Source organism: Methylovirgula sp., from assembly GCF_037200945.1.
Taxonomy (GTDB): Bacteria; Pseudomonadota; Alphaproteobacteria; order Rhizobiales; family Beijerinckiaceae; genus Methylovirgula.
The window spans coordinates 513151-628493 of sequence record NZ_JBBCGP010000001.1 but is presented as its reverse complement, the minus strand read 5'-3'; the positions used below and the strand labels follow the sequence as shown (position 1 = coordinate 628493).

The following is a 115343-nucleotide window of genomic DNA, read 5'->3' as shown; positions in this document are numbered from 1 at the left end:
CCGGTTGGTGCAGCATTGCTCTGGACGCTTCAGCAGGGTCTGCCGGCAACCCGTTCGCGCTCATTGAACAGTTGTTGTTGATTGAAGGGCGCCTGCGCATCGGCGAAGTTCTCGACGCCGCTAAAGAAATCTCGTCATCCTCGATGAGCTGGGATACTTGCCGTTCAGCACCTCCGGCGGCGCCTTGCTCTTCCATGTGCTGAGCAAGCTCTATGAGCGCACCGGTGTCGTCATCCACCACGAACCCGAGCTTCAGCGAATGGACCGGCGTCTTCGGCGACGCCAAGATGATTATGCCCGCGCTGACCGCGCTCCAAAATAGGATTTCGAGTGGACTCTCGCTCCCAGATTCAAAAATTAGTCAATGGACTCGATCTGGGACAAGCATTTTTCAAGATTGGCTTTTGCAGAGGTGAAGTGTCGTTTTACGGAGGAAAGCCAATCGGCGTCCGGTTTCGCTCTTGAGGAGCAAATTGCATTCAATTGACTGCAGACGGTCGTTAAATCGTTCGTCATGTCTTCTAAGACAAACGCGAGATTATCGAGCGTCACTAACTGGTAGAAGATTGGACTCGCGGTTGTACCATCTTCCGCCAGCGGTCCTTCGAACCTCACGTCGACCAGCGGCACAAGTAGGTCTGGCCCACCCCGCGCTCTCTTCCCCATACTCATGAGAAGCGTGGTGTAGGAAGACGAAATATACGAGACCCGTTCGGCCAAGGACTGGCCGTACAAGATAAGGGTGTCATCTGTGCCGGTTTCGCCGGTGCTGTGCTCGAGTTGCTCCTCGTCAGGCATGGTTATCCTCCGTAGAGGCGTCTTGTATGAACGATGACTTATGCTGGGCCGGCGGTAACACCATCCAGCCTCGATAGTGACGTTTATCGTTTCGCACCATCACCTGTGTGCCAGTCGAAACAAGCCGGCGAGCATGGCCCTCAGATGACTTATCGGCTTCTCTCTCCGTCGACGCAGCCGTTCTACGAACGGGCGACTCCGAAATCTGCTCCACAAACGCTCTGATCAGATTTTCCACATTCTTGGGGGGCAGAGTGGGTGGATCAGGACGCGGCGGACTAACGACCTCGTGCTTTGCGAGTGCGGCAGCCCCCTCCCGAGTAATTGCAAAAAACGCTTTCTTACCGTAGGTCGTCCTCTCCAACAGACGGGCGTTGCTCATCATGTGCAGCACACGACTCATATTCTCGGGACCCAGCCCAAGCGTTTGCGCAATTATGGTCTTTTCCACGGGGCGTGATCCGGCACGCCGAAGAATTTGCAGTACTTGGACAACATGCTGCCGGCTTAGCACCCTGGTCGGGTCTGCCACCATGGAAGTTGCAATCGACATTTCGAGCAGGTCGTAGAATGCCCGGAAGCGTTCGGAATACGCCGAGTGATTTTCTGTGATCGATGCGCTCGACCTTCGAAATATGTCGAACCACTCACGCAGTTCTTCGTCGCGGCGACGGCCGTCCAACGCTTTCCAGAGCCATGCTCCAAGTGCATCGTATAGCCGACTAACGCTTGCCTCCGATCCGTCTCGAAGAAGTTTGGAGACTACTGCCCTTGCTTCAGCCGCAGTGGCATTCCCCATCTCAATTTGTTCGAGTTTCGCTTCCATAGCATCCGTCATAACTTCACAACCATTAAGAATGCTTTACAACGCTTTACTCTGATTTGGATAGCACAATCTAGGCATTCTTTGGCCACCCGTAAGCTTTCCATATGGCATTTTGACCCAAGTCCTTAGTTGAGGCGTTGCCGGGCCTCTTTGGCATAGGAATTACAACACCCAAACGGCCATCCTCGAAATCCGTGCTGAGGTTGTGTTGCACCACAAAAGTCCGGGTTCCAAACCTGACCTCGACAGCGGCCGCCGTATTCCGGTGACCTTCAATGGTCCTGTCGTTGCCCATGGAGGGCACCAGGATCAGATCAATATCCAACTCGGTAAAGGGATTGGAGTTCACATCGCAAAAATCCAGGCAAATCGCGAACCCGATCAGTGCCGCTTCGGTAGCCAGAACGCAGACGCGAGTCCCTGGGACGATGTCTTCCCGCCCCCAATCGCCGTCGGCATAAGGTTCGATCTTGTCATATGCGAAACGCTCGACACCATAGCCGTCGAAAATCCTAGAGCGATTTACCGTGCGGCCATCGATATTTTCGTGCCAGCTGCCTGCGACCACCACCTCGGGCGGAGAGCGCGCGTCCTCAACATCGCGATCCGAAAGTAAAGTTCGGAGACGTTTTAGGAGCGCCGGAGGGACCGTCAATTCGGGCCATACCAAAGCAACGCATTGCTCATTTAGTGCGTTTTCGATTTGTGTGTTCACAACGCTGGCGGCGGTAGCGCACTGCGCATCGAGGATGACGAATCTCTTTTCTCCGCGCGCTTCGAATATGTCGGGCCTTAGCTCGATAGCTCCAAATAAGCAGGCTCCCACTCGCCAACTCTCAGCTTCGTGTTTTGACATATGCCGTGACCGGCTGCTGAAGATCTCGACCGAGTATCCGTTGATCTTTTTGGGGATCATTCGGTGGAACAACATCCCCCTTTTCTCATATGGTTGTCCCTGCGCCGCAGCCCGCGACCGACTCGGGCCGTCGCGCGGTATCACGTACCAGCCTAGGTCATCCACCAACCAACGCGTCGAATCGCTGGGCCAGTGTGATCGATACTGTCCCAGGGTCGCGTCGATTGCGCGAATTAGACCACCAAGAAGTGCCGCGATGTCCTCAGGTTCTTCCCCTGGCAGCGACCATAAAACATGGCCTTCCGAGATAGCTTTCTCGCAAACCTTTTCTTGGATTACGATGCGCTTGTCGGCCATGGCGCGGTAGGCCTTTTTCACGCTACCAGGGGAGCTCAGAAAGAGCTTGTGCAGCTCGACGAGCGTCCTGCGAAGCGTTTCACGATCAGTGAAGTTGATCGAGCTGTGCGTTTTCGCAAGGGCTCGCGCATCTTTCACCCAAAGGCCAAAATCGGCGTCTATTCCGCTTCGCGACACTTACAAAAGCCGCCTCTATCACGACGATAAGTATCGACTGATAGTGGGTTCGCGGACCCTACGCAACAGACAACCATCTGTCCGACCTCGGGATTTGTAGAAGAACAGCGCCGCCGCCGTGGCGCGCCGCCGGTTGACCCGATCGCGACCTGCCCATGTGCAAAGGAGCGCCCCCAGCGAAGCCACCGCGGGAATTATATTGAACTGCGTCCGCTGGTCCTCCGGGTTCTAAGCCATTCAGGCATGTGACGACAGCCATGGCTGAATCCGCAATGCCCAGGCAGGCAATATTCTGCTCTTCTGGGGGCGAGAGCGATAGCGATCTCTGGATGGCCTTTTTGATGATGGTTTTGTCGCTCGCTTCGGACCTATAAGTCTTTGGCTCTTTCCCGCCAGTATTCCATCGAGGGCACGAATGCTTCCAGCGGCTTCAGTTCGCTTTCCCAGCGCTGCCATGACATTTGGCTCAAGCGCTCGGCCTCAGCCTTGGAAACGCGAATGCCTCTAAGCCCCATTTCCTTCAGGTTCCACCACGCCTCTGTGAGAACCCCTGATAGCAGGGCTTGGCAAAGATAACGGGCCGCGACCCGGTTATCGCCTCCACTGCAAATGGATACGGCTCTCCACGGAGCCGGCTCCTTTCGACACCGCTTCTCCAGATCGCATTTAAGCTTCTCTATATCCTGCTTGAGAAAGCGAAATGTTTTCTGCGCGGGTTTAGGACCAGCCATAAAGGGCTGCAGATGTCCCGCCCGGCACAAGAGGTCGAGCAAGCGAGGCGCAGTTCCTGTCGAAACTCCAAGCATCACGCCGGCGTCAGTCTTGGTGATGAGGTGCGGCCGGATTTTCCCCAAGACCTCCATGTCGGCTCTGGAAAGGAATGGGGTGCCGGTGTGATTGACCTTTTGAAGCAATCCGAACGAACCAAGTAAACTACGGAAACCTTGAGTGCTTCTAACGCCGCAGATCTGCATCGCCTCTTTGATCGTGCAGAAGGTCCGTTCCTGCTCCATCAATAAAGAGCGGGTCTCGCGTGACGCATTTAATTTCTTCACTTGGGATGTGACGACGAACTTCCCTGCGGCATGTCTGATAATCTGGTCCGCCAGGTAGGGTGAGAACTTCTGGCCGCCCTTGAATGTGTACCAATGGTAAAACCACCCGTAGGCGTTCGTCAGCTTCGGCCGATCCGGCGGATTGGTCTCGAGGAATTGTTGATAAGTTTTTTCGAGAACAGCCTGCAGGCGATCGTCGATGAGAACCCGGTACTCGTATCGCTCGGATCTACGATCGTAGCTTTATCTTTCTTTTGAAACCTGACTGCCTCCGCTATTGGCTTGGATCGATAGCTCTGCGCGACGCTGATGACGTTCTTGCTGATCTTCGCGCGCAAGGTTTCTAAGCGTGCTCGCCGATCAGCAGGAATGGAAAATCCAATCCGGGCAGTTGAATCGGGAAATCCGTCTTTCCCAGTCATGGATTCCGGCCCTCTTGGATTTTATCGCCCGCGAGCTTCCTAAATGGCGGGACGATCCAGAGCGCGGAAACGATACTGCCGAGACGACACTTAATTCGAGATTCTGCGCATACATGAACAGCGCGACGCGAACAAATGAGGGATGGGACTTTCTGCAATTTCGTGTTGAAGAGCCCGACGAAAGCGTACGTGGAAGGAGGTTTGATCTTGCTCCGGCGCCATCGGCAGCGACGATCTGGATCGAGGGTCGGCGCTACACACAATATGAGGCATTGTTTCCGATCGAGTGTAAGCGTCTTCCTACGCCGGCGGGAGTTGATCGAGATAAACGCGAATATCTCTACAGTGAACATACATCGACTGGCGGAGTGCACCGGTTTAAAACGGGCAAACACGGCGCGGCGCATACAATCGGGGCGATGATAGGTTACATACAAGAGGGCGATATCCCCGCTTGGGATCGCCAATTAAAGGATTGGCCTAAGGATCTCGTGGCGAAGGGGATAGACGGGTGGAGCCCGGGTGACGAGGTGCATATGAGAAGCCACGATTCGGCAGCGCGATTAGCGCTGTTGGAGTCCGATCATGTGCGGGAAGGCGAGTTGCAGCCGATTCACATTCATCACCTTTGGGTAGATATGAACTGAGCCGTTTTGGGGCGTCCGCGGGCCGCCTGCTTCGCCCTTCGGGCGGCAGCCCATCTTGACCAGAAGACGGGCTCAGTCTCCGCATTCCGCCTGACGAGCGTGCCGAGCCTTCATACGAAACTCAAATATATCTTTGTCTTTTCGGCAGAGGAACGAATTCTCCTACCCGAGGGGGGCGAGAGGTTTATGTTTTCGATGCCGGCGCGCAATATTTCGAATATATAAATTGCCATCCTAAGACTGGCGTATTTCGGGCGATCTGAAGCAAATACGGCGGATGTCGGTGGTGGAAGAGCCGGCGCCTTGTGCGGCGCCGGCGCAAATTTAGCAACTGCCCCGTTTCGGTGGATGAAAAAGGTATTCATGACGCAGGACATCACGCCACAAGAGGCGATGAAACGCCTTGAGCAACACTTCGGGTCTCGCGAGGCGATGCTTACCCATACACTTACGATGTTGTCGACGTCAGGGCAGCCGGCAGACGTGACGTTCTATCTACACAAGCCTCTATTAGACGTCCGTGTGGGCACGAAACTTGGCGCGGCTCGACTTTATGGACTTGAAAGCCACGTTCCCCGCTTGCTGAGGCGTATCGAATTTTCAAATGGCGCAGTGGCGAGCTCTGCTGAGATTTGGACCGTAAACCCCATGCCGATGGGTGGCTTCTCACCAGAAGAGTTGGCAGCTGTTGACCTCTCAGAAGGAGATAAGCCAACCGGGCCCCAGGGAGAAACGCTTCGGCAGATGATCCGCGAGACCTACCATTGCACGAGCCGAGAAGAGACCGACTATTTCCTGCGACGCTGGATCGCGTCTTAATAGCAACCCGCCGGGCTATTTCTTGGGTGTTGGCCCACTCACTTTCTCGGGAGCCTGCCACTGCGGTGGTGGAGGATTGTGCCTTATATATTTGATGAACTCGCGTTGATTGTTCAGCTCCCACTGGCCTTTCGCATCGAGTCCGCTTTCATATGGCATCAGGCGCGCCATTTCAGCGTCTGCTTCGTCGAGAGCACCGCAATAGGCTAGGACGACTGCATATTGGCTGCGGACTGGGATAATGCGGCCCGCAAGCTTCAAACCCACAATCGTTGGCATCAAATTGCGCTCGATGACGTCACGCGCACCGATGTAATCGCTTCGTGAGATAAAGTCGTCGACGAGATCCTGTCCGACTCTCACAAAAGAATCCAAAGAGTGAGCCATCGAGTAGAATTTCATCGCGTGTATGGGCGCCAATCCTGGATGATTTCCGGTTATCCTGATCGCTCTTGATTGCAGGTTAAGGCAATCAGCCAGGTGCTTCAGGTCGTCAGTCGTGTCGTCCCCACGCTTTAAAAGTGGGAATATCTTGTCGGGGTTCTTCCCCATCACGTCGCCAAGCGTAAGGCCGAGCAGGTCATAATATTCGGCAATCAGATCGAGTGTCGAAGTGACGCATTCGTCCATCATGTCAATCGGCGTTGAACTTTGACCCCCGATCGGCGCGCAAAAGTCACCCCGTTCATTTGCGCGTTGTGACGGAATGAGGGCGTAGCCCGACTGGAGTTACAACGCGCTTGGCTACCTGATCAGGCGCGGTTCTTGAAGCGCCAGCTTTCGTTGCCGGTCTCGACGATGTCGCAGTGATGGGTGAGACGATCGAGCAGCGCGGTGGTCATCTTCGGATCGCCGAAGACACTCGGCCATTCGCCGAAGGCGAGATTGGTCGTCACCAGGATCGAGGTACGCTCATAGAGCCTGCTGATCAGATGGAAGAGAAGCTGGCCGCCGGCCTGGGCGAAGGGCAGATAGCCAAGTTCATCGAGGATAATGAAGTCGAGGCGCGTCAGATAATCGGCAAGGCGCCCCTGGCGGCCGGCGCGTCCCTCGGCCTCGAGGCGGTTGACGAGATCGACGACGTTGAAGAACCGGCCGCGTGACCCGCCGCGGATGCAGGCGCGTGCAATGGCAATGGCGAGATGTGTCTTACCGGTTCCGGTACCGCCGACGAGAACGACGTTACGCTGTTCGACGATGAAGTTACCGCCGGCGAGATCGCGCACCAGGCTCTCGTTGATGGGTGTGTCGGCGAACAGGAAGTCATCGATATCCTTGGCGAGCGGCAGCTTGGCGACCGTCAGCTGGTATTTGATGGATCGGGCGTGCTTCTCGTTGATCTCGGCCTTGAGAAGATCGCCGACGAAGTGCTGCGGCTCATGCTGACGTTTGACAGCTGTTGCAAGGGTCTCGTCGTAGGCATTCCTCATGCCAAAGAGCTTGAGGTTGCTCATCATGTCGAGAACTTCGGTACGTTCCATGATCATGTGATCCTGAGCTGATCGTATCTGGCACAATCGGCGGCAGGCGCATGCCGCAACCTAAGCGCCTCCGGGGTAAGGATGATGGGCGAGGGACCGGGATCGCGGCGCCGCGCGAGGATATTGAGGATGACGTCAGCGCTATAAACACCCTCGGCCAGGGCCTCCGCGCAGGCGGCTTCGACCGCCGGCAAGCCGTCTGTCAGCACAGCCGCGAGAACTTTGACCATCTGCCGATCGCCATCATTGGACCCGGTGAGCTTGCGCCGGACACGCTCCAGGGCAGCTGGCAGCACCCAGTCCTTGAACGGGGCGCCATTGCGCAAGGCGCCGGGCTTGCGGGCGAGGATCGGGACATAATGCCAGGGATCGTAGATCGTCTCGCCGCGCCCATAGCAGCGCGCGTGTTCTGCAACGACGCGGCCCTCCTGACGGATCACGACCCGGTCGGCGTAGGCGAAGATCTCGACGGGCCGCCCGATGGCCGCGGCATTGACCGAGTATTTATTGTTGTCGAAGCGGACCAGGCAGGTCTTCGACACCGACGCCGGGAGCGCGTGGAATCCGTCGAACCGGCCGCGATAAGCAACAAGCTGCGGCCGCTCCTCTTCGAACATCTCCCAGATCGTACGCTCGGGACGTTCCGGGTGCGGATGCATCTTGGCATAGGCAATGATCTTGTCGGTCAGCCAAGCGTTCAACTCGTCATAGGTCTTGAACTTCAGCCGTGGCGTGAAGAAGCGCTCACGCACGAGACCAACCTGGTTCTCGACCTGACCCTTCTCCCAGCCGGACGCCGGCGTGCAAGCAACGGGCTCGACCAGATGATGTGCACACATCTGCAGGAAGCGGCGATTATATTGGCGGTCCTTGCCGAGGAAGATTGTCTCTACCGCCGTCTTCATATTGTCGTAGATGCCACGCGTGCAGGCACCCTTGAAGAAGGCAAAGGCCCGCTCATGCGCGTCGAACACCATCTCCTGCGTCTCACGCGGATAGGCTCGGACGAACATCATGCGGCTATGGCAGAGACGGACGTGCGCGACCTTCACGGTCGTCGTCACGCCATTGATCACCACGACATCGTGGCTCCAGTCGAACTGGTAGGCCTCGCCCGGCGCAAATGACAAAGGCACATAGGCCTCAGCCGTGACGCTTATTTGCTCCCGGCTCCAACTGCGGGCATAGCGCCTGACGGCATCATAGCCACCATCATAGCCTTTGGCTTGCAGCTCTTCGAAAAGCCGGATCAACGTCAACCGCTCGCGGGCCGGTTTGCCGACATTCCCCGTAAGCATCAAATCGAGCGCGGCTTTCCAGCGCCCCAGCTTCGGACGCGGCTGAACCTCCCGCTCATAAGAAAACGATGTCTCTTCCGACCGCAGCACCTTGCGGACGGTGTTGCGAGAGATCTTCAACTCGCGCGCGATCTCCTTGATCGACTTACCCTTGACTAGATGCTCCCGCCGTATCCGGCCAATCGTCTCCACAACCAGCATCCCCCACCGCCCGCTCAATCCAAAGCGGGCACACTGCAAACACTTCTCAGGGGGTCAATATTCCACGCCGATCCCCCTATCTACGGGGGTCAATATTCCACGCCGGATCACACTACGGCGACGAACCAGCGCTTCATTGCGTCGCGTGAAGAGGTCTCCGTTGCCTCAAGTTCAAACTGAGAGGGAACCAAGACCCGTCGAAGGCGGGTGCGCAACGAAAGGCGCGGCTTATGGAACGTTGCAGGAAGATGAAGAGCTAATGAAAATGTTAGGACAACAAACAAGCTGCCTATGACAAGAATGGCGAAGTCTCGTCTCTCGTCTCCTATTATACCACGAGCGTCAGGTGCAGCCTGATAAAGGCTTGTTATCAAAGCCGTAACCAGAGCCGAGACGATCACTCGGTTAAGAAACGAATTAAGCAAGATACAGACGAGAGCTACGAGCCAAAATGTGTAAATAAGAAAGTACACTCCAACAAAGTCGGTTTGCGTCATCATCGTTGCGATGCTCCGCATCTAATACTCGACGGTATTATAAGAGAAAAGGCTATACAATCGTCGAATTTACAACAAGCGTTTAAAAAGCTGCCCCGGCTTTGACCGGCGCGCTGCAGGTCGCGCGAGCGACGTCCCGAATTGCGCTGAGAAACACATCGGAGTTGACGATTGGCTGTTTACGGCTCTCGAATTACGGGTGCCATTTCAAACGAAGTCCGCTTCGCTAGCCCGCGGGGATTCTCAAAGGTGCATTGGGCGCCCCTTATTGTCGGCTCGTGGGCAAGTGGCCCGATAGCAAGGTCTATGTTATTTTACGTCTGAGTTGGTCCCGTTGTTGCCGCAGCATAGGAGCTGACATCCATGTATGCCGATCCGCAGCCCTTTCTGGACGCAATAGCGAAGGAACAGCGACCTCCAGCGACTGGGTTAAGAGTCACCGGGATTTCGGTTCCTCACCACTTGCTCGCCATCGATCTAATTGCCCGCGGATTCCAGGCTGCCGCCGATAATCTGTATGACCGCGTCATTGTCATGTCTCCAGATCACTTCAATCGCAGCCGACGGCCTATGGCGACGACGCAACGCGACTTTGATAACGTGTTTGGACAGGTGCAAAACGATCACGTCGCGACCGGCACCCTGGTAAAGTCGAAGGACTTATTCGACAACCTGCCTTCATTTGATGATGAACACGGAATACAGGCACTAATACCATTCATCAGTTATTTTTTTCCGGCCGCAAAGGTGGTGCCTATTGCTATCTCTTACAGTGCTACAGTCGAGGAGTGCGATTGCGCGTTGTCGCTCATAGAGGCGCTGGCCGGCCCCAGCACGCTTATTATCCAATCCACTGATTACTCGCATTACCTGCCGCCAGACGTCGCGTTGCAGCGAGATCAGGAGACTTTAAATGTCATTGCCGCAAACGACGTAGGCACTTTGCTACGGCTGCTACAGCCGGCACATATGGATTCCAAAGCATCGCAGTATCTGCAGATGCAGCTGCAGAGCCGCGTCTACAAAAGCTCTGGGACCGTCATAGCCAATCGCAACTCGGCTGAATATAGCGCGATCGGCAGAAAGACAACGAGTTACATCGTGACGGCCTATACCCAGCGGCCGCTGGCGGGAGTGGAGTTAAGGTATTCGGACCAGCAAGTGTTTTATTTTGGCGGTGACACTTTTATCGGGCGCTGGCTGACGGCGCCGCTCGTAGATAAGAACGTGGCAGCCCTGGTAATTGATAGTGTCATGGCAATAACGGGTGGCGCACCACTAATAGTTAATCTTGAGGGCGTGGTTCTGGACGAGCCCCCGGAGGGGGCTCGCAATGATCTGCACATAATGCATGCCAGTCTGGCGATACCGATCTTGAAGGCGATGAATGTCCGCGTCGTGGGCCTTGCATCCAACCACAGCTATGATCTCGGTTTGTCGGGTTTCGAGGAGAGCCGATCAACGCTCAAGCAGGCTGGAATCGTGCCGCTCGCCCACAAGCAGATAGTTGACGTCGGTCCATTCCGTCTTCTCGGACTTAACTTCATAGGAAAGTGCGATTTCCACAACTATCCGGTCATGAGAGACAATGACCTTGAAGAGCTATGCCACATGCAGGCGAAGCCCCCGTTACTCGCGTTCGTGCACTGGGGGCGTGAGTATACTAATGCTGCGCAGGCCGGCGAGTATGCGGCGGCGCGAGCTATTTGGGCCGGCGGGGTGAGCGCGATTATCGGAGCCCATTCACATCAGGCAACGGATCACATCGAGGCGATGCAAGGTGGAGAATACGCGATGACGTTTTCGCTCGGCAACCTGCTTTTCGATCAAACATCATCTCGCGGCTCAGGTGCGCTGCTCGAAGTGCGCGTGTTCGAGCAAGGCACCTACGCAATGCGCTTAATCCCCATTCCTAACCTTTTCGAAGTCTGTACTGGGCAACTGCAGGTGGAGCAGGGCTCGGTTAAGTCGCCGGAAACCAGCTCGGCATGTAGTACAGTAAGTTGATTGGCCGGGATGGAATTTCGCGGCCATCAGCGAGTTGCAAAACGACAGTGAAATGATGCTCGGAAGACTTGGTGGCGTGGACCGTCACAGTAAACCTGCTTGTGGAGCTAGGTGGGATATTCCGTTCAAAAGAGACTGGCAGACGATAGTCGGACTGATCGAGCCTGAGTCTTAGAGCTTTCGCAGCGACTATGTTGCGCTCTCCGCCCTCGCCACACTCAGCCTCGATGGTGATATGGCCGAGCGGCAAAAGAATCTTATAAGGCGAAGATCTCGAGTGCCAATCACCCTTACTGCTCTGCCAAGTGTAATCAAGGGTGCCGGTCACCCCGACGAATATGGATGTATCAGCAATTTCGATCTGTGGTGAGATTGACCCGAAGAAGCCGCTTGTTCTGAGCTCTCGAAGACAGGTGGAGGAAGAAGTTGCTCTACAGGCAAATCCCGATGCCGATTTCGCGGCCAGGGCGTGAGTATCGACCCCGACTTCCCTGAGCTCTGGCTCAAGGCTTATATTTGACGTGTGGACGATATTTCCCACGCTCTTCACAATGTGCGCCGGTCTTTCTCGAGAATTGGCGTGTGGATTCGTAAAGGCAAAGCGCATCACCGCGTTTTGGGCGGCGCCCCAACCAAAATTCTGGGCCATGAAGTTAGGCTTGAATGGGTTACCCTCGCACACGGCGAGAGCACGGTTAAACTGGATAGCAGGCTGCAAATCGCTTACGCTAGAGTGGACAGAGAGGTAGGCACCAACGACAGAAATCGAATCGGCTGATCGATTCTGGGCTTCGAAGATCAGCGTGAGCGGAAGCAACTGCCCTCTGGTCAATGAACAGACGCCATCCCCTTCATCTCCTTCTTCGAGTTCCGTCAGTTGGATCTCCCCGTTACCTTTCCACATTGACATCAACCGCTCGTCGGCCGGTTGAATCATTAGCCGACGTCCATTGCTGGAGGTGGCGTATGTGAAGTCACCCTCGCGGGCCTTTAATTTGTCGATGGTGATCCCGATCCTTATGTCGTCAGCGTCTTCAAAAGTTGACTGTCCGGTCAATTGCGCCAGACGGTGGGAGTCCTCAATCTCCTTTCCAAATATCCACTTCGACTGATACGTATTACCGTTTGGAAGCGTCGTTGTTCCGGCTCCATCGCGATGGCCATCACGAAACTCTCCATCGAAAAGTTCGCCAGTGGAATCGATGAACCGGCCGGCTCCATTTGGCTCTCCCGCACGCATCTGCCCTACATACTCATCTCCGCTCGCCATCTTCAGGCTGCCGAAGCCGTCCATGAAACCCTTCTTCCACTCGCCCTTGTAAGAAACGCCTGTGGCATCGAAGTAGCTGCCCTTTCCATCGGCGCGGCCGTCTTTCATCATGCCGTGATATTCTGAGAAGACCGAGGAGCGATCGTAGGAGGGCTTCCCATTGAAGCGCCAGATAAGGCGTCCTGCACCACTGGGTTTTCCTTCGAGGTCGTTCTCGAGCGAATCTGGAATCCAATTGAAATTCAGATCGCGAGACGGCGCCGCATCCCAGACAGTATATGTTCTGCGAAGCAGCGTCCGGTTGGCCGAATCGAAAACCGATTGTGCTTTCGTGCGCCAGACGCCGATCTCGGTGGCCGGTGGCTGCGCGATCGAGGGCTCGAGGGAAGGATCGTCGGGGGTGGCGGCGAAACCCGCAGCCGACGGCCAAGCGGCCAACATGGACCTCGGAATCGCGAGACTGGCGAATTTGATGATAGAGCGTCTCGAAAGCATCTTATTCTCCCTAACCAGATCGATCAGCGAAGGAGTGCGCCACTTTATTGCTATTCACGGAACGAGTACAAGACCGTTAATCCGCTTGAGCCATCTAACTGGATCGGTGTTGATGACACTGACTGCGGCGATATCGCCGGCGATAGCGACGTTGTCGTTGGAAATCCAATCGAACCAGCTCACGTTCTCCCTTCGATCTCCGGTACGTCCGACCCCGGTCCGGCGTGGGATGAGACCAATAGCGAGATAAGGCTCAGGGCCGTCGACCTCTAGGGTCCAAACGTAGAGGCGATTGTCGGAGCCTAGGGCAGCTAACTTTTTCCCATCAGGACTGAATGCTACCGTGGAGATTGTTGGAGAATCGCTTTCTAGGACGCGCCAAGTCGTTTGGCTGGCGATGTTATAGATTGGGACGAAGCCATCTCCGCTCGATGTCGCGAGTAAGCGCTTGTCGGGACTTAAGAAGAGGCTGCCAACGCCGATTTTGTCGTGTTTTTCTGTCCGAACATCGCGCATGGAGCCTATGGGTCGTTTTGTTCCTAGATCCCATATCTTGATCTCGCCGCCGACGTAGCTGACCAGCAGGGAGTGCTTTGTTGGCCCAGCGGCTATACCCCATGCCTCGTCGTTCGGTCCGTTGGCACTGAGCAGGACAGGCGCTTTGCCAGGTGACTGAGGATCAATTTCCCAAACGCCACCCTGACTTAACGGCACCGCTATCATGCGATCTTCGTCCGCCCACGTAAGATGATAGCCGACGCTAGTCTTCAGTGGAATATCGATCGGTGTCTCGCGGTAGCCGACTGAAACGATATGAACCGTGTCGTCGTCCTCAAGGACGGCGAGGTTGTTCTTATGGCTCCACGCGAGGTCGCGGATCTCAGCGTCGCTAGTCGATACCACGAACTGGTCCGAAGTTCCCGATGTTGGATTCCAGACTTCGATTGTTCCATCGGCGCCGCCGGCCGCCACCCACTGGTGGTCGGGTGACGTCGAGATCGTCCTTATCTCCTTCGTGCCTTCCGCATAGAGCGCAAAGGTTGCATCGGTATTCTGAGCCAAGCTCCAGGCTCGGGCGGTTCCATCCGCCGCTGCGGATGCCAAATAATCGCCGTCTGGAGCAAAGCTTAACCGCGTGATCGCATTGCGATGCCCCTCGAAATGCATCGCAGGCTTGAAGGGTTTGGCGCCGTTGGCGGGCTGCCATACGCACACTGTTGTGCTGTCGCACACAAAAGCCAGGGTGGGCTCCTTCGGACTCCACGCCAGCGTTGTTACCGGGCTATTGTCGAAGATTTGTCGCGCGACGACGGACGGTGTATTGGCGCGGACATCAAAAACCGCAACCTCGCCTTTGGTGGATCCCCCTGCCAACCAACCGCGCTGTTGCGCCCAACCAAGCGCGTTGACGGGGCCGTTCAGTTTGGGCGCATTACCTAAGACATTTCCAAGAAGGTTGTAGATGAAAATCTTGCCTGTATTGTCGCCCACCGCAACGAGCTTGTCGTCTGGACTTATAGCCACGGCGCGCCCGTGCGCATTGCCGAGAAACGATGTCCTGCAAGCAGGCGCCGACTGGGTCTTTGCGTTCCAATCACAGCGATAGAGCATAACGGTCTCGTCACTCGTCGCCACCACGATCAACTTGCCGTCTCGGGCAATCGCTGCTGCGTGTGCGGTCGGATAGACCGAGATATCCGGTCGAGGCGCTTCGAGTCGAATGATGTCGCCTGTGCTGCTAAAAACGCCGACCGATCCCTGGTCGAATATGGCGATGATCCGACCACGATCTAGTTGCAACAGAGCGCGAACTATCGAGGCGTTGCCGTCTTGAGAACGCTTGATCGCGGGCAGAGCCCAGCTGTTGAGAGCAGCAGCATTGGGCTTGCTCGCGTCGAATGTCCGCAGTCTGCCCGATCCAGTCGAAATTCTTAGTACACTGTCATCGGCCCAGGCCAACGCCGTTCCAGTATCGCCCCCGAGCTGGATCTCTGCCATGGCATTCGGCGAAATTTCCATCACGGCCTGTAGCAACGCCGATCTACTGGCGGTTGATGGAATAGATTCGAACGCGCGCCTCGCGCGTCCAATCGCAGCGCCTACATCGCCATTACGGAGATCAAGTTCCGATTGCGCGATTAAGAGCGATGCCTCGGTTTCACGCTGCATTCGTAGAGTATGCTGCCATTGGTCGAACAGAATCAGGCAGAATACCGCACACACCGCCGCGAATGACCAGGCGACAATCTGCGCAACCCGGTGTTCGCGGGTCTCACGCGCACGGCACGCTGCTAAATAGTCGAGACCGTCCTTCCCAAGACGTCGACGGAAATCCTCGGACTTTGCGATCCGCTCGGCTGCGCTCAGTCGATCAGCGCGGTGATCAAGCCACGCGGGAAGACGGTTGTTGCGAACCCATTCGCCGGCCGCGCGTTCTACCGCCTCGACGGTTCTCAGGTCATCGCCAGCAGCTTGCAGCCATGCCGCCAGCGGCGGCCACTGGCGGAGCAGGCTTTCGTGCGCGACCTCGACGACATCGGTGTCAGAGCGTCGGTCAATGACGAGGAGCCGCTTTTCTACGAGGCGCTCCACCATGGCGCGCGAGACGCCAACAAAGTCGCCGAGGGCGGCGACTCGGCGCATGACCTGCCCAGTCTGAGAGTCGATGCGTGCAAGTAATGGGATAAACGTCGCACGCAGGCAAGCGAGTTGCTCCTCTTGGGCGGCCGGGATAGCTGGCGCATCACTAGGCCGAGCCAGCGCGTCCTTGATCGCTTCTTTGATTGAGCCCGCGACACCGCCAATCGCTTCGTATTGAACCAGCGTAAGGCTGCCGCCAGGAGCAAACCCTTTATAGAGCTGAAAGAGAACGAAGGCGAGCAGCGGCAGCGCGTCGGCTCCGGTCGCGTCGTCGACCAACCGCTTAACGAGCGCTGGTTCAATGGATATCCTTTGACCACGCCGCATCACGACATCGAGCGGCTTTACGACTACGTCGCGATAGGACGTTTGCGGCAGCGGTAGCAAAAGCAGCGTCTTGGGCGGATCCAGATGAAGCGCCGTCACGGCTTGAAAAAGTCGCGTCAAGCTATCCGAACGCGCCGCTAGTAGACCAAATAGTTGGACGCCTTGTGGCGGATCGCGGAGGAAATATGCGAGCAGCCGGAGGAAACGTCGACTCTCGGCTTCGTTTTCCGGCAAAAACAATTCTTCGGCCTGATCGATCGCAAAAACGAGCGCCGGCATCGCCGCGTCCGGCTTACTAATTCGTCGTTCCTCGTACGCCTGCGCGGCGGCATCTGCCATCATTCGACTAAATTTGGTGGCAGCTTGGGCCTCATTTTCTGCCATCAGTGATGTATAGACATCGCCAGGATTGATCGGGCTACCCGGACGGGACAACCTGACGGCGAGCTTGAGGCCAAGGCCCTCCGGGCCGGTTAAAATCCCTTGCGCTGGTCGCAAAATCGCGAGCGGCGCGATGTTGGGATCGCGGCAGAGCCGCGGCCAGAGGCCAGCCCGTAAGAACGATGATTTGCCAGCGCCCGACGAAGCCTGAATGGCCAGCAAGTTGGGGCTGCCGTTGCGGCACAGCAAACGAACCTCGTCTAAGCCACCCAAGATATCAGCGTCGCGGCCAAAGAAGATGGCGGCGTCGTACTCCGTAAATGCATTTAATCCGGGAAACGGCGGAGCGTCCGGCCTATCCTCGGGCGGCCATGGAAAGCTCTCTGGGGTGATGCCACGTCGGACCAAATAATCTTTGATTTTGGCCAAAGCTTCGGCGTTGAAGGTGACCTCTTGATCCTTGCCGCGGAACGCGACCTTCTCCTGGTAGGCTTGAGGCGGCGCTGAAAGATCGACGATCTGCCGCTCCTTAAAGGAATCTAGACGCCGATCGTCGAGCCTCAGATCGTGCAGCAGCACGACGATGATCTCCTTGCCAAAATCTTCGGCCTTGCGGACCTCGGTCAGGCATTCTGGCGATTCTAGTGCGGCCGGGGATGCAAGCAAGATGACGGCTTCGCACCGCGAATGCGCTTTGCGCAGCGCATCCTTCCACCGTTCGCCACCCCCAATGTCTTTGACGTCGAGGAAAACATCTTCGTCATCCCAACCGTTCACTCCCAACCATTGCTTGAACGCGATGGCTGCGACGGTGTCCTTGCTTGAATGGCTGATGAAGAGCCGCGCCACGGCCGGTTTCCATTAAACGGTTGGGAACTTCGCAGCGGGTTTAGATTGAAGACCTTGAACATATCAACATTGGGCTGTGAAGCGCAAGGTATTCAGCCTACGGGTCAGGCCTGCACCAGCGCGAATTTTGCGGTCATTGTCTTGCTCGAGTGAACTAAGACAAAAACTTGGTGACTCTGCGTGAACGACTCCGCGATGCATTCGTGTCTCGCGCCATTCATGTCGACGAGAGCGATATTGCGTTTCCTGAAGAACGTCGTTTTGCTTGAGGGATCAAGCGGCCAATTTCGGAAGGAGGGGACCTGAACTCAGCGCCTCAGGTTTGCTCGGAAACCGTCTCCCTTGACCAGTCCCGGCATGCCCGCTTCGTCGAAGTCCTGGATCGATTTCGAGCTACTACTATCTAATCCTAAAGGCCCGGGCTTGCGGTGCGGCGCTTCTGCCAAGGATATGAAATCCATGGGAGATTATCAGAAAGAGATCTTCGTACCTGCTGTAGAGAGGTGAGGGCGCTCCGCAACGGACACCAAATTGAGTATCATCTAGCTGCACGAACGTTTGAACGTACGTGAACCGTTCACCGTTTTCCTGCATTTGATAGACTATGCGATACCCCCTGATCTGTTCGCGTGACTCGAGTGGTTTACGGCGACTGCCGTGCCCCCAGTCGACTACGTGTCGCCCGGACACGACTTTGCTCAGCAAACGAAAGCTCTCCTCCTTTTCAAGGTTTTGGATGCTCCAGGCGATCCATGCTTCTAGGTCGCGAGTTACGACGGCATAGCTACCCCACGCCCGAACTTCGATGCGAGGGTCTGTCGGGTGGCGAAACGAGTTGCCATCGCAGTTTACCGGATCATCACGGTCCCAAACGGAGGGATATGCGAAGGAAAAGCCGAACCGCGCATTTTGTTGCCTATTTAGCCTGCCATGCACGGAGTTCAGGAGTGGATTTTCGCAAAACCGCGAACTTGGGACGCCGAGCTGTTCTTTGGCTTGAGATTCTGCCTCAGACTTCCATTCGCGAAGCAAGAATGTGTCGAATCTGTTTTGATCGCTATCGACGAGCTTTGCACAAATCTGACAAAGCCAGATGCCATTATCGATTGAGCGCCTGGCTCCAATTTGGAGGCAGGAATCAAAACGAGGGCCACCTTCTGATGCCGCTGTAATATGTGCCGCGACGCCTACGTTGGTCGACTTTTCGGAGTCGATTCTGGGCCCACTAGTTTGAGCCCGGCATTGAGGATTTGAGCAGAGATAATTGACTCGCAATGCGAGACGGGTTTTCACACCTTGAGGGAACTCGTCTCTCGGCACTTTTCGATCCAGTTCGGCTCTGTCCCTGATGCATTTCTAGCGCGTAAATGCCGAAGAAGCCAATCTCCGCGGCTCGCACCATAGTTTAGCCAACCAACAGTCCCACGAGGCAAACTGTTAGAAACGCAGGATTCTCTTCGCAACTGGGTTGTCACAACTATTGGGAGAAATAATGGGTCATCGGCCCGATTAGAGGCCGTCTGTTGATTTCCACTCCATCAGCTCTCAATGGAAATCAACATACTGACGATCATGATAGCGTGGATAGACCCGCGTCATCGAGCCGAGCGCGCAGTCGGGCGGTTTCCGCATTCTTTTGGCTTGACCGCCAAGCGTTCATTAAATCCTCACCAGCGCAAACTTCGCCAAGCCTACTTCGAATGTCGTACCGCAGCTCCAAGAACTCGCTGCGGAAATGATCGGCCTTCAGGCGATCCAGTGCTTTATTGATCCATATCAAAGCGTCGGGCGCGTCGCCCTGCGCGAACCGTGCCCGCGCCATGAGCCGTTGGAGCCACTCGTTAGTTTCGAGATCGTCGCGCTCACGCAAGAGCAACTCGCCGTCGCCCGGTCGCCCCATTTCGATCAGCAGTTCGGCGCGTCGCTGAAGATGGAAGCGCTGCGGTCGTACCTCTGCTTCATGGAGCGCCAGCGCTTCGGCCTGGAGCCGTGGGGCGTCATCGCCCTGGAGGCGGGACGCTTCGAAAAAGATTTCAGCCCATGAAAATCGGTCGCTGTCGGTCTGTAGGCTGTCAGCAGTTGGTTCTGGCAAGCGCTGGAGGATGCGCTGGAATAAGGCGGGCTCCTCCGTAGACAGATATCGGCCTAAGGCAGCGAATGCACGAAACGCCTGCAGAACGCCGACATTTGCCGCCTCCACAATTGTGCGCTCGATTGCCTCCGAATGGCGCTGAATTAGGCCGGCCCGCCAGCTGCCGGAGCCCCACGGCAGGCGCTCGATGAGGCCAAGGAGCACGGAGTAGGTCACGCCCTCTTGCCCCGCTCTGTGGCCGAGAATGTCGTCCACCAGCTGAATGGCCCGATCGACTTTGGCAGGACTTACTCTGTAAATATCTATCAACTGCAGACGGGTTTCGTGGAGCGGTGACGGGCCGCTTAACACCCGCTCGAAAAGTTCGGCCGCGGCGTCGGGTCCGCCAAGTCGCTTCAGCGCCTTGCCCTTATGGTGCTGTACCTCCGCGGTCTGTCTATCGGTTAGGCCGGGTAGTTCGGCAAGAATGTCAAAAGCGGCTAAACGTTCTCGCAACCCCTTCTTAGCGATCCCGTCATCTTTCAGCTTGTCGTAGAAGAACAGTTGCTCAATTGCCTCGATGACTGCGATTACCTCTAGAGGAGCCGGCGAACGTCCGATGAGGGCCTCCGCAATTACCAGCGGGTCACCGACTAGTTCCGGTTGCAGCTCTCCAGGATCCCATACCGAAAGCAGGGCATATCGGAAGGCGGCCGATGGGGATTTCTCTGCAACGAGTTTCTCAATCTTCGGGCGGAGAATACGTGCGATTGTCCAAAATCGTAGGCCTGTTTCATCTGCGCTGGAGAGCAAGTAAGTTTCCAATGCAGAATCAAGTTCCGAGCGCCGCGGACGCGAACACCACTCGTCGTTCAAAGCTGCGAACACGACGTCGTGTAGTCGGATAACTCCGCTTCGGTCTGCGGTGGTAAGCCCATAACTCCTAAGTTTGCGGATGCCTAGCGGGCGGATGACGTGCTCTAAGAACTCCTGCCCACAATTCGGCTGCCCGGCCCACGCGAAAACCGAGAGTTCGCGCCCCAGCGTAGTGCGGAGACGATCCAAGAGCCGGTCAGCAAGCCTCTGGCCGTCATGTTCCAATTCCCCGACGGCTTCGCAGTCGAGAATGATTTCCGCCCATTTGGCACCCCCTCGCACAGCCGCGCCGATCAAGCTGAGGCTGAGAGGGTGGCCGCCGACCTTAGACCAGATAATATCAAAAGTGGCGGGCGGGCAGGCCGTGCCTTCATGATCGAAAAGACTCTGCGCTTCAGTACGGGTAAGCATAGGCAGTTCATATGAGCCTGGCGACGCGGTCCGCTGTGTCAAGATTATCCGCGAACGTGGGCCACAAAGTTCGGCGAGGCGCGGTTCCGAAAGGGCAAGCCTGACGTCGTCGATTACCAAAAGACATGCCCGGGTACGCAGCAAGGCGGTGATGTTGCGTGCCTCGCCTCCCCTCACTAAGGCAAGCGACTGGAGATCCTCCGGCCGATGAACCTCACCAGCCTCGAGCCAGATTATCAGGTCATAATCATCTTCATGATCTGCAGCGTAGGCCGCCGCCGCGGCCGATTTGCCAAGGCCGCCGATGCCGCTGATTGTCGTTACGGGATTCGCTGAGATGCGCCGTGAAAGTTCGGCTTCCACGCCAAGTCGAGGAATGCGGTGCCGCTCAGGCGCAGGAGCCAATCGGCTCACCGCCTCTTCGTCCCGGATCCGCTGCAGCTCCGGAATGAAAGGGGCGAGGCGACGGACTGTGGTATCGCTGAAGATCAGTTTTTCAATCAGCTCCGTCGCGATCTCTTCGGCGCCCCACAAATGCAGAGTTCTGCCCTGCATTTCCGGCCACGTTCGAACAATGGCTTCGAATTCCTGCGCGATCTGTGGCCGTTTTCGCCGACCCGACAGCAAAAAGATATCGTGCGCGGATGGTTTTCGGCCAAGCGCCTTCCTAAGATCGCCCTCCGCTTTGCTCATCGGACGTTCGAAGTAGTCGCTGGCGTCAGAGTACTCGGCAACAATCCGTCCGTCGTCGCTGACGGTATCGACCACTCCACCCACGGGATAGCCGACAAGATTGGTCCCCTGATGGTTCATCGGCACTTCAAGTAGCGCGTCCAGGAAAAGGCCGCCAAACCGCTCGAAGTCCGTGGCAACGTAGCCGATAGCTTCGGCCAGGCTATCAATCTGCGCTGTCTTGCGCTTCGGATTCATCCAGATACTCTCAGCTGAAACACAACTTCGGCGCACAGGGGATCGCGACCGCGCTGACCAGGATCGTAGCGGTTGTTTCGGCTTCGGTCACGCTCAGCGACAGCCGCCCGCCCGATAAAGACGATACGGCGCTCGCGCCGTTTTCTTCGAAGCCGGCGGCCACGGTCGGGCGCCTCTTGCCCAAGCCTTCGTCTTTGATGTGCTGTACTATCCAGATGATGCCGCCTTCGCTCAGCCGCACAATCGGCTCTGGAGTTGGGGCGGCGTGCCGCTCGTCTATCGAACCGCCCCGGGAACGATCCAGCTGTTCCGCTGCGCCCACGAGCCAGACTTTGTCCGGCCCGACGACGTCCCCGGATGCAACTCTATACGGATTGCCCCAAATCGCTTCTCTCGAAAACCCGCATCAGATCTCGATCCAAACATGGTTCAAGGCTAACTTACACGCAATATACAGGCTTAAACAAATTCAGGGGCGAGGAATGTCGCAGTGGCAGGAGATCGTTGCCCAGAAGGAAATTATTATCAATGCAATCGATCTGGTGAGCTTTCTGCTTGTGACTCCGGAGGTGGTGCGATTGACCGCGCCGTTCTTGAGCCAAGCGGTTCTCATATTTCTCGTCGTCTTCATTGTCCTGCCAGTAGCAGGGGTGATTGGCCAATTCTTCTTCTTTGAAGTTTTGTCTTCCCTTGATCTTGCGTTCGCCGTTGGGCTGTATTTAGGTTATCTCATTATCATCATTATATTTTTCTTCCGAAATCGTAGGCCTCTTTACGACTGGCTATCGAAGCACGCGCTCCTCGTGGGCGTCTTGCTCTTTGGGACGAATCGCATGTTCGCCCTGGTGATCGCTATCCAAGAATGGTTCAAACATCAGCATTGAAGAGTCCCCACGCTGGCAGCCTACTTTTTAGGTTCGCGCCGCTCGGTGGAAATATCCCTCTGCGCTGGGTCAGCTCTCAGTGGAAATCAACAGCGACCGCATATCGCGGATCTCATCATGGCCAGCGGTCAAGTGTCCGCATTGAAAGGCCGGACATATGACTGCACCGCCGCGGACTGGATCAGATCTCCAAAATCACCTTGCCAGTCGGGCCGTTCCACATATGAGTCAGAGCCAAAGTTCAACGCCGATGGGGTGGACGCCCCTCCGACGGCATCTTGTGCCAAGGTCGCGGTTGTCGAAGGACCGCGAGGAGAGGAGAGGCGTCCATGAAAGAAGTTAGCATCATCGGGCTTGATCTGGCGAAGAATGTATTCCAGCTCCATGGAGCGGGATCGGACGGCTCGGTTGCGTTCCGCCGGACGCTCTCACGAGCGAAACTTCTCCCGTTCTTCGCCGCCATGCCGAGATGTCTTGTTGCCATGGAGGCTTGCGCTAGCGCGCACCATTGGGCCCGGCAAATCAGCGCGCTCGGACACGACGTGCGATTGATTGCGCCGATCTACGTGAAGCCTTTCGTGAAGCGAAACAAGAATGACGCCGCTGATGCGGAAGCGATCGCTGAAGCCGCATCCCGACCCACTATGCGTTTCGTGGCGGTGAAATCCGTCGAGAAGCAGGCGGCCGGGGTTGCGTTCAAGACCCGTGATCTTCTCGTCCGTCAACGCACGCAAGCCATCAATGCTGTTCGCGGACACATGGCCGAGTACGGCGTAGTTGCTCCCAATGGACCGGCACATGTCGAGCGGCTTGCGGCAGCGACTCAGGATCCGGAAAGCAGCGGCCTACCGGCTTGCATCCTTGGGGTCTGCCGACTGCTTCTTGACCACATAACGAAGCTTTCCGAACAGATCGCATTGCTCGAAAAAGAATTGCGCGAGCGGGCGCGGGCTGACGAGACTGCAAGACGCTTGATGACCATCCCGGGAATTGGGGTGATCTGCGCGACCGCAATGGAAGCCCTGGCACCTCCGCCCGAAAGCTTCGGCAAGGGGCGGGATTTTGCTGCCTGGTTGGGCTTGACGCCTAAGCAGAACTCATCTGGAGGCAAGACTAAGTTAGGCGGAACATCCAAGATGGGCCAGCGGGATTTGCGTCGGCTGCTCGTTAGCGGCGCGATAACGCAGGTGCGATGGGCTGCACGAAAAGGCGCGCCAGAGGGATCGTGGCTGGCACGAATGATGGCGAGAAAGCCGCGGCTGGTCGTCGCGGTGGCTCTTGCAAATCGCACCGCGCGGATTGCGTGGGCATTAATGACTAAGGGTGGAATTTATCAAGCTTCGCGGCTGGCCGGCGCCTGAGCGTCGACCGCAGCTGAAGACGTCGGAGATGTGAGCAGGTCGATCAACGGGTAAGGGCAAACGGTCAATGAGACGGAGCCGAGAAAACCAGCGTCAATCGGAGCGCTTCGAGCGCGCAACGCCGATTTGGACTCGGCTCGCGGACTTCCCATACGGGCCCGCGGCGTGTGAAAAGCCGCATCATGAGGCCGGACACACGAAAGCGCCTGACCACACCCTTACCCATAGAAAAACCCTTGCATCCAACGGGGCGTCCACACACGATTGACAATCTTCAGCGCCATACGCTCAGAAAGAGGCTCCTCTGCACCGAGCACGCGGCGAGCAAGGCGAATATTGGTTACCCCAGACTGTCCCGGGCCATATCGAGATGGCCTGCGCGATCTTCGATAAAGAATTCGAGAAATTGGGCGAAGGCAGTTTCCAAGCCGGGAAGGCTTCGCCAGTTCTCATTCACTGCTTTGAGAACGGCGGGCTCACATACAGCATATCGGGCGGTTGTTGCGGCGAGCACTTGCGCAGCCCACGCGAGTTGACAGCTCGAGTACCGGCTTATCATTACATTTGCGGTGGCCGTCATCGCGTCATTCAGCTCGCCGGTCGATATCGAGATCGCTGCCAAGTCTCTGCGTGCTTGAAACCCGAGCTCGGATGTAGCTGGATTCCCGTGTTTTAACGCGGAACGGCACCGAAATGTAAGCGGCAAGGTGATCCCATCTGGCATGGGATTTTGGGAGCAGTTATTGATGCTGGATCACAAGCATTGATGTGAGCTTCTATGTCTGCGCCTAGTTCTAGTGATAGAAGCTTCCATATGATCGAGGCGGTTGCGGAACGTCTTGAGGGCGCTCCGGTTCGTCTGCGCCGGCGATGGTCAGATGAGCTCAAAGATCAAGCGATAGCCGACTCTCTGGTGCCTGGCGCGAACGTGTCGGAGATCGCGCGTCGCATCGGTATTGGCCCTTCGCAGCTCTTCGATTGGCGTCGGAAGGCGCTGCGTAAGGGATCGGTCAGCCTGACGGCGCCGCAGCTGGATGCCTCGCCTGAACCCGCGACGTCCGCGTCGGCATTTATCGAAATCGTTGTCGGCGATATTGTCATCCGTGCGGACGCCATGGCTGATGAGGCACATTTGCGGCGCGTGGTGCGCGCGGTTCGCTCGGCATGATCCCGTCCGGCGTCAAAGTTTTTCTGGCCAGTCATCCGATCGATTTTCGAAAAGGCATGGACGGGTTATTGTCGCTGGTGCGGGACGCCGGCAGTGATCCGTTCGACGGCGCTCTTTATGTTTTTCGTGCCAAGCGGGCCGACAGAATCAAGATCGTCTTTTGGGACGGGTCCGGGGTTGTTCTTTATGCGAAGCGCCTGGAGACAGCGCAGTTCTGCTGGCCGAAGATCGGGCATCATCGGGTTCAACTCAATCAGGCGCAGCTGATGGCGCTTGTCGACGGCATGGATTGGAAGCGGGTTCATGCGGTGACAGTGAAGCCGCCTGAGTTTGTTGGGTAAATCGCTGCGGCAGAGTGAATCACGCGGCCGAAAATGCGCGCCACCGGGGTGAAAATATGCTCTGATCTGCGTCATGCCGGCGCCGGTTTTCGATCTCCCCGACAATGTTGATGCGCTCAAAGCCATGGTGCTGGCCATGGCTGAGAAAACGGATGCTCTCAAGGGTGAAGTTGCCGAACTTCAAGCCCTGAATGCGAGCGCCGAAGAACGGATCGCGCGCCTGACCTCGATCCTCAAGACGCTGGAGCGGGCAAGGTTCGGGCGCCGCTCCGAAAAACTCGGCTCCAATGCGCTTGACGATGAACAGAGTGCCTTCGTCTTCGACGAGGTTCAAACCGGGCTCGGGGCCATCCAGGCCGAGCTCGATAAACGGCAGGACCCTGACAAGGCCAAACGAGCCGCACGGCCTCGCAAGGGTTTTGCGCCGCATCTCGAGCGGGTCGAGATCGTTATCGAACCGGCTGAGCTTCCGGAGCACGCCGGCAAGCAGAAGATCCTGATCGGCGAGGATGTCTCGGAGCGGCTCGATGTGGTCGCGGCGAAGTTCCGTGTCATCGTCACGCGCCGGCCGAAATACGCCTTCAGGAACGAAGATGGCGTCGTTCAGGCCCCGGCACCAGCCCATATCATCGAGGGCGGCATCCCGACCGAAGCGCTTCTGGCGCAGATCGCGGTCTCAAAATATGCCGACGGCCTGCCGCTCTACCGCCAGGAAGCGATTTACGCCCGCGACAAGGTGGATCTCGACCGAGCCCTGATGGCGCAATGGATGGGCCGGCTCGGATTTGAACTCGAGATCCTCTCCGACCACGTCCTCACGCTGATCAAGAAGGCCGAGAGGATCTTCGCCGACGAAACCACGCTGCCAACCTTGGAACCAGGCTCCGGCAGCACCAAGACAGCCTATCTCTGGGCTTACGTGCGAGATGACCGGACCTTCGGCGGCAGCGGTCCGCCGATGGTTGCCTACCGCTTCGAGGATAGCCGGTCGGGCGAATGTGTCGCCCGCCATCTCGACAATTATCGGGGCATCCTGCAGGTGGATGGGTATACGGCCTATAATCGTCTTGCGCGGCCCGACCGCGGCAATGATGCCATCACGCTCGCGGGATGTTGGTCCCACGTTCGAAGAAAATTTTACGAACTGCACATCGCCGGCAGTTCCAAACTCGCGACCACGACAATCGAACGCATGACCCAGCTGTGGGAGATCGAGGAGAAGGTGCGCGGCAAAGATCCAAATGCACGCGTCGCAGCCCGCCAGGAAACCTCGGTCGCGATCGTCGCCGATCTGTTCAAGCTTTGGCAAGACGCGCTTCCACGTATCTCCGGCAAGTCCAAATTGGCGGAGGCAATCCGCTACGCCATCTCACGGCGGGCGACGCTCGAACGCTTCCTCACCGATGGCCGCGTCGAGATTGACTCCAACATTGTGGAACGTGCCATCCGGCCGCAAACAATCACGCGAAAGAACTCGCTCTTTGCCGGCAGCGACGGCGGCGGACGAACCTGGGCAACCATAGCGACATTGTTGCAGACGGCAAAAATGAACGATGTCGATCCGCTCGCCTGGCTCGCGCAGACGCTCGAGCGTCTCGCCAACAGCTGGCCCAACGCCGAGATCGATGCTCTCATGCCCTGGCGCTATACAGCCTGAACGGCCGCGGCTAACCGCTTACACCGAAATATGGAGTTCTGAGTCTTGAGCTCAGTAGCGTGTCGGCATATCTGCCGCATTGTCCGGACCTCTCGAAGTTCGGCTTTTCGGTTGGCGCGGATTTAGAGCCTGGCGGCCGCGGCCGCCGGAGGGCGGAAGATAGGTCGACGATTCCAATTGGCGCGCGAACATTACTCGCCATCGTATCGCACAATCTTGACGGCCAGACGTGAGTGGATAAATTCTCTTCGCGCCGTACTACGGATAAATCGCGTTAATACCAATCACCTTAACGTTGCTGTACAAGAGCTCCGCCCGCGCTTGAAACCGCAGCGTGCAAGATCCAGCGTCGAGCTGTCGGATCCGCATCAAGTCCTCTGTAGAACGCCGCTTCCCAGCTGTTAAGCCCATGCGACGTCTCTGAATACCCTGACAGATACGCGATTTCCCTCGTGACAACCGCTTCGTTCAACGATAACGCGTCGCCCGAACGGTGCAGAATATGAATGGGAAGTCGAGACCATCTGGTCCTCATCGCCATTTGAAATTGTCCGCCTAAGACGTGCTTCAAGTGAAATAAGACTCTCGTCCGAGCGTCTCCATTAAGCCAATCCTCAACCTCGATTTCAAAATTCACCGCTGGCAAAGGAGCAATGAAACGCACACGCCAAAGCGCGCGATCGGCAAGAGTATCGAAATACGGATGTATGAAACGCTCCGGCGCAGTTCCTTTAAACGTCGTCGCTTTGCCTGAGGAATTACAGTGCTGGCACGCTGGCACAAGATTAGCAGTGAAGATTGAAAATTCCGGATAGGCGCCCCGAGGCAGGTAGTGATCCAAATGACCCGTGGACCCAGATCCACACATCGGACAACAGGGCAACCCAGCTGTATCGCGGAGCCGCCGAAGCGGGCCACGGGACTTTCGGCTATCATAGAGATCTCGTTGTGCGACGGAGACGTCCGGAACAAACACCGCCGGAGAGATGACGTGTGGATCACCCCCGCAGGCTAGGTACGCCGCGTACGCCGCCTGCCATCTAATTATGTGAGTAGCCCACTCCGCCCTTTTACCAAGAGTTTTCAGGGCCGCGGCGTCATAGGCACCGCTGGGACAATTAACCGGCAGCACTCAAATACGCCCTGTCCCGCGCGCCAGACTCGCGAGATACGATAGCGATTCCGGATTCATGCCCTCACCAGCGCTTTCGACAATTTCGTCAACTCCCTCGGGAGACTGCGAGGCAAACCATGCGCGTAAAGTGGACATATAGAGATGATCAGTCGTCGAATCGAAAAAGACCGAGTCTGATATCGCGTCAATGCTCGCGCCAAACGTTTGCATTCTGGGATATAAAATCTGGATTTGTCGTTCGGCGTCAAAGCTCAACACTCTTACCCTGCGGGATGGCACCTCCCGAACCAGATAGGCGGAATGAGTCGCAATAATCGCGATAGATCCCGTTGACTGGAGGAGGATATGCAGGAGCTTCGCGAAATAGGAAATGAACTGTGGATGGAGATGCGTCTCGGGTTCGTCGAATAAAAATAACGAGCCTTTTTCAACTGAAGCGACCGCCTGTGCGCAAAAACGCATGAGGACCGTCTCGCCACTACTAAGCCGACGTGGCCCGATTGCGTCATTGAACACGACTGGCGCAAAAGTCGTATCGATAAAATGAATTAGCCTCAGTTGCCGCTCTTCATTTAACGCTCGATACGAATCGATTGAAAAATAAAATCTACCATCAGACGAAACAAGTGACGGAAAATCTTGATCGGCACCGGCCCTAAGAGGCAAGTAGAGTCTTGACCAGACATTGAGCGGACCAAGCATCGTTCTCAATAGGTCCTGGCGGCTCGCTCCCGGGAAAATCATTTGGTTGTTGGGGTCACCGGCTTGAGTTCTGAACAAGCCGCGACGATCATCGCGAAGACAATCCACAAACGACTGCGTAAGCACATCGGAAGCAGAACTCCGAGGTTCTATCGTCGAATAAAACGCATAATCGATATTCTGCCACGGCGGGAGGGATTGATGGTAAATGTCTGATAACGTTGATGAAAATACGACAACACGCGCGAGCGCCGGAGGTCCAAAACGAAATCCGCCTGAAGCAGCATGAACGAAACGCGCAGCAGGAGTCGCTTCGGACTCAGGTCGAGGATGCCTCAGCCCATTGATAATGGAGAGAAGTATCTGTGTTTTCCCGGTGCCATTGCTGCCGATCAGAACTGCCAGCCGGTCACGGCCGAAGGGATCGGCTTCGAAGTCGAAAACGACGCTATAAGCATTCAGCGCACATGGTAGCGATGCGCTTAAAGCGAAGGATCTAGCCGCATCGGAGACGTCCGGCAAAGGCTCAGGGCGCAAATAACGAGCGCCGCGCCTAAACGCTGTATACGCCTCGTTGCGCCTCAACATGGCAACGTGAAATGGAACACTGTCTATAAGAGCCAGCCGTTCTGCGTCCGTGCCCTCTTCCCGAGCGAGAGCGGCATCTCCGGCGGCTCTGAGAACGGAAACAGCAAGTTCGAACCCCAACTCTGTTACAAGACCGGCATATTCCTCGACCGTCGGCATCAAAGAACAGAAAGGAAGTGGAAGGTCCGAAGCATTGATCATCCCTGATGAAGAGCTCGCCAGCGCGCTGGTCAAACGCTGAGAGGTATCGCCGCCGCCCTCGAACATTATTTTGAGATTTAAATGGACCAGGCGTCCGTTCGATCTTCTCAATAACGTGGTCACATCAAAGTTATGACCAAAATCGTTCCAGGTGGCAGGACTCGTCGGCGAGATCATCAATACGGGAGAGGAAATGTTAACGGCGTTCCCGACTTGACTATTCGAGGCGAAAATCACAAAGACCGGCAAATTTGCTGGCGCGCTAGTCATGAGCGTTCACCGGTATCTGCCGCCACACTGTGCTCCCCTTGAATTTTCGTAGCAAGGTACTTCGAGAAGTCCTTACGGGTCATTATAGCGTGGTCATAGCAGGCCCTGTCCATCGTCAGTTTATCACTGCTTCCCCACGTTTCTTCGACCCTATCGCCAGTCGCCAATGCGCCGGCCGACATCAATGCATTGAACGGCTGGATTCTTGGCTGCATCTCGTATTTGAAGCAGGAGGTCGGCAGATGCCAAGTTGTACCTGTCTAGATTGGCGCGTGTAAGGCAGGATAAGCGCCGTCAATTCAAATCAGGCGGATCAATCTCGTCAGTGAGAACGACGCCGGACGTCGACCGCCCGTCGGGAGTTGGATCGACCTCGGCGCACCATTTGACATAGTGCTCTTTGGTTTGTGGATAAAAGATATCCTGATACACGATTTTTCCGGCAATGAACACCGCGATAGGCTTGCCTATACTAGGCGTAGCACCGCCCACAAAATGCGGCGTTGCACTCTGATCTGTCTTGTATTCCCGGTTGCCCCGAACGATTTCCTTGCCAAACGCAATAGGAGAAGCAAGTGCAGGGCAATAAATAGAAGGGTCCGAAAGGGAAAGAGGAGGTCGGGGCCGTACCTCGACCGAGCCGGATGCTTTAACAATGATTGCCGAGGTCTGACCCTCATTTGAATAATCCGTTGAAATCATCAAGCTGCTCAGTTCGAGGGCCTTGGAGGCGGCAATCGTTATAGGTCCGGTCGTATCTACAGAGAGAATGTCGAGATTCGCGCGCTGCACTTGAATGTTTTCCAGCCATTGAAGGTGCAGTTCTTTCCATTGATCGTGGGCGTCACCGGATGCTCTCCATATTGCGATCGCACCAACGATTGCTGCCGCCCAGAGCCCGAAAACTTCCATGGGCCGATAAATCCACTCAAGCGAATTCGGGTCTGCCCTCTTGAGTTGCCAGAGTCGCGAGAAGCTTTTTCGCTTTACCGTTTTCATACGGCAACTCGTTCCTGAAATAAGCGCCAAACCTCGCGCAGACATTTGGCCTTTGTCCATCCCTGGGGACCGCGCGTCACTTAGGATCCACCTTGCTAATCACAACATTTATGTGCGATCTATCTGATAATATTCCGCAATGTTTGTTAAAGCCCCGAGAACGGGGAATAACGGAGCCATTGTGTGCTCATTAGCCGGTGCCAACCAAGCAAACCGATATTCGTTTTGATGCAGATATCGAATATTTTTGCTGAATATAGGGACCAGCTGCTCGCGTTGCACCGTAAGAGGATCGTAATACGTCAGCGGTCCTTGCCTCATATTCCATTCCGGCAACAATTCTTGCATCGCTGCGGTTAGTCGCCGATTGAACTCTTTCATATCGCGGATCACGAGGACGGCGTCGGCTTGAAACTCGTAAAACAGTCGTGCGTCATAGCCAAGTCCGCAGCACCAGACGTAAAAATCTGCGACGTTCAGCCCGCGAAAAAAATCTCCAGCTTCTACGGGAACTTCTATTCTATTGCCGTCAGGACCTGTGCGGTAAAATTTCGCCATGAGGCGCCGATGTGGTGCTCGAGCCCAATGCAGCAGCTCGTCGTCCCTCTGGGCGGCATTGAGCGAGGGATCGTTGAACAGACTTGCGGGCGCGACTCGTAGCACGCCTTCGCGAAACGCTCTCTCGATGTGTTCCTTTCTGCCGAATTTAGCGAAGCAGACCGGCGATCCGACGAACAATGGGTTGAGGGTTGGCGGCTCGTACTCAGCTGCCGCCGTCCGCTGGATTTCGGCAGCATCGAAGTAAATTGCCTGTTCACCACCCCTAAAAGCCCGTTCGGCGAACACATGCGCGATAAGACGGAGGAGATCTCGATGAAAATCTACATTGCGAGGTGGTATCACTTCGCCCGCAGCGTCCGTACTCCAAAGATTTCCCCCAAGCATGTCGTAACGCTGCCGGAGTGCTTGATCTGACAGGTGTCGCATGTATCGCATGGCCGCATATTCACGCGCCCAAGTTCCAAGCGCCATTGCCTTTACCCAAAGCTGAGTTTTGCGATCGCGTGACTATATTTCAAGAAATCATCGCGCGGGTGATAGAGCCTTTCGAGCCGCGGAGATTGCCTGGTTTATAATATCGATTTGATTTTCAAGATTCATTCGTTGGGTTCCAGGGGCGATCTCGTCAACGATCTTCAGAATCTGACTGGCGGCTGCCTCTCGAAATGCCGAATCTGGATCGCGTCCTTCTCCCAAAGGGATCGATTGGTTAAGCTCGGTCATGACCAGAAAATCGTAGTCTCGAACGTGCGCCCCGGCGATAGCTTGCAAGATTTCCAGCCGTTTGCGATCGAGTTTTCGACCAGAAATCTGAAGAGCTGCCAGCAAATATCCAAAGGCATCGGGCACGGCACGGTCGACGATGATCACGTCCGAGGAAAGTGCGAGCTCGGCCTCTTGCCTCATGCATTCCGCCATGATCCACAGTGTGCTCTCGAATGTGTGGTCTCTCAGGATAGGGAAGCCGAGGTCGCTGGCCCGTGTCGCCAGATCGTCAACGCGACCTACGTCAAATCCGTCGTTCTTTAGTGCCTTTTCGATGCCGTTGACGAACGTCGATTTTCCGGTCGAATGAGTGCCGGTTATGCCGATCTTGAAAGAGCGTCGGGTCAAAGGAGGGTTCCTTGCCGATTATCGAGGAGATTGGCGGCCATCAGCGTCGCGTGGCGACGATCCTCGGGCAGGCTGGAGATTAGATCGATATAAATGAGAGACGTGAGGGTCGCGTCATAGATCGCGGAATGATGCTTCCGCTCACTAAGCCGAGCTGCCTCCTCGGTATACCCCAAGGCGGCGCCCAGTTTTTCAAGACTGTAGGATTCCAGGCCGGGCTTGAGCGTTCTTGCAAGTTTGAGAGTATCGATCGCGGCCGCAGGCTTCCAGTCCGGGACCTGGCGGCCGATGACATCCAACTCCACCCGAACGTTGTGACCGACGATCGCCGCTCCGTCGGTCCAGGTTACGATCTCCTCGGATATGTCATCAATGCCCGGTGCATCCGCAACTTGCTTATTTGTGATCCCGTGAATTCGGGTGGCTGCCGGTAGAATGGGTGTTTGCGGGCGAATCAGCCAGTGGCGTTGGCGGTTCGTCAGCCTGAGGTCGTTCACTTCAATCATTGCCATCTCGACTATGTCAGGCGGCGTGGCGCCGTTTCCTTCAACGTCGATAACCCAGACTTTCTGGAACACTACGTCCATCCGATCTCTGCTCTTCCGTGCCGGCCATATACGTGGGGGTGATTTTCGTCGTGAACCTGAAACTTGAGCGAATGCTGCATAAAGTAACGCTGTTGCTCGGTGCTGCCCATCACTTTGACCCGTCGTTCATCGATTGAAATCGGGCAAGGGCTCAATCCAGCCTCGATCGCGAGCGCTTGGGCTTGGCGCATTGTTGGTTGGCGATGCTCGGACGCGCATAGATCGATCTGCGACGCGGGGCAGATCTCACAGATTTCTCTGATGCCGTAATGCCCATTGTAGTCCGCGGTTTTGTGAGCATAGGCGACACCGCAGGACGTCTTGCGAAAGATGGCACGGCCACGGAGAGCCTCGAGAACCCGCTTCTCCGTCTCGGCGGGCAATATCTTCCGACGCGCAACCTCTGGATACATTTCCGGCACGCCCAGATTGTCAAAATGGGCTCGGACCTGCTCTCGATAAAATAATCCCGTGAAGACGGTCGCGTCTGCCAGGCCTGATAATTCCCGTGCTTTCCCGAGGTGGTCATCCGCGTCGTTGAGGCCGGCAATGAGTGGTCGCCAATAGAGCACTGATTTCGTCCTGCGGGCATGTCCGTTGAGCACTCGAAGCGAATCTTCAGCAATTCGACTATCGATGGGCTCGATGCGCGCATCTTCAATTCCAGACCAAGTGACGAGGATTGTAACCTTGAGATTTCTCAGTCGCTCCAATTTCTCGACGTCTGCCGCCTCAATGATCCAGCGGGTTATGATCAACAAGTGGTTCTTGAGTCCCCGGTCGTCCAAATCCTCCAGGCATTTCATGAGATGGTCCTTCACCCCTGGCAGGAAAGGATCGGTCGCCCGGTTGAAGATCTGCAGCGGCGTCTGACTTGGCCTGAAGGCCCAATGGTTGACCAGCGTGTTAATTGCCGCTTCGTCGCTCATAACGAGGTGCGGTCTTTTCATTTCATAGTTCCCGAAGAGATGGCGAACGCAATATCCGCAGTCGAGGGGGCAGCCGACAACATGGTTGAGGCTTAATCCCGATTTTCGATAGTCAACGATTTGTTTCAGCGACTCAGGCAGGTCGGAGGGCGCTTCGCGCAGCCTTATCATTAATCTCTCTTGGGTGATCGGGTGAGCTGACTATCGAATCTCTTCGGGGTGTGCGTTGTTAAACGGAGCGCTAATAGACCGGCTTGCGGGGCCCATCGAAGCCGGGAAATCGCCATCCAAGGTGAGTAACACTTGTAATGACATCGCAGGAGAGTTCGGCGGTTCCTCGCTGCGTTTGCGTCAGGTAGGCGGTGTCGATGACGGTGTCGAACACCATCATTCGGTTGTTGACAAATATAGGGAGGGATCGTCCGTCGCTGCCGGGGGCGTTCCAACAAGCGTGGCAGAGAACGTTGCGCAGTGTGGATGCCTCTCGAAGCTGCAGGAGGAGTTCGTCGAAATTGGGAGGCGTAGTCGACGGGTGGTCACGAACAGCCTTGGCGTATGAGTCGATGAGATTTCCGAGAGGGTCTCTTAAGGCTCTCTCGAGCGTTGGCAGCCACTTGTCAAAGGCTGCCTGAATTTCAACTTCTGGGTAGCGCCTGGTCGCTGTGAAAGCGAAAATTGCTCTGGTCAGCACGTACTCCAGGTACCAAAAGGTCGCCACGGCTCGGCCGAGATGTTCCCAAAACATTGGCTCGTGGCGTTGCGTCGGAAATAGCGCTGGCGGTTCTCGATATCGACGATGAACCTATTTTCTTCGGCTAACTTGCTCATCTCCGAAAGACACCTCTATGCCTGAAGATTCGATACACACCGGCAGCACCTAAGAATCAGGCGCTAGGGAATAACGCTGGCCCAGGCGTCGAGTTGGTAATCGTCGTCTTCATCGATCGGCGCGCCGGTGCGCACTTTTGCCGTCACTTCATCCAGCCACCTACATTGCCTGGGGCACCTTACTGGCTGCTACATCTGAAGCGCGCTATCGGTCGCTTGCTGGTCTGCCTTCGCGAATTTCGATTTTTTCGTCGAGCGGGCCAGCCCAAAGATGTACGGTCGCCTATCCGATAGCTCGAAACATATCGCGGAGATCTCGCAGCTTCCTAACCTAGTATCTAACGCGCAGCGTTGTCCGTTTTGTCTTCTTCACGCGATATTTCTTCTCGTCTGGATAGCTCATCGAAAGGCCTGTGTCGTGACGAGCCTCGATCCTGAAAGGTTTCACCGCGTTGGGGGGAATTCTGCCCGGGCAACCAGGGCAAATGTCATTGTCAGCGGCGTCGCAGGAGCAGGCGAGCGCATGGTCGCAAACTATCATAAACGTGCACGCGACGAGAATTGCTACTGAAAGTTTAGATGACGACCTGATCCGCATGGTCATTTCTCGCAAAGTAACGGCGCCGCGTTCTCCATTCATTACTATCGTTGGCATATTGCAAAGCTCGTGACAATCTGATTCCGTGTCCATACCTCGCGTTGATTCTCTTCTGTCGATCACGCGCGTCTTTTGCGTCTTCCGTCATTGCGTTGGTCTTCTCAGTCCATCCGCACGGAGGCGTTTATGGCATCTCACAAATTACGTAGGGTCATTGTTTTAGTGAGCACGAGCCTATTAACCGCGTGCTCGACGGTAGACCAATTCGGATCTCGCATTTACGATGGTAATCTGAATTCACAGAATGCATTAAATCAGGAGATGGTTCTAAATATAGTTCGCGCCAGCAACCTCCAATCTCTAAATTTCGTTGCACTTACTCAGGTTAACGGGGGTCAAACGGAAACTGTTACGACGGGGCTGCCGACGATCACCATTGGACCAAATCTTCCCGCTACTGCCAAAATTGTTCAGGTTACCAACGCCGTGAGCAGTGGAGTGACAGGCGGATACCAGGCGAATCCCTTGATTTCCACGCAATTTGAAAATGGGATGTTGGCTCCGATCACGCCGAGAACGCTCTCGTTATTGATGTCGGCTCACCCGAGAGAAGCAGTATTGTTCGCCGCAATACAGCGGCTGGACGTCGAAGTAATTACACCCGCCAAAGGGACTCACATTCGTCCGCATGCCATTGCAAGATATGAGAACGATCCCGCACAGGATTTCAAGTCACTCGAACAAGATTACTCGAGCTCAAATGAGTTGAAATGTGAGGGAGTATCCGAGGCGGGCATCGGTCCTGAAGATCGCAAAATATTACCTAGGCTCGAATCCGAGGATTTTACGCAGGGAACGACCTGCGAGTTCAGCAAATTTTCACAACTTCTACACGATTTAATTTCGTACGGCTTCACCACGGAGCTAATTCCCCAAAGCTCGAAGCCACCCGGGGGAGGCGCCGCTTCCGGCAATCCAAACTCTGGTTCGGGGGGCACTTCTTCAAACAGCGGATCTCCACAGGAAGCTGTAGGCCAGTTCTGCTTCAATCGAGCTATTGGAGTTCCTCTTGCAAAGGCGCTTAATCCGGTTTGCGGAGCGTCCAGCAATCAGCAAGCTATACGCGTGCCAGCTAGGACGCTGCCCGCCGGCAGAGCACCGCGCGGCGGCGGGACCTCGGCGCCCGGCGTTCTCACAAATACAGTGATCACGACGAAGAAAGTGCAGAATCGAGAAGCAGAAGTCTATACGACGCAGACGTATTCGAACGCAAAAACGACAACTAAAGGCAAAGACATTATCTATAAGTATGATGGGATAGGCGAAATCAAGATCTCGGTCACACTTCGATCGCCGGTTGGCGTGTTCAATTACCTCGGCGAATGGTTATATCATCAGCGCGAATATGCGTTTCCGGCTTATGTATCTCAGATTGATGATTATCTAAGACAAGATCCCTATTACGTGGACATCGTACCGGGTGGAAGCTCAGGACCGTGCTACGTGTTTGTGGCATACCAAGGTGACACGTATTGCGTTCCAGAGAGATCTCGACACACGGCCATGCTGTTATCGATTTTGCAAGATCTTAGAAATTTGAATATCAGTGCGAGCGATTTGAACTCTGCATTTACCGTAAGACTTTCGAACTAAGATTGCGAAGAGCGCGCCATTTGATCTCAAGCAGCCAAAATCAAGTTCTGAAGCGTGATCGTGCCGTATTAGCGACCCTCCAGCTCAGACGATAGCCGCAAGCCTCGCTCTACCGCCAACCCCGCTGCAAACGCCGCGAGGATAATCAGAACGATAGCGATCAACCGCTAGTCGTATCGCTCGCGCCAAGGCAGCTTGCGTCACGCTTCGCGCCCGGCTTCGTCCAAATTATTTTGCGTGTGATAGCCCATCGCTAGATAGCGTAGGCTGTGTCGTAATACACTGTCAACGCCGCAAGAGCGTGATGGGGAATGTTATGAGGGTTATACAAGCCGCACTTATTGTTACCTGCCTCTTGTCGCCATCAATCGCGTCAGCCACCACATGCCACAATCATGGCGGCGTTGCGGACTGGGAATAGCCGCCGGGATTTAATGGACGATCTATTACAGTCGCCAAGCGTCACGCTGAATAAGCTATAGAAGTAAGACATCAGCAAGCTACTGCCTGCGCCGGCACCGTCAGTTGATGCGCTCGCATTCTCCAATGATCGAAAGGCGCAACCACGGTTACTCCAGAAGAGTTTGTTTCTTCCCGGGCGGGTGTTTTTCTTAGCCGAACCAGTTCACTTCTACGTATGCTGATAGACCGGATGCCGGTCTGTCCGCGATCGATCCAGGCATCAACGATGTCTCCGGACAGTATTGCCTGTAACAGGTGAGGGCCGGTTGGGCCAAAATGCCTGTCGAAGATCAGGACCGTATCCTCTTGGCGTCCCTGCTGCTGCTCGCAACGCCGCCGCGCCCTGACACAAAACGCCTCGATGTCGTCTCGAAGAAATCGATGGGTTTTCCCCATGCCGGGCGGACCCGCGATGAACGGCATCAGGAGTCCCAACCTAACGAATAGCTTGAAGTGCCCGTGCAAAGAGCCCCGCGCAAGTCCGAGAATGTCCCCCGCCGCTTCTCGATCGATCAATCGAGCCCATATCGCTGCTACAACTGAAACATCGGCTTTCGAAATAGATCGAGGCCGGGCGCGTCCCGCTTCCATGAGCCCAAGAGCGCGCGCTAACTTGGGAAACGTTGAGTGGTTTAACCCGGTGATGCGGGAGGCCTCGCTTAGGCTTAGGGAATTTTCGTGGTTTTCGAGCAGTTCCGCTAGCGTATCGGCCGAAATGGTATCGGAGTTAAATTCCGCTACTTCCCGCCCCACATAGAAATTGCGGCTCGCATGGCGAACAATTTGCTCGGCAAGGTAGGGAGAAAAGTTCTTTCCGCCTTGATAGTTATACCAGTGGTAAAACCATCCGTAGCCGGCGCTAAGGTTCCCGGATCTATTGGGATTGGCGCGCCGGAAACCGGCGTGAGCCTTGTCTAAGACCTCCTGAAAACGATCCTCAGTGATGATTCTATAAGCTCGCGCACGGGTGGCTGATTGTGTGAGGTTGACCTTTTTTGCGAGTCGCCAATTTTTGGCATAACCGCCAGCGTCGAGGGCGCCAACGCGCTCAAGCAGATCAATTGCGTCGACGAGATCGAGTTCATCCAGGGCAGCGACCCGGATCCGGGGGCAAATCCCGAGCCTGCCCGCAAGATATGCCTCCATCGCTGCAACGTCGGGTTGAGCGGTGTCGCCGTGAATCGTTCGAAGGTCTCCGGTCCGACAGCAATTTCCGCGGTGGAGTCGCCCGTCACGCCATGTCAACGGCTGAGCAAGCTCGCACGTGCAGTGATCAATCAACTTGATTTTGTGCCTGGGGCAGTGGGTGAAGAAGCTGAGATCCCAGAAAAAGCGATGGTGGAGGGATTCCCGCAGGCACGATGGGCAAACACGCCGAACGTTGTAATCCCGGTCGCGCATCTTACCGATCTTTTCTCCTCGAATTACGACGACATCATCTAGTTTCCTAAAGCTGTCGCGCGCGATATTTGAGACATCAGATCGAGTTAATCTCGCAAGATCTTCAAATTGCCACCCGTGACGAAGGGCATAGATCGAAAGGCCGGTCTCGCGCATCGAATATTGAACGCTCGGATAGCAGTTGATTTGAGTGAGCCGCAGAAGGAGGCCGTGAGCAGGCTCCTCCGGCGACGGCGCGGCCCATAGGGGTAATCCCAACGGCTCGAAGGTTGGATCCTTTTTAAATGTCATGTTTCTTATCGGTTAGCGCTTGGAGAAATCGGGCTTGGTCTTTTTTGGCTTGGTCGAAGTCTTGTCATCGCGAATAGTTTCGTCGCCGACCTTGCGCCGATCGCCCCAGCGCTTCCGAATCCTTGCGACTGCCGCGTCGTCGACGATGTCCAGGGCAAGAGGATTCTCGGATGCCGGCACGCCCGAAATTCGTCCATAAACCTCTGCCAAGAGGGTCTTAGGGATTCCCTCAAAATCGCGTTCGATGGCAATTTCGCTGGCTGCGTGCAGAAGATTGGTGATGTGCCCGATGAACCCGCCGGTCGCCATGTGGATACGCAGCGCGGTATCTGCATCCGTTATGTTCGGCGCAATGTCGAAGGGCAATTCCCATGCGAGAGTTTTGAGAAAACGCATGTAGTCGGCTCTCGCACCGAACTCAGCTGGGAACGGCGCCATCTTGATGCGGCCGCGGCAATGGCGAGGCAGTTCCGGATTTCTGTCGACGATCGTCTCAGCGACAGGCAGGCCTACGCAAACGATCTGGACGCGCGCCTGGAGCAGCAGCATTTTGATGACCTCGACTGCCTCATAGGCGGTTGTCGGGCCGTGTCCTTCGACAACATGGTGGACTTCGTCCAGGACGAGAAGCCGCACCTGCTGCCCGACGACGTGAACTTGGAGCCGCTCCATCAATTCGCCGAACGTGTCATGTGTGCCGCTGCGGACACCAAGCGCCTTAAGCGTGTCGCGGAGAAAACCTCTTGCGCGCGCTTTCGGCTCGACCAGGACTTTGAGAACCGGCCGCACCAAGCCAGACGGCCCTTCCTTCGTGACGCCGACGGTCGGTGGCAATGGACCCTGGGGCTCAGTAATCACGTTGACCCCGTCCGTGACTATGCCTTTCCACTCGGCCTCGAGGTCTTGAATGATATCGTCTATGACCCTCGTTTTACCCACGCCCGAGTCACCTCCCAGGACGAGGAGATGGCCGTCGGGCATGGTTTGCCAGCCGCGATAGAGGCGCATGACCGACGCCTTAGCGTCGAGAAACTGCGCGGTGTCGGCCTGAAAGCCTCCGAGATGGGCCAGGCGCTCTTGGTTGGTCATCTCGGAGAAAGTGAGACGGACATTTTTCTTGGAGGTATGCATATTCATCAGTCGCGTCTCCTCACGGTTAAGGGTTCGATGTCGCCTTCGTCGAGCGGTTCGATCGGCGGTGGAGGTGGTTTGGGCGGATCGATGGGATGTTGTCCCAGGGGCGACGCGCTTTTGAGGGGATCGACGATGGTTGGGGCGATGTGTTCAGCCGGCTTGCGGCCGTCGGCGTAAAAGCGCGCAAACCGCTTGCCGGCCTTCGATTTCTTGTTTCCTTTGACGATGTCCTCGACAAAGTCGAAAATCTCGCGCCGGGCACGAGAGAGCGATTCAAGGCGATCTTCATCGGGCTCGCGCAATTCGCGCGCGCGCTTCCGAATCACCTCATATTGGTGCAGCGTGAGGCCGGCTTCGACGCAGCTCGTAACGAGATCGCCTTCAATCCAGCCGCGTTTTTCCGAATCCTGCACATGCGCGTGCTGGAGATCCAAAGGATCGATGCGGGCAAGAACGTTGGCATCTGTCCCGATGCGTGTGCGCAGGAGCGAGAACGCATTTGAGTTCCACACGAGCCCTTTGAATTTGATCCCTTCGCGGGATAAAGTTGCAGGAATCACCATGCCCGTCAGTGGGACCAGCAAGCCTTTCGGGGGCGGCAATTTTTCGCCGCAAGCCAAAATGCCACGCTTCCAGCGATCGGCAGGAGCTTCTCCTGTTTTAGAGTGCTGCTTCTGATGATAGACGTCGACGATCCACTTTGCGGTAATCCAGCGCGCTTGCACCAAAGTCATGACTGCGGCTTCTTCGGAGTCGTAATCACCACGGGCCACGACGTTCGAAAAGGTAGTTCCCGGGATCGTGTGAAAAATGCGCTCTTCTAGCGAACGAAACCACCGCTCGATTTTGCCCTTCAAGGCGCCTTTCTTTCTCGGCAAATAGAGGATGCGCATATTGAGAGCGGCCTCGGTTTCCTCCATGCTTGTCGAATGAAAGTCACGCCCGTTGTCACAGACGAGTGTGTCTGGTGCGCCATGGCACGGCCAATCTGATGTGATGCCGCCGAGTTCAGTCAGGAAATCCGATTTCGTGCTGACGGCATGACGCAACGCTTCCATCACGGATACCCACGACGGCGGGTTAAAGGAAATGGAAAAGCCGATGATGCAACGCGAATAGCGGTCGATGAGGGCCGTCAACCACGGGCGGCCGAGCAACGTACGATTTTTCTCGTCGACGACCATGATGTCGAGTGGCGTATGATCGACTTCCACCGCCTCAAGTGGGTACGTTCCCTGCGGCCCTTCGACGACGGCTTCGAACTGACGGTCAGCCTCGACGCGGCCTTCGCGGGCGACGAGAATCTCGTATTGATCACGACCCGCCAGAACCTTAGAGATCACGTTGATGCCGAGAACGTCGATTTGGCCTTTGGCGCGCGCCGGCAGATTGCGGCCCTCGCCTTTGGCGCGCGCTCTGATCAAGTCGACGGCGCGCTCGCGCGTCAGCGCGAGAGTTCCCGGCGGCTGCGTCGCGTAGACTTGGTCAATCGCCTTGTTGATTTCCTCGCGAATCCAATCGGGCAATTGAGATCCGCGTCCGCGACGGAAAGCGAGGCTTGTGAGCGAGCGGATATCTTTGCCGGCGGCGAGGTAAGTTTTGGTCCAACGCCGTACGGACCTCACGGTCGGTTTGTATCCCTGGCTCGGATCTTCCGGCCATTCTTCGTCGATGGCGGTCTGGATGTGGCTTTTTCGATTCCGTTTGTTTGCCGGAAGCTCAGCCACGCGACGAACAAAACGATAGCGAAACTTCGCGGCTTCTCTATCGCCGGGCAGCATCGCGTCCCAATCAGTTTCGACTGCTTCCCGGACGGCGGGGGTGAGAGCCCGCCACATGGCCTCGCTCGAAATCCGCCCCTCGTACGCCATGCGGATTTGGGCCGGATTGGATAGGACGATCTGGTTACCGGTCGCTTTCTCGGTGAAGGTGCGGCCATTCTCCCCGACGGGACCGGCGATGAAGGGGCGTCCGTCGATTCGAACCGGGTCGTTGGCCTTCAGACGCAAAGTATGTTCGGTCATGAATTAGCCCTCGAAGCAAAAGTGGGATCAAGGAGCCGGTGCCCAACACGGACAAACCGACTGCCCCGCGAGAAAGGCCGGGTCGGATCGAACTCGAGTTCGCCGAGCCATGCGAGATGAAGTGCGAGGGGAAATGCATCAATGTTTGGCGACAGGTACGCTTGCAGGCCGTCGACGTTAAAGACGGCCTGCGTGGCCAATGCGACCCTCGCCTGCATCAGCCAAGACGACGGAAAGCGTTGGCCCGCGTAGCGCAGGATAAGCATGGCATTGCTCAGCCGTGGCTCTATCCGGATCTCGTCCTCCGTAAGGAGACGGAACCGATAGCCCAGTTCACTTGCCGCCCGGCCCATCGCCGCAAAGCGCGCTGCCGCTTCGCGCATCCGGTGGGCTAGTTCATCCGGGGGGCCGCGCTGGATTCTCGCGCGCTCGGGATGAACGTCTTCGACGGGCTTAACCTCGACGATCTCCCGACTGCCGGACGCCCTCATAATGCGATAATCGGGCGTCCAGAGCGTTTCGCCGTCATCGGTAGACAGATGAATGCGAAACGGCTCGGAATCGATCCCCGTGACGTCGGGTTCAAACGCTGCGGTCTGGACCAGAAAGTCGCCCGAAAGCAGAGATTCGTATGCGCACGTCGTGAGCAAACGCGCGAAGGGAACGCGGCCCGTGTAGCCATCGCTGCGCCCGGTAACGACGTTGCGGATGGAGCCTTGCTTGGGGAGACGGCGGGTCACGCAGCGCCTCCCAAGTCCAGATCGAGATGTACCGGCGCGCCGGTGTAGGGACGCGGGAACACCTGGTCCTGGAGGGCGACGATGATCGCTTCGGGGGACGACAAAGTGAGACCAATGGTGTACGCGATGAATACGCCCGATGCAGCATCGCAGATGGTCGTTAGAATGGGCTGCCCGGTGTGAGCCGAGTGGTCGTCTATTGCCATGACGTCGAGTTCGACAAAGCTAATATCCACGCCTGCGGAACCCGGCAGCTTGACTCCAAATTCTCCTTTGTGTTCGTCGGCCCCCTGCGCAATCACCTTCTTGGTCAGGTTACCAACGATGCTAAGCCCGAATGGACGCGACAGCGGAAGACGCGCGAGCACGTCGAGTACCTTTTCAGCGATGCGGCGAGGACGAAATGACGTACGAGATATGCCGTAGGGTTTGAGATCGTCGGTGATCAGTTCATTGTATTTGGGGTAATGTCTGACATGCTCGTTCATGGCGTATTCCTTTGCGGCTACTGTTCATGAATCGTCTGCCGGACGGAAAAGCGGACATGGCTCCGCAAATTGTTTTCCGCGTCGACGAGCGAGAGGGCTCGTTTGCCTTCTTGAGCAGAAGGCTTTCGATCCCTCGCACCCATTGAATCGTTTGAGGCGCGGAAAAGCGGACATGTACTCGGAGAGATTTTTGAAATTGCCCGTGATGCACGGGGGCCTGAAGGGTAGCCAGAGTACAGGCTACGGCTATCTGCCGCCTTCCGGCGGATACGGCCGCCATGCCCTGACGCCTCGCCGACCAAAAAGTCGGACGAGCGCCCGCGCCTGTCGTCTGCCGCATCGTCTGCAACGCATGAGCGGAACGATCTCACGCAGCGTTGCTTCAGGCCCGAACCTTTCGATCAGGAGCTCGGCGTAGAGTTGGGAAATTTTCCAGCAGTGCCGGCATTCGAAATGCAGCGTGGCGCAGCGCGACACCTCGTAGAGCGTCCAATCGTAAACTTCTTTAGTGCGCGGCGCATGGACCATCGGTCATTGAAGCTTGCCGCGGGCATAGCCGAAGGATGTGAGTTCGATGGCCCGATTGCGCGCCATTTCCAGATAGGAAATCTGCGCCAACAGCGCGCGAATAGCTTTTCGTGCGTCGCCGCCATGCTCGACAAGAATTTCCTCTACGCCTTCGTTGAACAAATCTTCTTCGTTCGCCCTGGCGTCTTTTGCCGGTCGTGCTTGCATTTTCGCGCTCGCGTGTTCATGATGTGTTCTTGAGGAAAATGTCACGGCTTTTGTGGAGAGTCGAGTCCTTTTCAGCGGTCCGTCGCGCAAGGTTCAAGTATGGCTCGTAGCCAATAGGCGCTGAGTTTTTACGAAAGGCGTTTCTCAATGACCGATGGCAATCTGCAATCTTTCAGTCCTAGCGCCGCGATGGAATACGGCCTGCTCATCAACGCAGCGTATTCAATGGCCGGCGACCCGAACAACCTCACACCGCCCTGCGCCCAGTTGCCTCCTGGCTTCAAGTTCATTGCCTGGGTGCAGATGCAGGATTTCATACTCAATAGCAGCACCTGGCGTTTTTACGGTCTGATAGTGCAGCGCACGAATGACCCTACGAGATTCGTTCTAGCCATTCGCGGCACGGAGCCGACGAGCCTTGAGGAATGGATTGACGACATCACTTCGGTGGCAAGCACGCCTTTGCCCGGCTTCGGCAACGTCGGCTACGGCTTTAATCGCATCTTTGAGACCATGCGTGTGATCGAAGAAGGAGAATCCACACCAACGGACTTGTTTGCGGCTGCCGCGAAAGCGATGAAGCCCTTCACCCAACAAGTTGCCGAGACTGTGCAGAAACATGCCATCGCGGCTGCGCCTAAAGCCGAAGATCATGCTGAAGCGGTTGCCCCAACTGTGACCTCAGTGGAAGTTACCGGACATAGCCTGGGGTCGGCACTGGCAACGCTATATGTGGCTAAGAACGCCAACACGGCCGACGTTCATGTGCCAAGGATTTATACGTTCGCGTCTCCTCTGGTGGGCGACAGCACCTTTGTCGCCGCATTCGACAAGCTCGGGGCGGATTCCTGGCGCATAGCGATCGCTCGGGATATAGTCACGCACCTTCCCACTATAGGCTTCGCGCACGTGGACAAAGTCGAGGAACTCTATTCAGGTAAGTGGGTGAACAAGTCGGTTACGTGCCTCCATTCTATGATGACGTATCTCCACCTAATCCACCCTGCATTTCCGCTCGACAAGGGATGCGCGTGGGACGCTAATGCTGATGTGGGTCCCAACATCGGTGGCCACGCCTCAGCTTAGAGATGTGCAATCTTTACAGTGAACTTAAGGGTCAAGCCGCGATCCGCGCCGCGGCGCGTGCGATGCACGACCGCACCGGCAACCTTCCGCCCATGCCCGCGATCTTTCCAGATATGATGGCGCCGGTCGTGCGCAAAGCGGAGGATGGCGAACGCGAACTCGTCATGTTGCGCTGGGGTTTGCCCACGCCGCGTTCTGTCCTGAAAGGCATTGATCGCGGCGTGACGAATGTCCGCAACGTTGGCTCTCCGCATTGGCGGCCATGGACCGGGTGGACCAATCGATGTGTCGTGCCCGCGACGAGCTTTTGCGAGCCGTCAACGCATGCCGATCCCGTGACGGGCAAAAAGACGTGGCATTGGTTTGCGTTCAGCGAGGAGAGGCCATTGTTTTTCTTCGCAGGCTTGTGGTGCAAATGGCGCGGCGTCCGCGGGACTCAGAAAAATCCGGTGGAAGGCGAGCATGAATTATTTGGCTTTCTCACGACCGAAGCGAATGCAGATGTTTTCGCCGTTCATGAGAAGGCCATGCCGGCTATCCTCACGACGCCCGAGGAAATCGATTTATGGATGGCTGCGCCGATCAATGAAGCGCTTTCGCTGCAGCGGCCTTTGCCGGACGGAGCGTTACGGATCGTGAGGAGTGGGGTGCAGGAGGATCAGCCGTGATTTTACGTGCGCATGCACTGTCGTGGCGGCGCTCCATGCCTCAAGTGCTGGCGCTGACCCTTAATCGGCGGGTCCAAGATTCGAATCCTTGTGCGTCCTCCCCCCCCCGCAAAATCAAAAAGTTAGCTCGCATCAAGATAAGCTCCGGCATGTGAGAACCCATTTGGGAGTTTTATTGCCAGAATGTTCCATGGTAACGTCGCAGTGGTATAGATCGGCGGCGGATAAACATGATGACCAAGACTTCTCCTGAGGACTCGCGCGAAGAGATGCGCGACGTGGCACGTGGCGGTCGGTCAGCATCTCAACTTCCAGTGCCTAGCGGCGTGCGTTCGCCACCCGACGAGCCAGATTTCCAGCCGCAAATGACGGCCGGCCGAAAGGTCGCGCGCAAACATCGCAATGCCCTGCGCGAGCTTGCGAAGTAAGAGCCATGAAGGCGGACCATCCTGAAGTCAGGCTCGAAAATTGGCGCCTCGTGACCTTGCCCAACGATCCGAACGCCGTGCTGGTCGGGACGGTGACCGGTCACCCGCGAATCCAGGATGGCCGCCGGACGCTGACGACGCAGATCGTGGAGATGGCACCGGATAAAAGCTGGGCGCGCACACTCAACACGCATTACGTGCTGGGCGAGCCAATGCCAGAGGAGGAGGAGTTTGACGATCGGATCAAGGCCGGCATCGAACGCCGCATTTGGGCATGGCCACACCCCTCTATCGCGAATGATCTTTAGAAATTGTCCCAGAATCACAGGCATGTGAACGACGCAAAACGCATCTATTTCAGGTTGTGCTTGGCCACCTTTAATTTTTTCAGCGCCTCGCCTGCGGCGCGCATGTCCCCGCCAATCAGGACGCCGTCACCTTCCCCGTCTGGATAATACCCAGGCAGATCAACCGTGGTAGACTGGCCGCCATAGGAAACGATGAACGGTCGCACATCGCGACGCAAGATGCTGCCGGTTCCGGGGTCTGCCATCGTATCTGGAAGGTTGCGATCGTCGCTCATTCGGTCAAATTAAAATGCGCAACGCTCAGGTGCAAGCCGACCGGTTGATTCACGGAGCGCGGTCAGCTCCTTTATGATCCACATCACCGAGGCTTCGAGATCGTTCAGCGCCACGGCCTTGTAGCGGCTATCTGGCAGGTTCTCATAAAGCACCTCGAGCTCGGCCGCCTTTTCCTTGATGGCGTCGTACAGCGCCTTCTTCTCCGGCGTCAGCGACTGATCGCGCGGATCTGACACTAGCGCGTCAATTTCTTTCGCCTTTTTGAGTTTGATATATCTCGCTTTGCTTTTTCTGTGATTGTAGCGGGAGTAGATCGCCAGGCCAGTGCCCATAGCGACTAAAGTAGCCAAGTAAAGATACTGACCGTCCATGACTCACCTGGTGATTTGCTTCGCTTCGTCCTTAGGCTTCGATCATCGGCTCAGCAGTTTATCCCACGTGGCTTCTGCAGCGTAATAACCCCATCGCGTGCGTACACGACGCACGATTTCGAACAGGTCCCACATGCTACCATGTTCCATGGTCCACCGGATCATCAGATCGGTTGGGATTGGCACGGGTATCTTCTCGAGCGGAATGGCTCGGTAGCCCTCGAGAAAATCCTCTGGCGGAGAAAGATCATCCATGGGCGTCGACCAAATCGTCAAGCGATAAGGTTTGACCGAAAGTATGGAGAACAATAGCGTCCGTAAATTCTCCGGTCTGCGGATCGCCGCTGCGGGAAAAGGCGATTGCACCCACACCACTCGACGCAAGTCGCCTTGCGGCATGAATGGCATTCAAGGGCGATGAACATTCATGCGGGATCCCGGCGACCATGTCTCCGTCTTCGCTGCGCGTAAACGGCAGTGCTACATAATAGGTAATGGCACTCATCACTTACCTCGGATGTACGCATACTCTACGCAGTCAATCACATGCCGCCTTGTCGAATACACCGACAAGCCGGCGGCCATTAAATCTCCTCGGCACGTGATTGACTGCGGCCCGCATCCGCCTTAGAACATAACAGGAACATGTGCGGCGGTCAAGTTTACGGAGAGAGATATGCGCGACATCGCCTCGTCGAGATCAGCAAATGCGCAAGATAGTGCCGGAACAAAAGGCTCAGCTGGTCACGATCACATGCGATCGCTGTCAGGCGACATATCATCCTAAAGAAAAATTCGCCGACGAGATGGAGGCGCTGGAGTTCTTATCCTGCGAGGCCATAGGCGGTTACGGGAGCCAGTTTATCGGCGATGGGGTTCGCTGGTCTTTCGATCTTTGTCAAAAATGTACACACGATTTACTGGCCAATACATTCGCAAAATCGACTAGCCCTATGTTGATTTGCACTGAAAGCTGACCCGGCGAAGAGGGATATTTCCATCGAGAATTGACCCATGTTCGAACCACCCCTGCTTGATTTTGGCGGGGGCAATGGAGTGATCGACATGGCGTTATTGAGCGTGATTAGACGCTGGCATTTTCGAGAGCATCTATCGATCCGGGAGATCTCGCGCAGGACTGGCTTGTCGCGGAATACGGTCCGCAAATATCTGCGGTCCGGCGATGTGGAGCCGAAGTTTAAGGTTCCGGAGCGGCCAAGCAAGCTTGACGCCTTCGCCGACCGATTGTCGGCGTGGCTAAAAACGGAGGCGAACAAGCCGCGCAAGCAGAAGCGCACACTGGGGCAGTTGCATGCCGACCTGATCGGCCTCGGTTATAACGGCTCGTACAGTCGGGTTGCGGCCTTCGCCCGGGATTGGCGAGAGGCTCGGCAAAGGGAGTTGCAAACGTCGGGGCGTGGGATTTTTGTGCCGCTGGCGTTTGAACCCGGCGAAGCCTTCCAGTTCGACTGGTCCGAGGACTGGGCGATCATCGGCAATGAACGCACCAAGCTGCAGGTAGCCCATACGAAGCTGAGCTACAGCCGGGCCTTCGTCGTGCGGGCCTATCTTCTGCAGACACACGAGATGCTGTTCGACGCCCACAACCACGCCTTCCAGGTCTTCGGCGGCGTGCCCCGACGCGGCATCTATGACAACATGAAGACTGCCATCGACAAGGTCGGGCGTGGAAAGGCGCGCGATATCAATGCGCGCTTCCTGGCGATGGCTAGTCACTATCTCTTCGAACCGGAGTTCTGCAACCCGGCGTCGGGTTGGGAGAAGGGACAGGTCGAAAAGAACGTCCAGGATGCCCGTCATCGGCTCTGGCAGCCTATCCCGCGCTTTGCCTCCCTGGATACGCTGAACGAATGGCTGGAGGCGCGCTGCAAGGAGCTTTGGGGACAGACATCGCACGGGAGAATGCATGGAACGATCGCCGATATCTGGGCCGAGGAAGCCTCGGCTCTCATGCCGGCCTCACGCCCGTTCGACGGCTTTGTGGAATATACCAAACGGGTCTCCCCGACCTGCCTCGTCCATCTGGAGCGCAACCGCTACAGCGTTCCCGCCTCCTTCGCCAACCGCCCCGTGAGCGTGCGGGTTTACCCGGAGAAGATTGTCGTCGCCGCCGAAGGTCAACTGATCTGCGAGCATCGCCGCATCATCGACCGTTCTCACGATGGGCCAGGCCAGACGGTCTACGACTGGCGCCATTATCTGGCTGTCCTTCAGCGCAAACCCGGCGCGCTTCGCAACGGCGCTCCCTTCGTCGAACTCCCGGATGCCTTCAGGACATTGCAACAGCAGCTTCTCAGGAAGCCAGGCGGTGATCGTGAGATGGTCGACATCCTGGCGCTTGTCCTCCAGCACGACGAACAGGCTGTGCTCTCGGCCGTCGAGCTGGCATTGGAAGCAGGTGTTCCGACGAAGACGCATGTGCTGAATCTGCTTCACAGGCTGATCGACGGCAAACCTGTCGTTCCCCCGAGCGTCGATGCGCCTCAGGCTTTGAGGCTTACCAATGAGCCGAGGGCCGATGTCGAACGCTACGACGCCTTGCGGGAAACAGCGGAGGCGCGCCATGCCTCATAATCCTGCCAGTGGCGCCATCATCATCATGCTCCGGAGCCTCAAGATGCACGGCATGGCCCACGCCGTCGGCGAGCTGACCGAACAGGGATCGCCGGCTTTTGAGGCCGCCATCCCGATCTTGTCTCAGCTCGTGAAGGCCGAAACAGCTGAACGGGAGGTGAGATCGGTGGCCTATCAGCTCAAGGCGGCGCGGTTCCCAGCTTACCGCGACCTGAATGGCTTCGACTTCTCAAGCAGCGAGATCAACGAGGCGCTGGTGCGCCAGCTTCATCGCTGCGAGTTCATTGATGAAGCCAACAACGTCGTTCTGGTCGGCGGCCCTGGTACAGGGAAAACCCATCTCGCAACCGCCATCGGTGTGCAAGCCATCGAGCACCACCGCAAACGTGTTCGGTTCTTCTCGACCGTTGAACTGGTCAATGCGCTCGATCAGGAAAAGGCACAGGGCAGATCCGGACAGATCGCAAATCGTCTCATCCACTCCGACCTCGTCATCCTGGACGAGTTGGGCTACCTGCCGTTCAGTGCATCCGGCGGCGCGCTGCTCTTCCATCTCTTGAGCAAGCTCCACGAGCGCACCAGCGTTATCATCACCACCAATCTCAGCTTCAGTGAATGGGCGAGCGTGTTCGGCGACCCCAAGATGACGACCGCATTACTCGATCGCCTGACCCACCATTGTCACATCCTTGAAACCGGAAACGACAGCTTCCGGTTCAAAAACAGCTCGGCACATGCGGCCAAAACAAAGAAGGAGAAAAATAGAAACTTGACCATCGCACCTGATCCGAAAAATACATAACAGGCGGGTCAGTTCTCAGTGGAAACGCCGGGTCAACTCTCAGTGCAAATCAACAGACTATTGTTTGTCGGATGCCAACAAGCTCAGAGGACCGGTCGCCAACGAGTTCCCCGAGCAGTGATGATGTGTATCTGCGATCATGGCTCGGCGGTCACAATTGTCAACGACGACGCCATCGATGATCCGCGTCGGACGGGCTGGAGCCATAGGAGGGGATCTGAGCCTCACAGAAGAATTTTGAGTCGATCCCCCTCCAGGGGTTAAACAGACTCCGACTATCTCCAGGTCGAAGTAACGCTGCGCCGTGAAAAGCGGGACGCGAAGCTAGCTTTTTTTCAGGGCCTTTTTCTCGATCCCAGCGGCGAAATACGGAGTTTCTTCCGCGTTGTGAGCCTCGATTGCCAGTTGGAATCGGTGCCTTGCTTCTTCGTAGGGAATCCTGAGCGCCTCAAGATACTGATCGTATTTCTCGGTCGTATGAACCCAGACGTTATTGGTAAACTCGTGGTGAGTACCACTCTTGGGGGTTGCGATCAGTTCCCAAGTGACACGCGCCGTGGTGTAAATGCGGCCGATGAGAAGCGTGGAGACGGATTCGACGCGGCAATGAAGCTTTTCCGAAATCACCGGGTTGTAATGCTCGACAATGAGCGCCCCGCCGATGTCCTCGACGTTGATCGACATCGGCTTGCCATCGGGGCTGGTGGTGAAACCAGCAGATACATGTGCTTTGGAGATCGGCGTGCAGGCGGCGTATTCGGACTCGGGGACATTGTATAGCCAGTCGGTGATGTCAATGGCCGCGGTGGGTGCGTTGATGTGGAACTTGGCTGTGCTTTCGGCAAGAAGGCGAGGTTGAAACTCAGACTGGTTCGGTTCGGTGCTCACTACTGTATCTCCATCTCTGGAAGCGTCTTCATTGCGAGAGGGACATCCGATCGACGAGATTGTTCCATCTGTTCAGACGTGCGCCGACCTATACCCCGTGGGTCTTCGGCGGCTTCCAAAAACGGTTATCCGCTTGCGTATCGCACGCAAATCATTTTCGGCGAGGATGGTCGCATACCACATGCCATCGTGCGATCGAACAATTCTGCGACCGAATTTGGAAGCGATATGACGTCTTCGTTCGCTACAATTGCACGGAGGGTGTGTCTTGGAATCGGTGGCCCTGCCAGAATCAGACTGACGACTACTTGCCCTTCGTCATGAATGTGCGGGCACCCCACGGCCCTGATAGCGACGGGCTTTGGAATATGACATCTTCGGTTTGCCGAGAGCCGACGTGCGCTCCGCCTTCACTCCTCTTCACAGCACTTGATGTAATCGGAGAAACATATGCCTTTCGTCAAAACCAAAGACGGAACCGAGATTTTCTATAAGGACTGGGGCTCAGGCCAGCCGGTCGTCTTTCATCACGGCTGGCCTTTAAGCGCGGACGATTGGGACGCCCAGATGCTGTTCTTCTTGCAGCACGGCTACCGGGTCATCGCCCATGACCGTCGCGGCCATGGGCGCTCCGCTCAGACCGCGGCTGGCCACGACATGGACACGTATGCCGCGGATGCCGCGGCGGTCGTCGATGCTTTGGATCTCACGAATGCGATCCACATCGGTCATTCCACCGGCGGCGGCGAGGTCGCCCGTTATGTCGCGCGTTACGGCAAGGGCCGCGTCGCCAAAGCGATCCTCGTCAGCTCAGTGCCGCCATTGATGCTCAAGACGGATAAGAATCCGGACGGGACCCCTGTTTCAGTATTCGATGGACTGCGCGCGCAGCTTGCTGCTAACCGGTCACAATTCTATCGCGAACTTCCAATCCCGTTCTACGGTTTCAACCGAACCGGCGCGAAGGTCATCGAAGGCGTCGTCGATAATTGGTGGCGCCAGGGGATGATGGGTGCTGCCAATGCCCATTATGAAGGGATCAAGGCCTTCTCGGAGACAGATCAGACGGAGGATCTGAAGGCGATCGAGGTTCCGACCCTCGTGACCCAGGGTGATGACGACCAGATCGTGCCCTACATGGATGCCGTCCTGCTCCAGGCAAAGCTGGTGAAGAACTCAACTCTAAAGGTCTATCCCGGATATCCGCACGGCATGCTCACGGTTCATGCCGACGTGATCAACCCGGACCTGTTGGCCTTCATCAAGGACTGAGGGCACCCGGCCGGCGCGAACACTCCTGTCACGCCGGCCGATTCGAGCTGAAAGACATCTTGATGCTTAGAAAAGACTCGGCCCTCCTGCTTGCGTCACGAAGGGACTTTGTGATTGGCGCTGGGGGCGTAGCCGCCGCCGGCGCACTGGTTGGCCTACAGCTTAATCCGGCACTTGCCGCAATTCCGGAAGCGGGAAAGCTATTCAAGACCAAGGACGGAACGGAGATCTTCTACAAGGATTGGGGTCGCGGCCGGCCTGTCGTGTTTCACCATGGCTGGCCGGTCAGCGCGGACGACTGGGACGCGCAAATGCTGCTCTTCCTGCGGCACGGCTACCGCGTGATTGCCCATGATCGCAGGGGGCATGGCCGGTCCAGCCAGACCTCGGGCGGCCACGATATGGACACATATGTTTCGGACGTCGCGGAACTCACTGCTGCACTGGGGCTAAGGGATGCCATCCATATCGGTCACTCCACAGGTGGTGGCGAGGTAGCTCGTTACGTCGCGCGTCACGGCAGGGGGCGCGTCGCCAAAGCGGTACTTCTCAGCGCTGTTACGCCGATTATGGTGAAGAGCGGCGGGAATCCTGGCGGTACGCCCATCGCAGTCTTCGATGACTTGCGAAAGCAGCTTGCTGCAAACCGCGCCCAGTTCTATCGCGATCTTCCGATGCCGGTCTACGGCTTCAACCGCCCGAACGCCAAAACCTTGGACGGTGTCGTCGACAACTTTTGGCGCCAGGGCATGATGGGTGCGGCTAATGCCCAGTATGAATGTATCAAGGCTTTCTCCGAGACAGACTTCACCGCGGACCTCAAAGCCATCGATGTTCCAACACTTGTGATGCACGGCGACGACGACCAAATAGCGCCGATCGGCGATTCAGGCGTGCTATCGGCTAAACTCGTCAGAGGGGCGAAACTCAAGGTCTATAAGGGGTATTCCCACGGAATGTTCACCGTCCATGGCGATGTCATTAACCCCGATCTCCTGGCTTTCGTCCAAAACTGAAGGCGCAAAATCTGAAGGAAAATTCCATGCCTCGCGCTGTGAGATTCGATAAATACGGTGGTGTCGACGTCCTGCATGTTGTGGAGGTCGACCGCCCGGCGCCCGGGCCTGATCAGGTCCTCGTCCGAGTCAAGGCTGCCGGTATCAATCCGGGCGAGGCCTCCATTCGCGAAGGCGCTTTTGCCGAACGATGGCCCGCGACGTTTCCGTCGGGCCAGGGCAGCGACCTTGCCGGTGTCGTCGAGGAAGTCGGCAGCGCCGTCAAGAATGTCGCAGTCGGCGACGAGATTATCGGGTTCACCAATAATCGTGCTAGCCAAGCCGAACTGGTCGTCGTGGACGCCGACCATATCGTCCCTCGCCCGGCGCATGTCTCATGGGAGCAGGCGGGTGCTTTGTTTGTCGCTGGGACGACCGCTTATGCCGCCGTGCGCGCGGTTTCTCTGAAGACAGGCGACACCGTGGTGGTCTCCGGCGCCGCAGGCGGTGTGGGGTCGATTGCTGTTCAATTGGCCAGGATTGCAGGCGCCAAGGTTCTGGGTCTTGCGGGCACCGAGAACCATGCCTGGCTTAGAGATCACGGCGTGATTCCTGTCGCCTACGGAGATGGCGTCGCGGAACGGATTCGCGCTGCGGCCGGCAAAAAGGTGGATGCCTTCATTGACACCTTTGGCGGCGGCTATGTCGAGCTGGCGCTCCAACTCGGCGTCGCGCCCGATCGAATCGACACGATTATCGATTTTGCGGCCGCCGCGAAGTACGGCGTCAAGACCGATGCCAACAGCGCGGCGGCGCACGCCCAAGTGCTCGCGGAACTAGCCGGCCTGATAGACGCTGGGCGGCTAGAGATTCCGATCGCCAAGGCCTATCCCCTGGACGAAGTGCGCGAGGCCTATCGCGATCTCGCACGGCGTCACACGCGCGGCAAGATTGTGCTCGTGCCTTGATGATTTATTGTAAAGGTTTTCTCTGAGAGCAGCTTGAACTCGCAATATCAATCGCGCTGGTACCATGTGACGGCGGTGTGGTAGCGCGGTCGATGATCGAGCGTCGGCACAAGAGTCATTGGGGGACGTTCTAGGTTCCTCGAATTGAGAATAGACTCAGGGCATGCGCCCGATCAACATCCTATCCACCGTCTGAGCGAGGTTTGGAACGCGCCTTAATTCGTGCTTAGGAGATCCATAACCACGATGGCCAAGGAAACCTCTCCAAACGCTTCCGCCTTTCAAGCCAAAGGCTTCGTACAGGTGCGCGGTGCCCGCGAGCACAATCTCAAGAATATTTCCCTGGACATTCCAAGGGATGCCCTCGTGGTTTTCACGGGAGTGTCGGGATCCGGTAAGTCCTCGCTGGCGTTCGGGACTCTCTACGCGGAGGCGCAAAGGCGATATCTCGAGTCGGTGTCACCTTATGCGCGGCGACTCTTCCATCAGATGGCAATTCCGGAGGTGGATCAAATCGACGGGTTGCCGCCGGCGGTGGCGCTGCAGCAGCAGGGGGGCGCACCGACTGCACGATCGTCCGTCGGCAGTGTCACGACGCTCTCCAATCTCCTGCGGATGCTTTATTCGCGTGCGGGCGACTACCCACGGGGCCAAAAACTGCTTTACGCGGAATCATTTTCTGCGAACACTGCTGAGGGCGCGTGTCCCGAGTGCCATGGCCTCGGAAGCATATATCAGGTGACCGAGAAATCCATGGTTCCCGACGATTCGCTGACGATCCGTGAGCGAGCGGTCGCGGCGTGGCCGAGCGCATGGCAAGGCCAAAACCTGCGCGATATCCTAGTGACGCTCGGCTACGATATTGATCGTCCATGGCGCGATCTGCCGAAAAAGGACCGCGACTGGATTCTGTTTACCGATGAGCAGCCCACGGTACCGGTCTATGCCGGCTATAACGCCACGGAAGTTCAGCGGGCATTGAAACGAAAGGAGGAGCCGAGTTACCAGGGTACTTTTACGAGCGCTCAACGTTACGTAATGCAGACCTTTGCGAATTCACAAAGCGCTATGATGAAAAAGCGTGTCGCCCGGTACATGCTAGTCGGCGAGTGTCCTCTTTGTCACGGCAAGCGCCTTCGTCGTGAATCCTTGTCCGTGAAATTTGCCGAAATGGACATTGCCGAGATTTCGCGAGTGCCGCTCAAGCGATTAGCAAATCTCTTTCGTCCCTATGCAATCGGTCGGGGCTCATCCCGAAAGGATGAGGCACTGCATCCCGAGAAGGCGATCGTCGTTCGGCGAATTGCCCAGGATTTCACGGCGCGTCTTGATGTGCTCTTGGATCTCGGCCTCGGCTATCTCACGCTCGAGCGCAGTACGCCAACGCTTTCACCCGGCGAGCTTCAGCGGCTGCGCCTCGCGACGCAAGTCCACTCCAATCTGTTTGGCGTCGTTTATGTGCTTGATGAGCCGTCCGCCGGTCTTCATCCTGCCGACACCGAGGCCCTCTTAAGGGCTCTCGACAGGTTGAAAGCCTCAGGTAACTCACTCTTCGTCGTCGAGCACGAACTCGATGTGATCCGCCACGCGGACTGGATCGTCGATATCGGCCCGGATGCCGGAGAGCAGGGCGGGTTTGTTCTTTATAACGGTCCGCCGAACGGGTTGCGGCATGTGGAGCGTTCGCAAACGCGGCGCTACCTCTTCGAGAAGAACGGTCCAGCGGCCAGGACACCCCGCACGCCAAAGGGATGGCTGCGCCTGCGCGATGTCACGCGCAACAATCTAAATGGCTTGGATGTTGATGTGCCGCTCGGCGTATTCATAAGCGTGACGGGTGTTTCTGGATCGGGCAAATCAAGTTTGGTGAGCCAATTTCTCGTGGAAACGGTCGCGGAAAAACTCGGTCATTCCGTCGAGCCCTCGATCGACGGCGCCGAAGAGCCTGAGCACTCGGCAATTGAGACCTCTCGCGGCGAGATTGTAGAGGGCATGGACAAAGTGCGACGCCTTGTCATAGTCGATCAGAAACCGATCGGACGGACACCTCGTTCCAATCTCGCCACCTACACCGGCTTGTTCGATCAAGTTCGCAAACTGTTTGCAGCGACCAAAGGTGCGCGTGCCCGTCGCTATGATGCGGGTCGATTTTCGTTTAATGTAGCCAAAGGACGCTGTCCGACTTGCCAAGGAGAAGGCTACGTCTGCGTCGAACTGCTTTTTCTTCCGAGTGTCTACGCGCCGTGTCCGACCTGTCATGGTGCGCGCTATAACGATAAAACACTTGAGATCAAACTTCGAGACAAGTCGATCGCTGACGTGCTCGCAATGACGGTCGATGATGCTTACGAGTTTTTCGCAGACGACATCGCGTTGTGTCGTTCATTGGGCGTCGTTAGGGAGGTTGGTTTGGGCTATGTCCGTCTCGGTCAGCCTGCCACCGAACTCTCCGGCGGTGAGGCTCAGAGGATCAAGCTCGCGACGGAACTGCAGCGAATGCAACGCGGAGATACGTTGTATATCCTTGATGAGCCAACGACTGGATTGCATCCTTCGGACGTCGAGAAGCTAATGAAGCAACTGGACGGCCTCGTGCAATCCGGAAACACCGTGATCGTTGTCGAGCATGACATGCATGTCGTGGCCGCGTCTGACTGGGTGATCGATATGGGACCCGGCGCGGGCGACGAAGGAGGGAAACTGGTGGCGGTGGGGCCACCTGTCGAAGTTGCGACAAGCTCCCATAGTCAAACCGCCCCTTATCTTGCTCGCTTAAGTTCGAAGGTCCAGAATTGAAATTTGCAGTCTGTAAACGGCGAAGACCGCGATTAAGCTAATCGACGAAGCGCTGAAGTTTTTCATTTTCCCCGCCGTTGACCTCTTGAAGCGATCTTCTTTGTAGGATGAGACAGCCAGCTAGCTAAATCCCAGGCATTATTTATCGCAATAAGCAGGAGGCCGATCGTCGCCAACGCGAAGAGATAAGGCGCTACATCCATCGGAACAGCGACTAACGCGGCTACTATTTCAAATCCCAGGTACATTGTTATCGGCAGCACCCCATAAAGCCACAGATCGGCTGCCACGAAGCCGGGCGGTGGGTCTTCGCTTATAAACTGCCGAGTGACCCAGCCGGAGTATATCAGTCCGATTATTCCGCAGCCCGCGGCGATGATCGCGACTATGAGCCGGGGCAAGTGCGGAGCCACCGCCATCGCGCTGATTATTAAAACGACAGCCAAATGAAATACTGTCGGAGTCGCATAGACAGAATAACCGCGTAAAGGATTCTCAATATCCTTATCGGCGCTCAGTGTCGCCACGATGAACAGCAAGCCGATAAGTGCAGCCGCTGCGCCGCCAATCATTACATAAAAATCTGACCACCCTTCAAACATATTCCCTCACCTGTTCGCTGTGTCAGCATCATATAATTTAGTCCACGTGCAGTGAGCCGTCCGTCCAAAAAGCTGCTGCCGAGGAGGCGCCCAACTACCGAATTGACTTAAGTGGCTCGGGAGGCCGTGCGTTTGGATAATGGGATGTTTTTTCTTGAAAGACCCCTGCGCGTGTCTTTCTTAGCCTACATGCCGGTCTATGACACTTCAGCTCGTCTTCCCAAGCAATCCGCTCTGCCGTGATCTAAAGGATATACTTACTCTGTTTCAGGATGCCGATGCTTTGCCATTTTCTTATCTTCGCGAGCTTAACTGCAACGTTCGGTTTGCGGTTGGAGAAAGTTCGATGCTGCTTGAGTGAAAGCGTCCCGTGCCGTCGAGAGAGCGGTTCACTCATTCTCGATGCAGCCGCATAGTACAACCACCGCATCAAAACCACCCCCCACTTTTCGTAAGCCTTGGATCCATGGCAGCACCCCCACTATCTAATGTAGCCGCTTGGCGAGACATAATCACACGTCGAGCAATCCATGAATTTAGGCCGGAAGAATTTGTCGCGGTCTATGATACACGGTCACCATCGTCCGATCCCAAGGTGGTTCGGGAGATCGAAAAATACATCCTTCTACTAATTGAGCGATTGCTCGAGGAGAATTTGGGTTATGGAGATCTCCGCAACAGCGTCGCCGAGAGTAAACACCTGGCGCGAAATAGCATCCATGATGCGTTGCTGGATCCGGAGAGCGAAGACGGACAGTCGCTTAGGACGTATTTTCGAAGAACGATTCAGAACAGGTGCGTGGACGCTTTTCGAAAGCAGCTCCAGTACGACCGGCGGTACACAGCACTAAAGGATTTAGGAGAGAATTTTGAAGTCGATTTAGATGGCAGTCCTAAAGGTCACCACAGGGGATCCCCAGATCGAAACGAGGACCGCCTAATTTGGATTATCGATCTAGAAAACATGACGGAGGCGGAGGCGCACGCGGGGCGCCGGCTGACTCTCGAGATGACGATCAGGGGCTATGCGCAAGATGAGATCGCGTTAGCGACAGGGGCGAGCGTTCGCCAAGTTAGAAGGTGGCAAAAGTCCTTCGTAACTTAAACCTCTTCAAAATTCGATATGGATCAGGTCGTATGACAGATACCTTAATTTCGAGCGACAAAGACTCCGTATTGTCCGCTTTCCTTGAAGCCTGCCCCGTTCCCCTTCCCAGTGAAATCGCAAAGTGGCGGGTGCGCTACCCGGAGTTTGCTACTGAAATAATGGAATTAGCAGCCGATATGATCTTCTTGCAGAATGAGCGGGAGATCGTTCCGCTGTCCGAGCAAAAGCAGAAGTCTGAGGAAGAGGCGTACTCTATAGCCATCAAGTCGCTGCGCGCAGCCGAGCAGAGATTATCCCAAAAACAACGTGGCTCTGGCGACCGCGGGGAAGGCGTCCTCGTTGATTTGATTTCTCGAAGCGCATCCGAAAGCGGTCCAATTGAGCGTGATTGGCAAAATACGTTTGGTGCCCGGCTAAGAGCTGCCAGAGAGAGCCAGGGCCTTAGCGAGAGTGCGGTGCTCACCGCGCTTGCTCTGGAACGAAGCCCAGAATTCATACGAGAGCTCGAAGACGACGTCGTCGATCCTGACAATCAGATGACCGCGGCGTTGTCGAGAGTGCTCACCGTTTCTCAGGGCTATCTCTTCAACAGGCGCGACTTATATCTAATCGATGTCAGTCCACGCAACGGGCATCTATTGACGTCTCAGCAGCTCCGCTGGATTGAGATCCAAGCAATTGATTACGCTCAGGAATGTCTGCAGCTCGAAGAGAAACTCGGCGGGGTTATAGCACCCCTAGGGACTATATCGATGGGAACCGTGGAGGAGGCCGAGAAGGCTGCCACGGATGTTCGGTCGATGTGGGGGCTGGGCGATGCGCCAATTAGAAGCCTTACGTTGGAGCTTGAAAATCGGGGAACAAAAGTCTTGCTTCTCGATATGGGCAATGGCGATGGCTTCGCCATGCGGATCAATGAGGGCGATCGGCCGAAGACGCAGGTTATCGTGGTAGGTCGGCGGTGGCCAATCGAGCGCCGCCGATTCACTCTCGCCCATGAACTCGCGCACCTTTTGGCTCCGGACATTTCGGAAACGAGCGCGGATCACTTCGCGGGCGCGTTCCTAATTCCTACTGATATTGTTCGGAGGCGCTTTCGAAATGCAGCCGATATCACGATCCAAGCCCTCATCCCTTTGAAGGAAGAGTATGGTGTCAGCCTGCAGGCGATTGCTAATCGATGCAGGATCGCCGGGCTTATTGATGACAAGCGGCTCGCAGAACTTTTCAGGTCTTTCCACAATTCCGACCCGGCCTACGGCAAAGCGAGCCTCGAGGGTTTCATGGAGATGCCGTCCAGATACAAAGAATTACGGCAAAAGGCGCGTGCCCTCGGACTAGCCGAATAGTTTAAGAGAGGGCAATCGACCAATGTGGACAGAGGCGCTTATGGAGCCTAGGGATCAGCCTCCGTGACGCCCGTCGCCTCTTACGCGTCGCCGCTTTTATAGCGTCCGAGCGCAGGGTTGTTCAGGCACTCCTCGATGCGTCGCCGCTTTTTCTGAAAGGACTCCAGAGCCGCCTCGTCGTCGCGGCGTGCGCTTTCCACCGTCCGGTCTATCGGCTGGTTCTCGCGGGCGTTTGCGAGAGCGTAGAGGTCCGCCGCAAGATTCATAATGTCTGCGGCGAACTGAGGGTGACGCTGTCGCCACTCCGCGATCTGCGCCGGGGAGGGCTCCGGGCATTCGTCCAAAAATGCCGCGAGAATCGCGTCACGGTCTTCGTTGTTCTCTTTATTGGGGGTCATTAGGCTTCTCCTTTCAGAGGACTACGGCCTAAATGTTCCGTTAATGCTCTTAGCGCCACTCTCCCATTTAGTTCAGATACTTAGCGCGTCAAGTCTGAATGCGGTGACTTTATTTCAGGCGTTGGACTCGGAATTCCGTGACAATTTTTTGGGGTGGGCGTGACAATGAGAATGCGGTTTTGACAATGAATTGGGGTGAACCACAACCACACAAAGCCACGCGCCAATCAGGGCTCGAGTTCCGAGTCCCAATAGAGATAATCCATCCAGCTTTCGTGCAGATAGTTAGGCGGGAATGCGCGGCCGTTCTGGTGCAGATCGGCGACCGTCGGCTGGTAGGGATTGTGGACCGGCCACATATGCGCTTCGTTCGTCAGCCGGTCGCCTTTTCTGAGATTGCAGACCGAACACGCGGCGACGACATTCTCCCACGTCGTCATGCCGCCTTTCGAGCGCGGGACGACATGGTCGAAGGTGAGTTCTTCGCGCGTCCCGCAATATTGGCAAGAGAACCGGTCGCGCAGGAATACGTTGAACCGGGTGAAAGCCGGATGACGTGATGGCTTGATATAGGTTTTGAGCGAGACGACGGAGGGCAGCCGCATTTCGAAGCTGGGGCTGCGGACGGTCCGATCGTAATGGGAGACGATATTGACGCGGTCGAGGAACACAGCCTTGATGGCGTCCTGCCACGACCAGAGGGACAGAGGATAATAGCTCAGCGGCCGGAAATCGGCGTTGAGCACGAGAGCCGGACAACCTTCCGGCGAAACCGTGGGTTGGCAGTGGATCGTCAAACTGGCACCTCATCCGCCAGCGGCAAAACTCTGACTTTCGACGCTTACCTAGCTAATACCCCGACTTTGTAATCCCTCTCAGCGGCGCTGCGCCATTTCACGCAAACTGCCGAAACTCCTCTAAATCACCTCACGCATTAACGCAAATCAGCCCGCAACTGTGTGTCACGATCGCATGACGGGTCTGTGAAGGGAACAGCCAAGCCGCCGATGCCGGCTTAGCGCGTCGGCACCGGCGTGCCGCTGCGATAGTCGTAAAAGCCACGCTGTGTTTTGCGGCCGAGCCAACCGGCTTCCACATATTTCACCAGCAGCGGACAGGGGCGATATTTCGAATCGGCCAGTCCTTCGTGCAAAATCTGCATGATCGAGAGGACGGTGTCGAGGCCGATGAAATCGGCGAGTTGCAGCGGCCCCATCGGATGGTTGGCGCCAAGCCGCAGGGCGGTATCGATGGCTTCGACCGAGCCGACCCCTTCGTAGAGAGTGTAGATCGCCTCGTTGATCATCGGCAAAAGAATCCTGTTGACGATGAAGGCGGGGAAGTCTTCCGAGACGATGGCCGTTTTGCCGAGCCGTGCGATGAGCTGTTTGGCGGCGGTGAAGGTCGTTTCATCCGTGGCGATGCCGCGAATCAATTCGACGAGTTGCATCCGCGGCACCGGATTCATGAAATGAATGCCGATGAATTGTTCCGGCCGCCCGGTTGAGGCCGCCAGACGCGTGACCGAGATCGATGATGTGTTGGTCGCCAGCATCGCGCCGGGCCGCAGCACCGCCGACGCCTTTTTAAAAATGGTTTGCTTGACCGACTCGTTTTCAGTGGCGGCTTCGATGACCAGATCGCAATCTGCGAATTCTTCATATGCCGTCGCGCGTCCGACGTGGCTCATCGCGGTCTGCACGGCCGCCTCATCGATCTGCTTGCGCTCGACAAGTCGGGCAAGGTTGCCGCTGATCGTCGCGAGGCCGTGGTCGATCCGCTCTTCGGTGACATCGTTCAGGACGACATCGAGGCCAGCGACCGCGCAAACTTGTGCGATCCCTGCGCCCATCTGACCCGCCCCGATGACTCCGATTTTGGTGATTTCAGTCATGAGGTCCCATCCAAGGAGAAGCCGGCGACAAAGCCTTCGTGTCGGGTCGATCCTTGCAAGCAGCAAGCCGCGATCCTCACGGGGACTTAAGCTCGTTTAACGTGTCGCGTCAAAGTTCAGATGACAGTGTTTGCTCAGCGGCCGACGCTGAAACGAAGCGGTACGGTAAACGATCCGCCTGGTACCCCGGCCGGGGCTGGAGGCACCGGGTTCGCGCGCCGCACGGTTTCAACCGCGGCCCGGTCGAGGATCGAAGACCCGGAGCTGCGCACCAATCGTACACTCCGAATGCCGCCGCTGGCACCGACCGAGAACGCAACGACAGCCGTGCCGTTGGTCCCCTGCGCGCGCGCCTCTTCGGGGTATTCCTTTTCGCTCATGATCCGCATGACGATCTCGCTTTTCCAGTCAGCGACGGCGGCGCCGCTCAGGCCGGCCATGGGCGCGGCCTGCGACTGGGCATGGCGGAGATCCGAGCGTGTCGATTTAATCCGCCGCTGCGGTTTTGGCATGTGGTGCGTCGGCTTGGGCGGCTTCTCTGTTTTTTCGACGACCGGCTTCGGCGGGGGTGGAGGCGGCGGTGCGGACATCACGACTTCCGCCTGCGGTGCCTCCTGCACGTCAGGTTCAACCGGCGCATTCGTGTCATTTGTCGGCGGCGGCGGCTGATCCGGCGGTGGCGGAATCACCGGGCTCGGTGGTGGCGGCGTATCGGGCTGCACCTGATCGGGCTGCGGCGGTGTATCGACCTCATCCTGCGGTGGCGGCGCGACGGCGATCGGCGCGAGATCAATCATCACCGCATCCGGCGGCGCACCCGGCGGCTTTTGCTCGGGCCGCGTCACAAGATAGATGGCGACAATCGCCACATGAATGGCGATCACGATGAGCGCCGCAATGCCCCAGCGATGCCAGCCGGAATGTTCTTTCGGCGGCAGGATGGTATGGGCGAAACTCATGGCGTCGAGGCCGGCGCGGTCCCGTTTTCGTCAGGCGCCTGCAAGGCGTCGAGACCGACCAGCGCGATCTTCAGATAGCCGGCCTTGCGCAGCACATTCATCATGTCGACGATATTGCCGTAGGCGATGGTCTTGTCGCCGCGCAGAAAAATCCGCTGCTGCGTATCGTTGCCGGTCGCCGCCCTGACAGCCGCCGCCAATCCGTCGCGGCTGACCTGCGCATCCCCGACAGCGACCGTAAGGTCGGGCTTGATGGTGACGAAGACCGGCTTGTCCGGGCGCTGCGCCGGCTGCGCGGTCGAAGCCGGAAGATCGACATTGATATCGACGGTCGACAGCGGCGCTGCGACCATGAAGATAATGAGGAGGACGAGCATCACGTCGATGAAAGGCGTGACGTTGATGTCGTGATTTTCCTCGAGCGTGTCGTCGCTCGTCGAGAGTTTGACGGCCATCGGATCACTCCGCCGGGCGGCGCATGCCGACGACGTGCCAATTCTCCGTTGGGGCGGAGGCGCCGCGGTCGAGATCACGCGAGACGTGACGCAGAATTTCCGCCGCCGCATCGCCGAGGATGGCGCGATAGCCTGAAATGCTGCGGGCAAAAACGTTGTAGATGATGACCGCGGGAATGGCGGCGACGAGACCGAAGGCTGTGGCGAGCAGAGCCTCGGCGATGCCCGGCGCGACGACGGCAAGATTGGTCGTGTGCGTCTTCGAGATGCCGATGAAGCTGTTCATGATGCCCCACACAGTGCCGAAGAGGCCGATGAAAGGTGCGGTCGAACCGATCGTGCCAAGGATGCCAGTGCCGTGGTTGACGAGCCGGCCGGCGCGCGCCTCGATGCGTTCGATCAGCGCCGCGGCGCGCTCCTTGATGCCATCAGGATTGAGATCCGCTGAGCGATCGACCTCCGCCGCGGCTGCATCGACCATGCGCACCACAGGGCCTTTACCCTTGCCGAGATCGGTCCGCGCGGCGTCGAGCGTCGCTGCATGCGCGAGGATGCCGAGCTGACGTGACGCGTTGCGCTTCGCATTGGCAAGTTCGAGGCTCTTGACGAGCCATACGGTCCAGGTCGCGAGCGAGGCGAGCGCCAGCCCGACCATTACGATCTTCACGATGATATCGGCGTTCAGGAACATGCCCCAGGCCGATAGATTTTGCGGCAGCAGTTGCGAGGCGATTGAGACCGGCGCATTCGAGACAGGCGCGGCAGGTGCCGGACTTGCAGCCGCCGGCTGGGTCGCGACGGGTTGCGCCGGTGTGCCGAGTACAGCGGGCTTTGCCGGTGTTGTGGTCGCCGCAGCCGTCGGGGCAGGCGCCGTTGGCTTCGGAGCTGCGATGGCCGGGGACGGCGGCGCGGCGACGCTGGGGGCGGCCTCCGGGGCGGGCGCCTGCGCGAAACTGAGTGTCGGCAACGCCATCAATATGGCGACGGTGAGAGGCACTCGGCCAAAGGCCTTTACGCGACGCGCATCAAACATGAATTCCGTCCTTGTTCTCAGCCTTCCGCCCGTGTCCGTGCCAACTTGCGTGGCAAGGCGCCAAGGGTCAATCTGCGCGGGGAAATATTCGCGCGATCGATGATTTCTTCTATCTCTCTTCCAGGCGCGCAGCCCTTCTACAGCGGGGGCTTTGGCAAGTCTTCTTGGTTTATCCGAGAAAGTTTGGAAGCAAACTCGGGAATAATTCCCGAGCGCTGCCAATCACGTCTCAAACAGCTTGTCGCCAATGAATCCGCCCCTGCCAATGCCCGGCGGGCACGCGAACAGACCGCTGCCGACATGCGTGACGAATTGGTTCATCGCGTCGAGCTTCGAGAGCTTGTCGAAGATTTTGACAAAGGCCGTGCGCGGATCGCGCTGATAGCAGACGAAGAACGTACCGGCATCATATTCGATGCCCTGGCGCCAGGGCGGCCAACGTTCGGCGATGAAGGTCGCGCCATTGTTATAGGAATAGCCACGCCGCAGAAGCTGTGCGCCGTCATTCATCGCCGCCGAGGCGATGCGTGCGTGCGCGGTCGGCGGGATGAGCGGATTGCCGTCTTTATCAACGGCCTTGAGGTCGAGTGGATCGGTTTCCTTGCGTCCGCCGAGGGGCGCGCCGGAGAATTTCTCCCGCCCGATTGTCTGCTGCTGATAGTCGAGATCCATGCGGTCCCAATGTTCGATCGCGATGCGGACGAGCCGCGCGACGACGTAGCTGCCACCGTGCATCCATGCCGGACCCTCGTCACCAACCCAGACGAAGCGGTCGTAATCGAGATTGGTCTGCGGATTGATCGTACCGTCCTTGAATCCCATCACGTTGCGGGGGGCCTTATCGCCATATTGGGCGGAAAAACCGCTCTGCGCCCAGCGGATCGAGGCGATGCCGTGCGCCTCACGTGCCAATTGGCGGATGGCGTGAAACGCGACTTGCGGATTGTTGGCGCAGGCCTGGATGGAAAGATCGCCGCCCGTCTGCTCTTCGACCAATTGATCGCCGTTGAAATAGGGCAGATCGATCAGCGCCTCGGGCTTCCTGGCTTTGAGGCCGTAGCGATCCTTGCCGGCCTTCTCGAAAAGCGTAGCCCCGAAGCCGAAAGTCAACGTCAGCCGGTTTGGATTGAGTCCCAAAGCCTCGCCGCTGTCGGTCTTCAAAACGTCAGGCGAGGTTGCGCGATTGGAGGCACCGGTCGAAAGCCGTGCGGCAAGATCGGTCCAGCGCCGCAACAGCGCCTTGACGTCATCGGCCTTGTCGGTCTGCAAATCGAAAACGGCGAAATAGGTCTGCGTTTGCGATGGCGTGGCAATGCCGCCCTGATGCAAACCGAAGAAGGGCTCGACACCTGTCTCAGGCGCCAAGGCTGCCGTTTCCGGTTCAGCCACCGCCGGTTGACGCGCAGCAATGCCGCTCGCCGCCAAGACGCCGCCAGCACCGACCAGAAAATTTCGCCGCGAACTCTTCATCGCTGATGCCGGACCTGTTCTGCTTGGGACCTCTGCAGGCGCTCTGCTACGAGGCGGCTGGGTCACGATCGGAGGCCGGCTGCCTCGATCTCAGATGGGTTGGCGGTAGACGATTTTCATCGCCACCGCCACCAGATTCTACTTTAAAACCAGCAGATTAGAATAGTTCGAATTTAACGCGCGATGGCCAAGGTGTTGACGTCGTCGTTGACGAAATAAAAGCCCTTGCCGTCGAGCGTCAAAGCGACGCCGAACAAATTGCCGCTGCCGGGCGGCGTCTGCGCTTTGTTGGTATTGATCCAATGCGCGGCAACCTGCTTTTTCGTCACCGGGTCGATCTCGATGATTTCGCCGTCGAGCCCGTTGATGGCGATCAGATTGCCGTTCGGCGCCTTGTCCAGCGCCAGTGGCCGCTTCAATAGGCCATCCTTGGTGATTGGCGTGCCAGTGCCGGCGCTATCCTTACGAGTCAGCGCATTTGGAATCGCGTCGATCGAATTGGCGATCGCGTCGGAGACATAGAGCGTGCCGTCCTTGAGCGCCAAGCCGGTCGGACCGATCACGAAGACGTCCTTGTCGGCGCGTTCGTCGTAGCCATCGCCAATCACCGTCTCCTTGGTAATTGCCGGGCCGTCCTTGCCGATCGCGAGATCGAGACGCAAAACCGAGGCGAGCTTGCCCGCCTGCGTTGCCGAAGGCACCTTGCCGGCGCCGATCTGCGAAATGAACAGCGTTGCGGTTTTCCCATGATCGACGAGCGCGGCATTGCCCCACGGGCCGTCGATGTGACCGCCGGCGAACGTCTTGATGAATTTGCCGTTGGCATCGAAGACGATCAGGCAACCCGGCCCGGCGGTCTTGAACGTGCCGTCGGTGGACGGCAGGCTGCCGACGATCACATAGCCGGATTTGAGCATAGCCATCGCGGTCGTAAGCCCGACGCCGCCTGGGCATGATGACAGCGTCTTGGGCACCGAGGCGAACAAGGTCGTTGTCTTCGTTGCCGGGCTGTAGTCGACGATCGTGGTTCCGACACCCTGCAGATTGTGCTTGTCGTTGAAATTGTCGACGAGCACGTCGCCTTGCTTGATCTTGCCGATGGAGACGGGCGCGACAAGCAGCGCATAGGGATTGACGTCGCCGTTATCGGGAACGGTCGAGCCGAGCGTCGTGGTCTTTTTGAGCGTGTCGAGAAAGTTGGTTTTCGCCACCGCTGGCGCAGCGGCGACGGCGGGGGCCAGGGCCGCGACGAAGGCGAGAGAAAGCCTGCGGCTTGATTTACTCATCATACATGTCCTCACTCATATCGATTGCATAGAGCTTAGGTGCGGCCGCCGAAGGCTCGCGCGGCTGGAAGCCGAATTGCCTAGAAGGCAATGGTCGTGCGGACGCCGAACACGGCTTCGTCATGCACGAGCTGGTTCGGGATCGTCGGGTTTACGAGACCGCCGCCGGGATTGAAGACGTATTGGAAGTCCGGCGTGATCTGCCACCAGGCTGCGAGATTGATCGTGTAGAAAGTTTCGAGGAACGCCTCTGAGCTGCGGACCGGCGACAATGTTCCAGACGCCGCAAAGGCGGCGGTGTCGGCATCGAAGCCGCGCGTATTGCCCGAGATCAGGCCGTAGCCGAAACCGAGGCCGACGATATCGCCATCACGTCCCTGAAACGGTGCCTTGAGTGCGAAGCCGCCATTGGCGCTGAAAGTGATCAGATTGCGATCTGACTGCGGGGAGCCCATCACACGAATGAAGGCGCTCAGCGCGCGGGGCGCAGAAATATCCGGCTGCCAGATGACCTGATCGGCGATACCGTAGAAGCTGTAATTGCCCTGATGCATGGCAGCGACGCCGTTGCTCGCCGGGTTCGCCAGCGACAGACCATCGGTGCCGTATCTTTGATCCGGGAACGAGCCCGTATCATACCAGAAGCCGAGCTTGTAGGTGCCCGGCAGGCCGGTCGCCTTGACTTTCGGGTCGGTCGGCGCCGGGTTCAAGGCGTACTGCAGTTCGCCGATGATGAGCGCACCGGTGTTGAGATTGAAGCGCACGCCATTCGCTTCCGGTCCGCGCAATTGCGAATCGTCGTTGAACGGACCACCTGGCGGGTTGTCATCAAAGACGCCGATGAGCGCCGTCACATTCGGCACGACCTGACCATGCGCGCGTATGCCAGGCGATGAGAGCGGATAGGCCGGACCGCCAGCATACATGTTCTCAGACGGAACCAGCGGCCAGCCCATCGATGTATTGAGGAACAAGAGCGACGTGGCGCTGGTGATGAATTCCTGATCGAGGCTCTGCTGACCGATTTTGATATCCCAGCCGGTCTTGCCGATCGTCTGCTGATACCAAAGTTCCCAAAGGCGTGTGGAATCTTCCGCCTCCAGGCCGCTCACCAATTGCAGCACGCCGAGATTCTTGGCGCTGAGATTGGAGCCATGAATCTGGAAGCCGCTGACTTCGAATGTACCGCCTTCCCACCCAAATGCCTTGCTCGTGTCGAGCATGACCGTCGGTGTTGTGACGCCGTCATAATCCGCGCCGCGCTTAAAGCCGCCGGTGACATTGCCGAAGACTTCGCTTTCCTCAAAGAGCGTGAACGTGATGCCGTATTTCGCGAGGGCAGGACGAATCCCGCCTGCGTCGCCTAAGAGAGTCGTGCGCGACGGGGCAAAAAGGTCGGCGAAGCTGAATGTAGGCGGCGGTGCCGGCAAAGACGAATCCGCCCATGCACTCGTGCCAAGCAGCAGCAATGTGCCGAGCGCGGCGCCAGTTTCGTGAACAGCGCGCTTGCAGCGCGCACCGCATCTACGATTGCCGCTTGCCAACAGGCGTTTTTCTGCAAAAAGCATCTCGCCCCCGCGCAAATAATGAGCCCGTAACAGATCGTTAAAGCTGCGATTTTTCACAGTCAACGATTCGCCTCAAGAAGAGAAAACTTCTAAGGCGATACAAGAACTCTTCTAAATATGACCAGGGAAGCCTGTTGGCACAGCGCGAAGGCGGGCGATCAACTCGACGGCAACCCCGGAATACGCGCGCCGCAAGTTTGCAACAGCAGGACAATATTTAAGCCGAGGATGATGATCGCACCGGCAATGGCCGCGAAATCGGTCAAATGGCTATTGGCAAAAGTCCCCATGATGTCGGCGCGACGCGTGAACCAGACCAGCGCAATCATCGGAACCGGCAACGCGATCGACAACACGACCTGACTGAGCACCAGCGATTGTGTCGCATTCACGCCGAGCGCCACGACGACGAAGGCGGGAATCATCGTCAGCAGACGGCGTAGCCAGACCGGAATGCGGAAACCGACGAAGCCTTGCATGATCATCTGCCCGGCCATCGTGCCGACGGCAGAGCTCGAAATACCGGAGGCGAGCAGCGAGACGAGAAAGATCCCGGCGGCTGCGGGACCGAGCAAAGGCGACAGCGTGTGATACGCGGTCTCGATTTCGGCGACGTCGCTGTGGCCGGCATGGAAGGCGGCTGCCGCCATCATCACCATCGCCATATTGACGAGGCCAGCGGCCGCAAGCGCGACCACGACTTCAATGTTGGAAAAACGCACGAGACGGCGCCGCGCATCGTCGTTTTTTGCCGGCGCACGATTTTGGGTCAGGCCGGAGTGCAGATAGATCGCATGCGGCATCACCGTCGCGCCGATAATCCCGACGGCAATTGTGAGCGCAGCCGCGCCAGGCAAGCTCGGGACAACAGAATGAAAAGCCGCCGCACCCCAAGCGACATGGGCGATAAACATTTCCGCGACATAACAAAGCGCGATAGTCGCAACGAGCGTACCGATGATGAGTTCCATCGGCCGGAAGCCATTCTTCTCGACCATCAAAATCGCATAGGTCACGATTGCGGTGATGCCCATGCCGACGATGAGCGGCAGATGCAGCAGAAGCGACAGGCCGATCGCGCCACCGAGAAATTCGGCAAGATCCGTCGCCATGGCCGCGATCTCGCTCACGATCCACATGGCGATGACAATTGGCTTTGGAAAATGGGCGCGGCACAATTCGGCGAGGTTACGGCCGGTGACGATGCCGAGCTTGGCCGACAGCGCCTGGAACAGCATGGCGATGAGGTTCGCCAACACCACAACCCAGAGCAACGCATAACCGTAGCGCGCGCCGGCCTGAATATTGGTCGCGAAATTGCCGGGGTCCATATAGGCGATCGAGGCGATGACCGCCGGTCCCACGAAGAGGAGGGCGTCGGCGAAGCCTCGCCGCCGGCCCGCCAGGACATCGCCCATGGCCGCCGCGGTGCGTTCCGACAATGTCAGACGCGCGAGAGCTTGGTCAGTCATGTTTGAGCCAGAATGTCACCCATGCACCTTTATGTAGCCTCGGCTACATCGAGGTCAAGGGGTGCGTTTCATCTGCGATCTTCAGCAATCAATTTTCCTGCCTGCCCCGGGCGCAGAAGAATCACGTTTCCGGGAGGTTCAAATCTAGCTGCGGCGTCAGAGACCGGAGTTGATAAACGTCCCGGGTATTTTCCAATTTTCGATGCCGGAAAGAAAAGATGCACATAGACCTGTGGCGCTGGAGCGCCGTCGACCTCGCCGCCGGAATTCGTACACGACGCATTTCGAGCCGGGAGGCGGTGACGAGTTGCCTGTTGCGGCTGGACGAGGTCAATCCGGCGATCAACGCGGTGGTTGATGTCATGGCTGAGGAGGCGCTGGCCGCTGCGGACCGCGCCGATGCCGCGGTCTCGGCCGGCGAGCCTCTCGGCGGCCTTCACGGCGTCCCGGTGACGCTCAAAATCAACGTCGATTACGAAGGACGCCCCACCACGAACGGCGTCGTGGCGTTTGCCGACCGTGTCGCCAAGGAAGATGCGCCGCCGGTCGCCAACTGGCGTAAGGCGGGGGCCATCATCATCGGCCGCACCAACGTTCCGGCGTTCTGCGCGCGTTTCTTCACCGATAATGCGCTGCACGGGCGCACGCTTAACCCGTGGGCGCCCGGCCGCACACCCGGCGGATCGAGCGGCGGCGCGGCGGCAGCATTGGCCTGCGGCATCGGCCCGTTGGCGCATGGTAACGACCGGGCCGGCTCGATTCGGCAGCCGGCCTATGCCTGCGGGGTCACCGGCATCCGTCCCTCGCTCGGACGCGTGCCGGGCCTGCAACAGAGCGAACGCGAGCCAACGCTTATCAGCCAACTCTGCAACATGCAGGGTCCGCTCGCCCGCAACATCGCCGATTTGCGCCTCGGTCTGGAGGCTATGGCACGGGTGGACCCCCGCGACCCGTGGTGGTGCCCCGTCCCGTTCGATCTCGGCGAATGCGGACCTACGCGCGTTGCGCTGTTTGATGATCTGCCCGGCGTCGAAATCGACCCGGCAGTCCGAGAAGCCCTGCGCAAAGCCGCATCCTGTCTGGAGGGCTGCGGTTATCACGTCGAGGAGGCTGTACCGCCGCGATTTACCGAAGCGGCGCGTTTGTTCTTCACGCTGGTGAAGACGGAAGAACGGAGCGGCTCATCGCGGCTGATCGACGAGTTCGGCGATGACGCGCTGCGGCGCGCCCGTGCTTCCACGATGGCGACAGCGGAGAGCTTGTCGTTCGAGGATTACATTGCCGCTTTGGCGCGCCGCACCACGATCTTGCGCGAATGGCAGCTCTTCATGGAGCGCTATCCGCTGATCCTGATGCCGGTCTCCTGGAAGCTGCCTGCCCCGGTCGACCTCGACCAGACAGGCGACGCGGCGGTCGCCGAAATGATTGCATCGCTCCATCCGCTGCTCGCCATATCCGTTCTTGGCCTGCCGGGCCTGGCTGTGCCGACGGGCTTCGCCGATGGCGTGCCGGTCGGCGTACAACTCGTCGCTAGCCGCTTTCGGGAAGATGTCTGTTTCGCTGCCGGCGAAATCATTGAGGCGCAATGTGGCCCGGCGCCGATCTGGCCCGGGTAACAGCGACATTGGCGGCGGACGCGAACCTGTAAAGACGGGGTGTTCGAGCCTTAGGCCATCGGCGTCGCGGTTGCCGGCTGCTTTTTGGCCGAACCCCGCTCCCGGATCGTCTGTATGACGACATAGAAGGCCGGCACGAACAGGACGGCAAGGCAGGTCGAGGCCAGCATCCCGGTGAAGACCGTGATGCCGATCGATCTGCGGGCATTGGCGCCAGCGCCTTCGGCAAAGACAAGCGGCGCGACACCGAGGATGAAGGCGAAGGACGTCATCAGGATGGGGCGGAACCGCGCCCTCGCGGCTTCGCGCCCCGCCTCGATAATGTCTTTGCCCTCATTGTGGAGGTCACGGGCGAATTCGACGATCAGGATGGCGTTCTTGGCAGACAGAGCGATCAGCAGCACAAGGCCGATCTGCACATAAAGGTTGTTGTCGATCCGCAACGCGCTGAAGACGATGACAGGCCCGACGAGCGAGAGCGGCACGGCGAGGATGACGGCGAGCGGCAAGAGCCAGCTTTCGTACTGGCCGGCAAGCACGAGATAGACGAGCAGCAGCGCCAGCCCGAAAGCCAGATACATTTGTCCGCCGACGATCTTCTCCTGATAGGACATCGCCGTCCAATCATAGCCGGTGCCGCGTGGCAGTTCGCGGTCAGCGACCTGCTCCATCAGGTCCATCGACTGGCCGGAACTGTAGCCTGCGGCCGGCATGCCGATGATCGTCGAGGATGGATAGAGATTGTAGAGACTGATGAGTGAGGGGCCGACGTCCGTTTCCAGATGCACGACGGTCCCGAGCGGAATCATCTTACCGTCCTGATTGCGCAGCGGCAGATTTTCGACATCCGCCGGCCGCACACGGAAGCGCGAATCGGCCTGCGTATAGACCTGGAAGGTGCGGCCGAATTTGTTGAACTGGTTGATATAGGTCGAGCCGAGATAAGACGTCAGCGTATCGAAAACCTGCTGCACGGACACATGCAATGTCTCGGCTTCGATACGGTTCACGTCAACAGCGAGTTGCGGCACCGTCGCACGGTACGGCGACGAGACGCGCTGCAGAGCGCTTTGGCCGTTTGCAGCCGCGACGACATTGTCGGTGATGCTCTGCAATTTTGCGAGATCGAAACTGCCGTCCTTCAATTCAAGCTGGAAGCTGAAGCCGCCAGCATTGCCGACACCCTGGATCGGCGGCGGTGGCACGACGATGATGCGCGCCTCCTGAAGCTTCGACAGCGCGGCATTGAGATTCTTGTACATCGGCAGCAGGCCGAGCGCCGCGCCGCGCAGGTTCCACGGTTTCAGAATGACATAGGCGACGCCCGCATTGGCGAGGCTGGCGCTGTTGTCGAGCACCGAAATACCCGACACGGTGACGACGTGTTCGACGCCATCGACCTTGCCGAGTGTGTCGCTCACATCCTTCATCGCCGCTTCGGTGCGCTCGAGCGAGGCACCGTCCGGCAATTGCACCGCGGCGATGAAATAACCCTGATCTTCGAGAGGCAGAAAGCCCGTCGGGATGCGCGCGATGCCATAAACCGCCGCGACAATGATCAACAGCCCGATGATGACCGTCACGCGGCCGTGTGAGGTCAGATGCCGGATGATCCACATATAGCCGGCTTCGGCACGCGCGTAGACCTTGTTGAACCCGCGGTAGAAGAAATTACGCTGCTCGGGCGGTTTCGCCGGACGCAGCCAGAGGGCGGCCTGTGTCGGCTTCAAGGTCAGCGCATTGATGGCGGAGATGAGCGCCGTCGCGGCAATCACCAGCGCGAATTGCGCATACATCTTCCCCGTCAGGCCGGGCAGAAACGCTGTCGGCAGGAACACAGACATCAGGACGAGCGTAATGCCGATGACCGGGCCGGTCAGTTGCTGCATCGCCTTGATCGCGGCATCATGTGGCGACAGACCCGCCTCGATATGATGCGCCGCGCCTTCGACGATGACGATTGCGTCGTCCACGACAATGCCGATCGCCAGAATGATCGCAAAAAGGGTCGAGAGATTGATGCTGAAGCCGAGGGCGGCCATGGCCGCGAACGCGCCGATGATCGTCACTGGCACGGTCGTCGCGGGCACCAGCATCGCCCGCCAGTCCTGCAGGAACACAAGGATCACGATGAGGACGAGAATTCCGGCTTCGATGAGTGTCTTGTAGACTTCTTCGACCGAGGCCTGGACGAAAGTCGTCGTGTCGAAGGGAACGGTGTAGGCAAGCCCGTCAGGAAATTCCTTCGCCAATTGCTTCATCTTGGCGTCGACGGCCTGTTCGACATTCAGCGCGTTGGCGCCCGGCAATTGATAGACCGCGATGCCCGCCGCTGGCTGTTTGTCGAGCGAAAACGCCTGGCTGTAAGTCTGCGCGCCGAGTTCGACATGGCCGAGGTCGCGGATGCGCGTGACGGCACCGTTCGCGCCGGTCTTGACGATGATATTCTCGAATTGATGCGGATCGTCGAGGCGACCGGCGACGTTGAGCGTATATTGGAATGCTTGGCCAGCATTGACCGGCGGCATACCAAGCTGACCGGCTGTCACCTGCTCGTTTTGCTGCTGCACGGCGTTGATGACGTCCTGCGTCGTCAGCGCGCGGGCATAGAGCTTGTTGGGGTCGAGCCAGATACGCATCGCATATTGGCCGGCGCCGAAGATATTGACGTTGCCCACGCCCGGCACGCGCGAGAGTTCATCCTTGAGATGGATCGTCGCATAATTGGCGAGATAGAGCGAATTGTAGCGCGAGTCGGGCGAATAGAGCGTCACGAAGAGCAGGACGGCGGTCGACTTCTTCTGGACGACAACGCCCTGCGCCTGCACCGACGCCGGCAGAGAGGCGAGGGCGCTCGCGACGCGATTCTGCACCAGGATTTGCGCGAAATTGATGTCGGTGCCGATATTGAAGGTCACCGTGAGCGTATAGCTGCCGTCGGACGCGCTCGTCGATTGCATGTAGATCATGCCCTCGACGCCGTTGACCTGTTCCTCGATCGGCTGCGCCACGGTCTCGACCAGCGTCTTGGCGCTGGCGCCGGGATAGGTCGTCGTCACCTGGATCGTCGGCGGCGTGATGTCTGGATATTCCGCGATGGGCAGCGTGAACAGCGCGACGCCGCCGATCACCAGCGTCAGGATCGCGATGACATTGGCGAGGACCGGACGCTCGATGAAAAATTTCGAGATCATCGCGGGCCTATTTGGCGTCGTCGGCGGAAAGCGTCTGCAATTGCGGCTCGACCTTCTCTCCCGGGGCGGCTTGCAGCAGCCCGACGACGATAACTTTATCTTTCGTGGTCAGCCCCGACTGGATGCGGCGCAGACTGCCGAACGTCTCGCCGATCGTGACTTTTCGCTGCTGAACGATATTGTTCGCGTCCACGACGAGGACATAGCGGCCGCTTTGGTCGGCGCCGATTGCTTCCTCGGGCACCAGCACGGCGTCGATCTTGCCAAGTGGCAGATGCACCCGGACGAAATAGCCAGGCAGAAGCCGGAAAGTCTTGTTCTCGAGAACGCCGCGCACATTCAGCGTGCCGGTCGATGGGTCGACGTTCGGCGCGATATAGTCGATCACGCCTTTATACGGAAAATCGCGATCGGTCTGTAATGCGACCTCGACGGGCACCTTGCCGATGACATCGGCGGTGGTGATGCCGTGCTTCGCCATCGAGGCGCGGATTGTCTGCACGTCGCGCTCGCTGATGGTGAAATTCACCCAGATCGGGTCGAGCTGGTAGATCGTTGCGAGCTGGGTCGGCGAATTGGTGCCAACGAGTTCGCCGACGGAGACGAGACGTTGCGTCACCGTGCCGTCGAACGGCGCCGAAACCTGCGTATAACCGGAATTGATCTGCGCCTGCTGAAGATTGGCTTGGTCCTGCTCGACCGTTGCCTGATTGACGTCGCGGTTTGCACGCGCTTGGTCGAAATTTGCCTGCGTCGAGATCTGCCGCGAGACAAGCGCCTGCTGACGATCGAACTCTATCGAGGATTGCAGAAGCTGCGCTTTGGCGCCGTCGAGTGCGGCCTGCGCCTGATCCACCTTCAGCTTGTAGGGCACTGGTTCGATCACGAAGAGCGGCGTGCCTTTTTTGACCGTCGCGCCGTCTTTGTATTCGATGCCTTGCACGAAGCCCTGAACGCGCGCGACGAGATTTACGGTGTTGATCGCCGTCATATTTCCCGTGGCTTCCAGATAGGGCTCAACGGATTGCTGCAGCGGATAGGCGACACCGACCTTGGGTGGTGGCGGCGGCACGAAGGTATTTTCCTTCGCGCACGCCACCAGCAGCGTCATAAGCGCAAGGCCTGCGCCGCGCCGCCCAATCTTGGAAATCGCCAGCATTCGTTCCCCTCGAACCGCGCCGACCCAATGTGTTTTTAAACCTAGCCCTGAACCAGCGCCCGAGGCAATCGCAGGGCGCGCGTTAATGCGCCATGAAGATTGGCATATTGGCCTCGGCGAGAATCTGACTTGTGGCGCGGCCGAAGATGAATTGCCGCAGACGGCTCTGCGTATAGCCGCCTTTGATGAGGAGATCGGCGCCGGCAGCGCGGGCCGTGACAAGAACTGCGAGCCCCGGCGTCTTCGCCGTCTCGTGCACATCAATGGCACGCGCCGGAATACCGTGGCGTTGCAGGCTTTCTGTCAATTGCACATGATCGGGCCCGCTGAGGCTGTAGCCTGGGATGGTGAAGACCGGGACATCCTTGGCCTGTTTCAGCAAGGGCAGGGCGAAGGCAACAGTGCGTGCCGTTTCCGGGCTGCGGTTCCAGGCGATGGCGATGGTTTCGCCGAGACGGCTCGGCGCGCGCGGCGGGGCGATCAGGAGCGGACGGCCGCTCTCGATCAGCGCCGATTCGAGCGTCGATTTGCGCGGCTGTTGCGCGCCCGGACCGGGCCGTCCGACCGCGATAATGTCAAAGACGCGGCCGTATTCGCCGACGCCATTGTCGGAGACGAGGCCGTTGCGGGCCCAGCCATAGGACGGCGCCGGTGCGTTCTCGCCGCCAGGCGCACCATGCAAAGGGATGCCCGATTCGCGCATGAAGGTTTCAAACATCGCCTGCGCTTCATTGAAAATGTCGCGCCGGACCGTATCGTCGAAGACGATGCCGTCGACCGAGAAATCCGCCGCGACGATTTGCGTCAAATCCGGGCCAAGCGCGACGCCTTCGAGATAGCTGTCGAATTTGCGGGCGAGCAGCCGTGCCGTTTCGAGCACGGCAGACATGCCGGCATGGGCCTCGACCGGGATCAGGATGGATTTCATGGGTTCGTCCACATTACGTGCTCATGATGCCCGAATTCGGACGCAGGACAAGGCGGATAGATCACGATGATTTTGGATCAACCCAACTCTGGCTTGCCAGAGTTGGGGCGTTCAGGTGTTCAAGTCGGGCAGGCCCGACTTGAATTGATCCAAAATCATGAACGGGATCGGTTCTGATAATTTAGAGCGGGATTGCGCAGATAAGTTTACGCAATCTGCGTAAACTTGATTGCGTTGAAAAACCGGTGTCCGCTTTTTCGTATCCCCCTTAGTCTTACTGCGTCATAAATTTCGTAGCCTGACTTTCTTGATCGGTCGTGCACAGCAGGGACATCGCGCGAGTTGTCTGGCGAGCGCGACCGTTAATCGTCGTCGCATGGTCGCGATGGAGTTTGGGATGTGACGTTCTGTGCGCAGCGGCAGAGCCGCGGGGTCGCTGATTGGCGGAAAGACAAGGCGTTTGGAAGACCCCGCCGGGACGCATGCCCGAGGGGGGAATCGTCTGCCTTTCGCAGATCAGGAATCCATAGGAGGCAATGCACAGCGTCGCGTGATGATGGAAGCCGCGCCAGCCGCGGCCTTCGAAGTGCCCCAGGCCGATCTCCTGCTTGAGATCCTGATAATCGCGCTCGATGCGCCAACGCAGCTTTGTAAGGTCAACCAGACGCGTGAATGCGATTTTCTCCGGCAGCGTCGAGAACCAGTATTTTATCGGTTCAGCTTCGCCCTTGGGCCACTCGATTAATAGCCATTCTTCAAGCCGCGCCTCGGACAGATTGTAATCGCGATGGGCGGCAGGAACGCGCAGGCGTGCGAAACGCGAGGTGAGCGGCTCGGCGGTTCCTTCGCGCCATGTGACCGTGCGCCAGGCTTTGGCCGGCAGGCTCTGCGCCAGCGCCTTCACCGAGATCGGTTGGTGGTGGCTGTCGCGGCGCATCAGGCTGGGTGGGCGGCCGCGGCCTGACCACGCCTTGGGACGAGCCGGTGCGGTGCCCGGCGCCCCCACTGTGGTGTTGGGCAGAATGCCGGCGACATAGGTCAAGCCCAAGGCGGCAATGGCCCGGCGCAGCTCCGTGTTGGCGCCATAGCCAGCGTCCATCAGGACGACGCCGCGAGGCAGTCCCGCGTCATAGGCCGCGCGGATTTGCGCGAGCGCGATCTCGGGCTTGGTCTTGAAGCCGATCTCCTGAGGCACATGGGCTTTGCACCGCCGCAGTTCGTCGTCGGCCCAGTCGTGCGGAAGATAGAGCTGATAAGCTACCGGCAGGCTGGCGTGCCTGTTGGCCAGCGACAGCGAGACGGCGACCTGACAATTATCCTGCTTGCCCAGCTGGCCGCAATATTGCCGCGCCACGCCGACCGAATGCCGGCCTTTCTTGGGGAACCCTGTGTCATCGATGATCCACGCCTGGATTGGTCCATGGTCCTCGATCTTCGGCAGGACCATCTCCTGCACCTTGGCCAAAACCGCCTCATCGGACCAGCGTCCCTCACCCACGAAGTGCAACAGGGATTGGTGCTGTGCCGCCGTCCGTTCCGGCGCTGTCACCGCCGCCATCGGCTCAACGCTCTTGCGTTCGACCGGCATCAGAAGCCCGGTGCAATAATCGCGTAGCGGACGAGCTCGGTCCACATGACCGAGCACGCTCACCAGCCCTGCAACGTAACCCAAAACCGTTCCGCACAGCCATCCGTTCGAAGATCCATCATGGCCTCCGTGCCGAAATGAATCTCCCAAGCCTACGTGAGTCGCCTCCGCAAACCGCCGCGGCTTTCTGACTCAGTAAGACTAGAGAACGACGGTTAAAGTCTCCGCCGCACGCGTGACAGCCGTATAAAGCCAGCGGGCGCGATGATCGCGGAAGGCGCCGCTTTCGTCGAAGAGCACGACATTGTCCCATTGCGAGCCTTGTGCCTTGTGCACGGTCAGGGCGTAGCCGTAATCGAACTCGTCGGAATCGCGGCGCAGCGCGTAGGGGATTTCCTCGTCGCTCGTAAAGAATTCCGGCAGAACGCCAATGCGCAGCGGCTTATGTGCATTGTCTTCTTCCGGCACGACGGTCATCCGTATCTTTTTGCGCCGAACGGTGCCTGCTGTCTGCACATTCCAGAGCGAGCCGTTGAGCAGGCCTTTCTTGCGGTCGTTTTTCAGGCACACGAGTTTGTCGCCCGGTTCGGGCATCGTGCCTGCGCGCTCAAGCAATTCTCGTATCCGGCGGTTATAGGCGCGCCGCGTCCGGTTCAATCCGACAAGCACCTGGTCGGCGGCTTTGACTTGTTCGGCGTCGATCAGGTCGCGGGAAATGATGCGGCTCTCGCCATAGCGGCCGGGGGTCAGCCGGCCGCCATCGCGGATCAGCATCGAAAGCCGGATAATCGGATTGTCGGCGGCCTGGCGATGCACATCGGTCAGCATCGCATCCGGCTCGGCCTCGGTGAAGAAACCGCCGCCCTTAATCGGCGGCAATTGCGCCGGGTCGCCGAGAACGAGCACGGGTTTGCCGAAAGACAGAAGATCGCGACCAAGCTCTTCGTCGACCATCGAACATTCATCGACGATGATCAATTCGGCTTTACTCGCCGGTCCGTCCTCGTTCAGCACGAAGGAGGGTTCCTCCACGTCCGTTTCCCGCGTGCGATAGATCATGCTGTGAATGGTGCGCGCGTCGCGGCAGCCCTTCGAGCGCATGACGAGTGCCGCCTTGCCAGTGAAGGCGCCAAAGAGAACGTCGCCGTCAAGCTCGTCGGCGATGGCACGCGCGAGCGTCGTCTTGCCGCTGCCGGCATAGCCGAACAAGCGGAAGACTTGCGGCTTGCCACGCTTCAGCCAGAAGCTGACAGCCTTCAACGCGGCATCCTGTTGCGGCGACCATTCCATATTGTGGGATCAGCTCATCTTGGATCGAATCACGCCGTAATCCGGCTGTTTTCAAAGACGCTTCTAAACAACGCTTTAGAACATTTCCATTCTCCTGGGCGTGTCTTGCTTTTGCCGCTAACTTCACGCTCTAGATGCTTTCGTCTTCCGGCGAAATATGGATTGAAGAAAATGAAGATGGGTCATTGCACGGCGCTTGCGTTCGCCATTTCGTTTGCCGTGGCTATTCCGGCGTATGCGGCCGCTGTCGCGCCAAGCATCGAGTTTCACGATGGCAAGGTCACCCCGCTGCAGATTGAGGTTCCCGCCAACACGCGGTTCAAAATCATCGTGCACAATACAGGCAGGACCGCTTCAGAATTCGAGAGCCATCGCCTGCATAAGGAAAAAGTCGTCGCGGCAGGGCATACGATCAGCGTCGAAGTGCATCCGCTGGCGCCCGGAAAATACGATTTCTTCGACGATTTTCATGAGAATGCACCGCGTGGCGTCGTCATCGCGAAATAGCTGAGACGAGAGCTTCGGCTTATCCCGCGAAATGGCCGAAGAGTTTCACGACGTCCTCATAGACATGGCGTTTGAAGGGCACGATGAGTTCGGGTAGCCGTTCCATCCGCTCCCAACGCCAGGCGTCGAATTCGGGATGCACGTCGCCGCCGGGCACTTCGATGTCGATCTCGGTCTCGTCGCCCTCAAAACGTAGGGCGAACCATTTCTGCCGCTGACCGCGATAGCGGCCTTTCCACGAGGCTTTCGCGGCGTCGCGCGGCAAATCGTAGGAATACCAGTCGGGCGCTTCGGCGAGCAGCCGCGCTGACGATACATTGGTCTCCTCGAAAAGCTCACGCCGCGCCGCGTCGTAGGCGTTTTCGCCGGGATCGATGCCGCCCTGCGGCATCTGCCAATCGTATTCGTAATGCTCCTGACGCTTGTGCCGCCGCCGCCCGATGAAGACGAGCCCCTGGCGGTTGAGAAGCATGATTCCCACGCAGGGACGGTAGCCTTGTGACTCGTTCATAGGACCTTACTGGCCGCGATCGACCATGCTGGGCGTCGTCTTGCCGACGGCCGCGCTCAACGGGACGAGGGCGAGGCCATCGGCCTGGGTCGAGCGCGCGAAGCGCCCGATCTTCTCAAGGCTCTCAGGCAAAGCGCTTGCCACTCCGATTGCGAGACCCTTGCTCCGCGCCATCGCCTCGAGTTGAACCAGCGCCGCCTCGATCCCGTCCGGGGCCGCATCGAGGATGATGTCGGCCTTGATGGCGGGAACGTTATCCTGCGCGGCGACCGTCATCGCGAGACTTTGCGGCGAACTCCCGTCGTCGAGATAGATGAGCCCCCGCTCGCCGATTTCCTGCAGCACGGGCGAAAGGCTCTTGAGATCGGCGGTGAATTTCGCACCGAGAAAATTGCCAATCCCGACATAGCCGGGGAACCGGCTCATGAGCCAATGGAGGTTGTCGGTATTGGCGGCAAGGCCGGCGCTCGTCAAAAGGAGATGCGGGCCGGGGTTCGTCTGCGGATAATCCATCGGCTCCATCGGCGCCTGCAGGATGATTTCATGACCATTCGCACGGGCCTCGGCGACACTTGCCTTAAGGTCGTGGCCATAGGGCGCGAAGCCGAACGTGACACCGGCGGGCAGGGTGGCGATTGCCTGTTCGGTGATCGTGCGGCTGAGACCCAAACCACCGACGACGATCACAACACGCGGCGCATCGGCCTTGAGCGTGATGTCCATTTCGACCGGCCGCGCATAGACGTCCGCTGGCCGCGACCCATCGGCGCCGATCCGGGGCAGCGCGCCGTAACGGCTCATCTCGACAAGGCGCGGATCGGGGGCTGGTGTCAGCGCCAGACTATGCGCTTGCGGAATTTCTATAATCGTCGAATCCGGTGCCACGCCGCCATTCGCGCGGACGACTTTGACGCCGCTGTCGAGTTCGATTTCGGCGGCGCTGTGCGTATTGTTGGATAAGGGGGCGGCGTAGGCCGTCTGCGTCGGCACAATTGGAGGCGTGGAAGGAGGCGGTGCTTGGGGTACGATCGCGGCCATGGCCTGCGGCGCGTCGGGCGCTGCTCCGGGTCCGCGCAGCGCAACGAATGCCACGACCACCGCACAGCCGAGGGCCCCCGATACGACAACACCCACGATCCGCCTACGCGGCGGGGCGGGTTTTTTGTCGAGCCCGAGCGGTTTGTGCAGATCGTCGTCCGGCATGGATTGCCTTTTCCCGTGATCACGAATCACGGCCAGTCATCATACACAGGCAGGACAGCGCAGAAACCGGCGGCGGATCAAACAAAAACCCCGCGATCCTTGCGGGTCGCGGGGCGAATGTTTTACGGCCAACGTCTTGAGCCCGGAAACCTCAGGGCGTCTTGCCGGCGCCGGGGTCGGTTGCGGGCGCTGCCGGCTTCGCTGGCGCCGGCGTCGCAGGCTTCGCCGGGGTGGGTGTCGGCGCTGCGGCCGGCGTCACCTGGTTGGCCGAGGCCTCGGCGTGGGTCACGCCGCGTAGCAGATCTTCCGCCGCGATGAGCTGCTTGTCGTCCTTGTCGGTCGGCGGCACATAGGCCTGCGAACCGTGCTCCTCATGGGTGCCGTTGAGCAAATGCCCCTTGAGCGAAGCTTCGCCCTTGGTCTCGTCGCGGCCCTTGAGATCGGCCGGCACGTCTTCCATCACGACGATATCCGGCTCGATGCCCTGCGCCTGGATCGAGCGGCCCGACGGCGTGTAATAACGCGCCGTGGTGAGCCGCAACGCGCCATTGTCCTGGCCGAGCGGGATGATCGTCTGCACCGAGCCTTTGCCGAAGGAGCGCGTGCCGATGATCGTCGCGCGCTTATGATCCTGCAGCGCACCGGCGACGATTTCCGAGGCCGAAGCCGAACCGCCGTTGATCAGGACGACGAGCGGCTTGCCGTGGGAAAGATCGCCCGGACGTGCATTGTAGCGCATCGTTTCGTCGGCGTTGCGGCCGCGCGTCGAGACGATCTCGCCGTGATCGACGAACGCGTTCACGACGGCGATCGACTGGTCGAGCAGGCCGCCCGGATTGTTGCGCAAGTCGAGGATATAGCCCTTCAACTTGTCGTTCGGAACATCCGTCTGGAATTTCAGCAACGCGTCGCGGACGCCATCGGCGGTCTGCTCGTTGAACTGCGTGATCCGGATATAACCGATGTCGTCGCCCTCTTTCTTCGAGCGGACGGATTTGATTTCGATCACCGCACGGGTCAGCTTGACGTCGCGCGCATCGCGCTTTGGCCCACGGAGAATTTTGAGCGTCACAACGGTGTTGGGCTCGCCGCGCATTTTGTCGACGGCCTGGTTCAGCGTCATGCCGTCAACCGCATCGCCGTCGATTGCCGCGATAATGTCGCCCGAGAGAATGCCCGCGCGTGAAGCCGGGGTATCGTCGATCGGGGTGACGACTTTGATGAAGCCGTTTTCCTGCGTGACTTCGATGCCGAGACCGCCGAATTCGCCGCGGGTCTGCACCTGCATATCGTTGAACGCCTTGGCGTCCATGTAGCTCGAATGCGGATCGAGCGAGGTGAGCATCCCGTTGATTGCCGCTTCGACCAGTTTCTGGTCGTCGGGCTTTTCGACGTAGTCCGTGCGGATCTTTTCGAAAACGTCGCCGAACAGGTTCAGGCTACGATAGGTATTTGCCGCAGCGGCTGTGGCCGGCGTCGTAGCCGGGAAGAGAAATGTTTGCGTACCAACCAAGGCCGCCGCCGCACCAAGCGTCGCGCCACACAATAAAAGTGAAATTTTGCGCATTATCCGCGAACCCTTTGCATGTCCGGCTTCGCCCACCATGGGCCCGGATCGATCGCCGCCCCGTCTTTCCGAAATTCCACATAGAGGATGGGCTCGGCCGCGCCAATGGCCATGGCCGCGGCGGTTTTGACCGACCCGTCACCCATATTCGCGACGGGCTCCCCGGCAAGGACGAATTGTCCTGCCTCTACGTTAATTCTCTTCATTCCGGCCAAGACCATATAATAGCCTCCGCCAGCATTGATGATCAAGACTTGTCCGAAACTCCGGTAGGGCCCCGAAAAGGCAACCCAGCCATCATATGGCGCGGCGACAATGGCATCTGGCCGCGTCGCCATCAGCAAACCCTTTTCCGTACCGCCAACACCGTCCGGCGCACCGTAAGAGCGCACAATTGCGCCGGCCGCCGGCAAGGGCAGTAGACCCTTCGTATCTCCGAAGGCCATGGCAGGAGCAAGGCGGCCGGGGTCCTTGAAAGGGGAAATGTCGCTTTTTTGAACCGGCGGGGCGGCGGCCTCCGCCAATTTGCGGGCGGCCTCGGCTTTCGCGGCTTCCTCGGCGGCGTGTTTGGCGCCGACCAAGTCCTGTTCCATCCTGGAAATCAGGTCCTTCATGCTCGTCGCCTGGCGCGCCAGATCGCCAGCCCGTTGCTCTTCGGCACTGAGCGCCTGTTCGGCCACGCCGAGCGAGGCCTGCCGCGCATCGATCAACGCTGCGAGCTTTTGGCGTTGGAGGCCGAGATCGGCGTTTTCTTGCGCCAATTGCGCTCTTTCGGTCGTGACCGCTTGGCGGACTTGCAGGAGCGCTGCGAGGTCGGTTGCCAAGGCTTGCGTCTCCGCGCGCATCTGCGGCACCACGGCGCCGAGCATCATCGAGGTGCGGATCGCTTGCAGCATATCTTCCGGCGAGACGAACAGGGCCGGCGGCGGCGTGCGCCCCATCCGTTGCAGGGAGGCCAGCACTTCGGCGATCACGTCGCGGCGGCTTGCGAGCGAGCGGCGGATCGCGTTCTCGCGCCCTTTGAGGCCCACGAGTCGCGCGACCGCGTCGCTGACCTTCGCCTCATTATCCTGAATATGCTGGGTGGTTTCGATCAAGGTCGCTGAAAGCCGTGCCCGGTCGCCGCGCAGATTTTCGACCTCAGCCTCGATCTTTTGCCGCTGCGCGTTGGAGGCGGCAATCGTGTCTTCGACGCCCTGCAATTCGGTTTTATGCGACGAGATCGCATTCTCTTTGTCGGTGACGGCGGGCGCGTCGGATGGCGGCGCGTCCGTCTGCGCGGCGAGCGGCAGCGGCGCGAGGAGGGTGAGGATGAGGCAGAGCAGCGCGAGGCGCATGTCGATTTTGGTCTGTCGCGCAGGCGCGTTCGGTTGCATCACGAATCACAGCTTGGGGCAGCCGCGATGGCCGAAGTATGACGCGCGTGGCGCTTCTGCGCGAGAGGGTTAAATCCGGTGGTAGGGATGCCCGGTGAGAATCGTCATCGCGCGATAGATTTGCTCGGCTGCCAGGACGCGCGCCAATTGATGCGGCCAGGTCATTGCGCCAAAAGCAATAGCCACACATGCTTCGGCGCGAAAGGCGGGATCGAGTCCGTCCGGGCCGCCAATGACGAGCCCGAGCGTTGTGACGCCAGCATCGCGCACATTGCCGAGTTGCGTGGCGAAATCGGTGCTCGACAGGTTTTTGCCGGTCTCATCGCAGGCAATGAAAGCGGCTGCTGCGCCCAAGGCGGCGCGAAGAATCTTGGCTTCTTCAAGCTTACGATCTTGCGGCCGCTGGGCGCGGCTTTCGTCAAATTCCCGCAGTTCGACGGAAGAAAAGCCAATACTTCGGCCGGCCGCGGCGGCGCGGCTGATGTAACGCTCGACAAGTTCGCGCTCCGGGCCGGCGCGGGCCCGTCCGATGCAGAACAGAATCAGGCGCATCGGAGCCTCAAGCGCGCGGTCAAATGAAGCGCAAATCCCACCCTGTGCAGCGGCCAACCGCGCACTGGCAACACGAACAAAACTTGGGTTGCTATCCGGCCTGGCGTTCGCTCGGCCGGTCGCGTCCCCACATTTTTTCCAGGTTGTAGAATTGGCGCACTTCCGGCCGGAACAGATGGACCACGGCATCTCCCGCGTCCACCAGCACCCAGTCGCAATTTGCCAATCCTTCGACGCGCGGCGCCGCGACACCCAATTCCTTGAGCGCCTTGATCAAACGCTCCGCCATCGCGCCAACATGCGTGTTGGAACGGCCGGTAGCGATGATCATTGTGTCGGCGAGCGCAGTCTTGCCATTGAGATCGATGCAGACGATGTCCTCTGCCTTGGCGTCGTTAAGACACCCCTGCACAGTCTGCACCAACATACCGGCGGGAGAATTGGAGAATTCCGCAGCCGGGGGAAACGGTAGTGCTACCGTCTCGAGGGCAATTGTCGAAACCAGTGGTTCGATCCTCCTGAGGCGCATGACTCATGCGCAGCTCTAAGGTGGGCCGAATCAGGTTTATTTTCAATCCACACCAGCACCATCTCTTTGCCATCGATTGCGCGGATTTGGCCCCTTGCGCCTCCGCACAAGCCCCGTATAAGCCGAAAGACGACCCGCCGGTCGAAACGAAAGTCGGCGGATGTTGCGCAAAAGTCGCGGCGTGAACGGGCTCGGGGAGGGGCGATGGCGGAAGTCGATGTGAAACAAGGCCAAAGCCTCGAGATGCGCCGGCCGCTCTCACCGCACCTCACAATTTATCGTCCCATGATGACGATGGTGATGTCGATCGCGCATCGCATCACCGGCGCCGCGCTTTATGCCGGCACGCTGCTGTTCGTCTGGTATCTGTTCGCCGTGGCGACCGGCGGTTCGGCTTTCAGCTTCGCGGCATGGTTTCTGGGATCGATTATCGGGCAGATCATCTTGCTCGGCTTCACCTTTGCCCTTCTGCATCATTTCTTCGGCGGTATCCGGCATCTCATCTGGGATTTCGGCTACGGCTTCGACAAGAAAGGGCGCGAAGTTCTAGCTTTTGGCACGCTCATCGCCAGCGTGACGGCGACATTGATCATTTTCATCGCCGCGCATCTCATCTAGCCAAAACCGAGCACGAGTTAGAGCATGACCCGCGATCCACATTCGATCCGCAGCGCAGCCAGCAAAGTGTCGTTTCTCGGCGCTGCCAAGTCCGGCACCGGCGAACTGTGGCGTATGCGTGTGACGACGGCGGCCCTCGTGCCACTCGCGATCGCTTTCGTCTGGATCATGCTGCACCTCGTCGGCAAGAGCGAGGCGGGCGTGCGGGCGGAGTTTGCGCATCCGTGCACCGCGATCTTTCTCTTGCTCTTCATCCTTGCGAGCATCGTGCATATGCGGGTCGGCATGCAGTCGATCATCGATGACTACGTTCACACGCCCCGGGCACGGGAATGGGCCTTGATTGGCAATGCGCTTTTTGCCGTCGGCTTCGGCGCGGCGGCGATCTTTGCGGTGCTCAAGCTGAGCCTTTAATGGAGCGGGATGCGAAAAAGGGAATACCGGTTTTTCGCGAAAATCCCTCTCTTGATTGATCTATTGAATTGGACCGGCTGAGCCGGAGAAGGTGGGAAGGAATGGCGGCTGAAGGCTCCGGCACGGCGCCCGGCATCAACGGACGCGCTTATCCGATCGTCGATCATGATTTCGATGTCGTCGTCGTCGGCGCCGGCGGCGCCGGATTGCGCGCCATCGTTGGCTGTTCGGAAGCGGGCCTGCGCACCGCCGCCATCACCAAAGTGTTCCCGACGCGCTCGCATACAGTTGCCGCACAGGGCGGCGTCGCCGCCTCGCTTGGCAACATGGGGCCGGACAATTGGAAATGGCACATGTACGACACCGTGAAGGGGTCGGACTGGCTCGGCGATCAGGATTCCATCGAATATTTGGTGCGCAACGCGCCCGACGCGGTTTACGAACTGGAACATTGGGGCGTGCCGTTCTCGCGCACGCAGGACGGCCGCATCTATCAGCGCCCGTTTGGCGGCATGACCACGGACTTCGGTAAAGGCCCGCCAGCGCAGCGCACCTGCGCCGCCGCCGACCGCACCGGTCACGCCCTGCTGCATACGCTCTATGGCCAGGCTTTGCGGCATTCGGCCGAGTTCTTCGTCGAATATTTCGCCATTGACCTCATCATGGAGGAAGGCCGCTGCCGCGGCGTCATCTGCCTCAAGCTCGATGACGGCACGATCCACCGCTTCCGCTCGCAGATGGTCATGCTGGCGACGGGTGGCTATGGCCGCGCCTATTTCTCTGCGACCTCAGCGCATACCTGCACCGGCGACGGCAATGCGATGATCTTGCGCGCCGGCCTGCCGCTACAGGATATGGAATTCGTGCAATTCCATCCGACCGGCATCTATGGCGCCGGCTGTCTCATCACCGAGGGCGCGCGCGGCGAGGGCGGCTATCTGACCAACGCCCAGGGCGAACGTTTCATGGAGCGCTACGCGCCGTCGGTGAAGGACCTCGCGCCGCGTGACATGGTTTCGCGCGCCATGACGATGGAAATCCGCGAAGGCCGCGGCGTCGGCCGCAACAAGGATCACATCTATCTGCACCTCGATCATCTCGATCCGGCGGTGCTACATGAGCGTCTGCCCGGCATTTCCGAAAGCGCGCGGATTTTCGCCGGTGTCGATCTCACCAAGGAGCCGATCCCGGTCCTGCCGACGGTCCATTACAACATGGGCGGCATCCCGACGAATTTTCACAGCGAAGTTGTGGTCAAGCGCGGTGATGATCCGGATGTCGTCGTGCCTGGCCTGATGGCGATCGGTGAGGCGGCGTGCGTCTCCGTGCATGGCGCGAACCGGCTTGGCTCCAATTCGCTGATCGATCTGATCGTCTTTGGCCGTTCGGCCGCCAAGCGCGCCGCAGAAGTCGTCGTCGCCGGCGCCAAACAGCCAGAGCTCGCACCGGATTCTGCGGACTATGCGCTCGGCCGGCTCGATCGCTTCCGCTATGCCAATGGCGGCACGCCGACGGCGGACCTGCGGCTGCGCATGCAGAAGGTTATGCAGAACAATTGCGCCGTCTATCGCACCGGCGAGACACTGGTCGAAGGCTCGAAGCTGATCCACGAGGTCTGGGCGGCACGCGACGATGTGCGCGTCACCGACCGTTCGTTGATCTGGAACTCCGATCTTATCGAGACGCTGGAATTCGACAACCTCATCATCCAGGCCGTCGTCACGATGGACGGCGCGGTCAATCGCACGGAATCGCGCGGCGCACATGCGCGCGAGGATTTTCCCGACCGCGACGACAAGAATTGGATGAAGCATACGTTGGCATCGATCGATCCGGAAAAGCGCACCGTCGATCTCGATTACCGCCCGGTGCATAGTTACACGATGACCAATGAGATCGCGTACATCGAGCCCAAGGCGCGCGTGTATTGATGAATCAAGTGTATTAGGAGCCGCAGGTATGGCTGAATTCGCGTTGCCCAAGAACTCGAAACTCGTCAAAGGCAAGACGTGGCCGAAGCCCGCGGGCGCGGCCAATCTGCGCGAATTCCATGTCTATCGCTGGAACCCGGATGACGGGCTCAATCCGCATGTCGATACGTATTTCGTCGATCTCGACGATTGCGGGCCGATGATTCTCGACGCGATCATCTGGATCAAGAACAAGATCGATCCGACGCTGACGTTCCGTCGCTCCTGCCGCGAGGGCGTGTGCGGCTCCTGCGCGATGAATATCGACGGCACCAATACGCTCGCCTGCACCAAGTCGATGGCAGAAGTCGATGGCGCGGTTGCGATCTATCCGCTGCCGCATATGAGCGTGGTGAAGGATCTCGTTCCCGATCTCACCAATTTCTATGCGCAGCATGCGTCGGTGCAGCCCTGGCTGCAGACGGTGACGCCGGCGCCGGAAAAGGAATGGCGGCAGTCGCCGACGGATCGTGCCAAACTCGACGGACTCTACGAGTGCATTCTCTGCGCCTGCTGCTCGACCTCGTGCCCAAGCTATTGGTGGAACGGCGATCGTTATCTCGGCCCGGCGGTTCTCTTGCAGGCCTATCGTTGGATCAGCGATTCGCGTGACGAAGCAACGGGCGAGCGTCTCGATAATGTCGAAGACCCGTTCCGGCTTTATCGCTGCCATACGATCATGAATTGCGCCAAGGCCTGCCCGAAGGGTTTGAACCCGGCCAAGGCCATTGCCGAAATCAAGGATTTGATGATCGAGCGGCAGCTTTGATGCGGTCTTGTAACTAAAAGCCACGCTCGCGCTGCCGCGTTGAGGCCCCATTCTCGGGGCCAAAGTACGGCGATGACTTCGCCATTGCCTCGATCAATCATTGTCGGCATCGCCGCGACGCTGCTGTGTTCAGCCGCAGCGGCGACGCAGTCGCACGCGTCGAACTTCGATCTGCTTATTGCGCGTTATGCGCATCGTCACGGTATTCCCGAACACTTGCTGCATCGGCTGATCGCCAAGGAGAGCGGTTATAACGCGGCGGCGTGTACGCGGCGTTATTACGGTCTCATGCAGATCACCTATGTGACCGCGCGCGGCATGGGCTATCATGGCACGCCGCGCGGCCTGCTCGACCCGGAAGTCAATCTGACCTATGGCGTGCCTTATCTCGCGAATGCCTATCGCCTATCAGGCGGCAGTGAATCGCGCGCGCTGCGGCTTTACAGTTCGGGTTATTATAACACTGCCAAACGGCGTCACATGCTCAATGAGATGCGCAATGCGGCTTCGCCGACACTGGAGAAGCCTGCATCCCCGCAAACGGTTGCGCGCTGATCGTCAGATCGGGATCTGACGGCCGATTTCGACGACTTGGTCTGGCGGCAATTGCAGGAAATCGCTGAGATGCGCGGCGTTGCGGTCCATGGCTGCGAAGATCGCTTCCTGCCAACGCGGCATTGCACTCTTCCTGTCGTTGCTCGGCACGACGGTTTCAGTGCCGATGTAATAGACGACGTCGGAGAGATCGATCCGCGGATCTTTCTGCTGGACGACTTTTGCAAGCGCCGGCAGGCTCGGTCTCTGCATGAAGCCATAATGCGCGATGACGCGCCAGAAGCCTGGCCAGACCTCTTCGACGCTGACGCGCTGAGCGCTGGCGATGTAGGATCGCGATTCCATGATGACCGTGACGGCAATAACTTGCTGGTGAATGCTGCGGTTGGTCCGCACGTGCCAGGCGATGATTGGTGGCGTCGCGGACTGCGCGCGCGTCAGAAACACCGCGGTGCCGGGCACACGGGCGATATTGTTCTTCTGCAGATTGGCGCAGAAATCGACGAGCGGAAGCGAGGAGCCCGCGATACGCCAGCTGACCGCCTCCATGCCGCGGTGCCAGATATACATCAGACCATAGACGATCGCCGCGAGCACCAGTGGGACATAGCCGCCTTCGGCAAGCTTGGTCATGTTGGCGAGAAAGAAGCTTGCATCGACGATGAAGAAACCGGCGGCGACAGCGCCGGCCGCCGCAAGGCTCCAGCCCCAGATTTCGCGCATGGCGATGAAGAGCAGGAGTGTCGTCATCAGCATCGTCGCCGAGACGGCGATGCCATAGGCCGAGGCCAGATTGTCGGATTTCTTGAAGGCGAGCGCGAGGCCGATCGTCACCACCATCAGAATCCAGTTGACCGTGCCGACGTAAATCTGGCCGACACCTTCCTTTGAGGTTTGGGTGATCTTGAGCCGTGGCAACCAGCCGAGGTTGATCGCCTGTTTGGTCATCGAAAAAGCGCCGGAGATGATCGATTGGCTGGCGATGATCGTTGCCAGCGTGGCGAGGATGATAAACGGCATCAGCAATTGCGGCGGGCAGAGCTGGTAGAAAATATTGTCCTGCGTCGGGGCGCCCGAAGCCACAAGCGCCGCCTGTCCGGCGTAATTCAGGATGAGACTTGGGAAGACCACAGCGTACCACGACAGGCGGATCGGCCCGGCGCCGAAATGGCCCATGTCCGCATAGAGCGCTTCGGCGCCGGTGACGCAGAGAAAAACCGCGCCGAGCACGAGAAACGATGTCCAGCCGCCATGAAACAGAAAGCTCACCGCATAGGTCGGGCTCAGGGCCTCGAGCACGGCGGGATGGCGCACCAGGCCGGCAAGCCCCAACAGGCCGATGGTAATGAACCAGAACAGCATCACCGGTCCGAAAGCCCGGCCGATCTTCGCCGTGCCGAGCGGCTGCGCGGCAAACAGCCCGATAAGGATTACGACTGTCAGCGGCAGGATGAAATTATGCAGATGCGGCGCCGCGATCTGCAGGCCTTCGAGCGCAGAGAGAACCGAGATCGCCGGCGTGATGGCGCCGTCGCCATAGATGAGCGCCGCGCCGAAGAGGCCGATGGCGATAATGTAAGGACGATGCTGCCGCTTGATGCCCAGCAGCGACATCAGCGCCAATATCCCGCCCTCGCCATCGTTATCGATGCGCATGGCGAAGGAGACATATTTAATCGTCGTGACGATGATCAGCGTCCAGATGAGCAGCGACAGGACGCCCAGCACCGCATGCTGGCTGGAGCCGCCGGTGACATCAAGGACGGTCTTCAACGTGTAGAGCGGGCTCGTGCCGATGTCGCCGAAGACGACGCCGAGTGCGGCAACGCCCATGCGGGCAAGGCTTTTACCGGCCTGCGGGTCGGGACGCTGGTCTGGATTCATGATCGGGATTCCGGTGGTCATCAGCCTATCACTGAAACACATGGCTTTTTCATAACGGGCAGTGCGACAGCGCTCTTGGCCGACCCGGCCCCGCCTTTACTCGAAAGGCGGCCTCGTGTATCTGGTCGGCGCAATGAGCCCCGGTGCTGCCGTTGCAGGTCGCGCCGGGGTTTTTGTTTGAGATTTTAGGGAGATCCGCGCGCGCAATGGCGAATGTTGTGGTGGTCGGTGCCCAATGGGGCGACGAGGGCAAGGGCAAGATCGTCGATTGGCTTTCGCTCGAGGCGGATGTCGTCGTGCGCTTTCAGGGTGGCCACAACGCCGGTCATACGCTCGTCATCGGCAACCAGACTTATAAACTGGCCCTCTTGCCATCCGGCATCGTGCGCCCCGGCAAACTCTCGGTCATCGGCAACGGCGTCGTGCTCGATCCGCACCATCTCGTCGCCGAAATCGCCAAGCTCGAATCGCAGGGCGTCGAAGTTTCTCCCATCAATCTGAAGATTGCCGAAAACGTCACGCTGATTCTGGCGCTGCATCGCGATCTCGATGCCTTCCGCGAATCGGCAATCACCGAAGGCGTGAAAATTGGCACGACCAAGCGTGGCATCGGTCCGGCCTACGAGGACAAGGTCGGACGCCGGGCGCTGCGCCTGATGGACCTTACCGACCCGGATTCGCTCGACGAGAAGATCGCGCGGCTGCTCGCGCATCATGCGCCGCTTCGCGCCGGTCTCGGCATGCCGCCGGTCTCGGCCGCCGATATCCGCGAGGAGGTACTTTCCGTCGCGCCAAAAATTCTTCCCTTCATGGCCGCGACCTGGGATCTGCTCGAAACTTATCGCCGCGACGGCCGGCGTATCCTTTTTGAAGGCGCGCAAGGCGCGATGCTCGATGTCGATCACGGCACCTACCCTTTCGTCACCTCATCGAACACGGTCGCGGCCAATGCGGCGACAGGTTCGGGACTCGGGGCCAAGGCGATCGGCTATGTGCTCGGTATCGCGAAGGCTTACACGACGCGCGTCGGCGGCGGCCCATTTCCGACCGAACTCCATGATGAGATCGGCGAACTGATCGGCGATCGTGGCCATGAGTTTGGCACCAATACGGGGCGGCGGCGGCGTTGCGGCTGGTTCGATGCGGTGCTGGTGCGCCAGGCGGTGAAGACCTCGGGCATCGATGGCATCGCGCTGACCAAGCTAGACATTCTCGACGGCCTCGATGAGATCAAGGTCTGCGTGGGCTATGAGCTCGACGGGGTCAAATTCGACCACATGCCGGCGGCACAGGCGATGCAGCAGCGGCTCGAGCCGATCTACGAATCAATTCCGGGGTGGAAGGAAACGACGGCCGGCGCGCGCTCCTGGGCACAATTGCCCGCGCAGGCCATCAAATACGTCCGCCGGATCGAAGAACTGATCGAGGCACCCGTGGCGCTGCTTTCGACAAGTCCGGAGCGCGAAGACACAATTCTGGTTCATAATCCCTTTCAGGACCGCTAGTGTTTGCGTCTATGGAATTGTGTTTGAAGCGCCCGCCGGTGCTATTTGCGCCACAGATGATGCTTACGCCTCGGTTTGCCGTACACAGCGAGACGATCTGAACGCCAATGGCTGAATATTACCCCTTGCTGGCCAAGGCCATCGCCGGCCTGCCGAATTCCACGCCCGAAACGCGCCGGGCCGTCTACGAACGTGCCCGCAAGGCACTGTTGGGGCAGCTTCAGAATTTGCAGCCGCCGGTGCCAGCTGCAGATCTCGCGCGCGAAACAGAGTCGCTCGATGCTGCCGTTGCGCGGCTCGAAGCAGAGCTGAGCGGCGTCGCGCCGCCCACACCCCAGCCTCCGGTCCAACCATCTACGCAGCCACCCGTGGCCCAGACCCCGGCTCGTCCCGCGCCGCGGCCGTTTACGCCGCCGCCAAGGCCCGCGTCCGCGCCGCGCCCGCAAACACCGGCCGCTTCATCGCAGCCGCCTGCACCCTCAGTCGGATCACGCCGCGCGAACGGCGTTCCGGCGTTAGACGAGCCTGCCGGCGAGGCAAACGGGCGGTCACAGCCAAAAATCGAAGCGGTCCCGCCACCGACGCCTTCGTTTATTGCGCCGTCCGAGCCGCCGCCCCTGCGCCAGCCGAACCGCGAACCGAGGCTGGATGTGCCGCCCGCGCGCGAACCGGGCAAGGAGCCACGGCCCGAGCCGCCAAGGATGCGGCTTCCCGAATCGGCGCGGCCGATCGCGCCGCAGCAGGATTTGGGCGATGCGCCTGCCGGCCGGCGGCTTTGGATCGTGATCGGTGTCGTGGTCGTGCTCGTGGCCCTCGTGGCGGTCGCGGCCTGGAAGCTGCGCGACCGGCCGGATCAGCTCACGGCCTTCAACCGGCCGCAAAATCAAACTGCGGACACGAACAGCACCAAGATTACCCAGCGCGCCGGTGACGCGGACTCGCAGCCGGCGACATCCGCGCCCGCGTCGTCCGAAGCTCAGCCCGCGCCCGCACCCGCAAACCCGTCGCCTGCACCGACAGAGGCGGCGGCGCCGAAGCCGGCCGATTCAAACACAACCCTGCCGGTGGCTTACCGCGCCGCGCTGCTCGTCGAAGCGCCGGACGAGCCGAATAAGGTGAAGACCTATGTCGGGACTGTCGTCTGGAAGCTCGAAAACGTCAGCAACGGGCCGGGCCAGCCATTGTCGACGGCCGTCCACGCCGACATCGACGTCCCCGACGACAAATTGAAGGTCACGGTCGATATTCAGAAAAATACCGACCCAAGCCTCTCGGCTTCGCACACAATCACGATCGTTTTCGCGGTCGGAGCGGGCAGCACGACCGGCGGCGTCAAGGAAATCAGCGCGCCACAATTGCGCAGCGAGGACAGTCCAAGCGGCGAGGCATTAAAGGGTGTGGTCGTGCCGATTATGGATAATTCCTTCCTTGTCGGCTTGACCCGCGGCGACGCCGAGGCCGGAAATATCGATCTTCTGAAAAAACTGGAGTGGATCGACATTCCGATCATGCTGAACAACGGCCGCATCGCCAAGCTGACGTTCGAGAAGAATGCCTCTGGCTCGCGCGCGATCAATGACGCCTTTGCGTCATGGCAGGGTCAGTAGAATAAAATCCGTCCGCGACCCGCGAGGTTGTGGACGAATTTGGCCGGCCGCCATAATCCTGGCATGAGAGCAATGCAGAAATTTTCTGAAACAACGCGTGATTGACCGAAATTCGGCAGATTGCCATTGAAATAGAGTCCAAGCTAAGTCGTGTCGGAAGCCGAATCGAGTTCCGCCGCGTCGAGCATCGTCAACCACTGTTGCCGGCAATCAGATGGCGTCCATTGCGAAAGAGAGATCTATGCCCGGAAAGCACGCTCTTCTTCTCGGTCTGCTCGCTCTCCTACCGCTGAGTTTTATCGCCCATTCGAGTCTCGCGGATACGACGGCCCCCGCCGAGGCATCGGCGGCGCCGACCACGGAAGAGCGAGACTTCGACGTGACCCGGGACGGCGATAAAATCGGCGTCGAAACCGTCGTGATCGAGAAGACCGGCGACACCACGGTCGTCAAATTCAAGACCCAAATCTCTGTCGTCGTTATGTTCATCCAAGCTTATCACTTTGCTCACTCGGCGGTGGAAACCTGGACCGGCGGAAAATTTGTTTCCTACAAAGCGGTGACGGATGATAACGGCAAACATTTCAATGTCAGCGCCGTTGCCAAGGATGACGCGGTTTTGCTCGACGTGAACGGCGCCCACAGCAAACTGCCGGGCAATATGGTTTTTGCGAGCCTGTGGAGCAGGGATTTCGTCGATCAGACTACCTTGCTGCATCCCGATTCCGCGGCCCAATTGCAAGTCAAGGTCAAGGATCTCGGCGAGGAGCAAATCGAGTTCCACGGCGATCAAATCAAAGCCGAGCATTATGAAATTTCGGGCGACCTCGATCGCGACATCTGGTTTCTGGGCGACAAGATCATCCGCATAAAATTATTCGGATCGGATCACTCGACCATCATGTCGGAACTGATGCCGACGAAGTCGAACTGACGACTCGAAAAACATCCCGCTTTATCCCGCATAATTGAGTTGGTTGCTTCGCGACGCAGCAGATTTGCGTCGATCTATGCTGTCCCGCAGCGAAACGACAATTTCCGAGAGATCGGGAAAGGCTCCCGAAACCGATCGGGAAGAAGTCCCGTGGCATTCCGGCGCATCTCGTTCTTTATTTCGCGGCCATAAGAACGCGGAAGCCGCTTCGATTTTTAGCCGTCAGGCTTATGAATCGACTGACAAAATTAGCTTCCGTAGCAGGGTAAGGATGGCCGCCAAGGCCTTACAAGCTCAACTTCTCGACATTTTCGGTCGCGCCCTTGGCGCGCATGCCGACGGTCGCGCTTTTGCGCGCCGCTGCACAACGAAACCGTTGCCGAAAATATGCAGTCTGCATGGGAGGAAGTAGCATGAGACTACGCAAAGTAATGCCTATCTGTTTGGGGCTTTTGGGAGCATGGGTCTATTCAGGCGCCTACGCTGCCGACGGCACCAACTGGAATGACCGGGACCAGAATTACTGGACCTCGCCGGGCGCTGACAATCAGCTCACCCGCCACAGCGATCTGAAGGAAATCAACACCCACAACGTCAAGCATCTTCAGCTTGCCTGGGATCAATCGACCGGCGCTCTGCGCGGTCACGAAGGTCAGCCGCTCGTGGTCGACATCGACGGCACGCCGACGATGTATATCTTCAGCGCATGGCCGAACATCGTTCAGGCGCTCGACCTGAGCGATCCGGACAATCCAAAAGAGATCTGGAACTACGTCAAGAAGACCGATCGTGATGAATCGGCTGTTCCGCGCGCTTGCTGCGACACCGTCAACCGCGGTGGTGCTTATGGCAATGGCAAGATCGTCTACCTGACCCTCGACGGTTGGCTGATCGCGCTCGACGCGAAGACCGGCAAAGAGGCGTGGGTTGTCAAGAACAACTACCCGGACAAGGGTGAAGACGGCACGCCGGCCCCGCTGATTGCGGATGGCAAGGTGTTCGTTGGCTTCGGTGGTGACGAATTCGCTGCTCGCGGCGCTTTCACCGCCTATGATCTCGAAACCGGCAAAGTGGTTTGGCACAAGTTCTCGACCGGTACGGACGAGGATGTCGGCATCACCGCTGACACCAACAAAGACAACCTGCGCCACGACAACACGGCCGGCGATCTCGGCGTCCACACCTTCCCCGAAGACAACAATTATAAAATCGGCGGCGGTGCGGCCTGGGGCTGGTACAGCTACGATCCGGAACTGAAGTACGTCTACTACTCGACCGGTAACCCCGGTCTGTGGAGCCCCGGCTATCGCTGCGGCGAGAAGCCTCTGACGCAGGCTGGCTGTAACGCCGGCAAGTGGGACAACAAGTGGTCGATGACCATTTTCGCCCGCAAGGCGGACACTGGCGAAGCGGTCTGGGCTTTCCAGATGACCCCGTTCGACCAGTGGGACTATGACGGCATCAACGAGAACTATGTCGTCGACTTCCCGAACATCGATGGCAAGGCCGTCAAGGGCCTCGTCCACTTCGACCGTAACGGCTTCGAGTTCGTTCTCGATCGCGTCACGGGCAAGTTGCTGCGCGCCCATAAGTATGTGACGGCGAACTGGGCCGAGAAGTATGACTTCTCGACCGATCGCCCGATCAAGGTGCCGGAGCATTCGCCGCTTGAGGTCGGCCGCAATACCCAGGCTTGCCCGTCGGCGATGGGCGGCAAGGACCAGCAGCCGGGCTCGGTCGATCCGAACGATCCGACCAAGTTCTATATGCCGACCAACAACTGGTGCATGGAAGACAACCCGCAGACCCGGGCCTACCAGCAGCAGGGCACGGTCTACGTGTTCGCCAACGTCTATATGTATCCTGAGAAGCCCGGCGTGACCGGCCGTCTCAAGAAGTTCGACGTTCTGACGGGCAAGGCTGATTGGGACATCCCGGATCCGTATCCGAACTGGGGTGGCACGGTGAACACCGCCGGTGGTCTCGTGTTCTACGGCAGCCTTGGCGGTGACTTCCGCGCCGTCGATCGCGACACGGGTGAAATCCTGTGGCAGCGCAAGCTCGGCTCGGGCATCATCGGCAACCCGATCACCTATGAGGTCAAGGGCAAGCAGTATGTGTCCGTGCTCTCGGGTATCGGCGGCTGGATTGGTCTGCCTGTCACGGCCGGCCTCGATCTCAGCGACAAGTTCGGTGCGATCGGCGCGACGGCCATGACCAAGGCCACTGGCCTTGCCATGATCCCGCAGGGCGGCATGCTCTCGACCTTCCGCGTCTACCAGTAAGAGCGGTTAAGGCATAAATAGAATGGCGCCCGAGCTTCGGCTCGGGCGCCATTTGCATTTTGGTCCAAGTGTTGGATTAAGTCCCGATCCAGCTAACAAAGTTGCCAAGAGAAAGCCTCCCAAGATGAAACTGGCTCTGCTCAAGTTCCTCGCCTCGGCGCTGTGCCCGTCGGCCATCGCGATGCTCCTGATGGCTTCCCCCGCTGCAGCAGCGACAAAGGATTCAGAGGCGCGCCTCGATCATGCCGTCGCGGTGGCTCTCAGCAAGCTGGACGCGCTTCAACCTCTGACATCGGGCGATCGTGCGGCCCTTAAGGCCGCAGCCCGCAAACGCCAGCTCAATTCTTTGCGGCTTTGTGGCGACCCCGGCAACATGCCGCTCTCGAATGACAAGCTCGAGGGCTATGAGAACAAGATTGGCGAAATCCTCGCCAAGGCGATGAATACGCACACCGAATATTATTGGCGTCCCTATATCGAGCGCGGCATGTTGCGCGAGACATTCGGCAACGACCAATGCGACGTGCTGATGGATTTGCCGCTCGGCTACGAGGGTGTTCTGCTCACCGAGCCGATTTACAAGACGACCTTCGTTCTCGTCTCGCGCGCCGACCGCAAATACAATTTCAAGAGTCTTGAAGATCCCGAACTCGCGAAGTTGAAGATCGGCGTTTATCAGACCTCCGCCATCCGTCAGGTTTTCCACGACCATGGGATGGACAAGAGTCTGGTCGTCCACACCATCACCCATGACGCCGACCTCAATCCCGAGGATCAGCCAGCCTATCAGGTGCAGCAGGTTATCGATGGCAAGCTCGACATCGCGGCCGTCTGGGGGCCGTTCGCGGGCTATTACAAGGTGATGAAAAACGCGCCGATCAATATCCAGCCGATCAATCTGATGGAAGATCAGATTCCCCTGGAATACGAACTTGCCTTTGGCGTGCCGACGACGGACCGCATTCTCAAGTACAAGATCGATCTGGCGCTTGAGGACAACAAAGCCGCGATCGAGAAGGTGCTGCGCGATTACGGCGTGCCGCTCGTTCAATGCAGCGATTGCATCGTCCAGGGCGACCTGCCAGCGCATGGTGTTTATTCGGCGCTTCCGCCAACACCGCCAGCGGAGCTGAAGTCTTCGGTCACGATGAAGCAGCTTCAGTCCTGGCTCGACAGCGGCGCCGACGTGAACGAGGAGTTCGGTAACGCCGTCACCGCGGGCTCGGTCGATCGCGCGGCATTTCTTCTGAGCAAAGGCGCCAATCCCAACAAGCCCGACGATCAGGGCGAAACGCCGCTGGTCAATTCGGTTCTCGCACAAAATCCCGATCTCGTGAAACTGCTCATCGAACGCGGCGCCAAAGTGAATGCACGGGACGCGAATGGCATGAGCGCGTTGCTCCAGGCTATTAATCTCGACGATGTTCCTACGATCAAAATCCTCGCCGCCAAAGGCGCGGATTTGAATGCCGCCACATCGGATGGCGCGACGCCGCTCGCTTTTGCGATCGTGGAAAATAAGATGAAGGCCGCTCTGGCGCTTATCGATGCCGGCGCTTCGATCAACGCGCCAAGCGGCGCAATGGGTTTGACGCCGTTGATGGTCGCCGCAGGGCGTCAGGAGACAGAATTGTCGCTCGAAGCCGGGCGGCACGAGGTCGAAAATGTTTCAGGCGATGCGCATTATCCTGACCCGTTGCAGGTCGCGCGCGTGCTCATCGCACACAAGGCCGACGTCAATGCCGTCAGCAAATCAGGCGTCACGGCGCTGATGCTGGCAGCGGCGCATAATAATCCGCCGGTCGTCGGTCTGTTGCTGCAATCGGGCGCCGATCCGTCGAAACGCACGCCGGATAAAAAGACAGCGCTCGATCTTGCCGTCGAAAATGGTAACGATTCCGTCGTGAGTCTTATCCGCTTGATCCAGCAATCGAACGGTAAGTAATTGGATTTGTTCCAGTTCTTATGTCCAGCGTGCCTCAGGGGCTGAACTTCCAATGAAGTCAAGGTGTTCTTGGCACAGAAGATAGGCAAACGCAGCGCTTGACGTTTTTTCGGGGCTGGCGGAAAAGGCCCATCGTCGCCGGTGTTTTTTTCGCGCGATCGGGATTTTCTGGGAATTCGATGGAAGACGTCCTGCCGTGCAGGATCAAGGAGGGGTTATGGTCAAAGGTGCAGTAAAGGTTGTCGTGGGCCTGTGTTTGGCCTTTGGCCTGACTTTCGCGATCAGCGCGCGTGCTGACGACACGGCGAACGAGTCGCCGACCAAAGTGGCGACGGACGCGACAAAGGTCGGCTCTCTCGTCAACCCCTATCAGGCCAAGGAAGATGCGCACGACCAGGCGCTGGCCGACGAAGGTCATAAATTGTTCGGCAATTTCGGCTGCCCGGGCTGTCACGGTTACGGCGGCGGCGGCGGCATGTGCCCGCCGATCACCAACGGCGTCTGGATTTACGGCGACAAGGACGACACGCTGTTCCGCCTGATCTCGCTCGGTTCGGACGCTCTTCAGAAGGAAGGCTTCACGCGTCAGGCGACCGAAAATATCGTTGCGCCGATGCCGCCGATGGGTGGCGTGATCACCAACGCGGACGATCTCTGGAAGATCATCGCCTGGATCAAGATCCAAGCCGCCGCGAACGTGAAGGCTAATCCTCAATAATCGCGGAAAACGCATAGCGAAGTTTGCCAGCGCCAAAGCGCGGCGAGGGAGAGCGGGTACGATCCCGCTCTCCCAGTAAAATATAAGAGGTAGCGGGAGACGCGGGTGAAGCATGCGGCGGTGTTGACCGTGTTTCGACGCGTAACGCGTTGCTATCGGCGATCGCTTCTTCCGCTGGCTGCCAGCGCCGTTTCTTTCGCCTTCGTCACTGGCGTCGCGGTCGCGCAACCAGTGGCCCTTCCCTCGGGCCCAGCCCAGACCCAGCCCGCCGCGCCAGCCTCTCTCAACGTCGATATTCTCTATCTCGGCCGGCAATATGACGAGCCGCCGCCGCTGTCGCTCGTCGACAAGGTCGTCACCGACCAAGGCATTCAGGGCGCCCGCATCGCGCTTTTGGAAAATGCGCAGACCGGCCGTTTCGTGAACCAGAATTATCATCTCAGCGAGATGATCCTGCCGCTCGATGCGGACTTCAAAGCCAAGGCGCGCGCCGCGCTCGCGACGCATAAACTCATCATCACCGATCTCGAGAAGGATGATCTTCTGGCGCTCGCGGATATGCCCGAGGCCAAGGACGCGATCATTTTCGATATTCGCACGAGCGACGACGGCCTGCGCCAGGAACAATGCCGGTCGAACGTGTTCCATTTCCTGCCGAACACGGCCATGCGCACCGACGCGCTGGCACAATATCTCGTCTGGAAACATTGGCCGAACTGGCTGCTGGTCTCAGGAAAACAGCCCGCCGACATTGCCTATGCGGATGACGTCAAGCAATCGGCGCATAAGTTCGGCGCCAAGGTCGTCGACGAGCGCTTTTACACCTATGCGGCGGGCTCGCGGCGCACCGACACGGGCCACCAACAGGTCCAGCAGCAATTGCCGCTCGTCACGCAGAGCGCGCCGCCTTACGACGTTGTTTTCGTCGCCGACGAAAGCCAGGTCTTCGGCGAATACATGCCCTACCGCACCTGGGATCCGCGTCCCGTCGTCGGCACGGCAGGTCTGATCGCGACGGCCTGGGCCCGTGCCTATGAGGAACAAGGCGGCACGCAATTGCAGAACCGCTTCGAACGCAAGGTTGGCCGCATCATGACGGAGCGCGATTATTCCGCGTGGCTCGGCATCCGTGCTTTCGGTGAAGCGATCTTACGGACGGACACGATTCAACCCGTCCCGCTGCGCACCTATCTTCTGTCGGATCGCTTCGGCGTTGCGGGCTACAAGTCGGAATCGATGAACTTCCGCAAATGGGACCAGCAATTGCGTCAACCGGTTTTGTTGACCTCCGCGCGCGATCTTGTCTCGGTTTCGCCGCAGGAAGGATTTTTGAATCCGAATTATCTGACGGATACGCTCGGCTTCGACCAGCCGGAAAGCAAATGCCACTTCAAATAAGGACGAAGGCAGGCGATGCGGAAAATTCGTGAATTCTTTTTCTTCGGTCTCGCGGCTCTTTTGATTTTCACGGCGATCGGCCGAGCGAATGCCGCGATGATCTTCGTGTCCAACGAAAAGGACAACACGGTTTCGGTCATTGACAGCACGAGTCTGAAGCTCGTGACGACAATTGATGTGGGCCAGCGTCCGCGCGGCATCATCATCACGCCGGATCATAAGACGATCGTCGTCTGCCTCGGCGATGACGGCCAGATCGCCATGATCGATGCCAATACGTTCAAGGTGACGCGCAAGTTCGATTCCGGGTCCGACCCGGAACTCCTCAACATTTCGCCTGACGGTAAAATTCTCTACGTCGCCAACGAAGACGACAGTCTCGTCACGATCATGGATTTCGCCACCGGCAAGACGATCCAGGAAATTCCGATCGGCGTCGAGCCCGAGGGCATGGCTGTCAATCCGAGCGGCAACCTTGTCGTTGCGACATCCGAATCGACCAGCATGGCGCATTTCATCGATGCCAAGACTTATAAGGTTCTGGCGAATGTGCTTGTCGATTCACGGCCGCGTTATGCCGAGTTCACCGCCGACGGCTCAAAAGTCTGGGTGACATCCGAGGTCGGCGGCACCGTTTCGGTGATCGACGCGAAGACGTTCAAAATTCTCAACGTCGTTCATTTCGATGTTCAGGGTGTGCGGCCCGAGCTGATTTCACCGGTTGGCATCACTTTCACGAAGGATGGCAAGCGGGCCTTCATCAGTCTCGGCAAAGCCAATCGCCTCGGTGTTGTCGATACGTCGAACTATAATGTCGTCGGCTATGTGCTTGTCGGACAGCGTCCGTGGCACACGGCTCTCAGCCCTGACGGTGCAACCATCTATTCCGCCAATGGCGAGAGCAATGACATCACCGCTGTTGATGTCGCCTCGTTGCGGCCGCTGAAATCGGTGCCGGTTGGTCGTCTTCCGTGGGGACTGACGATCAGGCCGTAGAACTGACGCAAAATAAAACGCAAGGGACGGAAAATGCCTGGAAAGAAATCGAAACCCGCGCTGGTTTCATGTCTCGCCGCCGTCGGGGCGCTTTGCGCAATTGTCTTTGCCGCTCCGGATGTTCAGGCCGCGCCGAAGACAAAATTCTGGAACACGACGGGCGATACGATCGTCAAATTTGAGCTTGCGCCGGCCGGCACCACGACCTGGGGGCCCGACCAATGCAAGAACGATCGTGACGATTCGGTCGATGACGACGAGCGCCTGCTGATCGTCGGCGTGGCGAGCGGCACCTATGATGCCCGGATGACCTACAAAAACGGCGCCGTCTGCATGGCGAAGTCCGTCAAGGTCGTGGAGGGCAAGATTTTCTCTATCGAGAAGAAGGATTTGACGAATTGCACCAAGCCGTAATTCGGCGATGACCGAAGGCGAGGTGGCAAAGAGGTCCCAGCAAAAAGGACCAAGCGAATGTCCAATAATAAATCTGTCGGCGGCCGCCGGGGGCCGCACAACATCTCCGGTGCTTTGAGTGCTCTGGTATCTGTCTGTAGTATTATTGCGTTAGGTTTTGCGTTCACGATCACACGCGGCGCGGCCGATCCGGTCAAGCCGCCTTATATCCAGTTCATCGGCCATACGGCCGATCTTACCGACGCTGAATATAGCGCGGATGGTAAGCGTGCGCTTACAGCCTCAAGCGATAAGACGGCGCGAATCTGGAATGCCGCCAACGGCGTCTCGCTGATTACGTTGAGCGGCCATACAGCGGCGGTGCGCACCGCGCGTTTCAACGCTGACGGGTCGCGCGTATTGACTGCGGCACAAGATTCCACCGCGAAAATCTGGGACGCCGCGAATGGCAAGATTCTGTTCACATTGACGGGCCATACCGACCCGCTTGAGGATGCCGAATTCAGCCCTGACGGAAAATTCGTCGTCACCGCCTCGCGCGACGGGACGGCCAAGATTTGGGATGCCGGAACAGGCGCGCTGATCGCCACGCTCACCGGCCATACCGGCCCGGTGATGCATGCGGTTTTCAGTCCGGATGGCCGGCGGGTCGCGACGGGCTCGGAGGATCACAGCGCTCGCGTCTGGGATGCCCATACCGGCGCGCTGGTTTTCACGCTGACGGGTCATGACGGCATCGTCACGGGGGTGAGCTACAGCCTCGATGGCGCGCTGATTGCCACCTCGTCGAGCGACAAGACCGCGCGGGTCTGGAACGCGCAGACAGGCGCGCTCGTGACGATTCTGCAGGGTCATAAACGTGCCGTCGAATTCGCGATCTTTAGCCATGACGGGACGAAGATATTGACCGGCTCGACTGACAAGTTGGGCATTCTTTGGGACGCCAAATCGGGTGCCAAGCTTGCCACCTTGCTCGGCCACCGCCGCGCCGTCATGTCGGCGAGCTTCAGCCCGGACGATAAGCGCATTGCCACGGCGTCTTACGATTCGACGGCGCGGATCTGGGACGCGGCGAGCGGCACATCGCAGCAGGTTCTGGCCGGACATGGTGGCGAGGTCACACGCGCGAAATTCAGCCCCGACGGCCAGCACGTGCTGACCGCCTCGTTCGACACGACGGCGCGTGCCTGGAGTGTCAGCGGCTCGGCTGTGGGGGCACCGAAATAGGGCGCGGGCGTATCGCGCAGGGCCGCCCGTCTCGACGCCGGCCCTGCGCGCGTCTATTGAAAGGCAATGCAGCAGAAACGCGATCAATTCCTGGCTCTGATCGCCGCGCGATCGGCGATCATGGGCATTCTCAACGTCACGCCGGATTCCTTTTCCGATGGCGGCAAGTTCCAGTCGCACGATGCCGCCATTGCCCATGCGCGAAAGCTGACCGATGAGGGCGCCGACATCATCGATGTCGGGGCAGAATCGACGCGACCCGGCCATGTCCCCGTGCCGGTCGAGGAAGAGCTCGCGCGGCTCAAGCCGGTGCTGGCGGACATCGTGAAGGCGACCCCATTGCCCGTCTCGATCGATACGTCGAAAGCCCCGGTGGCGCGCCTCGCGATTGAGATGGGTGCTGCCCTCGTCAACGATGTGTGGGGCCTGCAGCGCGATCCGGCGATGGCCGATGTCGTCGCCGAGGGCGGCGCGGCGGCTGTCGTCATGCACAATCGCGAAAGCATCGATCCGGCGCTCGATATATTGAGCGACATGCGGCGCTTTTTCGATCACTCGCTCGAACTGGCGGAAAAAGCCGGAATTCCTCGTCATTATCTGATCCTCGATCCCGGCATCGGCTTCGGCAAGACCAAGGATCAGAATCTGATCGCGTTGCGCCGCCTCGACCATTTCAAGGATTACGGCCTGCCGCTGCTCGTCGGCGTGTCGCGCAAAAGCCTGTTCGCGCCGATCCTCGGCGCCGCCGTCGATGAGCGCATGATCGGCACTGTCGCCACGAATATCATTGCCGCGGCGCGTGGGGCCTCGATCTTTCGCGTCCACGACGTCGCCGAACATGTCGCGGCCTTCAAAGTGTTTGATGCGATCGAACGCAACCCGGCAGCCGCGCTATGAGCGAGACCGGTTTCGTAGAAATCGGCCTTGGGCTTGGCAGCAATATCGGCGATGCACCGGGCAATGTCCGCGAGGCGTTGCGGTTGCTGCGGGCAAGCGATGTCATCGAAATTACGAAAATTTCGTCGATCTATAGAACCGCGCCATGGGGCTATAAGGATCAGGCGCCGTTCGCCAATGCCTGTGCCCTCGCGCGCACGGGGCTTGATCCAGAGAGGCTTCTCGCGGCCGTCAAGGCCATCGAGGCGGAGATGGGCCGCACCAAAACGGTGCGCTGGGGGCCGCGGCTGATCGATATCGATATTTTGTTCTACGGCACACAATCGCTTGTGTCGGATAGTCTGGTTCTGCCGCATAAGGAACTGTTCAACCGCGCCTTCGTTCTCGTTCCCCTGGCCGAGATTGCGCCTGATCTGGTGCTGGGCGGGCGTCCGGTTGCCGAGGCCGCCGCGGCGATCGCGCATGACGACATCGAAAAATGGGATTCGTGATAATGGGCAAGCAGATTAAACTGACGGCCAAGGACGGCGTGACGATTGGTGCCTATGAGGCCGTGCCGCATGGCGAAACGCGCGGCGGTCTCGTCGTCCTGCAGGAAATTTTCGGCGTGAATAGCCATATCCGCCACGTCGCCGATGATTTCGCGGAACAAGGCTACCATGTCATTGCGCCAGCGATCTTCGATCGTGTCGAGCCGGGCGTCGACATTGGCTATAGCAGCGACGATGCCGCCAAAGGCGTTGCCATTCGCGCCAAGATCAAATTAGAAGATACGCTCGCTGATATCGCCGCGGCGGTCGAAGCCGCGTCCGTTTCGGGTCCTGTCGGCATCGTCGGCTATTGCTGGGGCGGCACGCTCGCATTCGCTGCAGCCCAGCATGTCGAGGGTCTGGTGGCAGCCGTCGGCTATTATGGCTCGGGCATTGCCGCTTTGCCGAAGGCGCAATTGCGCTGCCCGGTCATGCTGCAATTTGGCGATCAGGATAAAAGCATCCCGCTCGCGGATATAGAGAAGATTCGTCGCGAGCACCCCGACATCACGATCCATATCTATCCCGCCGGTCACGGCTTCAGCTGCAACGATCGCAGCGCTTACGAGCCGGAGAGCGCCAAGCTGGCGCGCGAACGGACGCTCGAATTCTTCGAGAAGAATATCGTCTAGCGTTCGCTGCGCAGGGCCGTCGATGACAATTCCGACCGCGGCCCGTGCAGAAAGATCATGGCCGGCGGCGGTGTGAGCGGAAAGATCAAACCGTCGCTTTCGCCGTGACGATAGCGACTCAGTATCTGGGCTGGCCGTGCGTGCGTGGCTGAAAGTGTCGAGCCGGGACGGTCGATGATCGCAATCGGGACGTTGGCGATGATGGTACGCCAATGTTTCCAGCGCTCGAAACTCGCCAGATTGTCGGCGCCCATGATCCAGACAAAATGCACGCCGCGACAGCGCGCCTTCAAATATAGAATCGTTTGATAGGTGTACTGCGCGCCGATCGTCTCTTCAAAGCCGGTGACGGCGATGCGCGGATCGCGAGCGACTTTCGCGGCCGCAGCGACACGCTGATCGAGCGGCGGCAGACCGCGTGTGTCCTTCAGGGGATTGCCGGGGCTGACCAGCCACCAGACGCGATCGAGGCCCAGCCGCCGCAACGCGAGCAGGCTCGCGGCACGGTGGCCTTCGTGCGCAGGATTGAAAGTGCCGCCGAACAGGCCGATTTTGAGCCCCTGCGCATGCGGCGGCAGTATGGCCGACATGATCAAGCCGTCTTGGAGCTGGGGACGCTCATATCGAGTCGTTCCAGCACCTTCATGTTTTTGAATCGCATCGGATTGATCCGAAAACCGCTGCGCACTTTTCGGTCCGATGCTTTCAGGCTCGAATCTGGCCGTTGCCGTGGACGCGGTATTTGAAGGTCGTCAATTGATCGAGGCCGACGGGGCCGCGCGCGTGCATACGCCCCGTCGCAATGCCGATCTCGCCGCCGAAGCCGAACTCGCCGCCGTCGGCGAATTGCGTTGACGCGTTATGGATGACGATGGCGGAATCGACTTCCTTGAGGAAGCGCTCCGCCGCCGCCGCATTTTCCGTGATGATGCAATCGGTGTGATGCGAGCCGTAATGCGTGATATGCGCCAGCGCGGCATCGAGACCATCGACGACGCGCGCCGAAATGATGGCGTCCAGATATTCGCGCGACCAATCGTCTTCGGTTGCCGGCGTCACGCGCGGATCGGCGGCGAGCGTCGTGGCGTCGCCGCGCACTGCGCAGCCGGCGTCGAGCAGCATCGTCACGAGTGGGGCAAGATGCGTCGCGGCGCAGGCGCGATCGACGAGCAGCGTTTCGGCCGCGCCGCAGACGCTGGTGCGCCGCAATTTGGAATTGCGCAGGATGACGAGCGTCTTCGTAAGGTCGGCGTCGCGATCGACATAGATATGCACGAGGCCTTCGAGATGCGCGAAGACCGGCACGCGCGCTTCTTCTTCGACGCGTGCCACAAGGCTCTGGCCGCCGCGTGGCACGATGACATCGATATTGCCGCCGAGACCAGTCAGCATTTCACCGACGGCGGCGCGATCCTTGACCGGTACGAGGGTGATCGCCGCCTCGGGCAGGCCAGCGGCTTTGAGGCCGGCCTGCAGGCAGGCGTGGATCAGTGCAACCGAGTGAAAGCTCTCCGAGCCACCACGCAGGATCGCGGCATTGCCGGATTTGAGACAGAGCGCGCCGGCATCAGCCGAGACCGAGGGCCGGCTTTCGAAGATGACGCCGATGACGCCGAGCGGCGTCGCCACGCGATCGATGACAAGCCCGTTCGGCCGCTCGATCCGCTGCAAAAGGCGCCCGACAGGATCGGGCAGGGCGGCGATCTCTTCTAGCCCCTTGGCCATGCCTTCGATGCGCTTGGCGTCGAGCGCCAGCCGTTCGAGGAAGGAATCGTTGGTGGCCTTGGCGTGTGCCTCGGCGATGTCGCGCGCATTGGCGGCGAGAATGTCGGCCGCCTTGGCGCGGATTTCCTGCGCGGCGACCAGCAGCGCCTTGTTCTTGGCCTCGGCTGGTGCAAGGGCGAGCAGGTGCGAGGCCTCGCGGGCGGCCTGCCCAAGCGAGAGCATCACGGCGCCGATATCGGCGGGCGCGTCATTGCGTACCAGTTTGAGGTCCATATCTGTCTTCATCGCGCTAACTTACGTCAGTCCCACATATAAACAAATCGGGCGGCCTGCCAGAGGCTGAGCCAATTACGGCTAAATCCGCCGCAAGATGCCTTTCAGGACGGGCCGCAGGCGCGAAAGTTCGTCGAGATGTACCGCCGAAAGACCAGCAAGTACGCTATTCGCCGCGGCGCTGAGGCTGAGAAGAACGCGGCGGCTATCGAGGGCGTCAGGGCTGCGCACGAGGAAACCGGCGTCAACCAGCCGGTCAACCAGCTCGACCGCGCTGTTGTGGCGGATGCGTAGCCGCTCGGCCAGATCGCCAATCGTTACCGCCGTCTGAGGCGGAAATCCCTTTACCGTCAGCAAGGCCTGCTGCTGCTGCGGCGTCAGGCCGGCGTCGCGTGCGGCATTCTCGCTGAATTCGAGAAAGCACCGGATCGAATAGCGGAAATCCGACAGAGCCTCGTAATCCTCCTGCGAGGGGCGTTCCGCCAGATCCCTTTCATCAGCCTTTTTGCCGCTTGTCATGACTGGTCTGCCCACATAATGTATCGCCTCACGATATATATTCTTCCCTTCCGGTTCAACCGCCCCTGCGATGGAGCCAGCCAACATCAAGCACAATTCGCCGCGGCCGCCGAAAAGCGATCATGCGCTTTCCGATTTTTCCGCCAGTCCGCGCGTGCTCGTGATCGCGGCGCTCGCTATCCCCGTGGCGCTTGCGAGCGTCGCGGCGGGGCTCGCATTGCTCAAGCTCATCCAATTGGCGACGAATATCGCCTATTTCCATGAATTCAGCTTCGCGTCTTTGCAGCTTCAATCGTTGCACCTCGGCCCGACCTCCGTGCTCATCCCCGTCGTCGGCGCGTTCATCGTCGGACTGATGGCACGCTATGGGAGTGAAAAGATTCGCGGCCACGGCATTCCCGAAGCGATCGAAGCCATCCTGCTCGGCCGGTCACGGCTTTCGCCAAAGGTCGCGATCTTGAAGCCGTTGTCGTCGGCGATTGCCATCGGCACGGGCGGCCCGTTTGGCGCGGAAGGCCCCATCATTATGACGGGCGGCGCCATCGGCTCGCTCATCGCGCAAATGCTCCCGGTCAACGATGCCGAGCGCAAGACGCTTCTAGTGAGTGGCGCTGCGGCGGGCATGACGACCGTCTTCGGCACGCCGATCGCCGCCGTGATGCTCGGCGTCGAGCTGCTTCTCTTCGAGTGGCGGCCGCGCAGTTTCATTCCGGTCGCAGTCGCGGCCGTGACGGCGGCCGTCGCGCGGACGGCATTGCATATGCCAAGCCCGCTCTTTCCCTTCACCGGCCATGTCGCGATTTCGCTCGCCGGATTGGCATCGTGGGTCCTTGTCGGCGCGGTGGTTGGGCTGCTCGCCTGCGCCCTCTCCCAAATGGTCTACGGCTGGGAGGACCTTTTCTCCAAGCTGCCCATCCACTGGATGTGGTGGCCGATGCTGGGTGGCCTCGTCGTCGGTCTCGGCGGGCTGATCGAGCCGCGCGCGCTCGGTGTCGGTTATGAAAACATTGCGCAGATGCTCAGCGGCCAGCTTGTGCTGAAGACCGTGCTACTTCTGTTGATCGTCAAAGCGATCATCTGGTCGACCGCGCTTGGTTCCGGCACGTCAGGCGGCGTTCTTGCGCCGTTGTTTATCATCGGCGGCGCGGCGGGTGCGGCAATAGCGGGGATTCTGCCGGCCGAGTCGCCGGGCTTGCTGGCGCTGCTCGGCATGGCGGCGGCGATGAGCGGCGCGATGCGTGTGCCGCTGACGGCAACTTTCTTTGCCGCGGAAGTCACCGGCAACATGGAGACCTTGCTGCCGTTGCTCACCGCGAGCGCAACGGCTTATGCCGTCACCGTCCTGGCGATGCGGCGATCGATCCTCACCGAGAAGATCACCCGCCGCGGCCATCATATCGTCTGCGAATACAATATCGATTCCTTCGTATTGACGCGCATCCGCGATGTCATGACGATTGCAGTCGAGTCGGTGCCAGCGACAATGAGTTTGCATGAAGTTGCGCGGTTTCTCACCGCGTCGACGACCGCGCACCCCACCTTTCCTGTCGTCGATGCCGACAATCACGTCCTCGGTATCGTCGATCCGCCATCCGTATTGCGTTGGCGTCGCGGCGGGCGGCATCGCAAGACGATGTTGCAGGATTTGCTTGCAGGAGCTGATCTTCCACTCGTCTATCCCGACGAATATGTCGAACACGCTGCCGAACGCTTGAGCGATAGTGGCCTCAGCCATCTCGCCGTCGTCTCGCGCGAAGATCAGACTTTGGTCGGCTATATCGGCTGGAAGGACATCACGCAGATGCGCGCGAAACATCGGACTGCGGAAGCGCAAAAGACGACGTTTTTCGGGAGCCGGGCGCCCTCGGCCGCTGAGGCGCGCCCCAATTAGCGGCCTCGCATCTTGGCTTGAAATCGCCTAAATAGGCCGCATGACAGCCATCGCCCTTGTGATCTTCGCCGCCATCATCCTCTCTGGCTTCCTGAGCGTCTATCTCGACCTGCGTCAGGCGGCAGCGGTCCGCGCCCATCGCAGCAGGGTGCCGCGCGCCTTCGACGCCACGGTCACGCTGGAGGAGCATCAGCGTGCCGCCGATTACACTTTGGCGCGGACAAAGCTCACGGTCATCGAGACGATCTATGATGCCGACCTCGCGATCGTCTGGCTCGCCTTCCTACTGCGGCCGGTCTTCAATTTTGTCGCCGCTCATATTCCGGCGGGGTTGACGCGCAGCGTCGCGACCATCGTCCTCGTCACGGCGATTTCCTATCTGCTGACGCTACCGTTCTCGATCTACAAGACTTTCCGTCTTGAAGCGCAATTCGGCTTCAATCGCACGACACCGGCGATGTTCGCGCTCGATCAGGTCAAGGCGGCGGCGCTGCAACTCGTTCTTGGCGTGCCGCTGCTTTATGGGCTGTTCGCGCTTTTGCACGCGCTGCCGAACCTGTGGTGGATTTTCGCCTGGGCCGCACTGATGATCATCATGGTGGCGATGATCGTCATCTATCCGGCTTTCATCGCGCCGCTGTTCAACAAATTCACGCCCATGGCCGATGGCCCGATGAAGGCAGGTATCGAGACGCTGCTCGCCAAATGCGGTTTCGAGTCGAATGGCCTCTTCGTCATGGATGCCTCGAAGCGCTCGGCGCATGGCAACGCATATTTTTCCGGTTTCGGCCGCGCCAAGCGCATCGTCTTTTTCGACACGCTGCTTGAGAAGCACACGAACGACGAGATTTTGTCCGTCCTCGCGCATGAACTCGGCCATTATAAATTCGGCCATGTGGTGCAGAAGATCGGCGAGAGTGCGGTTTTGGCGCTGATCGTCTTCGCCGTCCTGCATTGGGCGTTCGCGGCGGGGACGCTGCCTGCCGCGTTTCATCTGCCCAATGATCCGAGCCTCGTGCTGATGATCGTGATGACGGCGATCGGGCCGTTCTCGAGTCTCCTCGCGCCGCTCACGAATTTCCTGTCGCGCCGGGCCGAATTCCAGGCCGATGCCTTCGCCAAATCGATGGTTGGGTCAGCGCCCATGATCTCGGCACTGACCAAACTCACGCGCGACAATCTCGCGACGCTGACGCCGGATCGGCTCTACACGCTGTTCAATTATTCGCATCCGCCGGTGCCGGAGCGGATTGCGCATCTCCAAGGTTAGCTGCTCTTCGCTTCGATGCGGGCCTTCACTTGACGGACCTGCGCGAGCTGGCCGCGCAAAATCTCAATCGCATCCTTCTCAGCGGGCATGAGATCCTTGAGCTTGAGGTGATCGAGGATGACCTCAAGCGCATCGCCGATCCGGCCGATCTGCCGCCCGTAGCTGCCGACGTTGCCGAGAATACTGCGCTCAGCCTGGGGGTTCGGCGTCTGCCCCAGATCGATGTTGATCAAACCGAGCTGTGCGCCGTCCTGATTGAAGGTCCACGGATTGATGGCTTGCCAAAGCTGCTGCGGCGCGAGCGAAACCTGAAAAGGATTGGACATGGCTGCCTCCTGAAAAGAGGCAAGCCTAGCCGGGATTTTGCGACGCACAAGTTCGCGCCGGACTCTAATTGGGCGTGACGACGAGCGTCACAGAAGGTTCCGTGCTGCTGCTGATTTCGACGGTAAAGGGCGTCGCGGCGAGGTCGAACTTGACACTCTTGGCGAGGCCGTCGCAGCCGATCGCACCGGTGTGGTCGGTCGATTTGAGAACATGCCCATCCTGAACGACGTCGATCCATGCGCCATGCGCGATGGTGACCCGATACGACCCAGCGCTCGCCGGCGCGGGCAGGGTGACGAAGCCGGCATAGGAATCGGGAAACTTCGGCGGTCGGGACGGCTCCTGCGGCAGCTTCGCATTGGCTTGCGGGACGAGTTTCAAATTCTCGCCGTTTCCGAGTTTCCCTGCGTCGCCCGTCGCAATCGGCGCGGG

97 protein-coding genes and 2 pseudogenes (1 of these 99 running past the window's edge) are annotated in these 115343 nt (G+C 58.5%); 43 read left to right on the top strand and 56 right to left on the bottom strand.

From position 1 onward, the window contains the following. Positions 1–127: 127 nt before the first annotated feature. Positions 128–290: pseudogene (locus tag WDN02_RS02930) on the top strand (ATP-binding protein); the annotation flags it as partial. 67 nt (positions 291–357) lie between these two features. On the opposite strand, the gene WDN02_RS02925 reads toward WDN02_RS02930, so the two are convergent. From WDN02_RS02925 to WDN02_RS02910, 4 genes are all read right to left on the bottom strand, one after another. After that, positions 358–798, bottom strand: a complete 441-nt coding sequence (locus WDN02_RS02925) for a hypothetical protein (protein WP_337292083.1) — start codon at positions 796–798, stop codon at positions 358–360. Beyond that, positions 791–1624: a hypothetical protein gene (locus WDN02_RS02920; protein WP_337292082.1), complete on the bottom strand. Its 834-nt coding sequence runs from the start codon at positions 1622–1624 to the stop codon at positions 791–793. Before WDN02_RS02920 ends, WDN02_RS02925 begins: the two co-directional genes overlap by 8 nt. Positions 1625–1694: 70 nt before the next feature. Beyond that, positions 1695–3014, bottom strand: coding sequence for a hypothetical protein (locus WDN02_RS02915; protein ID WP_337292081.1), 1320 nt, complete (start codon positions 3012–3014; stop codon positions 1695–1697). Between the two features lie 368 nt (positions 3015–3382). Next, positions 3383–4030 carry a hypothetical protein gene (locus WDN02_RS02910; RefSeq protein ID WP_337292080.1) on the bottom strand — a complete coding sequence of 216 codons (648 nt, stop codon included), beginning with the start codon at positions 4028–4030 and terminating at the stop codon, positions 3383–3385. Positions 4031–4418: 388 nt separating this feature from the next. Here WDN02_RS02910 and WDN02_RS02905 point away from each other — a divergent pair, with 388 nt between their 5' ends. Together WDN02_RS02905 and WDN02_RS02900 are read left to right on the top strand one after the other, a co-directional pair. Further along, a complete protein-coding gene (locus WDN02_RS02905; protein WP_337292079.1) occupies positions 4419–5138 on the top strand; it encodes a hypothetical protein in 720 nt (239 codons plus the stop codon). A 363-nt stretch (positions 5139–5501) separates the two neighbouring features. Beyond that, a complete protein-coding gene (locus tag WDN02_RS02900; RefSeq protein WP_337292078.1) occupies positions 5502–5957 on the top strand; it encodes a hypothetical protein in 456 nt (151 codons plus the stop codon). 15 nt (positions 5958–5972) lie between these two features. Here the strand turns inward: WDN02_RS02900 and WDN02_RS02895 are convergent, their stop codons facing one another. From WDN02_RS02895 to istA (WDN02_RS02885), 3 genes and pseudogenes are all read right to left on the bottom strand, one after another. Continuing rightward, complete coding sequence (locus WDN02_RS02895) at positions 5973–6590, bottom strand: hypothetical protein (RefSeq protein ID WP_337292077.1); 618 nt, start codon at positions 6588–6590, stop codon at positions 5973–5975. A gap of 119 nt (positions 6591–6709) precedes the next feature. Further along, a complete protein-coding gene (gene istB / locus WDN02_RS02890; protein WP_337291678.1) occupies positions 6710–7438 on the bottom strand; it encodes an IS21-like element helper ATPase IstB in 729 nt (242 codons plus the stop codon). Then, positions 7335–8937: pseudogene (gene istA / locus WDN02_RS02885) on the bottom strand (IS21 family transposase). Before istA (WDN02_RS02885) ends, istB (WDN02_RS02890) begins: the two are co-directional and overlap by 104 nt. 860 nt (positions 8938–9797) lie before the next feature. Between istA (WDN02_RS02885) and amrB the strand changes: the two are divergent. After that, positions 9798–11441: an AmmeMemoRadiSam system protein B gene (amrB, locus tag WDN02_RS02880; RefSeq protein ID WP_337292076.1), complete on the top strand. Its 1644-nt coding sequence runs from the start codon at positions 9798–9800 to the stop codon at positions 11439–11441. Here the strand turns inward: amrB and WDN02_RS02875 are convergent. The 4 genes from WDN02_RS02875 to WDN02_RS02860 form a co-directional block, all read right to left on the bottom strand. Continuing rightward, complete coding sequence (locus WDN02_RS02875) at positions 11398–13206, bottom strand: hypothetical protein (protein ID WP_337292075.1); 1809 nt, start codon at positions 13204–13206, stop codon at positions 11398–11400. The two genes, amrB and WDN02_RS02875, sit on opposite strands and share 44 nt — an antisense overlap. A 54-nt stretch (positions 13207–13260) precedes the next feature. Continuing rightward, positions 13261–17403, bottom strand: a complete 4143-nt coding sequence (locus tag WDN02_RS02870; protein ID WP_337292074.1) for a TIR domain-containing protein — start codon at positions 17401–17403, stop codon at positions 13261–13263. A 1570-nt stretch (positions 17404–18973) separates the two neighbouring features. Then, a complete protein-coding gene (locus WDN02_RS02865; RefSeq protein ID WP_337292073.1) occupies positions 18974–21691 on the bottom strand; it encodes a hypothetical protein in 2718 nt (905 codons plus the stop codon). 10 nt (positions 21692–21701) lie between these two features. After that, positions 21702–21932: a hypothetical protein gene (locus tag WDN02_RS02860; RefSeq protein WP_337292072.1), complete on the bottom strand. Its 231-nt coding sequence runs from the start codon at positions 21930–21932 to the stop codon at positions 21702–21704. Positions 21933–22173: 241 nt separating this feature from the next. Here WDN02_RS02860 and WDN02_RS02855 point away from each other — a divergent pair, with 241 nt between their 5' ends. The 5 genes from WDN02_RS02855 (at position 22174) to WDN02_RS02835 (ending at position 27102) form a co-directional block, all read left to right on the top strand. Continuing rightward, a complete protein-coding gene (locus WDN02_RS02855; RefSeq protein WP_337292071.1) occupies positions 22174–22575 on the top strand; it encodes a hypothetical protein in 402 nt (133 codons plus the stop codon). A 329-nt stretch (positions 22576–22904) separates the two neighbouring features. Then, complete coding sequence (locus WDN02_RS02850) at positions 22905–23936, top strand: IS110 family transposase (protein WP_337294847.1); 1032 nt, start codon at positions 22905–22907, stop codon at positions 23934–23936. A gap of 814 nt (positions 23937–24750) precedes the next feature. After that, positions 24751–25104, top strand: a complete 354-nt coding sequence (locus WDN02_RS02845; RefSeq protein WP_337291549.1) for a transposase — start codon at positions 24751–24753, stop codon at positions 25102–25104. Next, positions 25101–25445, top strand: coding sequence for an IS66 family insertion sequence element accessory protein TnpB (gene tnpB / locus WDN02_RS02840; protein ID WP_337292070.1), 345 nt, complete (start codon positions 25101–25103; stop codon positions 25443–25445). The genes WDN02_RS02845 and tnpB overlap by 4 nt, the downstream gene beginning before the upstream one ends. Positions 25446–25518: 73 nt before the next feature. Next, positions 25519–27102: an IS66 family transposase gene (locus WDN02_RS02835; protein ID WP_337292069.1), complete on the top strand. Its 1584-nt coding sequence runs from the start codon at positions 25519–25521 to the stop codon at positions 27100–27102. Positions 27103–28234: 1132 nt separating this feature from the next. Here the strand turns inward: WDN02_RS02835 and WDN02_RS02830 are convergent. The 7 genes from WDN02_RS02830 to WDN02_RS02800 all read right to left on the bottom strand — a co-directional run bounded on the left by WDN02_RS02830 (position 28235) and on the right by WDN02_RS02800 (position 34932). Continuing rightward, positions 28235–29998 (bottom strand): AAA family ATPase, encoded by a 1764-nt coding sequence (locus tag WDN02_RS02830; protein WP_337292068.1) that lies wholly within the window; start codon positions 29996–29998, stop codon positions 28235–28237. 294 nt (positions 29999–30292) lie between these two features. Beyond that, positions 30293–30997 (bottom strand): hypothetical protein, encoded by a 705-nt coding sequence (locus WDN02_RS02825; protein ID WP_337292067.1) that lies wholly within the window; start codon positions 30995–30997, stop codon positions 30293–30295. A gap of 108 nt (positions 30998–31105) precedes the next feature. Continuing rightward, positions 31106–32029, bottom strand: coding sequence for a hypothetical protein (locus WDN02_RS02820; protein WP_337292066.1), 924 nt, complete (start codon positions 32027–32029; stop codon positions 31106–31108). 51 nt (positions 32030–32080) lie between these two features. Then, entirely contained in the window at positions 32081–32671 is a 591-nt protein-coding gene (locus WDN02_RS02815; RefSeq protein ID WP_337292065.1) for an AAA family ATPase, read from the bottom strand. Beyond that, positions 32668–33258: a 3'-5' exonuclease gene (locus WDN02_RS02810; RefSeq protein WP_337292064.1), complete on the bottom strand. Its 591-nt coding sequence runs from the start codon at positions 33256–33258 to the stop codon at positions 32668–32670. Before WDN02_RS02810 ends, WDN02_RS02815 begins: the two co-directional genes overlap by 4 nt. Then, complete coding sequence (locus WDN02_RS02805) at positions 33249–34358, bottom strand: radical SAM protein (protein ID WP_337292063.1); 1110 nt, start codon at positions 34356–34358, stop codon at positions 33249–33251. Before WDN02_RS02805 ends, WDN02_RS02810 begins: the two co-directional genes overlap by 10 nt. 70 nt (positions 34359–34428) lie before the next feature. After that, positions 34429–34932, bottom strand: a complete 504-nt coding sequence (locus WDN02_RS02800) for a hypothetical protein (protein ID WP_337292062.1) — start codon at positions 34930–34932, stop codon at positions 34429–34431. Between the two features lie 867 nt (positions 34933–35799). Between WDN02_RS02800 and WDN02_RS02795 the strand changes: the two genes are divergently transcribed. Beyond that, the gene (locus tag WDN02_RS02795) at positions 35800–37266 is read left to right on the top strand and encodes a hypothetical protein (RefSeq protein WP_337292061.1); all 1467 of its coding nucleotides are present in this window, start codon (positions 35800–35802) and stop codon (positions 37264–37266) included. Between the two features lie 492 nt (positions 37267–37758). Here WDN02_RS02795 and WDN02_RS02790 read toward each other — a convergent pair whose 3' ends face one another. The 6 genes from WDN02_RS02790 to WDN02_RS02765 all read right to left on the bottom strand — a co-directional run bounded on the left by WDN02_RS02790 (position 37759) and on the right by WDN02_RS02765 (position 44541). Further along, the gene (locus WDN02_RS02790) at positions 37759–39420 is read right to left on the bottom strand and encodes a TniQ family protein (protein WP_337292060.1); all 1662 of its coding nucleotides are present in this window, start codon (positions 39418–39420) and stop codon (positions 37759–37761) included. A 12-nt stretch (positions 39421–39432) separates the two neighbouring features. Next, positions 39433–40557, bottom strand: a complete 1125-nt coding sequence (locus WDN02_RS02785; protein ID WP_337292059.1) for a TniB family NTP-binding protein — start codon at positions 40555–40557, stop codon at positions 39433–39435. Continuing rightward, positions 40557–42578 (bottom strand): hypothetical protein, encoded by a 2022-nt coding sequence (locus WDN02_RS02780; RefSeq protein WP_337292058.1) that lies wholly within the window; start codon positions 42576–42578, stop codon positions 40557–40559. Before WDN02_RS02780 ends, WDN02_RS02785 begins: the two co-directional genes overlap by 1 nt. After that, entirely contained in the window at positions 42575–43318 is a 744-nt protein-coding gene (locus WDN02_RS02775; RefSeq protein ID WP_337292057.1) for a TnsA endonuclease N-terminal domain-containing protein, read from the bottom strand. The genes WDN02_RS02780 and WDN02_RS02775 overlap by 4 nt, the downstream gene beginning before the upstream one ends. Then, entirely contained in the window at positions 43315–43806 is a 492-nt protein-coding gene (locus tag WDN02_RS02770) for a hypothetical protein (RefSeq protein WP_337292056.1), read from the bottom strand. The genes WDN02_RS02775 and WDN02_RS02770 overlap by 4 nt, the downstream gene beginning before the upstream one ends. 531 nt (positions 43807–44337) lie before the next feature. Continuing rightward, on the bottom strand, positions 44338–44541 hold the full coding sequence (locus WDN02_RS02765; protein ID WP_337292055.1) for a hypothetical protein: 204 nt from the start codon (positions 44539–44541) through the stop codon (positions 44338–44340). A 147-nt stretch (positions 44542–44688) separates the two neighbouring features. Here WDN02_RS02765 and WDN02_RS02760 point away from each other — a divergent pair, with 147 nt between their 5' ends. The 3 genes from WDN02_RS02760 to WDN02_RS02750 all read left to right on the top strand — a co-directional run bounded on the left by WDN02_RS02760 (position 44689) and on the right by WDN02_RS02750 (position 47031). Next, positions 44689–45627 carry a lipase family protein gene (locus WDN02_RS02760; RefSeq protein ID WP_337292054.1) on the top strand — a complete coding sequence of 313 codons (939 nt, stop codon included), beginning with the start codon at positions 44689–44691 and terminating at the stop codon, positions 45625–45627. 2 nt (positions 45628–45629) lie between these two features. Then, the gene (locus WDN02_RS02755) at positions 45630–46295 is read left to right on the top strand and encodes an SOS response-associated peptidase (protein ID WP_337292053.1); all 666 of its coding nucleotides are present in this window, start codon (positions 45630–45632) and stop codon (positions 46293–46295) included. A 433-nt stretch (positions 46296–46728) separates the two neighbouring features. Continuing rightward, positions 46729–47031, top strand: coding sequence for a hypothetical protein (locus tag WDN02_RS02750; RefSeq protein ID WP_337292052.1), 303 nt, complete (start codon positions 46729–46731; stop codon positions 47029–47031). A 44-nt stretch (positions 47032–47075) separates the two neighbouring features. Here the strand turns inward: WDN02_RS02750 and WDN02_RS02745 are convergent, their stop codons facing one another. The 3 genes from WDN02_RS02745 to WDN02_RS02735 form a co-directional block, all read right to left on the bottom strand. Then, on the bottom strand, positions 47076–47306 hold the full coding sequence (locus tag WDN02_RS02745; protein WP_337292051.1) for a hypothetical protein: 231 nt from the start codon (positions 47304–47306) through the stop codon (positions 47076–47078). 9 nt (positions 47307–47315) lie between these two features. Next, a complete protein-coding gene (locus WDN02_RS02740) occupies positions 47316–47678 on the bottom strand; it encodes a hypothetical protein (protein ID WP_337292050.1) in 363 nt (120 codons plus the stop codon). A 247-nt stretch (positions 47679–47925) separates the two neighbouring features. Continuing rightward, entirely contained in the window at positions 47926–48183 is a 258-nt protein-coding gene (locus WDN02_RS02735; RefSeq protein WP_337292049.1) for a hypothetical protein, read from the bottom strand. A 202-nt stretch (positions 48184–48385) separates the two neighbouring features. On the opposite strand from WDN02_RS02735, the gene WDN02_RS02730 reads away from it, so the two are divergent. The 3 genes from WDN02_RS02730 to istB (WDN02_RS02720) all read left to right on the top strand — a co-directional run bounded on the left by WDN02_RS02730 (position 48386) and on the right by istB (WDN02_RS02720) (position 51075). Further along, a complete protein-coding gene (locus WDN02_RS02730; RefSeq protein WP_337292048.1) occupies positions 48386–48655 on the top strand; it encodes a hypothetical protein in 270 nt (89 codons plus the stop codon). 88 nt (positions 48656–48743) lie between these two features. Then, on the top strand, positions 48744–50273 hold the full coding sequence (gene istA, locus WDN02_RS02725; protein ID WP_337294846.1) for an IS21 family transposase: 1530 nt from the start codon (positions 48744–48746) through the stop codon (positions 50271–50273). After that, positions 50263–51075 (top strand): IS21-like element helper ATPase IstB, encoded by an 813-nt coding sequence (gene istB, locus WDN02_RS02720; protein ID WP_337292047.1) that lies wholly within the window; start codon positions 50263–50265, stop codon positions 51073–51075. Before istA (WDN02_RS02725) ends, istB (WDN02_RS02720) begins: the two co-directional genes overlap by 11 nt. A gap of 324 nt (positions 51076–51399) precedes the next feature. Here istB (WDN02_RS02720) and WDN02_RS02715 read toward each other — a convergent pair whose 3' ends face one another. Then, complete coding sequence (locus WDN02_RS02715; RefSeq protein WP_337292046.1) at positions 51400–51963, bottom strand: hypothetical protein; 564 nt, start codon at positions 51961–51963, stop codon at positions 51400–51402. A gap of 450 nt (positions 51964–52413) precedes the next feature. Between WDN02_RS02715 and WDN02_RS02710 the strand changes: the two genes are divergently transcribed. The 4 genes from WDN02_RS02710 to uvrA all read left to right on the top strand — a co-directional run bounded on the left by WDN02_RS02710 (position 52414) and on the right by uvrA (position 57994). Beyond that, entirely contained in the window at positions 52414–53235 is an 822-nt protein-coding gene (locus tag WDN02_RS02710; protein ID WP_337292045.1) for an alpha/beta hydrolase, read from the top strand. Between the two features lie 110 nt (positions 53236–53345). Next, positions 53346–54251: an alpha/beta hydrolase gene (locus WDN02_RS02705; protein ID WP_337292044.1), complete on the top strand. Its 906-nt coding sequence runs from the start codon at positions 53346–53348 to the stop codon at positions 54249–54251. 26 nt (positions 54252–54277) lie between these two features. Continuing rightward, positions 54278–55198 carry an NADP-dependent oxidoreductase gene (locus tag WDN02_RS02700; protein ID WP_337292043.1) on the top strand — a complete coding sequence of 307 codons (921 nt, stop codon included), beginning with the start codon at positions 54278–54280 and terminating at the stop codon, positions 55196–55198. Between the two features lie 246 nt (positions 55199–55444). Further along, positions 55445–57994: an excinuclease ABC subunit UvrA gene (uvrA, locus tag WDN02_RS02695; RefSeq protein ID WP_337292042.1), complete on the top strand. Its 2550-nt coding sequence runs from the start codon at positions 55445–55447 to the stop codon at positions 57992–57994. 62 nt (positions 57995–58056) lie between these two features. On the opposite strand, the gene WDN02_RS02690 is transcribed toward uvrA, so the two are convergent. Next, positions 58057–58596 carry a hypothetical protein gene (locus WDN02_RS02690; protein WP_337292041.1) on the bottom strand — a complete coding sequence of 180 codons (540 nt, stop codon included), beginning with the start codon at positions 58594–58596 and terminating at the stop codon, positions 58057–58059. A 1137-nt stretch (positions 58597–59733) separates the two neighbouring features. Between WDN02_RS02690 and WDN02_RS02685 the strand changes: the two genes are divergently transcribed. Continuing rightward, a complete protein-coding gene (locus tag WDN02_RS02685; protein WP_337292040.1) occupies positions 59734–61053 on the top strand; it encodes an ImmA/IrrE family metallo-endopeptidase in 1320 nt (439 codons plus the stop codon). An 80-nt stretch (positions 61054–61133) separates the two neighbouring features. On the opposite strand, the gene WDN02_RS02680 is transcribed toward WDN02_RS02685, so the two are convergent. The 10 genes from WDN02_RS02680 to WDN02_RS02635 all read right to left on the bottom strand — a co-directional run bounded on the left by WDN02_RS02680 (position 61134) and on the right by WDN02_RS02635 (position 71588). Beyond that, positions 61134–61451 (bottom strand): hypothetical protein, encoded by a 318-nt coding sequence (locus WDN02_RS02680; protein ID WP_337292039.1) that lies wholly within the window; start codon positions 61449–61451, stop codon positions 61134–61136. Positions 61452–61678: 227 nt separating this feature from the next. Next, positions 61679–62248: an HNH endonuclease gene (locus WDN02_RS02675; RefSeq protein WP_337292038.1), complete on the bottom strand. Its 570-nt coding sequence runs from the start codon at positions 62246–62248 to the stop codon at positions 61679–61681. Positions 62249–62466: 218 nt separating this feature from the next. Continuing rightward, complete coding sequence (locus tag WDN02_RS02670; protein WP_337292037.1) at positions 62467–63345, bottom strand: 3-hydroxybutyryl-CoA dehydrogenase; 879 nt, start codon at positions 63343–63345, stop codon at positions 62467–62469. Between the two features lie 134 nt (positions 63346–63479). After that, entirely contained in the window at positions 63480–64304 is an 825-nt protein-coding gene (locus WDN02_RS02665; RefSeq protein ID WP_337292036.1) for a TonB family protein, read from the bottom strand. After that, positions 64301–64759, bottom strand: a complete 459-nt coding sequence (gene exbD, locus WDN02_RS02660; RefSeq protein ID WP_337292035.1) for a TonB system transport protein ExbD — start codon at positions 64757–64759, stop codon at positions 64301–64303. The genes WDN02_RS02665 and exbD overlap by 4 nt, the downstream gene beginning before the upstream one ends. A gap of 4 nt (positions 64760–64763) precedes the next feature. After that, the gene (gene exbB, locus WDN02_RS02655; protein ID WP_337292034.1) at positions 64764–65792 is read right to left on the bottom strand and encodes a tonB-system energizer ExbB; all 1029 of its coding nucleotides are present in this window, start codon (positions 65790–65792) and stop codon (positions 64764–64766) included. A gap of 222 nt (positions 65793–66014) precedes the next feature. Then, on the bottom strand, positions 66015–67262 hold the full coding sequence (locus WDN02_RS02650; protein ID WP_337292033.1) for a Dyp-type peroxidase: 1248 nt from the start codon (positions 67260–67262) through the stop codon (positions 66015–66017). A 173-nt stretch (positions 67263–67435) separates the two neighbouring features. After that, complete coding sequence (locus WDN02_RS02645; RefSeq protein WP_337292032.1) at positions 67436–68551, bottom strand: hypothetical protein; 1116 nt, start codon at positions 68549–68551, stop codon at positions 67436–67438. Positions 68552–68628: 77 nt separating this feature from the next. Beyond that, positions 68629–70116, bottom strand: coding sequence for a carbohydrate porin (locus tag WDN02_RS02640; protein ID WP_337292031.1), 1488 nt, complete (start codon positions 70114–70116; stop codon positions 68629–68631). A gap of 158 nt (positions 70117–70274) precedes the next feature. Next, positions 70275–71588 (bottom strand): Nramp family divalent metal transporter, encoded by a 1314-nt coding sequence (locus WDN02_RS02635; protein ID WP_337292030.1) that lies wholly within the window; start codon positions 71586–71588, stop codon positions 70275–70277. Positions 71589–71806: 218 nt separating this feature from the next. On the opposite strand from WDN02_RS02635, the gene WDN02_RS02630 reads away from it, so the two are divergent. After that, a complete protein-coding gene (locus WDN02_RS02630) occupies positions 71807–73204 on the top strand; it encodes an amidase family protein (RefSeq protein WP_337292029.1) in 1398 nt (465 codons plus the stop codon). Between the two features lie 50 nt (positions 73205–73254). On the opposite strand, the gene WDN02_RS02625 is transcribed toward WDN02_RS02630, so the two are convergent. The 5 genes from WDN02_RS02625 to WDN02_RS02605 all read right to left on the bottom strand — a co-directional run bounded on the left by WDN02_RS02625 (position 73255) and on the right by WDN02_RS02605 (position 81363). Beyond that, positions 73255–76398: a multidrug efflux RND transporter permease subunit gene (locus WDN02_RS02625; protein ID WP_337292028.1), complete on the bottom strand. Its 3144-nt coding sequence runs from the start codon at positions 76396–76398 to the stop codon at positions 73255–73257. Between the two features lie 7 nt (positions 76399–76405). After that, the gene (locus WDN02_RS02620; RefSeq protein WP_337292027.1) at positions 76406–77557 is read right to left on the bottom strand and encodes an efflux RND transporter periplasmic adaptor subunit; all 1152 of its coding nucleotides are present in this window, start codon (positions 77555–77557) and stop codon (positions 76406–76408) included. Between the two features lie 82 nt (positions 77558–77639). Continuing rightward, the gene (locus WDN02_RS02615) at positions 77640–78497 is read right to left on the bottom strand and encodes a universal stress protein (RefSeq protein WP_337292026.1); all 858 of its coding nucleotides are present in this window, start codon (positions 78495–78497) and stop codon (positions 77640–77642) included. Between the two features lie 262 nt (positions 78498–78759). Beyond that, complete coding sequence (locus WDN02_RS02610; RefSeq protein WP_337292025.1) at positions 78760–80157, bottom strand: IS701 family transposase; 1398 nt, start codon at positions 80155–80157, stop codon at positions 78760–78762. 117 nt (positions 80158–80274) lie between these two features. Beyond that, positions 80275–81363 (bottom strand): ATP-dependent RecD-like DNA helicase, encoded by a 1089-nt coding sequence (locus WDN02_RS02605; RefSeq protein WP_337292024.1) that lies wholly within the window; start codon positions 81361–81363, stop codon positions 80275–80277. A gap of 171 nt (positions 81364–81534) precedes the next feature. Between WDN02_RS02605 and WDN02_RS02600 the strand changes: the two genes are divergently transcribed. Next, on the top strand, positions 81535–81870 hold the full coding sequence (locus WDN02_RS02600; RefSeq protein ID WP_337292023.1) for a cupredoxin domain-containing protein: 336 nt from the start codon (positions 81535–81537) through the stop codon (positions 81868–81870). A 19-nt stretch (positions 81871–81889) separates the two neighbouring features. Here the strand turns inward: WDN02_RS02600 and WDN02_RS02595 are convergent, their stop codons facing one another. From WDN02_RS02595 to rsfS, 6 genes are all read right to left on the bottom strand, one after another. Next, positions 81890–82381: an RNA pyrophosphohydrolase gene (locus WDN02_RS02595; protein ID WP_337292022.1), complete on the bottom strand. Its 492-nt coding sequence runs from the start codon at positions 82379–82381 to the stop codon at positions 81890–81892. A gap of 6 nt (positions 82382–82387) precedes the next feature. Further along, positions 82388–83584, bottom strand: a complete 1197-nt coding sequence (locus WDN02_RS02590) for a divergent polysaccharide deacetylase family protein (RefSeq protein ID WP_337292021.1) — start codon at positions 83582–83584, stop codon at positions 82388–82390. 151 nt (positions 83585–83735) lie between these two features. Next, on the bottom strand, positions 83736–85151 hold the full coding sequence (locus tag WDN02_RS02585) for a S41 family peptidase (RefSeq protein ID WP_337292020.1): 1416 nt from the start codon (positions 85149–85151) through the stop codon (positions 83736–83738). After that, positions 85151–86527, bottom strand: a complete 1377-nt coding sequence (locus WDN02_RS02580; protein ID WP_337294845.1) for a peptidoglycan DD-metalloendopeptidase family protein — start codon at positions 86525–86527, stop codon at positions 85151–85153. The genes WDN02_RS02585 and WDN02_RS02580 overlap by 1 nt, the downstream gene beginning before the upstream one ends. A 69-nt stretch (positions 86528–86596) precedes the next feature. Next, positions 86597–87079, bottom strand: a complete 483-nt coding sequence (gene rlmH / locus WDN02_RS02575) for a 23S rRNA (pseudouridine(1915)-N(3))-methyltransferase RlmH (protein ID WP_337292019.1) — start codon at positions 87077–87079, stop codon at positions 86597–86599. A 91-nt stretch (positions 87080–87170) separates the two neighbouring features. After that, positions 87171–87506: a ribosome silencing factor gene (gene rsfS / locus WDN02_RS02570; protein ID WP_337294844.1), complete on the bottom strand. Its 336-nt coding sequence runs from the start codon at positions 87504–87506 to the stop codon at positions 87171–87173. A 306-nt stretch (positions 87507–87812) separates the two neighbouring features. Here rsfS and sdhC point away from each other — a divergent pair, with 306 nt between their 5' ends. The 5 genes from sdhC to WDN02_RS02545 all read left to right on the top strand — a co-directional run bounded on the left by sdhC (position 87813) and on the right by WDN02_RS02545 (position 91934). Continuing rightward, positions 87813–88226, top strand: coding sequence for a succinate dehydrogenase, cytochrome b556 subunit (sdhC, locus tag WDN02_RS02565; protein WP_337292018.1), 414 nt, complete (start codon positions 87813–87815; stop codon positions 88224–88226). Positions 88227–88250: 24 nt separating this feature from the next. Then, complete coding sequence (gene sdhD, locus WDN02_RS02560; RefSeq protein WP_337292017.1) at positions 88251–88640, top strand: succinate dehydrogenase, hydrophobic membrane anchor protein; 390 nt, start codon at positions 88251–88253, stop codon at positions 88638–88640. Positions 88641–88741: 101 nt separating this feature from the next. Beyond that, positions 88742–90571, top strand: coding sequence for a succinate dehydrogenase flavoprotein subunit (gene sdhA, locus WDN02_RS02555; protein ID WP_337292016.1), 1830 nt, complete (start codon positions 88742–88744; stop codon positions 90569–90571). A 28-nt stretch (positions 90572–90599) separates the two neighbouring features. Further along, on the top strand, positions 90600–91379 hold the full coding sequence (locus WDN02_RS02550; RefSeq protein WP_337292015.1) for a succinate dehydrogenase iron-sulfur subunit: 780 nt from the start codon (positions 90600–90602) through the stop codon (positions 91377–91379). A 72-nt stretch (positions 91380–91451) separates the two neighbouring features. Beyond that, positions 91452–91934, top strand: coding sequence for a lytic transglycosylase domain-containing protein (locus tag WDN02_RS02545; RefSeq protein ID WP_337292014.1), 483 nt, complete (start codon positions 91452–91454; stop codon positions 91932–91934). Positions 91935–91937: 3 nt separating this feature from the next. Here WDN02_RS02545 and WDN02_RS02540 read toward each other — a convergent pair whose 3' ends face one another. Continuing rightward, positions 91938–93839: a KUP/HAK/KT family potassium transporter gene (locus WDN02_RS02540; protein WP_337292013.1), complete on the bottom strand. Its 1902-nt coding sequence runs from the start codon at positions 93837–93839 to the stop codon at positions 91938–91940. Positions 93840–94024: 185 nt separating this feature from the next. Between WDN02_RS02540 and WDN02_RS02535 the strand changes: the two genes are divergently transcribed. The 13 genes from WDN02_RS02535 to WDN02_RS02475 all read left to right on the top strand — a co-directional run bounded on the left by WDN02_RS02535 (position 94025) and on the right by WDN02_RS02475 (position 108906). After that, positions 94025–95323: an adenylosuccinate synthase gene (locus tag WDN02_RS02535; protein WP_337292012.1), complete on the top strand. Its 1299-nt coding sequence runs from the start codon at positions 94025–94027 to the stop codon at positions 95321–95323. A gap of 107 nt (positions 95324–95430) precedes the next feature. Further along, entirely contained in the window at positions 95431–96930 is a 1500-nt protein-coding gene (locus tag WDN02_RS02530; RefSeq protein WP_337292011.1) for a hypothetical protein, read from the top strand. Positions 96931–97171: 241 nt separating this feature from the next. Beyond that, entirely contained in the window at positions 97172–97864 is a 693-nt protein-coding gene (locus tag WDN02_RS02525; protein WP_337292010.1) for a DUF6134 family protein, read from the top strand. Positions 97865–98277: 413 nt separating this feature from the next. Next, positions 98278–100149, top strand: coding sequence for a PQQ-dependent dehydrogenase, methanol/ethanol family (locus WDN02_RS02520; protein WP_337292009.1), 1872 nt, complete (start codon positions 98278–98280; stop codon positions 100147–100149). 124 nt (positions 100150–100273) lie between these two features. Then, positions 100274–102094: a quinoprotein dehydrogenase-associated putative ABC transporter substrate-binding protein gene (locus WDN02_RS02515; protein ID WP_337292008.1), complete on the top strand. Its 1821-nt coding sequence runs from the start codon at positions 100274–100276 to the stop codon at positions 102092–102094. 217 nt (positions 102095–102311) lie between these two features. Beyond that, positions 102312–102812, top strand: a complete 501-nt coding sequence (locus tag WDN02_RS02510; protein WP_337292007.1) for a c-type cytochrome — start codon at positions 102312–102314, stop codon at positions 102810–102812. A gap of 105 nt (positions 102813–102917) precedes the next feature. Then, a complete protein-coding gene (locus WDN02_RS02505) occupies positions 102918–104210 on the top strand; it encodes an ABC transporter substrate-binding protein (protein WP_337292006.1) in 1293 nt (430 codons plus the stop codon). A gap of 15 nt (positions 104211–104225) precedes the next feature. After that, the gene (locus WDN02_RS02500; RefSeq protein WP_337292005.1) at positions 104226–105206 is read left to right on the top strand and encodes a PQQ-dependent catabolism-associated beta-propeller protein; all 981 of its coding nucleotides are present in this window, start codon (positions 104226–104228) and stop codon (positions 105204–105206) included. A 33-nt stretch (positions 105207–105239) separates the two neighbouring features. Continuing rightward, entirely contained in the window at positions 105240–105620 is a 381-nt protein-coding gene (locus tag WDN02_RS02495; protein WP_337292004.1) for a hypothetical protein, read from the top strand. Between the two features lie 57 nt (positions 105621–105677). Next, on the top strand, positions 105678–106847 hold the full coding sequence (locus WDN02_RS02490) for a WD40 repeat domain-containing protein (RefSeq protein ID WP_337292003.1): 1170 nt from the start codon (positions 105678–105680) through the stop codon (positions 106845–106847). Positions 106848–106913: 66 nt separating this feature from the next. Next, on the top strand, positions 106914–107744 hold the full coding sequence (gene folP / locus WDN02_RS02485) for a dihydropteroate synthase (RefSeq protein ID WP_337292002.1): 831 nt from the start codon (positions 106914–106916) through the stop codon (positions 107742–107744). Continuing rightward, entirely contained in the window at positions 107741–108235 is a 495-nt protein-coding gene (folK, locus tag WDN02_RS02480; RefSeq protein WP_337292001.1) for a 2-amino-4-hydroxy-6-hydroxymethyldihydropteridine diphosphokinase, read from the top strand. The genes folP and folK overlap by 4 nt, the downstream gene beginning before the upstream one ends. Positions 108236–108237: 2 nt before the next feature. Beyond that, the gene (locus WDN02_RS02475; RefSeq protein ID WP_337292000.1) at positions 108238–108906 is read left to right on the top strand and encodes a dienelactone hydrolase family protein; all 669 of its coding nucleotides are present in this window, start codon (positions 108238–108240) and stop codon (positions 108904–108906) included. On the opposite strand, the gene WDN02_RS02470 is transcribed toward WDN02_RS02475, so the two are convergent. The 3 genes from WDN02_RS02470 to WDN02_RS02460 all read right to left on the bottom strand — a co-directional run bounded on the left by WDN02_RS02470 (position 108903) and on the right by WDN02_RS02460 (position 111423). Next, positions 108903–109496 (bottom strand): nicotinate-nucleotide adenylyltransferase, encoded by a 594-nt coding sequence (locus WDN02_RS02470; RefSeq protein ID WP_337291999.1) that lies wholly within the window; start codon positions 109494–109496, stop codon positions 108903–108905. The genes WDN02_RS02475 and WDN02_RS02470 overlap by 4 nt on opposite strands. A 115-nt stretch (positions 109497–109611) precedes the next feature. After that, on the bottom strand, positions 109612–110904 hold the full coding sequence (locus tag WDN02_RS02465) for a glutamate-5-semialdehyde dehydrogenase (protein WP_337291998.1): 1293 nt from the start codon (positions 110902–110904) through the stop codon (positions 109612–109614). Between the two features lie 81 nt (positions 110905–110985). Further along, positions 110986–111423 carry a helix-turn-helix domain-containing protein gene (locus WDN02_RS02460; RefSeq protein WP_337291997.1) on the bottom strand — a complete coding sequence of 146 codons (438 nt, stop codon included), beginning with the start codon at positions 111421–111423 and terminating at the stop codon, positions 110986–110988. Between the two features lie 70 nt (positions 111424–111493). On the opposite strand from WDN02_RS02460, the gene WDN02_RS02455 reads away from it, so the two are divergent. Together WDN02_RS02455 and WDN02_RS02450 are read left to right on the top strand one after the other, a co-directional pair. Next, positions 111494–113314, top strand: coding sequence for a chloride channel protein (locus WDN02_RS02455; RefSeq protein ID WP_337291996.1), 1821 nt, complete (start codon positions 111494–111496; stop codon positions 113312–113314). Positions 113315–113354: 40 nt separating this feature from the next. After that, positions 113355–114584 carry a M48 family metallopeptidase gene (locus tag WDN02_RS02450; RefSeq protein ID WP_337291995.1) on the top strand — a complete coding sequence of 410 codons (1230 nt, stop codon included), beginning with the start codon at positions 113355–113357 and terminating at the stop codon, positions 114582–114584. Here WDN02_RS02450 and WDN02_RS02445 read toward each other — a convergent pair. Both WDN02_RS02445 and WDN02_RS02440 read right to left on the bottom strand, forming a co-directional pair. Then, complete coding sequence (locus tag WDN02_RS02445; RefSeq protein WP_337291994.1) at positions 114581–114910, bottom strand: hypothetical protein; 330 nt, start codon at positions 114908–114910, stop codon at positions 114581–114583. The two genes, WDN02_RS02450 and WDN02_RS02445, sit on opposite strands and share 4 nt — an antisense overlap. A 64-nt stretch (positions 114911–114974) precedes the next feature. Beyond that, positions 114975–115343 carry the 3' portion of a hypothetical protein gene (locus WDN02_RS02440; RefSeq protein WP_337291993.1) on the bottom strand. It continues 141 nt past the right edge of the window, so the window shows 369 of its 510 coding nt (coding positions 142–510); the start codon falls outside the window, past its right edge; the stop codon is at positions 114975–114977.

Bases quoted from the DNA above. Each gene is read 5' to 3' on its own strand.
- WDN02_RS02925 (WP_337292083.1), bottom strand. From the start codon at position 798: ATGCCTGACGAGGAGCAACTCGAGCACAGCACCGGCGAAACCGGCACA.
- WDN02_RS02920 (WP_337292082.1), bottom strand. From the start codon at position 1,624: ATGGAAGCGAAACTCGAACAAATTGAGATGGGGAATGCCACTGCGGCT.
- WDN02_RS02900 (WP_337292078.1), top strand. From the start codon at position 5,502: ATGACGCAGGACATCACGCCACAAGAGGCGATGAAACGCCTTGAGCAA.
- WDN02_RS02895 (WP_337292077.1), bottom strand. From the start codon at position 6,590: ATGATGGACGAATGCGTCACTTCGACACTCGATCTGATTGCCGAATAT.
- istB (WP_337291678.1), bottom strand. From the start codon at position 7,438: ATGGAACGTACCGAAGTTCTCGACATGATGAGCAACCTCAAGCTCTTT.
- amrB (WP_337292076.1), top strand. From the start codon at position 9,798: ATGTATGCCGATCCGCAGCCCTTTCTGGACGCAATAGCGAAGGAACAG.
- WDN02_RS02875 (WP_337292075.1), bottom strand. From the start codon at position 13,206: ATGCTTTCGAGACGCTCTATCATCAAATTCGCCAGTCTCGCGATTCCG.
- WDN02_RS02865 (WP_337292073.1), bottom strand. From the start codon at position 21,691: ATGAATCCGAAGCGCAAGACAGCGCAGATTGATAGCCTGGCCGAAGCT.
- WDN02_RS02855 (WP_337292071.1), top strand. From the start codon at position 22,174: ATGTCGCAGTGGCAGGAGATCGTTGCCCAGAAGGAAATTATTATCAAT.
- WDN02_RS02850 (WP_337294847.1), top strand. From the start codon at position 22,905: ATGAAAGAAGTTAGCATCATCGGGCTTGATCTGGCGAAGAATGTATTC.
- WDN02_RS02845 (WP_337291549.1), top strand. From the start codon at position 24,751: ATGATCGAGGCGGTTGCGGAACGTCTTGAGGGCGCTCCGGTTCGTCTG.
- tnpB (WP_337292070.1), top strand. From the start codon at position 25,101: ATGATCCCGTCCGGCGTCAAAGTTTTTCTGGCCAGTCATCCGATCGAT.
- WDN02_RS02835 (WP_337292069.1), top strand. From the start codon at position 25,519: ATGCCGGCGCCGGTTTTCGATCTCCCCGACAATGTTGATGCGCTCAAA.
- WDN02_RS02830 (WP_337292068.1), bottom strand. From the start codon at position 29,998: ATGACTAGCGCGCCAGCAAATTTGCCGGTCTTTGTGATTTTCGCCTCG.
- WDN02_RS02825 (WP_337292067.1), bottom strand. From the start codon at position 30,997: ATGAAAACGGTAAAGCGAAAAAGCTTCTCGCGACTCTGGCAACTCAAG.
- WDN02_RS02820 (WP_337292066.1), bottom strand. From the start codon at position 32,029: ATGGCGCTTGGAACTTGGGCGCGTGAATATGCGGCCATGCGATACATG.
- WDN02_RS02810 (WP_337292064.1), bottom strand. From the start codon at position 33,258: ATGGACGTAGTGTTCCAGAAAGTCTGGGTTATCGACGTTGAAGGAAAC.
- WDN02_RS02805 (WP_337292063.1), bottom strand. From the start codon at position 34,358: ATGATAAGGCTGCGCGAAGCGCCCTCCGACCTGCCTGAGTCGCTGAAA.
- WDN02_RS02800 (WP_337292062.1), bottom strand. From the start codon at position 34,932: ATGTTTTGGGAACATCTCGGCCGAGCCGTGGCGACCTTTTGGTACCTG.
- WDN02_RS02795 (WP_337292061.1), top strand. From the start codon at position 35,800: ATGGCATCTCACAAATTACGTAGGGTCATTGTTTTAGTGAGCACGAGC.
- WDN02_RS02790 (WP_337292060.1), bottom strand. From the start codon at position 39,420: ATGACATTTAAAAAGGATCCAACCTTCGAGCCGTTGGGATTACCCCTA.
- WDN02_RS02785 (WP_337292059.1), bottom strand. From the start codon at position 40,557: ATGAATATGCATACCTCCAAGAAAAATGTCCGTCTCACTTTCTCCGAG.
- WDN02_RS02780 (WP_337292058.1), bottom strand. From the start codon at position 42,578: ATGACCGAACATACTTTGCGTCTGAAGGCCAACGACCCGGTTCGAATC.
- WDN02_RS02770 (WP_337292056.1), bottom strand. From the start codon at position 43,806: ATGAACGAGCATGTCAGACATTACCCCAAATACAATGAACTGATCACC.
- WDN02_RS02765 (WP_337292055.1), bottom strand. From the start codon at position 44,541: ATGCAAGCACGACCGGCAAAAGACGCCAGGGCGAACGAAGAAGATTTG.
- WDN02_RS02760 (WP_337292054.1), top strand. From the start codon at position 44,689: ATGACCGATGGCAATCTGCAATCTTTCAGTCCTAGCGCCGCGATGGAA.
- WDN02_RS02755 (WP_337292053.1), top strand. From the start codon at position 45,630: ATGTGCAATCTTTACAGTGAACTTAAGGGTCAAGCCGCGATCCGCGCC.
- WDN02_RS02750 (WP_337292052.1), top strand. From the start codon at position 46,729: ATGAAGGCGGACCATCCTGAAGTCAGGCTCGAAAATTGGCGCCTCGTG.
- WDN02_RS02745 (WP_337292051.1), bottom strand. From the start codon at position 47,306: ATGAGCGACGATCGCAACCTTCCAGATACGATGGCAGACCCCGGAACC.
- WDN02_RS02740 (WP_337292050.1), bottom strand. From the start codon at position 47,678: ATGGACGGTCAGTATCTTTACTTGGCTACTTTAGTCGCTATGGGCACT.
- WDN02_RS02735 (WP_337292049.1), bottom strand. From the start codon at position 48,183: ATGAGTGCCATTACCTATTATGTAGCACTGCCGTTTACGCGCAGCGAA.
- WDN02_RS02730 (WP_337292048.1), top strand. From the start codon at position 48,386: ATGCGCAAGATAGTGCCGGAACAAAAGGCTCAGCTGGTCACGATCACA.
- istA (WP_337294846.1), top strand. From the start codon at position 48,744: ATGGCGTTATTGAGCGTGATTAGACGCTGGCATTTTCGAGAGCATCTA.
- istB (WP_337292047.1), top strand. From the start codon at position 50,263: ATGCCTCATAATCCTGCCAGTGGCGCCATCATCATCATGCTCCGGAGC.
- WDN02_RS02710 (WP_337292045.1), top strand. From the start codon at position 52,414: ATGCCTTTCGTCAAAACCAAAGACGGAACCGAGATTTTCTATAAGGAC.
- WDN02_RS02700 (WP_337292043.1), top strand. From the start codon at position 54,278: ATGCCTCGCGCTGTGAGATTCGATAAATACGGTGGTGTCGACGTCCTG.
- uvrA (WP_337292042.1), top strand. From the start codon at position 55,445: ATGGCCAAGGAAACCTCTCCAAACGCTTCCGCCTTTCAAGCCAAAGGC.
- WDN02_RS02690 (WP_337292041.1), bottom strand. From the start codon at position 58,596: ATGTTTGAAGGGTGGTCAGATTTTTATGTAATGATTGGCGGCGCAGCG.
- WDN02_RS02685 (WP_337292040.1), top strand. From the start codon at position 59,734: ATGACAGATACCTTAATTTCGAGCGACAAAGACTCCGTATTGTCCGCT.
- WDN02_RS02680 (WP_337292039.1), bottom strand. From the start codon at position 61,451: ATGACCCCCAATAAAGAGAACAACGAAGACCGTGACGCGATTCTCGCG.
- WDN02_RS02670 (WP_337292037.1), bottom strand. From the start codon at position 63,345: ATGACTGAAATCACCAAAATCGGAGTCATCGGGGCGGGTCAGATGGGC.
- WDN02_RS02665 (WP_337292036.1), bottom strand. From the start codon at position 64,304: ATGAGTTTCGCCCATACCATCCTGCCGCCGAAAGAACATTCCGGCTGG.
- exbD (WP_337292035.1), bottom strand. From the start codon at position 64,759: ATGGCCGTCAAACTCTCGACGAGCGACGACACGCTCGAGGAAAATCAC.
- exbB (WP_337292034.1), bottom strand. From the start codon at position 65,792: ATGTTTGATGCGCGTCGCGTAAAGGCCTTTGGCCGAGTGCCTCTCACC.
- WDN02_RS02650 (WP_337292033.1), bottom strand. From the start codon at position 67,262: ATGAAGAGTTCGCGGCGAAATTTTCTGGTCGGTGCTGGCGGCGTCTTG.
- WDN02_RS02645 (WP_337292032.1), bottom strand. From the start codon at position 68,551: ATGATGAGTAAATCAAGCCGCAGGCTTTCTCTCGCCTTCGTCGCGGCC.
- WDN02_RS02640 (WP_337292031.1), bottom strand. From the start codon at position 70,116: ATGCTTTTTGCAGAAAAACGCCTGTTGGCAAGCGGCAATCGTAGATGC.
- WDN02_RS02635 (WP_337292030.1), bottom strand. From the start codon at position 71,588: ATGACTGACCAAGCTCTCGCGCGTCTGACATTGTCGGAACGCACCGCG.
- WDN02_RS02630 (WP_337292029.1), top strand. From the start codon at position 71,807: ATGCACATAGACCTGTGGCGCTGGAGCGCCGTCGACCTCGCCGCCGGA.
- WDN02_RS02625 (WP_337292028.1), bottom strand. From the start codon at position 76,398: ATGATCTCGAAATTTTTCATCGAGCGTCCGGTCCTCGCCAATGTCATC.
- WDN02_RS02620 (WP_337292027.1), bottom strand. From the start codon at position 77,557: ATGCTGGCGATTTCCAAGATTGGGCGGCGCGGCGCAGGCCTTGCGCTT.
- WDN02_RS02605 (WP_337292024.1), bottom strand. From the start codon at position 81,363: ATGGAATGGTCGCCGCAACAGGATGCCGCGTTGAAGGCTGTCAGCTTC.
- WDN02_RS02600 (WP_337292023.1), top strand. From the start codon at position 81,535: ATGAAGATGGGTCATTGCACGGCGCTTGCGTTCGCCATTTCGTTTGCC.
- WDN02_RS02595 (WP_337292022.1), bottom strand. From the start codon at position 82,381: ATGAACGAGTCACAAGGCTACCGTCCCTGCGTGGGAATCATGCTTCTC.
- WDN02_RS02590 (WP_337292021.1), bottom strand. From the start codon at position 83,584: ATGCCGGACGACGATCTGCACAAACCGCTCGGGCTCGACAAAAAACCC.
- WDN02_RS02585 (WP_337292020.1), bottom strand. From the start codon at position 85,151: ATGCGCAAAATTTCACTTTTATTGTGTGGCGCGACGCTTGGTGCGGCG.
- WDN02_RS02580 (WP_337294845.1), bottom strand. From the start codon at position 86,527: ATGCAACCGAACGCGCCTGCGCGACAGACCAAAATCGACATGCGCCTC.
- rlmH (WP_337292019.1), bottom strand. From the start codon at position 87,079: ATGCGCCTGATTCTGTTCTGCATCGGACGGGCCCGCGCCGGCCCGGAG.
- rsfS (WP_337294844.1), bottom strand. From the start codon at position 87,506: ATGTTGGTGCAGACTGTGCAGGGGTGTCTTAACGACGCCAAGGCAGAG.
- sdhC (WP_337292018.1), top strand. From the start codon at position 87,813: ATGGCGGAAGTCGATGTGAAACAAGGCCAAAGCCTCGAGATGCGCCGG.
- sdhD (WP_337292017.1), top strand. From the start codon at position 88,251: ATGACCCGCGATCCACATTCGATCCGCAGCGCAGCCAGCAAAGTGTCG.
- sdhA (WP_337292016.1), top strand. From the start codon at position 88,742: ATGGCGGCTGAAGGCTCCGGCACGGCGCCCGGCATCAACGGACGCGCT.
- WDN02_RS02550 (WP_337292015.1), top strand. From the start codon at position 90,600: ATGGCTGAATTCGCGTTGCCCAAGAACTCGAAACTCGTCAAAGGCAAG.
- WDN02_RS02545 (WP_337292014.1), top strand. From the start codon at position 91,452: ATGACTTCGCCATTGCCTCGATCAATCATTGTCGGCATCGCCGCGACG.
- WDN02_RS02540 (WP_337292013.1), bottom strand. From the start codon at position 93,839: ATGACCACCGGAATCCCGATCATGAATCCAGACCAGCGTCCCGACCCG.
- WDN02_RS02535 (WP_337292012.1), top strand. From the start codon at position 94,025: ATGGCGAATGTTGTGGTGGTCGGTGCCCAATGGGGCGACGAGGGCAAG.
- WDN02_RS02530 (WP_337292011.1), top strand. From the start codon at position 95,431: ATGGCTGAATATTACCCCTTGCTGGCCAAGGCCATCGCCGGCCTGCCG.
- WDN02_RS02525 (WP_337292010.1), top strand. From the start codon at position 97,172: ATGCCCGGAAAGCACGCTCTTCTTCTCGGTCTGCTCGCTCTCCTACCG.
- WDN02_RS02520 (WP_337292009.1), top strand. From the start codon at position 98,278: ATGAGACTACGCAAAGTAATGCCTATCTGTTTGGGGCTTTTGGGAGCA.
- WDN02_RS02515 (WP_337292008.1), top strand. From the start codon at position 100,274: ATGAAACTGGCTCTGCTCAAGTTCCTCGCCTCGGCGCTGTGCCCGTCG.
- WDN02_RS02510 (WP_337292007.1), top strand. From the start codon at position 102,312: ATGGTCAAAGGTGCAGTAAAGGTTGTCGTGGGCCTGTGTTTGGCCTTT.
- WDN02_RS02500 (WP_337292005.1), top strand. From the start codon at position 104,226: ATGCGGAAAATTCGTGAATTCTTTTTCTTCGGTCTCGCGGCTCTTTTG.
- WDN02_RS02495 (WP_337292004.1), top strand. From the start codon at position 105,240: ATGCCTGGAAAGAAATCGAAACCCGCGCTGGTTTCATGTCTCGCCGCC.
- WDN02_RS02490 (WP_337292003.1), top strand. From the start codon at position 105,678: ATGTCCAATAATAAATCTGTCGGCGGCCGCCGGGGGCCGCACAACATC.
- folP (WP_337292002.1), top strand. From the start codon at position 106,914: ATGCAGCAGAAACGCGATCAATTCCTGGCTCTGATCGCCGCGCGATCG.
- folK (WP_337292001.1), top strand. From the start codon at position 107,741: ATGAGCGAGACCGGTTTCGTAGAAATCGGCCTTGGGCTTGGCAGCAAT.
- WDN02_RS02475 (WP_337292000.1), top strand. From the start codon at position 108,238: ATGGGCAAGCAGATTAAACTGACGGCCAAGGACGGCGTGACGATTGGT.
- WDN02_RS02470 (WP_337291999.1), bottom strand. From the start codon at position 109,496: ATGTCGGCCATACTGCCGCCGCATGCGCAGGGGCTCAAAATCGGCCTG.
- WDN02_RS02465 (WP_337291998.1), bottom strand. From the start codon at position 110,904: ATGGACCTCAAACTGGTACGCAATGACGCGCCCGCCGATATCGGCGCC.
- WDN02_RS02460 (WP_337291997.1), bottom strand. From the start codon at position 111,423: ATGACAAGCGGCAAAAAGGCTGATGAAAGGGATCTGGCGGAACGCCCC.
- WDN02_RS02455 (WP_337291996.1), top strand. From the start codon at position 111,494: ATGGAGCCAGCCAACATCAAGCACAATTCGCCGCGGCCGCCGAAAAGC.
- WDN02_RS02450 (WP_337291995.1), top strand. From the start codon at position 113,355: ATGACAGCCATCGCCCTTGTGATCTTCGCCGCCATCATCCTCTCTGGC.
- WDN02_RS02445 (WP_337291994.1), bottom strand. From the start codon at position 114,910: ATGTCCAATCCTTTTCAGGTTTCGCTCGCGCCGCAGCAGCTTTGGCAA.